The 86,100-nt window shown below is 54.1% G+C and carries 61 protein-coding genes, 6 tRNA genes and 1 pseudogene; 46 read left to right on the top strand and 22 right to left on the bottom strand.

Annotated features, from left to right (window positions below; genetic code table 11):
• The coding region (locus GX466_05790) for a choice-of-anchor D domain-containing protein (GenBank protein ID NLH93718.1) at positions 1-753 on the top strand (753 nt) is incomplete at its 5' end.
• Positions 754-1,207: 454 nt separating this feature from the next.
• Here GX466_05790 and GX466_05795 read toward each other — a convergent pair.
• A complete protein-coding gene (locus GX466_05795; protein NLH93719.1) occupies positions 1,208-2,119 on the bottom strand; it encodes a Dam family site-specific DNA-(adenine-N6)-methyltransferase in 912 nt (303 codons plus the stop codon).
• Positions 2,116-3,033, bottom strand: a complete 918-nt coding sequence (locus GX466_05800) for a restriction endonuclease (protein NLH93720.1) — start codon at positions 3,031-3,033, stop codon at positions 2,116-2,118. Before GX466_05800 ends, GX466_05795 begins: the two co-directional genes overlap by 4 nt.
• Positions 3,034-3,509: 476 nt before the next feature.
• Here GX466_05800 and GX466_05805 point away from each other — a divergent pair, with 476 nt between their 5' ends.
• From GX466_05805 to GX466_05845, 9 genes are all read left to right on the top strand, one after another.
• Complete coding sequence (locus tag GX466_05805) at positions 3,510-6,389, top strand: glutamyl aminopeptidase (GenBank protein NLH93721.1); 2,880 nt, start codon at positions 3,510-3,512, stop codon at positions 6,387-6,389.
• 162 nt (positions 6,390-6,551) lie between these two features.
• On the top strand, positions 6,552-8,096 hold the full coding sequence (locus GX466_05810; protein ID NLH93722.1) for an acyl-CoA carboxylase subunit beta: 1,545 nt from the start codon (positions 6,552-6,554) through the stop codon (positions 8,094-8,096).
• A 9-nt stretch (positions 8,097-8,105) separates the two neighbouring features.
• Positions 8,106-8,972 carry an OadG family protein gene (locus tag GX466_05815; protein NLH93723.1) on the top strand — a complete coding sequence of 289 codons (867 nt, stop codon included), beginning with the start codon at positions 8,106-8,108 and terminating at the stop codon, positions 8,970-8,972.
• A gap of 5 nt (positions 8,973-8,977) precedes the next feature.
• Positions 8,978-9,691 (top strand): biotin/lipoyl-binding protein, encoded by a 714-nt coding sequence (locus GX466_05820; GenBank protein NLH93724.1) that lies wholly within the window; start codon positions 8,978-8,980, stop codon positions 9,689-9,691.
• A 2-nt stretch (positions 9,692-9,693) separates the two neighbouring features.
• Positions 9,694-10,821: a sodium ion-translocating decarboxylase subunit beta gene (locus tag GX466_05825; protein ID NLH93725.1), complete on the top strand. Its 1,128-nt coding sequence runs from the start codon at positions 9,694-9,696 to the stop codon at positions 10,819-10,821.
• A 70-nt stretch (positions 10,822-10,891) separates the two neighbouring features.
• On the top strand, positions 10,892-11,842 hold the full coding sequence (locus tag GX466_05830; protein NLH93726.1) for a hypothetical protein: 951 nt from the start codon (positions 10,892-10,894) through the stop codon (positions 11,840-11,842).
• Positions 11,836-12,990, top strand: coding sequence for a 1-deoxy-D-xylulose-5-phosphate reductoisomerase (locus tag GX466_05835; protein ID NLH93727.1), 1,155 nt, complete (start codon positions 11,836-11,838; stop codon positions 12,988-12,990). Before GX466_05830 ends, GX466_05835 begins: the two co-directional genes overlap by 7 nt.
• A 53-nt stretch (positions 12,991-13,043) precedes the next feature.
• Entirely contained in the window at positions 13,044-14,126 is a 1,083-nt protein-coding gene (locus GX466_05840; protein ID NLH93728.1) for an ATP-dependent 6-phosphofructokinase, read from the top strand.
• 14 nt (positions 14,127-14,140) lie between these two features.
• Positions 14,141-15,034, top strand: coding sequence for a SagB/ThcOx family dehydrogenase (locus GX466_05845; GenBank protein NLH93729.1), 894 nt, complete (start codon positions 14,141-14,143; stop codon positions 15,032-15,034).
• Positions 15,035-15,082: 48 nt separating this feature from the next.
• Here the strand turns inward: GX466_05845 and GX466_05850 are convergent, their stop codons facing one another.
• Complete coding sequence (locus GX466_05850) at positions 15,083-16,069, bottom strand: hypothetical protein (GenBank protein NLH93730.1); 987 nt, start codon at positions 16,067-16,069, stop codon at positions 15,083-15,085.
• Between the two features lie 750 nt (positions 16,070-16,819).
• Between GX466_05850 and GX466_05855 the strand changes: the two genes are divergently transcribed.
• Positions 16,820-17,815: a formylglycine-generating enzyme family protein gene (locus GX466_05855; protein NLH93731.1), complete on the top strand. Its 996-nt coding sequence runs from the start codon at positions 16,820-16,822 to the stop codon at positions 17,813-17,815.
• Between the two features lie 648 nt (positions 17,816-18,463).
• On the opposite strand, the gene GX466_05860 is transcribed toward GX466_05855, so the two are convergent.
• From GX466_05860 to GX466_05900, 9 genes are all read right to left on the bottom strand, one after another.
• Positions 18,464-19,648: a PLP-dependent transferase gene (locus GX466_05860; GenBank protein NLH93732.1), complete on the bottom strand. Its 1,185-nt coding sequence runs from the start codon at positions 19,646-19,648 to the stop codon at positions 18,464-18,466.
• A 24-nt stretch (positions 19,649-19,672) separates the two neighbouring features.
• Entirely contained in the window at positions 19,673-22,546 is a 2,874-nt protein-coding gene (locus GX466_05865) for a hypothetical protein (protein NLH93733.1), read from the bottom strand.
• A gap of 98 nt (positions 22,547-22,644) precedes the next feature.
• The gene (locus tag GX466_05870; GenBank protein ID NLH93734.1) at positions 22,645-23,262 is read right to left on the bottom strand and encodes a hypothetical protein; all 618 of its coding nucleotides are present in this window, start codon (positions 23,260-23,262) and stop codon (positions 22,645-22,647) included.
• Between the two features lie 12 nt (positions 23,263-23,274).
• The gene (locus tag GX466_05875; protein ID NLH93735.1) at positions 23,275-24,456 is read right to left on the bottom strand and encodes a hypothetical protein; all 1,182 of its coding nucleotides are present in this window, start codon (positions 24,454-24,456) and stop codon (positions 23,275-23,277) included.
• A 14-nt stretch (positions 24,457-24,470) separates the two neighbouring features.
• Positions 24,471-25,097, bottom strand: a complete 627-nt coding sequence (locus GX466_05880; GenBank protein NLH93736.1) for a hypothetical protein — start codon at positions 25,095-25,097, stop codon at positions 24,471-24,473.
• Positions 25,098-25,109: 12 nt separating this feature from the next.
• Entirely contained in the window at positions 25,110-28,148 is a 3,039-nt protein-coding gene (locus GX466_05885) for a hypothetical protein (protein NLH93737.1), read from the bottom strand.
• 223 nt (positions 28,149-28,371) lie between these two features.
• Positions 28,372-28,448, bottom strand: a tRNA-Val gene (locus GX466_05890).
• An 11-nt stretch (positions 28,449-28,459) separates the two neighbouring features.
• Positions 28,460-28,537, bottom strand: a tRNA-Val gene (locus GX466_05895).
• Between the two features lie 105 nt (positions 28,538-28,642).
• Positions 28,643-28,834, bottom strand: a complete 192-nt coding sequence (locus tag GX466_05900) for a hypothetical protein (protein ID NLH93738.1) — start codon at positions 28,832-28,834, stop codon at positions 28,643-28,645.
• Between the two features lie 162 nt (positions 28,835-28,996).
• Between GX466_05900 and GX466_05905 the strand changes: the two genes are divergently transcribed.
• Positions 28,997-31,555 carry a M6 family metalloprotease domain-containing protein gene (locus GX466_05905; GenBank protein ID NLH93739.1) on the top strand — a complete coding sequence of 853 codons (2,559 nt, stop codon included), beginning with the start codon at positions 28,997-28,999 and terminating at the stop codon, positions 31,553-31,555.
• A gap of 276 nt (positions 31,556-31,831) precedes the next feature.
• Here GX466_05905 and mnmE read toward each other — a convergent pair whose 3' ends face one another.
• From mnmE to GX466_05940, 7 genes are read right to left on the bottom strand one after another with little or no spacing between them, the layout of a single operon-like run.
• Entirely contained in the window at positions 31,832-33,214 is a 1,383-nt protein-coding gene (gene mnmE / locus GX466_05910; GenBank protein NLH93740.1) for a tRNA uridine-5-carboxymethylaminomethyl(34) synthesis GTPase MnmE, read from the bottom strand.
• Positions 33,214-35,076 carry a 1-deoxy-D-xylulose-5-phosphate synthase gene (locus GX466_05915; protein NLH93741.1) on the bottom strand — a complete coding sequence of 621 codons (1,863 nt, stop codon included), beginning with the start codon at positions 35,074-35,076 and terminating at the stop codon, positions 33,214-33,216. Before GX466_05915 ends, mnmE begins: the two co-directional genes overlap by 1 nt.
• Entirely contained in the window at positions 35,073-37,046 is a 1,974-nt protein-coding gene (locus GX466_05920) for a VWA domain-containing protein (protein NLH93742.1), read from the bottom strand. The genes GX466_05915 and GX466_05920 overlap by 4 nt, the downstream gene beginning before the upstream one ends.
• 3 nt (positions 37,047-37,049) lie before the next feature.
• Positions 37,050-38,090 carry a hypothetical protein gene (locus GX466_05925; protein ID NLH93743.1) on the bottom strand — a complete coding sequence of 347 codons (1,041 nt, stop codon included), beginning with the start codon at positions 38,088-38,090 and terminating at the stop codon, positions 37,050-37,052.
• Positions 38,087-39,040, bottom strand: a complete 954-nt coding sequence (locus tag GX466_05930) for a phosphatase PAP2 family protein (protein NLH93744.1) — start codon at positions 39,038-39,040, stop codon at positions 38,087-38,089. Before GX466_05930 ends, GX466_05925 begins: the two co-directional genes overlap by 4 nt.
• Positions 39,040-39,684 (bottom strand): hypothetical protein, encoded by a 645-nt coding sequence (locus GX466_05935; GenBank protein NLH93745.1) that lies wholly within the window; start codon positions 39,682-39,684, stop codon positions 39,040-39,042. Before GX466_05935 ends, GX466_05930 begins: the two co-directional genes overlap by 1 nt.
• Positions 39,681-40,391, bottom strand: a complete 711-nt coding sequence (locus GX466_05940) for a YggS family pyridoxal phosphate-dependent enzyme (GenBank protein NLH93746.1) — start codon at positions 40,389-40,391, stop codon at positions 39,681-39,683. The genes GX466_05935 and GX466_05940 overlap by 4 nt, the downstream gene beginning before the upstream one ends.
• Positions 40,392-40,619: 228 nt before the next feature.
• Between GX466_05940 and GX466_05945 the strand changes: the two genes are divergently transcribed.
• Positions 40,620-43,091: a hypothetical protein gene (locus GX466_05945; GenBank protein NLH93747.1), complete on the top strand. Its 2,472-nt coding sequence runs from the start codon at positions 40,620-40,622 to the stop codon at positions 43,089-43,091.
• A pseudogene (locus GX466_05950) lies at positions 43,084-44,425 on the top strand (sigma-54-dependent Fis family transcriptional regulator). The gene GX466_05945 and the pseudogene GX466_05950 overlap by 8 nt, the downstream one beginning before the upstream one ends.
• 206 nt (positions 44,426-44,631) lie before the next feature.
• Here GX466_05950 and GX466_05955 read toward each other — a convergent pair.
• Positions 44,632-47,115, bottom strand: a complete 2,484-nt coding sequence (locus GX466_05955) for a leucine--tRNA ligase (protein ID NLH93748.1) — start codon at positions 47,113-47,115, stop codon at positions 44,632-44,634.
• Positions 47,116-47,445: 330 nt separating this feature from the next.
• Here GX466_05955 and htpX point away from each other — a divergent pair, with 330 nt between their 5' ends.
• The 30 genes from htpX (at position 47,446) to GX466_06105 (ending at position 82,973) form a co-directional block, all read left to right on the top strand.
• A complete protein-coding gene (htpX, locus tag GX466_05960; protein NLH93749.1) occupies positions 47,446-48,336 on the top strand; it encodes a protease HtpX in 891 nt (296 codons plus the stop codon).
• On the top strand, positions 48,333-49,709 hold the full coding sequence (rlmD, locus tag GX466_05965; protein ID NLH93750.1) for a 23S rRNA (uracil(1939)-C(5))-methyltransferase RlmD: 1,377 nt from the start codon (positions 48,333-48,335) through the stop codon (positions 49,707-49,709). Before htpX ends, rlmD begins: the two co-directional genes overlap by 4 nt.
• Positions 49,706-50,128 (top strand): hypothetical protein, encoded by a 423-nt coding sequence (locus GX466_05970; protein ID NLH93751.1) that lies wholly within the window; start codon positions 49,706-49,708, stop codon positions 50,126-50,128. The genes rlmD and GX466_05970 overlap by 4 nt, the downstream gene beginning before the upstream one ends.
• Before the next feature lie 402 nt (positions 50,129-50,530).
• Positions 50,531-51,958, top strand: coding sequence for a hypothetical protein (locus GX466_05975; protein ID NLH93752.1), 1,428 nt, complete (start codon positions 50,531-50,533; stop codon positions 51,956-51,958).
• Positions 51,938-52,012 (top strand) — tRNA-Lys (locus GX466_05980). Before GX466_05975 ends, GX466_05980 begins: the two co-directional genes overlap by 21 nt.
• Positions 52,013-52,017: 5 nt before the next feature.
• Positions 52,018-52,092 (top strand) — tRNA-Glu (locus tag GX466_05985).
• A gap of 32 nt (positions 52,093-52,124) precedes the next feature.
• Positions 52,125-52,200: transfer RNA gene (locus GX466_05990), tRNA-Glu, on the top strand.
• A gap of 106 nt (positions 52,201-52,306) precedes the next feature.
• Positions 52,307-53,242 (top strand): peptidoglycan DD-metalloendopeptidase family protein, encoded by a 936-nt coding sequence (locus GX466_05995; GenBank protein ID NLH93753.1) that lies wholly within the window; start codon positions 52,307-52,309, stop codon positions 53,240-53,242.
• The gene (locus GX466_06000) at positions 53,242-53,892 is read left to right on the top strand and encodes a thiamine diphosphokinase (GenBank protein NLH93754.1); all 651 of its coding nucleotides are present in this window, start codon (positions 53,242-53,244) and stop codon (positions 53,890-53,892) included. Before GX466_05995 ends, GX466_06000 begins: the two co-directional genes overlap by 1 nt.
• Before the next feature lie 46 nt (positions 53,893-53,938).
• On the top strand, positions 53,939-54,178 hold the full coding sequence (gene xseB / locus GX466_06005; GenBank protein ID NLH93755.1) for an exodeoxyribonuclease VII small subunit: 240 nt from the start codon (positions 53,939-53,941) through the stop codon (positions 54,176-54,178).
• Complete coding sequence (locus tag GX466_06010; GenBank protein NLH93756.1) at positions 54,171-55,061, top strand: polyprenyl synthetase family protein; 891 nt, start codon at positions 54,171-54,173, stop codon at positions 55,059-55,061. Before xseB ends, GX466_06010 begins: the two co-directional genes overlap by 8 nt.
• A complete protein-coding gene (dut, locus tag GX466_06015) occupies positions 55,058-55,492 on the top strand; it encodes a dUTP diphosphatase (protein ID NLH93757.1) in 435 nt (144 codons plus the stop codon). Before GX466_06010 ends, dut begins: the two co-directional genes overlap by 4 nt.
• Positions 55,488-56,411, top strand: coding sequence for a quinolinate synthase NadA (gene nadA / locus GX466_06020; protein ID NLH93758.1), 924 nt, complete (start codon positions 55,488-55,490; stop codon positions 56,409-56,411). The genes dut and nadA overlap by 5 nt, the downstream gene beginning before the upstream one ends.
• A gap of 14 nt (positions 56,412-56,425) precedes the next feature.
• Positions 56,426-57,028, top strand: coding sequence for a methyltransferase (locus tag GX466_06025; GenBank protein ID NLH93759.1), 603 nt, complete (start codon positions 56,426-56,428; stop codon positions 57,026-57,028).
• 1 nt (position 57,029) lies between these two features.
• Positions 57,030-57,863: a hypothetical protein gene (locus GX466_06030; GenBank protein ID NLH93760.1), complete on the top strand. Its 834-nt coding sequence runs from the start codon at positions 57,030-57,032 to the stop codon at positions 57,861-57,863.
• On the top strand, positions 57,856-58,401 hold the full coding sequence (gene pgsA, locus GX466_06035; protein NLH93761.1) for a CDP-diacylglycerol--glycerol-3-phosphate 3-phosphatidyltransferase: 546 nt from the start codon (positions 57,856-57,858) through the stop codon (positions 58,399-58,401). The genes GX466_06030 and pgsA overlap by 8 nt, the downstream gene beginning before the upstream one ends.
• Positions 58,402-58,424: 23 nt before the next feature.
• Positions 58,425-59,492: a DUF4837 family protein gene (locus GX466_06040; GenBank protein NLH93762.1), complete on the top strand. Its 1,068-nt coding sequence runs from the start codon at positions 58,425-58,427 to the stop codon at positions 59,490-59,492.
• The gene (locus GX466_06045; GenBank protein NLH93763.1) at positions 59,489-61,213 is read left to right on the top strand and encodes a hypothetical protein; all 1,725 of its coding nucleotides are present in this window, start codon (positions 59,489-59,491) and stop codon (positions 61,211-61,213) included. The genes GX466_06040 and GX466_06045 overlap by 4 nt, the downstream gene beginning before the upstream one ends.
• A gap of 933 nt (positions 61,214-62,146) precedes the next feature.
• Positions 62,147-67,978 (top strand): T9SS type A sorting domain-containing protein, encoded by a 5,832-nt coding sequence (locus GX466_06050; GenBank protein NLH93764.1) that lies wholly within the window; start codon positions 62,147-62,149, stop codon positions 67,976-67,978.
• A gap of 55 nt (positions 67,979-68,033) precedes the next feature.
• Entirely contained in the window at positions 68,034-69,140 is a 1,107-nt protein-coding gene (locus GX466_06055) for a hypothetical protein (GenBank protein NLH93765.1), read from the top strand.
• Positions 69,141-69,144: 4 nt separating this feature from the next.
• Positions 69,145-69,939, top strand: a complete 795-nt coding sequence (locus GX466_06060; protein ID NLH93766.1) for a hypothetical protein — start codon at positions 69,145-69,147, stop codon at positions 69,937-69,939.
• 23 nt (positions 69,940-69,962) lie between these two features.
• Positions 69,963-72,020 (top strand): hypothetical protein, encoded by a 2,058-nt coding sequence (locus GX466_06065; GenBank protein ID NLH93767.1) that lies wholly within the window; start codon positions 69,963-69,965, stop codon positions 72,018-72,020.
• A 530-nt stretch (positions 72,021-72,550) separates the two neighbouring features.
• The gene (locus GX466_06070; GenBank protein ID NLH93768.1) at positions 72,551-73,249 is read left to right on the top strand and encodes a T9SS type A sorting domain-containing protein; all 699 of its coding nucleotides are present in this window, start codon (positions 72,551-72,553) and stop codon (positions 73,247-73,249) included.
• A gap of 661 nt (positions 73,250-73,910) precedes the next feature.
• Positions 73,911-75,158, top strand: a complete 1,248-nt coding sequence (locus GX466_06075) for an asparagine synthetase B (protein ID NLH93769.1) — start codon at positions 73,911-73,913, stop codon at positions 75,156-75,158.
• Positions 75,159-75,167: 9 nt separating this feature from the next.
• Complete coding sequence (locus GX466_06080) at positions 75,168-76,070, top strand: MCE family protein (protein NLH93770.1); 903 nt, start codon at positions 75,168-75,170, stop codon at positions 76,068-76,070.
• An 8-nt stretch (positions 76,071-76,078) separates the two neighbouring features.
• Positions 76,079-79,096 carry a BamA/TamA family outer membrane protein gene (locus GX466_06085; protein ID NLH93771.1) on the top strand — a complete coding sequence of 1,006 codons (3,018 nt, stop codon included), beginning with the start codon at positions 76,079-76,081 and terminating at the stop codon, positions 79,094-79,096.
• Positions 79,097-79,121: 25 nt separating this feature from the next.
• Positions 79,122-80,600: a leucyl aminopeptidase gene (locus tag GX466_06090; GenBank protein NLH93772.1), complete on the top strand. Its 1,479-nt coding sequence runs from the start codon at positions 79,122-79,124 to the stop codon at positions 80,598-80,600.
• The gene (locus GX466_06095) at positions 80,597-81,460 is read left to right on the top strand and encodes a zinc ABC transporter substrate-binding protein (GenBank protein NLH93773.1); all 864 of its coding nucleotides are present in this window, start codon (positions 80,597-80,599) and stop codon (positions 81,458-81,460) included. Before GX466_06090 ends, GX466_06095 begins: the two co-directional genes overlap by 4 nt.
• On the top strand, positions 81,457-82,185 hold the full coding sequence (locus GX466_06100; GenBank protein NLH93774.1) for a metal ABC transporter ATP-binding protein: 729 nt from the start codon (positions 81,457-81,459) through the stop codon (positions 82,183-82,185). Before GX466_06095 ends, GX466_06100 begins: the two co-directional genes overlap by 4 nt.
• Positions 82,185-82,973, top strand: coding sequence for a metal ABC transporter permease (locus GX466_06105; GenBank protein NLH93775.1), 789 nt, complete (start codon positions 82,185-82,187; stop codon positions 82,971-82,973). The genes GX466_06100 and GX466_06105 overlap by 1 nt, the downstream gene beginning before the upstream one ends.
• 155 nt (positions 82,974-83,128) lie before the next feature.
• Here GX466_06105 and GX466_06110 read toward each other — a convergent pair whose 3' ends face one another.
• Complete coding sequence (locus tag GX466_06110) at positions 83,129-84,001, bottom strand: DUF2156 domain-containing protein (GenBank protein NLH93776.1); 873 nt, start codon at positions 83,999-84,001, stop codon at positions 83,129-83,131.
• Between the two features lie 13 nt (positions 84,002-84,014).
• Positions 84,015-84,437 (bottom strand): GNAT family N-acetyltransferase, encoded by a 423-nt coding sequence (locus tag GX466_06115; protein ID NLH93777.1) that lies wholly within the window; start codon positions 84,435-84,437, stop codon positions 84,015-84,017.
• A gap of 336 nt (positions 84,438-84,773) precedes the next feature.
• On the opposite strand from GX466_06115, the gene GX466_06120 reads away from it, so the two are divergent.
• Positions 84,774-84,849: transfer RNA gene (locus GX466_06120), tRNA-Lys, on the top strand.
• A 466-nt stretch (positions 84,850-85,315) separates the two neighbouring features.
• On the top strand, positions 85,316-86,100 hold a 785-nt coding region (locus GX466_06125; protein ID NLH93778.1), incomplete at its 3' end, for a hypothetical protein.

Consider the following 86,100-nt stretch of genomic DNA (forward strand, 5'->3'; position numbering starts at 1 on the left):
GAACAATGGACGCAGTCAGGAACGGTCCGCTACACATCCGTCACCAACGGATACCGCTGCGCCCGCAATGATTACAACGACCAGACCAATGTCTTCTCAGGCAACTATACCAGCAGCAACCGCCCCAATGTGAAGCTGGCCCTGGTTCCCTACCAAACCGGACCCGAAATAGCGGTCAGCCCCGCCAGTCTGGGCTTCGGCGAGGTGGAAGTTGGCACCAGTTCCACGCTTCAGTTCAGCATCAGCAACAGCGGCGGTTCCCTCCTCTCCGGCACCATCACCACACCCGCGGGCTATACAGTGAGCGGATCAGCGGCGCGGACGGCCTTCCGGGCAGGAAAGGATGCTGTTCATGATTCTGGAAACGTAGAGCGAAATATTCTGAGTTTCTCCATCCCCGCTGGCTCCAGTACCGCTTTCGACCTCACCTTTGCCCCCACCTCCGCCCAAATCTACTCCGGCAATGTGGTGATCAACAGCAACGATTCCGACGAAAGCAATATCCAAATCCCGGTTACCGGCACAGGTATCATCAGCCTCTCCACCCCCGTGCTGAGCATCAACCGCGTAGACGGGGCCACCCAACTCTCTTGGAACGTGATTCCCAATGCCACCGGCTATAAGGTATTCAGCGCGTCCGATCCCTACGGGGACTATGAGCTGCTGACCCTAACCCCCATCATCACGAATACTTACACCGATAACCGCGCCCTGCCCCGGGCTTTCTACAAGGTCGTGGCGGTGCGAAACTAACTTACAAACACCCATGCCAGAGGGGCGGAAACTTCCGCCCCTTTTTTGGCCACAAATCCATAGAGACCGTGGGGTGGGCCTGGCGTACAGCAAACGCAGAGAGCATGGACGACAGGATACTTTGGAGAGATTGATCGTTGCTGGCGTCGATGCCCGTTCCTCGCTCGACGCCAGCAGGTGGCCTGGAACCCTGGGGAATAGCGTAGCGATATAGTCTGGCCGTTAACGCCCTATCCTGTGTTCCCGTCATGCCTCCCGCATGATGCCCGCATTTGATGCGAGTATTCTACGGGAGGCGTGGGAGAGGGATGGAAGCGAGCGCTCAGGGCGTAGCAGAAAGGACATCGCGGTGGGTAAGCAGTTATGTCTTTATGCTAAACCAAGTGGCTGGAGGAGTTCACCAGAAAGCAACTCGGATGTATTTACCTGTCTGGATTGAAAAAGAGTATTTATTTCATTGCATCCCTGTAGCGTAGTTATCCAATTTAAAAAAAATCGTTAGTTGTTCTTCTTCTTTAGGCTCTTGTAATGCATCGAAGTTGTAAACTAATGCTTCGATCATTGAATTCCTGTTTTCAATTTTCCCACCAGAGTGGTAGAAGTGTTCTTGAGTTATAATATTATATTTCTTCCATACTAAGTCTATCATAGGATTTGTTCGATATGTGTTACCATACCATGTCGATAAAATGAACTTAGCCTTTGTTGTTACAAGTAATTTTTGCAGTGTTTGTTCATTCTTTTCAGTCCAAGAGTTAAAGTAGTCAACATATCTGCCAAAGTAAGGGGGATCACAGTAGATAATATCTCCATTATGAGCATCTTCTATGATCGACTCGAACGAACTACATTTGAATGTCCATTGAGGTTTGATTATCTTAGACACTGCATCAACTTGGTTAACTATTTTTGTAATATATGACTTAGAGAATCTCCCAGGTTTTTTGCAAAAAGGTATGTTCCAGTCACCCTTTTTATTAAATCTCATCATACCATTGAAGCCAGATCTAGATAGAAACAAGAAATCTAAAGGATCATTGTATTCATTAAACCTGTCTCTGACTTCTCTGAAGTAATTATAACCATTATTACCTGAAGATGCTAATTTTTCACTTGAAATTTTCAGATATTCTCTTACATTGTACTTTGTAATTATGCCTTCTTGTATTGACTTGTAAAACCTTATTATGTGAGGGTTAATGTCATTAAGAACAGCACGATCCGGATTAACATTAAAGGCTACAACACCCGTTCCAAGGAAAGGCTCAATCCACCTACCCTCGAACTTTGGCAGTATAGAAGTTATCGCTGGAACAAGTTTTGTTTTGATGCCTTGGCTCTTGATTGGTGGTACTATAATCTTCATTTTTTGCGTTGACTCTTACCTTTTTTTGGATTTATCTTTGATACATCTCCACCTTTGAATTCGACATATTCTTTCAATCTTTTTATCTTTACCAGTTTTCCGTTAACTAGCTTTGTCAATTTACCATAGTTTATCCAGTACTCGTCAAACCATTTTTCACCTAGGTTCGCAAACATACCGTTTCCATTAATAATATCCTCGATGTCAATTATTGATCCGATATTTGCTGTGTTTCCGGAGCCCTGTATATCGCTTGCAAGTTGCCATTTTTCACACGCGAAGAATGTAAAATCCTTTATAACAGATACTATTGAATCCAATTTATCGAATTCTACCGTCTCATACTTTATATTCAATTTACTTTGACCATCAGGCTGGAGTTCAGTTACCCTAATTAACTTTCTTTCAACGTCATTCTCCAGATTGGTTCTTGTGTAAATAATGCCAATACAATAATGACCTAAATAAGTGTTGTATGGAAACTGGATGTTTTTATTCGAGTTCCTATCTTTGAAGTAAGATCCATGACTACCTAATGTAAAGCCATTAACTACTCCGGGGTTTTCTAATATCCGGAAAGTGGTTTTAATATCAACTGCGAATCTGATTTTGTCGTTTTCTTTATGGACAAAACTAAGATCTGGGTAATAATTCTGGTGATCAGGAAGGACGATATTGTAATTAAAATCATCGGCAAACTTGACGATAGCGGGGAAAAGATGTATTTCAAGTATTTTAGAAATGATCTTCGTATCTGCACTTATTGTATATATGTTCTTTAATATGTCAATAAACCCTTTTACTTTCCATTGTCCATCACCGTTAGCTACATATTCTGATAATCCTTTAGCGAATTCCTTTAGATTCCTAGTGAAATCAGATTTATAGTGTTTGTATTTATCTTTAACTGGCATCTTCGTTCTCCTAAGTAATGATTTCTTCGTTGAGTTCCATAATGTTTGGTGTAAAATCCAACTCGTTGTTCTCTGGTTGCTTGAGGGCATCTGATACCCCTCGTTTATCACGATCTGTGTAAAGCCAAGCGGCTGAACGCATTGTTTTTGTCTAGTAAATCCAAGTCAAGTTCTTTTTTTATAACTAGCTACCTAGTTGCAACTGCGAATCAACTGGCATTGGGCTTTATAAGTCTCCCTGATTCTTTCCAAAGTTTCTAAGAAATAGATCCTGCCCTCTGGTCCAGTCTCGTGAATACCCTTGCGGTTTGGCTTTCAGATGGCTTATGCTGCTATTTCCACCGGGAAAATGCTGATGCTCTTTTCCATTGCACTGGCTCCGGGATTTAGCATCGGATATCTGATTGACAAAAACCCAGCTCCGGCTGGATATGGTCCCTTGATTGAGACAGGGTTAGAACCCGCCTGAGGATAAGATGAACAGGATTGCCAAGTATTTGCCCTTGTTGCTGTTGGCGTTGATTGCCAGCAGCCTTTGCGCCACCCAGCCCTTCTGGAGTTTGGAGCCGAGCACGCAAGAAATTGAGCGTGCCGATTCTCTCACCGGATTTGACATCACCAAGTATGAGATAAACCTCGCGATAGACACCCAGAGCCAGTACATCACAGGCATGGTGGAGACGCAGGTAACGCCGGAGTGGCCTCTGGATTCGATCCAGTATGAATTGGAGAGCGATTCGCTGCATGTTTACAGCGTTCTGCTCAACGACGCGCCGGTGGCTTTCACCCATGCCAACGGGCTGGTGAGCATTCCGCTGCCTCCCGCGCAGCGAACTCCTTTTGTTACCAAGGTTTACTATTCCGGCCACCCCCGCCGTTCGCCCCCGCCTTACAACATCGGCCTGATCTTCACCCCCTCCGCGGTTTACACCCTCTCCAACCCCGACGCCGGGCGCTATTTCTGGCCCTCGTATGACCATCCCTGGGATAAGGCTTTGGTGGACTGGAACATAAGCATCCGAAGCGACTGGCTTGTCGCCGCCAACGGGATCAGGACCGGAATCACGGACAACGGAGACGGCACCCACACCCACCATTGGGTATCATCCTATCCCATAGCCACTTACGTGATGGGTTTCGCGGCCGCGCCCTATATCGAGTTCGCGCAGCAAGCCGGCGACCTGTTCATCCAGAATTTCGTGATGCCCGGCCAACTCAACAACGCCCAGGTGGATTTCGCCAACGTTCCGGACATGATCGACTTCTTCTCCTCCTTGTACGGGCCTTATCCCTTTGAAAAATATGGGCATATGGTGGTGCCGATGACCACCTACGCGGCAATGGAACACCAGACCATGACCACCTTTGGCGCGGCTTACCTGACCGGGGACCAGAACTATGAATCAATTGTGGCGCATGAGCTTACGCATCAATGGTACGGAAACCTGGTGACACCCATCACCATGCGCGAAGTGTGGCTGAAGGAAAGTTTTGCCACCTACTCGGAATTCCTCTGGGAAGCGCATCACGAGGGCTGGCAGGCCGGCTGCGACTATCTGCGCGACCACATCCAGCAATACTACATCTCCTGGGAGAACAACAACGGTCCTCAAACCATCTTCGACCCTGAATACAACATGATGTTCGCGCCGCCCACCTACGAAAAATCGGCCTCCGTGCTGCACATGCTGAGGCTGAAGCTGGGCAACGACGCCTTCTTCAACTTCATCCGCTCCATCATAACCGCGTTTCCTGGCGGAAACATCAACACGGCGGAATTCATCGACCTCGCCGAACAAGCCGGCGGAATGGACCTAAGCCAGTTTTTCCAGCAGTGGATATATTCACCGGGCATCCCCGACGCCAGCTTTACCGTTCTGCACAACGACAGCGGCCAGGCCAAGGTCATCGGAACCACAACCAGTCCAACTTCCACCCTTTTCGACATAGACGTGCCGATCGGCATACCGGGCTCGGCGGTGGCGGATTCTCTGGTGATCCGCGCCACTCCGGAAGGTTACACAAACTATTTTCCCATAGCGCTTTCCGATGACGTCGGCACAATCCTGATTGACCCCAACCACTGGGTTTTGACCCGTTCCTTCACTCAAAACACGCTGCAACTGGCTACCTGCCTGGCTTATGACGGCGCGGTGGACCTGAGTTGGAATCCTTTTGAAGGAGGCATCCCGCTGGCGGGTTACCATGTTTTCCGCAGACAGATTCCGGATGGGGATTTCATCCGCGTGACAGACGTTCCCGTTAATTCATTGAACTACACGGACTCCAGCGTAACCAACGGCCAAATCTATCAATACCATGTTACCGCTGTGGACCTGGAAGGCTTTCGCAGCCTGCCTTCCAACGTGATGGAAGCGGCGCCGATCCACTTTCCCTTCGACCGGGGTTTTTTGCTGGTGGATGAGACCAGGCATGGCAACGGAGCAAATATCTCACCCACCGACCAGATGGTGGATGATTTCTACGCTAGCGTTTTGGGTGATTTTTCCCACTCGGTTTGGGACTTGGAGAGCCAGGACCCGCTCAGCCTGGACCAGGTGAGCCACTATCCCTTCATCCTCTGGCATTGCGACGATTTTACGGACATGCAGATCATTGCCTACCAAAACCTTCTGGGCAGTTACCTGCTAAGCGGCGGAACCCTGCTGATATCGGGCTGGAAATACCCCAGCCAGTTCGACAGCGCTTTCCTAAACAGGTTTCTGCCGGGGATCACGCCGCTTTTGAACAATTCCGCCGTGCTGGTTTCCGCGCAGAGTGACACATATCCAGACCTCTATCCCGACCCGGCCAAGCTGGCGGCGCCCTGGAACGGGATGCTGCCGATGAGCTATGTCTTTGCGGGAGCGGCAAATCCTCTCTACCGGGCGGAGATTTTGAACGGCGGGGCGAACAACAACGACCCGTTGGCGATCAGGGTCCATGCCGGCGGAACCATGGTGCTGCTTGGCTTTCCACTCTACTTCATGCTTCAGGATGGGGTAAGTGACTTTCTGGCTCAGATAATCCCGGAACTCTATCCCGATGTGGCAGTTGAGGATGGCTTGTGTCCGAATGCCGGCCTGGCGCTTGTCTGCGCGCCGAATCCATTTTCAGATGAACTGCGGATAAGCTGCCAAACCGGCAAAACCGGTGAGAAAGTGGAACTCGCCATCCATAACGTTCGGGGACAAAGGGTTGGAGGGTTTCAGGGTAATTCCGGCGCCAAAGGAATTTGCCAGTTTGTTTGGGACGGACGCGACCAGCACGGCGATCCTGTCGCCCCCGGGGTATATCTGCTGGAAATGCGGACTGCTGGTGAGCGCAAGCTCTTAAAAACCTTACGCTTGCGCTGATTCTGGAAAGGCCTGACCGTCCGTCATTTCTCCAACGGAATAATAAACCTTTACGAGAAAACGGAGTTAAATTAAATGGCCCCCAAATGACCGGCTCCGGGACCGTAACTCCGTGCCCGGACAGGATTGGAATCAATCATCAGCCAAAACAAGGATTGAAATATGACAACCCAGATCATCAAACTGAGGGAAAAGCGCGACGCGGCGACCCTGGGCGGCGGCGAAAAACGCGTGCAGGAGCAGCACGAAAAAGGCAAACTCACCGCCAGGGAGCGGATCGAGCTACTGGTGGACCCTGACAGTTTTGAGGAATTTGACCTCTTTGTAACCCACCGCTGCACCAACTTTGATATGGACGAACAGGTCTATCCCGGTGACGGTGTGGTTACCGGCAGCGCCACCATCAACGGACGCCTGGTCTATCTGTTTGCTCAGGATTTTACTGTCTTCGGCGGATCACTTTCCAAGACCTACGCGGAAAAGATCTGCAAGATAATGGACATGGCACTTAAGAACGGCTGCCCGGTTATCGGGCTTAACGATAGCGGCGGAGCGCGCATCCAGGAAGGGATCGACGCCCTGGCCGGCTATGCCGAGATCTTTTGGCGCAACGTGATGGCCAGCGGGGTTGTTCCCCAGATCTCAGCCATCCTTGGCCCATGTGCCGGTGGGGCGGTCTATTCCCCTGCCATCACAGATTTTGTGATGATGGAAAAACGCAACAGCTATATGTTCGTGACCGGGCCCAAGGTGGTGAAAACCGTTCTGAACGAGGTTGTTACCACGGAAGACCTGGGCGGCGCGGAAGTGCATTCCAGCAAGAGCGGCGTGGCGCATTTCATCACCAACAGTGAGGAAGAGACCCTGCTGCTGATAAAGAAACTGCTCAGCTATTTGCCCTCCAACAACATGGAAGACCCGCCCTATGTGCCATCCCACGATCCGATCGACCGTGCCTGCGCTTCGCTGGATGAAATAATCCCGGAGAATCCCAACAAGCCTTACGACATTCTGGACGTGATCCATGAGATGGTGGACGACCGTGAATTCCTGCAGGTGATGCTGAATTTCGCCCAAAACGTGGTGGTGGGCTTCGCGCGGATGAACGGTTTCCCTGTGGGCATAGTGGCCAACCAGCCAAAAATCCTGGCCGGGGTTTTGGACATCGACGCTTCCATCAAAGCCGCTCGTTTCGTACGTTTCTGCGATTCCTTCAATATCCCGTTGATAGTGCTGGAAGACGTGCCTGGCTTCCTGCCCGGCACCAGCCAGGAACACAACGGCATCATACGCAACGGCGCCAAGCTGCTCTACGCCTTCGCTGAAGCCACAGTTCCCAAAATCACCGTGATCCTGCGCAAAGCCTATGGCGGCGCCTACTGCGTGATGGACAGCCGCCACATGCGCGCTGACCTTGTTTACGCCTGGCCCTCAGCCGAAATTGCCGTGATGGGCCCCAAAGGCGCTGTGGAAGTGATCTTCCGTAAAGAGGCGCAGGCTTCCGACGATCCCAAACAGACCCTGTTGGAACGGGAAAAAGAGTACGCGGAAAAGTTCGCCAACCCCTTCGTCGCGGCTGAACGAGGCTACATCGACGATATCATTGAGCCTTCGCGCACCCGCTTCCGCCTCATCCGGGCTCTGGAAATGCTGGCCAACAAAAAGGACAGCATCCCGCCCCGCAAGCATGGCAACATGCCACTTTAAGATATGATCATGAGCAAGAGAACAATATTTGGCCTTCTGCTGCTGGCGCTCTGCCTGGCGCTGGCGGCCCAGGAAGTGGAGCAGCCCAGCTTCGAAGACCTGCAGCTTCAGATCCAGGCGATGTCCGACAGCCTGCTGAAATTGAGGGAAAGCGAGGTTGTCAGCGCCTACGGTTTCAAGGAAACGGACAAACTGACGGACGTGGCCGCCAAACTGGAGATCAGTGACCTCGAGCACTGGAAAGAGTATCTGGGCATCGAGCCCAAGAACGAGGTGCTCGACAAGATGAGCCTGCGCAAGCTGGGCATCACGCCTTTCCGGGCCTTTCTGGCACAGCAATACAGCATCTACGGCTTCACGGAGCTTAGTAGCATCGGCGAGCTGGCCGCGCAGAACCAATTGCCGGTGAAGAAAGTACGCCAGTTCGCCGGCATCGATAGCGAGGACAGGAGTTTTGACGACTATTCCCTGCAGGCGCTGAACCGAACTCCGGAAGAGTTTGTGGCCTTCGAAAAGGAATTCAACGCTAAAAAGCTGAATTTCGGAGCCATTATCCTCGGTTTTGGGATATTGACCGTGTTTGTTGCCCTGGCTGTCACCGCCCTGGTGGTAGGCCAGTTGAAACGTTTGAATCCCAAGCCCAAAAAAGCTGACAGCACCCTGGTGGTAACGTCTTCCGGCAAGGTGAAGGCCAAGCCGGTGGACATGAACTCACATGTGATTGCAGCCACCATCGCCACGCTGCACTTCCACAAACACGATATCGAGGAGCGGCGCAGGCTGCTGCTCACCTTCCGCCGTGCGGGTTCCGACCAGTGGCGGAGCAGCATGTTGCTGAACATGCCCAACCGGGAAATTCTGCGCAAAAGGAGCTGAAAACCATGAAAACCTACAAACTGATCATCGGCGGGCAGCGCTATGAAGCCCGGGTATTGGAATACACCACCAGCCATGCCAAGATCAATATCAACGGCACCGATTACCTGATCCAGATCGAGGATGACACCCTGTCCCAGGTGCCTGTGCTGCCACAGCAGGAACATTCAGTTCCGCTAGCGCCGGCATTTTCCAGCGATTTCGCCGCCGGCTCCGGTGAGGTCCGCGCTCCCTTGCCAGGGGTGATAGCATCCATCCGCGTGAAGGAAGGTGAAGCCGTTAAAAAGGGCCAGACCATTCTGGTGCTGGAAGCGATGAAGATGGAATCTGAAATCGCCGCTCCGGTGGATTGCGTGGTGGAAAAGATCCACGTGAAAGACCGTGCCCCCGTGCAGGAAGGCGATCTGCTGATGACATTGAGCGGCTTCGAGATCAAGGAACAGCCCGCACCTAAAACAACCCGCCAGCAAACTCCGGCTCCAGTAGCCAAATCCGCTCCCGCGGACAGGATAGTTCGCGCTCCGTTGCCCGGCCTTATCATCGATCTTAAGGTGCAACCCGGCGATGTTGTGCAGGAAGGCACCACCCTGCTGATCCTGGAAGCGATGAAGATGGAATCCGATATCCACAGCAACCTGAGCGGAAAAGTGCTGAAAATCCACGTGCAGAAAGGCGACACCGTGCAGGAAGGCGATCCGCTGGTGGAGCTGGAGGCCTAAACATGCAGGAATTTTTGCAGGTTCTCAACACCACCGGCTTCATTAATTTCAGCTGGGGCAACGTCGTGATGATCCTAGCCGGGATCGTGTTCATCTACTTGGCCATCGTGAAAGGCTTTGAGCCGCTGCTGCTGGTGCCGATCGGTTTTGGCATCGTTGTGGGCAACATTCCCGGCTTGCTAGAGCAGGGTCTGGGTGTGGTAAGCGAAGGCAGCGTGCTCAACTACCTCTATTTCGGGGTGAACAAAGGCATCTACCCTTCCCTGATCTTCCTCGGCATTGGCGCCATGACCGATTTTTCCACCCTGATCGCCAATCCCAAGCTGATTCTGCTGGGTGCCGCGGCCCAGGTGGGCATTTTCGGAACTTTCCTGGGCGCTTTGCTGCTGGGCTTTAATGTGCTGGAAGCCGCCTCCATCGGCATCATCGGCGGAGCGGATGGCCCCACCTCCATCTTCCTGGCCTCGAAGCTGGCTCCCAACCTCATTGGTCCTATCGCCCTGGCAGCCTATTCCTATATGGCTCTGGTTCCGGTGATCCAGCCGCCGATCATGAAGCTGCTCACCACACCCAAAGAGCGCCTGATCCGCATGAAACCGCCCCGCCAGGTTTCCAAGAGAGAAAAGATATTTTTCCCCGTTATCACCTTTTTGGTGACAGCTATCATTGCCCCGGGAGGGGCCATCCTGCTTGCCATGCTCTTTTTAGGCAATCTGCTCAAGGAATGCGGCGTCACGGAACGCCTTGCCCTCACGGCCCGCACATCCCTGATCGACATCGTGACCGTGCTGGTGGGATTCACCGTGGGCGCCAAAACCACCGCCGACGTATTTCTGACTCCTCAGTCTCTGGGAATCTTTTTCCTCGGCGCTTTCGCCTTCGCGATCGCCACCGCCTGCGGTGTCCTTTTCGCCAAATTCATGAATCTGTTCATCAAAGACAAGATCAATCCTCTCATCGGCAACGCTGGCGTTTCCGCTGTGCCCGCCAGCGCGCGCGTTTCCCAGGTGATGGGTCAGAAATACGATCCCACCAACTATCTGCTGATGCACGCCATGGCCCCAAACGTGGCCGGGGTGGTCGGTTCCGCCGTTGCCGCTGGTGTGTTGCTGGGAATTTTGGGAAGCTGAAGCCTACCGCGGAAAATATTTCTTTACCGAAAACGCTGTACGGATTATCATGTCCGCATAGGTGAGAATCATGAAAAAAACATGTATAGCCATCCTCATTCTGGCGCTTTCGGCGTTGCTGGGAGCCACCAAATACGCCGGTGAGATTTTTCAGCTCTCTTCCGGCGTGCAAAACCAGGCGATGGGCAACACCGGCCTCACATTTGGCAACTCCCTGGCTGCGGGTTGGTGGAATCCCGCCCTGCTGGCCGAACCCGGCTCCTGCGGAGTCGAGCTGATGCGGGTGGAGCATTTTGAAGGTCTGATGCAGCAGAACCAGCTGGGCGTAGTGTTTGGCACCAAAACCCGCACCTCTGTTCAGATCAACCACTTGGGCATTGACGAAATCAAACTCACCCAGCTTGAAAACCCTGCTGACAGCCTGAGCAATTCCAACCGCCCCGAAGTTTGGAAAACCGTGGGCAACCATGACTTGATAGTCTATGGCAGTCTGGCCCGCTCTCTGAAGAACAATCTGCATCTGGGCCTCACGCCCAAACTGGCTTACCGCAGCCTGGCGGAAAACTCCGGTTTCGGCATCGGGGCAGACCTTGGCCTGCTCTGGGACGCCGGCAAAGGGTTCCGGGCCGCGGCCAACCTCCGTGATTTCTTTTCCACCCAACTCATCTGGGCCAACGGCACCCACGAAATCGCCATACCCAATCTGGACCTGGAATTCGGCTACGGTTTTTCTCCCTTCAATGGAATCCCCGTCCACCTGGCCTTGCGCACCCAGATTTTCGCGGAAGACCGTGGCGAAGCCTCCAACGTGGCTGCCGGGCCCGTGAGCGCGGACTTTCATGCCGGGCTTCTGGTAAAGCCTATTCCAGCGCTGAACGTGATGGCGGGCTGGGATTCGGATTGCTTCACCGCGGGACTGGGAGTGTGTTATAAGGCATTGGGGCTGGATTACGCCTGGCGAAACGGCTCGCCGGACGAACTGGGTTCTTCGCAGAGGCTGTCTCTAAGCTACACATGGTAGGCAAACTTGCCTTGCTGGGTGCCACGGGCTCCATCGGCATGTCCACCCTGGCAGTTCTGCGCGAACAAGCTCCCCGAATCACTCTCAGCCTCGTTTCTGCCCACCGGGACGCGCAAAAACTCGCCGCTGTCTGCCGGGAATTTTCGGTTTCCACAGCAATTCTCACGGGAATAACAGAATCCTCAGAGCAATCTTCCCTGCGCCAAGCCTATCCCGATTTGAAACTGTTTTTTGGCGAGGAGGAACTGCTCAAGGCTTTGCGCAATGAGGATTATGACGTTGCCCTGAACGCCATCAGTGGATCAGCCGGCCTTCGCGCCAGCTTTGCCATCGCGGAGAAAAAAGCCCGGCTGGCCCTGGCCAACAAGGAATCACTGGTGATGGCGGGCCATTTGCTGATGCCGTTGCTCAGGAAGAACCAAGTGGAACTGCTGCCCGTGGACAGTGAACACAGCGCCATTTTCCAGGCCATCGGCGGGCACCCTTTCACCGAGGTCAGGGCCATCCATATCACCGCTTCCGGCGGCTCTTTCCGCGATTTGCCCCTTGAGGATTTTGTCTGGGTCACGCCCCAACAGGCTTTGAAGCATCCAAACTGGTCGATGGGCGCGAAAGTGACCCTTGACAGCGCCACAATGTTCAATAAAGCCCTGGAGGTGATGGAGGCCCACTGGCTTTTCGGGCTGCCTTATGAGCGGATCAAAGCAGTGCTGCATCCTCAGTCTGTGATCCATTCCCTGGTGGAATTCGTGGACGGCTCGATCCTGGCCCAGATGAGCACTCCAGACATGAAACTGCCCATACTTTACGCTCTGTCCTGGCCTCAGCGCTGGGCTTCGCGACTGGTTTCCACCGATTTGCCCAGCCTTTCCCGGTTGGAATTCGCGCCCCTGGCGCCGGAACGCTATCCTCTTTTTTATCTGGGACTTGAGGTCGCCAAAGCGGGAGGCATCCTGCCCACGGTGCTGAACAGCGCCAACGAGGCCGCCCTGCATTTGTTTCTGGCTGGGAAGATAACTTTTCCGCAAATTCACGCCATCTGCGCCGCCGCTGCGGAGGCCTGGCCGAACAACCCGGAACCCAGTCTGGAAGAGATCATCGAGGCCAACCGCGCAGTGTATCAGGGCATTATCAGATCCCATGCCTGAGCCGGAGTAATCAATTTGTTAAACAATTGGAGTATAATATGAAAAAAAGGCTGCTGGTTGTAACCGGGGGCGGAGACTGCCCCGGTCTCAATGCCGTCATCCGCGCCATCGTGAAACGCGCCGCGTTTGAACCTGACTGGGAAATTCTGGGCAGCATCGACGCCTTCAACGGCATACTGCTCGACCCCATGCAACTGATGGAACTCACTCCCAAAACCGTGGCCGGAATCCACGTCCAGGGCGGCACCATCATCGGCACCACTAACCGCGGCGGGCCTTTCAACTGGCCCGTGCAGAACGCGGACGGTTCCTGGACCACGATCGACCGTGGCGCCGACCTTATGGAACGCCTCCGCGCCCAGAACATCAGCGCCGTCATCAACATCGGCGGAGACGGCTCCCAACGCATTTCACAGGGCTTGTTCGAACTCGGCTGTCCCGTGATCGGAGTACCCAAAACCATCGACAACGACCTCTCCGACACCGATTTCACCTTCGGCTTTCAGACCGCCGTCGATGCCGCCACTGATGCCGTGGACAAGCTGGTGACCACCGCCGCCAGCCATCACCGCGTTCTGATCCTGGAAGTGATGGGCCGCTACGCTGGCTGGATAGCGATGCACGCAGCCATCGCCGGCGGAGCAGAAGTCTGCCTCATCCCCGAGATCGATTATGACATCAATTCCGTGATGAACGCGCTCAACCGCCGCTTCACCGCAGGCAAAGGCTTTGCCAACATCGTGATCGCCGAGGGCGCCAAACCGCTGGGCGGAACGATGAGCTACACCGCCAGCGAGGAACCCGGCGCCATGCCCATCCGCCTGGGCGGAGCAGGGCTGCGTCTCTCCCAGGAACTCAAGGATGCCGGCTGTCCCATAGAGATTCGCGAAACCATCCTCGGCCACCTCCAGCGCGGCGGACGCCCCAATTCCTTCGACCGTGTGCTGGCCTCGCAATTCGGCGTGGCGGCCTTTGAAATGGTGCTGCAGCAAAAATGGGGTTACATGGCTGCCTACCGCCATCCGGATATCGTCGCTGTGCCTTTAGCCGAAGCCATCAAAACCTACAACCATGTTGATCTGAAATCAGGCCTGGTGCGAACTGCGCGCGGGCTGGGCATCTGTCTGGGCGACTGACCAAGGAGACGATCATGCAAGAAAAGACATTTTACTACCTCTATCACAAAGCCCGCGGCGCGAGCCGGGAACAAGTGATGGAAGCCGCGAAACTGAGCGCGGAGGAATATGACCAGCTGGAACAGAGCCGCGGGGAAGACGTTCGCCGGATTCAACAAGACCTGCCCCGGGCTGCCGGCATCGGACCGGATTTCGTGCGCCTCACCCGCTACATCTATGGCGGCTCCAGCGACCAGGAGCAGGGCAAACCCTGTCCCGAAGCGGTGAAAGCCCGCTCCGGAGAGGTCATCCAACTTCCTGCCGTGGAAAGGATTCCGGCGCCGGAAATTTCACTGCGCCAGGCCATCAGCCAGCGCCGCAGCCTGCGCAAATACTCAGATCAGCCGCTGTCTTTGGAAGAGCTTTCCTTCATGCTTTGGGCGACCAGTTGGGCGCGCGATTTCCGTAGCGGCAAAAACATTGAGACCACTTTCCGCAACGTTCCCTCAGCCGGCAGCCGCCACCCCTTTGAATGCTATCTGCTGGTGAATAATGTGTCCCACCTCGCCGCCGGGCTCTACTGGTATCATCCTCTCAAACACGGTTTGGTCAGTCTGGAAGAGTCGGACGATATCGCGGATCACGTTTTGGGTGGCTGCATGGGACAGGAAATGGTGGTGCGCTCCGCCGTCACCTTCATCCTCTGCGCCCGGCCCTATCGCGCGGTCTGGCGTTATCAGCAGCGCTCCTACCGCTATCTGTATGTTGACGCCGGCCACTGGGGCCAAAACATCCATCTCGCCGCCGAGGCTGTAGGAGCCGGAGCCTGCATGGTCGGCGCCTTCATGGATGAAAAAATGAACGCCTGCCTGGGCTTGGACGGTGAAGAGGAATTTGTGATCTACGTCGCCCCCGTGGGAAAAAAGTGAGCCGCAACTGAACAGCCCACTATCGTTTTCATCTCATCCAAGTGTTCCCTATTCCCGCACCGCCTTCACGCAGTAGAATTTTTTCTCCGCGCCCTGTTCCAGCAATATGGAAGTTAAAGATGTTGCCTCGAGTTCGATCCATCCGGGATCGCCAACCGGGAGGGGCGCATCCGCCTCTAAAACCACATAGCTGAGGGCGTTGGGAACTTCGTTCCAATTCAGGATGATCTGGCCAGTGTCCGTTCTGGAGATTTGCAGATCTGGTGGCTCTATGAAGATGCCCAGGGTAATGATAACATCAGAGACGACCAGTTCCGTTTCCTGGCCGTTTATGGGCGGTAGTCCGCTCATCAGCCAGAGGTTGATGTTCAGCTTCATGTCCGTTGATTCCGCGGGGATGCTGGGCCCTTCATAGAGCCAGTCTTCGATCACGTAACTGGAATGGGGCGGTTCATCATAATGTCCGTGAAGGCTGCGGAAATGGACGAAATCCGGCTGCCAGAGGAAGGAGTGCGAAGTCCAGGACCCTTCCAGTTCAACCTCGAAAGGATGGTTGTTGCCTGGAATAGAGTAGGGCTGGACGGTGTAGCTGCCGCAGGGATAGTCCGGATCGCCCCAGCGGGAGAATTCGATGTCGATCTCTCTCAGGTCATCGGCATAGAGGAAAGGCGCGGCGACGACGTTGGGGTCATAGAGGTCCACCCGGCTTTCTAGGTAAAAGAGGTAATTGCCGTATCCGGCAGGCTCCAGGGTCCAGACCTCGGCGCAGTGCCAGACGCCTCCAATCTGGCGAATTTTCAGGTGCAGTTTCCCTGCGTCATCTACCCAAACACTTTCCTCGCTGTCGGAAAAGTTGTTCGGCCCGGGTCCCAAGTTCTTTCCGTTTTTCACCCACCAATACCTTCCTGCGAAGTTTATCACCCGCTGGGTGGTGTTTTCCGCCCCGGGGGCTTCTCCGGCAATGAGCAGCCCCGGCAGAATCAGTTCCAAGGCCAGCAAACCCAACAGGGAAAATGTCAACTGGATCCTTTTCATTGTATTCTCCGGTATGTTTATGCTTCCCACAATTTAACCGGAAAACACCGCGCGCAAAGGGATTCTTGCCCTCATGCCGCGATTTCCCAAAAGATTTGAAACAGAGCCATAAATCCAATTTGAACCAGTTATTCTTGGGCAACCCACACCACTCAGGCAAAATGTGGTATTTTTTACCACATTGGTATTTTTCTGTGGTGAAAAATACCACAGGCTGAAAACAACGCAATTAAGATGCATTAGGCCATAAAATTAGGTTCATACAAAAAATAGGGTGGTATAATCTACCACAAGATCAATAATCTATAAATGACTAACTACATAACATACAGTAAGTTAAGCGGTTACTATAATTGGCTTTGATTTTGCACTATTAACAGATTAGAAACGAAAATATCACATCTGCGCCAAGACTAAAGGAGCTAAAGATGAACAAAACGGTTGTTTAATCGGTGACCTGCTGCTATAATTCGGCGTTTGTTTAGGGCATACAGCCACAATCAACTTGTGCGGCAGGGTCACCAACCTCAATTCCATCGGCCAAGTAAGAGGCGCAACGAATTGCTTTCATTCACCCCTCCCCAGAATACTGGCAACGAAGTGGAAACTTATAGGGACAAAGCCTACATCTCGGCACATCCAACTTATTGGTACACTTTACTGTTGAGGCTTATCGACCACGGATAGCTCGACTGAGTGATTAACAAACGAATATTTCAACTAGATCGAATATCATATAAGGAGAACGACATGAAGAAGCTTTGGAATACTATCCAAGGAGTGTTCACAATTAGAGGAACAGTAATGAAGTCATTCTATAGTGTGATTGCTATGCTGTTAGTGGCTCATTTGATATACGGACAGAATAACACCAATCAACAAGAAATAATAACACAATCTTCAACAACAACATCATCAGATAAAATATCCACTTCAGGAAAACAAATACCAGGATTTATATTTGTTCAGGGCGGCAGCTTCACCATGGGAGATACAAGAGGTAAGGGATGTGAAGATGAGTTGCCAACCCATATAGACACCCTGAACTCTTTTTACATAGGCAAATTTGAGGTCACCCAAAAGGAGTTTTCCAAGTATATGGCGCCGGATATAAAACCAGATACAACCTGGACAATCAAATATGGCTTGGGGGCTAACTATCCTGCTTATAATGTCTCTTGGTATGCCATCCTGAAATACTGCAACTTGCGCAGCGTGAAAGAGGAGCTAGCTCCCTGCTACAGAATCGGTGGAAGCACTAATCCCAACGATTGGGGCTCTATCCCCACTTTTAAAGACTCCATCTGGGACGCTGTCATCTGCGATTGGAACGCCAATGGTTACAGATTGCCGACCGAGGCGGAATGGGAGTATGCAGCCCGCGGGGCAACAAATGAACCGGATTATCTTTACAGTGGTTCGGACAAAATAGAATACGTGGCATGGTATTTAGATAATTCTGAAGACACCAGTCATCCTGTCGGGGAAAAAAAAGACAATAGCATTGGCATTTATGACATGAGTGGCAACATCTGGGAATGGTGCTGGGACAGGTATTCAGACTCTTACTACAGAAGCAGTCCGCGGAACAATCCGGTTGGTCCCAGCAGCGGGTTGTCTCGGGTGTTTCGCGGCGGTGGCTGGAACTACAATGCTAGCCTTTGCAGGGTGGCGAATCGTGCCGACGGAGCTCCGTACGAAAGCTACATATTCGTTGGCTTCCGCGTCTGTAGATCGGCCCCATAATATTATGAGTTTGTATCTTTATTCCTGAAGGTACAAACAATAAAAACATGAATCAAGAACCGTTACCCCTCCCCGAAAGTGCAGTTTAGGGGGGGTAACGGTTCGGGCTATGGGACCAGTTTCTTTTGATACTTTTTCTTTCCCAAAAAGTTGCTGGTAAGCTGCTGAAAATCGTCATAACTGCACAATGATCCACTTTTTGTGCTCCTTTTCAACCCATTTTACTCATTTTCCAGCCTAATTCGCAGCAGCTGTACGGTTTTTCCTATGGACGGACTTATCTTTCACTACTTTTTCCACGGCTCGCCAAATCACAGCCTAGCGTACATCGAAAGCAATGAGCATGGACGACAGGATAAACCGCGGAAACGAAGGTAGGATATATAGAAGCACTCAGTCTTTGTTGCCGTCGATGCTCGTTCCTTGCTCGACGCCAGCTTTTGGCCGGGGTGAAGCGACACCGACTGGCCGTTAGGGCCCTGACCTGTGTCCCGGATGCGCCTCCCGCATAATGCCCGTATTTGATGCGAGGATTATACGGGAGGCAGGGGAGAGGGATAAGCGCAGGCGCTCAGGGCCTGACTGGCAGGATAGAATGGCGGGCAGGGGTTTATAGTGCTATATTGGCTTTATTTCAAGCCGGGTGGGTCAGGATGGTATGCGGCTCAGGGCTTGGTCGAGATCGGCGATGAGGTCTTCCGCGGCTTCGATGCCCACGGAGTAGCGCACCAGGTCATCTGTGATGCCTGCCAGGAGTTTGGCTTCCGCGCTTACTTTGGCGTGGGTCATTGAGGCGGGATGCTGGATCAGGGTTTCCACCCCACCCAGGGACACGGCCAGAGCCGCCAGATGAACGTTGTCCATCAGGATCCGGCCGGCTTCGAAACCGCCTTTGAGGCCAAAACTTATCATCGCGCCTGGACCGGACTGCTGTTTCAGGGCCAGTTCGCGCTGAGGATGGGAGGCCAGGCCGGGATAACGAACCCAAGCCACGGCGGGGTGTTTTTCCAGATAATCCGCGATCATGGTGGCGTTGGCCTGGGCGCGTTCCAACCTTAGGGAGAGGGTTTTCAGCCCCCGGGAAACCAGAAAGGCCTGATGGGGGTCCATGCTGGGGCCAAGGCTGGTCATCACGTTGTACATCAGGGTATGGTCGGCGGCAGTTTTGGCCACGATAACGCCGCCCACAACGTCAGCATGGCCGTTGATGAATTTGGTGACCGAATGCAGCACGACGTCCGCCCCCAGCTCCAGAGGCCGCTGCAGGTAGGGCGAGCAGAAGGTGTTGTCCACCACCAGCCTGATCCCGCGTTCGCGGCAGAGCTCCGCGCAGGCGGAGATGTCGGTGAGGGTGATGGTTGGATTGGCAGGGGTTTCCACATAAAGCAGTCTGGTATTGGGACGGAGGGCGGCTTCCACCCTGGTCAGGTCGCTGGTATCCACAAAGCTGGCCTGCACTCCGAAGCGGGAAAGATGGTTCTCCAGGACGCTCCGGGAAGCACCGTAAACGGCATCCGTGGAAACAATGTGCGCCCCGGCGGAGAGGAAAGACATATAGATAGTTGTGACCGCCCCCATTCCGCTGGCCAGGGCGATTCCTCCGAAACCTCCTTCCAGGATGGCCACGGCGTCTTCCAGAGCCCGCACGGTCGGATTTCCCAAGCGGGTGTAGATGTAGCCGTCACTTTCGCCGGCAAAGCAATCGGCGCCATTCTGGGCGTTTTCGAAAGCGAAGGTCGAGGTTTGGTATATCGGCGTCACCACCGCTTTCAGGGGATCAGGTTTCTGGCCGCCATGGACCAGGGAGGTTTCGAATCGGGGCTTTTGGTTCATTATAATTCCTTACTATGTTTGAGCTTATTCCACCGGCAGGAAATTGAGGAAGGCGTTGATGCCCAGGGTGGAGATGACGGTGCCGATCAGCACACTGATGACGATGAGGATCTTGAAATAGTCCTGGGCTTTGAGCATGGCCACCAGTTCCAGGTTTCGGGAAAGGTAGGCCGAAGCGGCATAAAACTCTTCACCGATGAGGGTATAATCGCAGGTGGTGATGAAGAACGGGATTTGGGTGATGGCGTCGGAACCGGCAATTTGGATGGCGCCGCTCTGGTTGCCGGTTTCTGTCATCAGCAGGGCTTCCGCGTAGAAATAGCCCATGTAGAAGATGGTGGCAACCTTTTCGCGGACGGTGATGCCATTCACGGCCGCGCAGAAAGCGAACTGGGTGTCTGAAACGAAGAAGATGTCGTCCTGGTTGTAGGCGTCGGGCCGGCCGGCTTCGTTGTAGGCGGTCAGCACCATTTCCTGGGCCAGCGGGAGCACCAGATAGTCCACCTGGGGTGAGATGAGCCGGATGTCGTATTCCGCGGTTTTGCCGCCGATCTTGTTGAGGATCATCATGGCCGAGATAGTGCAGGGGTCGCCCAGGGTGCCCCAGCCGGGCACAAACATCACGGGACGGCCCATTTCGGTGGCGCGGCCCACGGCGTTGTCCAGCTCTTCCAAACCTGCGATGGGACGGATGTAGAGGTCCTTGCGCCTGGCCTGGAAGATGGCGTAAACCACCATCAGGCCAAGGATGATGGAGGCGATCAGGGTGGCCAGTTTGGTTTTGTCGAACCACTCCCCTTTCGGGTGCAGCGGAGTTTCGATCCCCGGTCCGGTGGGCTTGAGTTCAGGCTGGTCGGTCTCATCGGCCCAGAGGCCTTTGCCGTTGGTGGCCAGCATCTTATATTGGTAGGCGCGGGAATTGCGGTCCAGCTCATTCAGCATAACGCGGCGCCAGGCTTTGTCGCTGCCGGCTTTAACGCCGGCGAGATAGGCCGGATGTCCTTTGATGTAAGCCAGTTCAGCCTCGCTGGCCTGAAGTTCCTGCGCCTTTTCCGAAAGCGAATCGCCCGGGGCCACGGTCTGTTTCAGCTTGGCGATGCTGGCGGCCAGGTCTTTCAGATAATCCTCCGTGTCCTTTTTATAGAGGCTGGGGGACAAAGCCACGCCGGAAGCGGGGTCCACGGCCACAGTGAAATGCGGGTCCGTGAGCACCAGGCCGGTTTTGGGGTCAACCTTGCTGATCAGCGGATTCTGGGTATCCACGTAGGGCACCAGATGCTCATAAAAACGGCTCAGGGCACCGATACGCATGCCAGGGCTGTATGATCCGCTCAGGTTGTTTTTGCTGAAAATGTCGTAGTAAAGGTGGTTCAATTCCTGCCCGGCACTGGTGACCTTGCCTCCGTTGAAACGGAAGGCCTGGGGATCGTAGTTCACCTGCTGGCTGATGGGCGGGCCGGGGAAATTCTTTTCGCCCTGAATTTCGGTGAAAACCTCCACATTGAAGCCAATCTCGGGATTCCTGCCCTTGGGGAATTTCACGCGGATGATCTTGTCCGGATAGCTTTCTCTCACTTCATTCAAAACCTTGCCATCGGCATCTAGGAAGCGGAGCTTGAGCCTGGAAACCTTTTGATGGCCATTTTCGGCGATTTCATAGTTCACCCGCAGCCTGGTTCTGGCCTTGTTCAGCCAGGAAGCCTGGGTAACGAAGGCGAAGGGGCGGCCGAAGGAAAAGATGATGTTGTCGCCCTTGTCATAAACTTTTTCCACGACCTGGTAATCAGGCAGCTTGGGCAGGTCCGCCGAGCTTTTTATCTGCAGCTTTTCACCCAGGGACGCGGCCTGGAAGGATTCCTGGCGGAGGCCGTCCTCCGACGACCAGTAATTGGCATAGGTGAGAACCGGCACCCAGTTGACCAGTTCCTCCGGGGAAGGAATGTTTGTCCCGGCCTCGGTGAGGTCCACTTTGTCGTAAAAGCTTTGGGACCAATAGTCAGGCTCCATCTGGTGCACGAGGATCGAGCCTCTTTGCCAGTTGGCGATGAACACGCTGTCCGGAGCGGCGGCGTTGGCTATTTGGTCCTCGCGGAACTGGGGCAGCAGGCTGCGGGGCATCAGCCAGGCTTCCCAGGCCACGATGTTGTTGCTACCCAAAGGCGGTGACCACTCGAAGCGAAGTTCGTTCCTATCAGTCAGATAGGAGGTGTGCAGCACCGCGGTGGAATCGGGACGGTTGTTCACCGGCACCACTTTCCGCACCGGGGTGGCAGGCAGGAACCTGCCCGTTTCGGTAACGGGAACCACGCAGTAGTAATAGCTGTGTTCAGCCTTGGGATTGGCATAGAGGTTGTTGAACTGGTTAAGCCGGTAGCCGGCGTAGATTTCTTTGGAATCACCCTGGCCAATTTCCACGCGTTTGGAGCTGTTGTAGTATTTGGAAGCTTTGATATCGCCGATGACATCGTAGTGTTTGAGCATTTCGCCCAGGATCTTGGCATCCCGGGGCACACCTTTGTAAAGCGTACCTTCGGCAACCTGCTGCTTTTCCTTTTTCAGCCTTCCAGGGGCTGTCTCAAACTCGATGAGGGGATTGAAGCTTTTGTCCTCGAAATTGAGCCAATTGCCTGACGCACCGGCTTTGGGGTCAGCTTCCTGGGTGGATAGAAGAAAAAGGCTGTCCGGGCTGACGCCGCGGTAGATGTTGTATTGGATGATCCTGTGTTCGCCGCCAAGGGGCTTCCATTTCAGTAAAACGCCGGAGCCGTCGTCGTGCGGCATGTCGAGGGCGAGAAACTCTTCTATCTGTGCTGCCCTGGTGTCACCGCCCGAGCAGGCGGTGAGGAGCAACGCTGCCGCCAAAAGCAGCAGCAGTCCAAGCTTTATGATTTTATTCATGCGTTCTTCCCATGGGCCTTGCCCACCGGTTCAAGTTAAAACTAACAAGGAGGGGAAGCCCGGTTAAGCTTCCCCCATGTTTATAAACGCTGATCCGGTCAGCCGGCGATGGCCTGTTTGATGGCCATGAAGACGTCATTTACCAGGAACTGGATACGTCCGATCAGAAGCGAAATACGAGCCATCACAGTGAGGCCGAAGGAAGCGCCGAAGCCCACCATCATGAACCATTTGCCGATGCTCACGAATTTTCCGTAAACCCCGGTGTGGGCTTTGGAAAAGAAGAAATAGAGCAGCACGGCAATCGTTCCGATGAAGATCAGGGCCAGGTTCACGTTCTCGATCGGCACCATGGCCTGGCGCATCTGCACCAGGATGCTGTTGTGCATGGCCAGCGCGACGGAAGCGCCCACACCCATCATCGAAAAAGCGATGGGATAGCGCGACAGCCAGCTGAGTTTGCGGGAAAAACGCAGCAGGTAGAACATACCGATGATGCTTGGTATGATCAGTATCCACTCGTGTTTGAGGAAGATGGGCTGGTAGAAATAGGGGATGAACACCCTTTCATAGGTGAGCACCAGCGAATAGCCCAGCGATATTCCCACTAGAAGCTGTTCGGACATCTGATAGAAAGGGTTGTCCTTGTAAAGGAAGGAGAAGATACAGAGGGTGAAAAAGGCACCCACAAGGTTGCTAAAGAGTTCAAATGTCATTTTTTCCTCCCTTTATTGTTTGCGGAGACGGGCTTTCTGGATGAAGTAGCCGATGTTTCCGATCAGGATGAACACGATGATCATGATGTGGGCTACGGATTGGGCGTTCATGCCGATGCGGGCGACCTTGAACTTGTAGATGGTGTTGCGGGTCATGCGGTTCAGGGCATCCCAGGTGGTGGGGGCAAAATCGTTTTCTTCAAGGTCGCTTACGTCGATCACGATCTTGCCGTCGGCTTCTTGTTTCGCCTGAGTCAGCTTAGCGCGGTCCTCCTCAGGATAGTTCTCCACGAATTTCTGAAACTCTTCCGGGGTGAACTTGGCCTGGGTCTGGGTGGTGATTTTAACCAAATCCTGCACCTCGGGTTTTTCCAGAATGTCGTCGCTGAAAGAACGGCCGGGCAGTATTTTATTGCCTTCTTCGTCGGTGTAGGGGTGCATCACGTCGCCGGGAGCGCGGTAGGCGGCAAAGACTTCCACCAGTTTTTCATATTCGGCGGCGCCCTTCAAGCCTGCCAGCATGCCGATGAACTGGCCGGTCTGCAGGTAGGGATATTCATCAGCGGCCATCACGGCGGTAACGCCCACCGCGATGTTGGTGCCGAATTTGGGACGGGCGTAGGTGAGCCAGTAGCCACCTGCGACGGAGCCGGAAAACTCAATCACCAGGTTCATTTCCGTGTAGTTGTTAATGCCTTTCATGATAGGTAGGTTTTCCACCTTGCGGCCCTCGGCATCGGTGGGAACCGCGGTGGCGATGTTGTCGCCCATACCGATGATGGTTGGCATGATGAGGGCGGCGGGGATGTAGCCGAAGTTGCAGTAGTCGGTGCCGCTCTTGATGTTCGGATACTCTTCCTTTACGGTGTTGATGGCCATGTCGATGATGGGCGCGCCGGTGGGCAGGAAGGAAAGGAAAAACACCTTCACGTTGCGCTCGAAGCAGTGGCGCAGAATGGCTATCTGCATGGGATAGAGTTCCGGCATGGTGGAGGCGTCATGGTAAAAGCTCATCAGGATGGCGCGGTCTTCGCGTCCGGCGAAGGAATCGACCATCTGATACACGTTTTCCGTGGGCGGAGAGGTCACGTTGTCCGAATTATAGGGTAACATCAAAGGAATGATGATAGCCAGGGCGACAACGATGTAGATCCAGCGGCGGTCAAGCTTTTGCAGACGTTCGAAGAAGTTCAGTTTTTCTGTCATGATCAATCACCTCCCAGGTAGGAACGTTCAATTCCCAGCAGGAGCTTCAGGGTGGTGGCTACGCTGCCGAGGCCAACGCCAAGCATGATCCCGCGTTTGGAGGCCAGGTTCGGCACGTCAAGGATCCATTGAGAAATATCCGGCAAGAATTTGCTGATCTTAACTCCCAGCGGCACCTGGGCCAGCATCACCACTATGGCCGCCACCAGCAGCACGGTGGCTTCAGGAGATCTGGCGCGGAAGGCCTTGTAAGCCGCGGAGGCCATGTAAAAGGCCAGCAGCGAGAACATTGTGGCGCTCATCGGCATCTGCATGTTTTCGAACAGCCACATGTAGAGCCCGCCTTTCTGGGTTCCGCCGATAAATCCGGCCAGCGAAGTGACGATGAATCCGGCGAAGAAAAAGAAGCTGTACTGCCACTTGGGAGCTTTGCGTGTGATCTTACCATAGTGCATCATGGAAAGGCTCATCACGCCCAGCAGCATGCCGAAAGGCGCCATTGCCCGTGCCCAGGGAACGTAAAACTCGTAGTAGAAAACATCCTGCAGCAGCCTGTGGGGCACGAACACCCAGGCTAGCCAGATGAATCCTCCGATTATCACTATCAACAGGGGAATTGTCTTCTTCATCTAAGACCTCTTTTATTTTAAGGGGAAAGCTTGCATTATGCCAGTCAGCTGGAATGTAGCCGTTAAAGCGCCAACTATCACAAAAACCAGGATCAGGAACTTGAAGTAGTCCTGGGCTTTGAGGGTTCCCAGCAGCATCGGTTCACGGTTCAGATAGGCGGAGGCAGCGTAAAGCTCTTCTCCGATGAGAGTGTAGTCGCAAGTGGTGATAAAGAACGGGATCTGGGTGATGGCATCCGAGCCGGCGATCTGCACGGCTCCGACGGCGTTACCCGTTTCCGTCATCAGCAGAGCTTCGGCGGCGAAATAACCCATGAAGAAGTTGGTAGCCATCTTCTCACGGATCATAATGCCGTTCACTCCCGCCACATAGGCGAACTGCACGGAGGTGAGGTAGAAAACGTTGTTTTTGTCATAGCTGTCCGGGCGCCCCACCGCGTAGTGAGCTTCCCGTACGATTTCCTGGGCGATGGGCATCACGATGTAGTCGTAGCAGGGAACTATCAGTTTAGTGTCATATTCAGCGGCCTTTTTGGCAACCAAACTCAGGATGCCCATGGAAGCAAGGGTCGCCACGTCCGAAAGCCCGCCGTTGCCCATGCAGTAAAGCATTGGGCGTCCCATTTCGGTGGCGCGGCCGATGGCGTTGTCGATCTCCTGCAAACCGGCAATGGGACGCATATAGAGGTCTTTGCCCTTCTTGGCCAGATTCACAAACACCACTACCATGATCCCGAAGATGAGCACCGCAAATAGGGTGATGAGCTTGTTCCAGTCGAACCAGTTGGAGATCGGCGCGTAGTTTACATACTCCCCGGTCTTGAGGGTGTCCGGTGCCGTTTCGGAGAAAAGGCCTTCGCCGTTGGTTCTCACGATCATGTAGCTGTGCTGGCGTGATTCCGGCTCACGGATGGAGGACACCAGGCGCATCAGCCCACGGTCGTTTTTCTGCTTCAGGGCTTCCTGGAAAAGCTTGTTGCTGCTGTAGGCTTTGACCTTTTCCTCCAGGCCTTCCACCTTTTGGGTGAGGCGGGCGACAGCGCCCTGATAGACCATAGCGGTTTCTGGCACTTTGGCTTGGGCCAGGGAATCTCCACAGGCGGCAAGTTCTTTTTTGGCGTCGTCCAGATCGGTCTTCAGATTACCGATTATCTTCTTCGCCTCGTCCAGATAGATGCTGGTATTCAGTGTGGTTTTGCTTTCCTGGTCGTAGGTGAAATCGATTTCAGAGGAGACCAGAGCGAGGTCGCGGGCTTTTTCTCCTGCCGCCAGTTTGCGGGAGAAACGTTTCCCATCCATATATGTATATAATGAATCGCCTTTAACAAAGTTGAATCCGGCGATGGGTTTGGTTACTGTGGATATGTAGCCGATGGTCACGTCGAGGTTGTTTTCGTAGGAGGTGCTGCTCTTCACCAGACTGTAGGTAGAACTCCTGTATCCTTTGCGGTAAACCACATTTTGCACCTGGGAGACGTCAACGCCGTTCAGATACAGCCCCCGCGTTGGCATGTAGGCCATCATGGCGGGGTCCGGTTTGATGTATTGCACCATCGTGTAATCTTTGAGCAGCTCTTTTTTGCCGTAGGTGATGCGGCCGTTTTGGGGATTTATCTTGTAGGGCTTCACGGCCATGGTGATTTTCACTTGCAGACTGTCTTCGGGAACTTTCCCGCCGTTTTTCAGGGAGTATTTTTTGGGAATGTTCACATAGATGATGTTGTCTTGGTGAAATTCGTTTACCTTGGCAAAGGCAGTGTCTTTGCCCGGCTCGAAGAACTCGAAATAGATGTTACTGATATTCTGATTGTCGGTCTTGTTCACCTGGTAGTTTACTTTCAGCCTGGTGCCGTCTTTTTTCAGCGAGGATGTTTTGGTGATTGAGACCACAGGGTCCTGCCAGGTTACGGTGATGCGGTCGCCTTTGTCCATGGGTTTGTCTTCCACCCGGAATTTGGCGATTTGCGGCAGCGCGCTGCTTTTCACCCTTTTGGGCGAAGCTGGCAGGCTCAGCGGAGACTGGTTCATGCTGTAATCCATGAAGCGGATGCTGAAGCGGCTCTGGCTGGCCTGTTCCCAGCTCAAACCGGGCGCTGCCTGGCTGAGTTCTTCCTCAGTGACCACGCAGTTGTTTTTCAGCGAACCGCTGCCAACTCCGCCTCCGGCAATTTTCACCGCCGTCCCGGCCACAGCCTCCTGTTGTTCCGCGCTCATCATTTTCCAGGCGGAATCCGGCAGGGCTGGAACCATGTAGATGGAATAGGCTGCCAAATCGTCGTGGTTGAGGGGATATTCCCACTCGAACTGCAGTGTGAGATTGTCCTCAACAGCCGCGGCGAACAGACCGGGTGAGGCTTCCGGAGCGTCGTCAATCGGCGTTCCGGCCACGGGTTTCGCGATACCCAGATACTGGTTGCGTTCGTTAACGGGTACCACGGTATAGTAGTAATCAACTGGCTTTTCCCCGGGCTGAGCGCTCTTCAGCGAAGCCAGAATGGTCTGCTGGTTAAATCTCAAGCCGGCATAGATGTTCTCGTCTTCCTTGTCTGCCGATCTGGCCTTGACGGTCTTGTAATAATAATCTCCGTCTTCGATCTGGGAGAGCAGGGAAAAGCTTTCGCTCAACCGCGCGACAAGCTCTGTATCCCGCGGAACACCCCGGTAGAGGTTGCTGCCGGGGGCACCTTTCTCGTGTTTTAACTTGCCGGGGGAATCCAGGCTTACGAAGCTGCTGTAACCGCTGTCGTAATAAAGCATTTCATCGGTGGCCACGCCGGTCTTCACGTTCACCTGCACCGAGGTCAGGAAGAACAAGGTGTCCGGATGAACACCCCTGTAAATACGGTATTCCTGCACCCTTTTGTCTTTGGGCAGGGGTTTCCAGCTAAGCATCAAGCCGTCGCCGCCGTCGTTGGGGATGTCTTTCACCTGAAGGTTTTCCACCACCAGTTTCTTCAATTTGGCCTGTTCCTGCCCGCTCGGTCTGCTGCACCCGAAAGCAAGCAAGCCGGTCAGCAAAATCAGGATGAAGAGACGTATGTACAACTTCATACGTTAACTCCTATGCTGTATTGAGTTTTTTCATTAGGTTGCATCACGTCGAAACATGGGGATATTGTCAATCCTTTTTTACAAGCGGCTGGTTTTTAGGTGAGTTCGGTGGTTGGGGGTAAGTAGGCGCCCAGCACATATTTCCATAGTAAAAGTTTCCGAGGCAAGATATATTACAGCCGGGTTAAACAAATTCCGGAGCGGATTTCTGGGGCGGGGAAAGTGGTGGGTGATACTGGATTCGAACCAGTGACCTCTACGATGTGAACGTAGCGCTCTAACCAGCTGAGCTAATCACCCCGGGCAGGAGGTGGTGGGTGATACTGGACTCGAACCAGTGACCTCTACGATGTCAACGTAGCGCTCTAACCAAACTGAGCTAATCACCCATGTTAGGAATGCCATCCCAAAAAGAGGCGAGATTTTGTCAATCAAATTCTGCCCGAACCGATGCCTTCCCACCCCGAAATCCTTTCCGGAAAAGGATGCGGTCTCTAACGCAGCCTGCCTGTCCAGGGATGGGACTTGCGCCAGCCAGCCTGAGAGCGGTAGGGAACGTAATAGACCAGCAAATCGGCTAAGGAGCGGTGCTTCACCACCTTTATCGTGAAATCCGCCTTGCTCTTGTATTTCTCAAAATACCAGATACCGTCCTTATCCCTGGCTTGGGAGCGGTATTCCGCCACCCTGACACAGAGGTCTGCCTGGCTTTTGTATTCGCAGATGTTCCTCCTTGAGCATTTTCCAACTCGAAAACAGCATGGTTTCCGGCTTCATATTTGTCAATGCCATTTGTTTTTCAAGGATACGGAATCCAAATTGCATGCCATCACAGAGTGGAGGAAATGATGAAAAGATGCCTGTTTCTGGTCATGTTCCTGGCACCGCTGCTGCTGAGCGCTGCCAACTTCTTCGATTTGCCCACCGAGGTGACGCAGCCTGACGGCTCCGTGCTGGATTTGCTTGCTTCGGGCGATGAATTTGCCAACCGCCTGCACGACGCGAACGGCTATACCATCATCCAGAGCCCCATCGACGGCTGGTATTATTACGCTGTCCGCTCCGGAAGCGAACCGGTCCCTTCTTCATACAGGGTTGGTTCCGCTGACCCAAGAGCACTGGGCCTCGAGCCCGGGATAAACATCTCTCCAGAGCGTTACCACCAGAAAGTGGCATTTATGAATTCCCACGCCCGCTCCGGCTCCAAAGGCCCGAACACTGGCACTGTGAACAACCTTGTGGTCTATATTAAATTCAGCGACCAGACGGAATTCAGCGATCCCCGCTCGGTTTACGACGCCAAGTTCAATGCTGTGGGCGACGACCAGTTTTCCCTGCGCAACTACTTTCACCAGGTGAGCTATGACCAGCTTGATTACGTTTCCCATCACTTCCCCACTTGCGAACCAAACGTCAATCTATCCTACACGGACAGCCATCCCCGGGCGTACTTCCTGCCCTACAACTCCGTCACCAATCCCACCGGCTACCGCGATTTCCAGCGCACCGACCGTGAACATCAGTTGCTGGCCGACGCCCTGAACTCCATTGCCAGCCAGGTGCCCTCCACATTGAACATCGACGCCGACAACGATGGCTATGTGGACAACGTCTGCTTCGTAATCCGCGGACCCCATTCCGCCTGGGCGGAACTGCTCTGGGCCCACCGCTGGGTGCTCTATACCCAGGATGTTTTCATCAACGGCAAAATGGTCTGGGATTTCACCTTCCAGCCGGAAAACCAGAACAGCGTGCGCACCCTCTGCCATGAAATGTTCCACAGCGTGGGCGCTCCGGACCTCTACCATTACGATTTTGACGGCATCACCCCCGCCGGCTGCTGGGACATCATGGAAAGCGGCGGCGGCCACATGTGCATGCATATGAAATACCACTACGGCGGCTGGCTGAGTTCCATCCCCACCATCGGGCCCGGAACTTACACCCTAAACCCCGTAACTTCCCAAGTGAATAACGCTTACCGCTATGAACTCAACTCCCAGGAATCCCTCGTTTTCGAATACCGCAAACGCGGCGCTGACATCTTCGAGGAAAACCTGCCCGGTTCCGGACTGCTGATCTATCGCGTCAATTCCACACTGAGTGGAAACGCCTCTGGTCCGCCGGACGAGGTTTACGTATTCCGCCCCGGCGGCTCCCAAACCTCCAACGGCTCCGTCTTCGACGCCAGTTTCAGCGCCCAGAGCGGACGCACCGCCTTCAACCAACACACAGATCCCTGCTGCTTCCTGAGCTACGGAAGCTCGTGCCCCGTGAACGTCCATAGCATCTCGGAAGCCCATGAAACCATCACTTTCACGCTTTCGACCTCTGACGCGGCTTATCCGCCCCTGATTTCGGGATTTGTTCCGGCTGACGGCGCCATCATCACCGCGGTGGACACCCTGATTTCTGTGCAGATCGACGATCTGGGGACAAACATCAGCCTGGTCGAGTTTTTCCTCGATGACCTAAGCGTGGGCACATCCTACACGCAACCCTGGTCGGTGAATATTCCCGAAGGCTGGCTCACTCCGGGGCAGCACACAGTTAAAGTGCGCGCTGTCAATACCACCAGCCTTGAAGCCAGCGCCCAGGCCAGGGTGAAGGTGGTCGATCCGCTGCAGCCGACCTGGTTTGGCTGGCTAAGCGAAACTCCGGTCTGGGACGAATACGGACGCGGGGCTGTGCCTATCAAGATAGCGCTGGAACTTGATTTGGGCGCGCAGCAGTATCTGGTGAAAAAACTGGCTTTCGACGCGGTGGCCGATCCCTGGGGCTTTCCAGTCGAGCCGGGACTGGTGAACGCCAAGATCCACCGCTTTTCCAACGGCGCCATCACTAATGAGATACTGCTCGACATCGGCGACATCATCAGCCCCATGAACGGCAGGTTTGAACACACCGTGAACAGCCTTATACCCATCTCCGGGCACGTGGCTGTGGTTTTGGACCTCTTTGAATACCAAAAGCTCCGCTTCGACATCAATGGAGCCTGCGGACACAGTTGGACAACCGAACCTGACCGACCCTGGACCGATGCCCTTGCCCGCGGCGTTTTGGGCGCAGCTGCCATCGAGCTTCAGCTTCAGGCTCCGGGCTCTCCAAACCAGGATTTGACCGTCCCCACTCCGGAACCAAGCCTGAGCGCCTGGCCCAATCCCTTCGCTGCCAGCGCCGTCATCAGCCTGGACCTCAAAGCCGCTGCCCCCACTGAACTGGCCATCTACAACCTCCGCGGGCAAAAGGTCCGTTCCTTGCTGGATTCCCGGCTCGGCACCGGCCGCCATGAAATCGCCTGGGACGGCCTCGACCAATCTGGCCGCGCCGTTTCCCCCGGCATCTACTTCTGTCGCCTTAAAACTGGAGATTTCGCCAAAACCATCCGCCTCGCCAGGATCAGATAGAAAGAGCTCGTTTTGGCCGTACCCCAAGTGCTTTGCCCACTGCGAGTTCCTGCCGGTCAGGCCCTGAGCGCTCGAGCCTGTCGTTCTCCCTTGCCTCCCGCATAATACTCGCATCAAATGCGGGCATGATACGGGAGGCGCACTTGGGACATGGGACAGGGCCTTAACGGCCAGTCAGCAAAGCATCGCTTTTCCGCGCGATTTCCGGCTACCTTATGACCCCGTTATCGTATGCTTCCCCAAAGGGTTAACTTACCCGATTTGAAAGAGAAGCAATCACTTTCCGATGCAGAAATCGGCAAAGATTCTGCCTAGAAGGTCGGGGTCCGGAGAAACGCCCAAAATTTCGCCAAGGGCGCTGGAAGCAGTGATGAGATCGAAGGCGGTGAATTCGTAGCCGGCCTGGTTGTCGAGGGAGGTGAGGGCACTGGTGAGGGCGGCTATGACCCGCTCCAAAGCGGCGAGGTGTCTGGCGTTGGTCACTAGGGGCCGGTCGGGATTCTCCAGTGGAAGCTCAAAGCGTTTCAGGATGGCGGTTTGGAGGGCATTCAAACCGTCCGGGGCTATCGCTGAAACGGGGAGCGCGAGTTCAGGGGTGGAGCCGTCGCGGCTTTCGAGCGAGGCGGAGCCTTGGTTTTCGGGCTGGCAAAGGTCCCATTTGCTGGCCAGCCAAAGGGTCTTGGCTGGAACGGGTGAAAGCGCGGCAGGGTCAGCCTTGGGGGTGGGTTCATCAACCGGCAGAAGATAAAGCACCAGATCGGCCGACTGCATCAGCCCGAGGCTGCGGTCAATTCCCTCCCGCTCGATGGGGCCTGCATTTTCACGCAGTCCGGCGGTGTCGGTGAGAATGAGGTTGTAGCCGCTCAGGGAAACGCTTTCCTCCAGATAATCGCGGGTTGTGCCAGGATGGGGGGTAACAATGGCGCGGTTGCAGCACAGAAAGGCATTGAAAAGGGAGGATTTGCCGGAATTGGGCGCTCCGGCCAGGCAGACCCGGATCCCTTCACGGATGTAGCGGCCCCGGGCTCCGTCACTGTGAAGTTCCCGGGCCTTGTCCAGTGCGGCTGAGACCCTTTTTCTCAGGTCGGCGGCATCAAGAGGGGGGAGGTCCTGGTCGGCAAAATCGATGGCCAGTTCGCAGCGCAGGCGGGCGTCATTCACGGCTTCCAGAAGCTCTTTCAAGGGTTGGGACAGAAGCCCCCGAACCTGCATCAGCGCGGAGCTTTCTGCCTTGCTGCCAGTCGCTGTTATGAGGTCGTTCACAGCCTCAGCCTGGGTGAGGTCGAGCTTGCCATTCAGCAAAGCGCGGTGGGTGAATTCCCCCGGACGGGCCAGACGCGCTTCCAGCAGAAGGTTTTCCAGTATTTTGGCGGCCAGGCGGGGATTTCCGTGGCAGGAAATCTCCACGCAGTCTTCGCCGGTGTAGCTGGCGGGGGCGCGGAAAACCGTGCAGAGGACCTGGTCCAGCGGATTGCCATCACGGCTGTGAAAGATGCCGAAAATCACATGGTGTGAAGGGCTTTTGAGCAGTTTTTGGCGGGGGTGGAAAAATTGGGCGACGATTCCGATGCTACCGCTGCCGCTGATCCTCAGAACATTCACGGCGGCGCAGCCCGGAGGCGTGATCTGGGCGCAGATAGGCTCGAAAGCTGACTGCATCAGGCTTTGAGGCGGTTAAGGATTCCGGCGGCCAAAGTTTCCGGCGTGAAGCCGATCATGTCATTTAGCTGTTCGGTCTTGCCGTGGGCAATGAAGCTGTCCGGATAGCCGAAATTAACCACTTGGCATGGTTTGGCTGCCAGCAATTGAGCGATCCGGGAGCCCGTTCCGCCAATCACGGCGTTGGTCTCGAAGGTGAAGAGATGGGAACAGCTCTCGCCCAGTTCGTTCAGCAATGCCTCATCCAGCGGCTTGAGGCTGCGGAGGTTGACCAGCCAGGGGTTCAGGCCGGCTTCAACCAGCAACGCGTGGGTCTTTTCGGCTACCATTCTGGCACCGCCGTCAGTGATAAGGGCGATGTTTTTTCCCTGGTGGACTGTTTCAGCCCGGCCCGGCACGAAATCCGTTAGTGGCAATTCTCCCCGGCTTGCGGTCCCGCGTGGGTAGCGGATGGCAACAGGCCTGTCCTGATATTTGGAGGCGAAAGCGAGCATGGAGTCCAGTTCCTCCGCTGTGGAAGGTGAAAGAATGATCAGGTTGGGGATGGCGGAGAGCAACGAAACATCAAAGGCGCCTTGATGAGTGGCCCCGTCTTCGCCGACCAGCCCGGCCCGGTCTATGCATAAAACCACGGGCAGGCGGGGCAGGGCAACGTCATGGATAACCTGGTCGATGGCACGCTGCAGGAAGGTGCTGTAGATGGCCACGAAGGGTTTCACGCCCTTGCAGGCCATTCCTGCTGCCAGGGTCACGGCGTGTTGTTCGGCGATGCCGACGTCGAAAAAGCGCTTGGGGAATTTCTTTTCAAAGGAGGCCAGACCGGTTCCAGCGGCCATGGCGGCTGTGATGGCCACGATTTTGGGATCGGCTTCAGCCAGTTGGACCAGGCTTTTGCCGAAAACTTCGCTCCAGCTTTCGCTGCCGCTGCTGGCCTGTTTGCCGCTGTTGGCGTCGAAGGGGCCCACTCCGTGGAAGGAAGAGGCATCCTGCTCCGCGGGAACGTAGCCGCGGCCTTTCTGGGTTACCACGTGCAGCAGAACCGGGCCGACCATGTGGCGCTTGATGCGGCGGAGCATGGTGGAGACGAGTTCAACGTCATGGCCGTCGATGGGCCCCACATATTTGAAGCCGAGGTCCTCGAAGATGATGTTCGGCACCAGGATGTTCATCATCGACTCCTCCAGCTTTTGGGCACCGAGAATGAAGCGGCGGCGAAGGTTTTCCGGCAGGGTGCCGCCGAGGTCCCAAATCTGCTGTTTGAGGGTGTTGTAGGGCCGGCTGGCCATCATCCTGGCCATGTATTCCTGCAGGCCGCCGACGTTTTGGGAGATGGACATCGCGTTGTCGTTGAGGACGACCAGAAACTTGTTTTTCTGCAGGTGCCCCGAGTGGTTGAGGGCCTCGAAGCTCATGCCGCCGGTGAGGGCTCCGTCGCCGATCACGGCGATGCAGAAGCCGCTTTCGCCCTGCAGATCCCGGGCGCAGGCAAGGCCCAGGGCCGCGGATACGGAAGTGCTGCTGTGGCCTGTGCTGAAGGCGTCGCAGGGGCTTTCATCGCGGTTGGTGAAGCCGCTGATGCCTCCAAAAGAGCGAAGGGTGTCAAAGCGCTCGTTGCGCCCGGTGAGTATCTTCCAGGCATAGCTCTGATGGCCCACATCCCAGACCACGCGGTCCTTGATGGGGTCAAACACGCTGAGCAGGGCGAGGGTGAGTTCCACCGTTCCCAGGCTAGGGGCGATGTGTCCGCCGTTGATGGAGACAACGTCCACGATGCGTTTGCGGATTTCCTTGGCCAGCAGGGTCAATTCCTGAAGGCTGAAGTCTTTTATAACAGAAGGGTCTTTAATCTTTTCCAATATCATGTTTCACTCCCGGTTGCGGGGTTGGGCACCGCGGTTGCTGGACGAAGTTCCTCGCTTTTCACGAGGACCAGTTCCAGGATCACCAGCGCCAGCGCGGCGGCCAGCAATATCTTCCAGAGGTCATGTCCCAGGCGGGTGTGGAATAGGGTTTTGATCCAGTTCGGCCCCAGTAGCCTGGTATTGCTTAGGCCTTTGTAGTCCATTGCCTGAAACTCGCTCTCCTGCAGGGGGGTGTTTACCGCGACCACTTTGGCGGGGCCCTCAGCTTGGAGTAGCGAGTAGATGCCCGGCTGTTCCAAAAGGTGGGTCCTACTGGCCAGCTGGATGCTTTGCCCGTTGGGAAGGACGATTCCGCTGGCGTTCACGGTATCTCCCAGCAGGTAGTTTTCCCCGCTGGCGATGAGAGTGCCGGCATGTTCCAGGCAGCGATAGGCGAAAACCGCGAAAGCGGCATCCAGCAGGAAGGTTGAGTGTTGGTCGCTGGGGTCGAAATTCCAAAGCACGAAGTTGTCTTTTGCCAGGGCAAAGATGTCCCCGCCCCCGCTCAACAGGGTGGTTGCGCCTGTTCCTGAGAGCTTCCAGTATTTCGCCAGCGTGTTGTAGCGGATGTTTTTCCCCGCCAACAACGAGGTGGTGTAGTGATGGGGATTCACGTGGCTGATGGTTTTGGGCTCAGATTGCCACGTGCCAAAGCTAATGCCGAAGGTTCCCGCCAGCAGAGAGCGGTATTCCGCGGAAAGGGTGCCGTCCAGGCAGAAAAGCGCGCCGCGGCCGCTTTCACCGAGTTTTGCTACGATGTCGCGCAGTTTTGGTGAATAGGGTGCCGCTCCCACAAACACAAAGGTTTGGTAGCTATCCAACAGGGAAAGATTGAGTTGGCTGGGAACCAGCCGGTCAACGCTGCCCCCGCTACCGGTATACACGTTGAGCAATGACCTCAGGGAAAGAGGCAGGCCCTGTGCCCCGGAAATCACGGCCACCCGGGGTGAAAGCTGGAAGGGGAAAGAAAAATAGCTGCGGTTATCCTGCTCCAAACGGTCATCCACCACTTCCACATAGCCGCTTTGCCAGCCGTCCTGCCTCAGGTCGATGGCGATGCTTTGATTTACGGTCTGCCTGGCTGGCAAAGCCACGAATTTCTCCGCAACCTTGGCATCGCCCAGAACCACTTTCACTAGCACCTCCTCCCGCGGCTGGTTGCCGTGGTTGGTGAGCTGGAATTCAATGGTCTGGCGGCGGGATTTCTCCACCAGTTGTGGCAGCGCGCGGGCATTGGCGCAGCTAAGGTTGGCAGGTTCCCGGTTTGGGGCGATGTTGATCACGTTGAGCCTTGTTTTCGGCGAGGAGGGGTAGTCCTGTTTCTGGCCGTCTGTGATAAGGTAGAGTTCGCGGTTCGCAAGCTGGGTTTCAGCCAGCTTGGCTTCGGCGAGTTCCAGCATGTTCTGCAGGGGCAGGGGAGTATAGGTGGTTGCAATTTGGTCGATAAGTTCGGGGGGCGGGCTTCCGGCATAAATCTGGGCGTGGAGCCGGTTCCATTTGTCCTCAGAGGTGATCAGGATCACTCGGTCCTCAGGGTCACAAAGGGCGGCGATCTTTTTCAGAGCATCCTTGGCCCGGTCCAAATCGCTGCGTGATTCCTCCACATAGTCCATGCTGTAGGAAGTGTCCACCAGGATCGCAATTGCAGTGGGAGGGTGGCTGGATGACGGTTTGAGGCATGAAGAACGCAGCAGCGGACGGGTGGCGGCCAGGGTCACCAGCAGGATGATGAGCATACGGATGATGAGCAGGAGGATGTTTTTTAGGCGGGTGCGCTTTTTTTCCTCTTCCTGGCCCGCTTTGATGAAGCGTAGGGAGGGAAAGACCACCTGTTTGGGCTTCTTTTTGGCCAGAAGCCAGATCAGCAGTGGCAAAACGGTGGCCGCCGTGAAAAGCAACAAGCCGGAATTGAGAAAGCTGAGCCCGCTCATGGATTATGGCAATCCTACTCCCAAGGAAAAAAGATACTCGCTGTCGCTCAGTTTGAAGCCTTTATTGTTCAGGGCAAAGTCGAAGCGGAAAATCTTGTAGTTATAGCCAGCGCCAAGGGTGTAGTTGATATTGTCGGTTCCGCTGAAGTCACGGCTGTAAAGGCCTATCCTGGCTGTAAAGGCCTGGGAATTGTTTGGGTCGGAAGATGTGCCCTGCCAGTCCCAGAGATACTGAAAGCCCAGATGGTAAGTGGTGTCCGGATTCCTGGACAGCCGGTTTTGAACACCACCACTGACGGTGAGGTATTCCGTGCCGTATTGCGCCCCGAAAGCCATCCGGCTCTGCAAGGGAACGGATTCGTAGCCCCAGTCCCACCACAGGCGGGAGAGCAGATCGGTGGAAACCAGACCGAAAGTGAAACTCCCGGTTTGCAGGGTCAGCCCCAGATCGGTGGAAAAACCTTTCACTTTGGTATCGATGAACGTGGTGTCCGGCCTCGCGGAACGCATATACACCAGCCGGCCTGACAGATATTTGGCGTTCAGTCCAAAGCGGATTGGCCGCCAGGAATTGTCGCTCCCGGCAAGGCTTATCTGCCACTTGTCCAACTGATAGTCCAGATAGCGGTAGCCGGATGGGTTGTTCGGCCAGGCGGGATCAGGGCTTTCGACGATGTTGACGGAGGCCACGGGCTGATAGGTCAAAGCGGTTTGTTTGGCCACCAGGGTGACGTATTTGAACTGGCTGGGCCTCAGCACGTTACTGAATTGGACTGCATCCGCAATGGTCATGGCCTCGTCGCCCTTCACCCTGAACGAAGCAGAGGCCAGGCTGTACTCGTTGCCGCCAAGCAGGGCTGGATTTGAAAAGCTGGCGTAGAAATCACTGGCGTTGGTCACGTTCATGCAGCCCATGCCAATGGCGATGGGGGAAACGCTGTTTTCCGGGGTTCCGTAGTCGAAAGAGGTGATGGGCAGAACTTCCCCGTAGGCAGCAAGTTCCACGCAGAGCAGGGTTATAATGAAAATAAGAAGGGTCTTCATGGTATTGGGTCTCTCTCCAGTTTACGGCGGGTCCAGTTGGCGGCAAAATATCCCAAAATCCCGGTGAACAATCCGGCTACCGCGTCCACAAACCAGTGATAATGGCAATAGACAGTGGCGACGGAGAGGAATACGGAAATCACGGCAAACAGGTATCCCCATTTGCCGGTGAATTTGAATCCCGCGATAGTCAACACCACCGCTATGGCCACATGGGAACTGGGAAAAGCTCCTCCCCAATGGCCGCTGTGGTTGTAGATGAATGCCATGATACGGGTGAAGATTCCCCCGCGGAAAGCTTGGGAAAGCCGATATGATTCAGTGTGGAAGCGGCCTCCAACCACGGGGAAGATGCTGTAGAAAATGTAGCAGGCGTAAAACACGAAAGTGATGTTGAAGATCAATTCCTTGAAAGCCGGCTTGTTTTTGAGATAGAGGTACAGAGGCAGGCCTACGATCAAGGGATAGTAGCAGAAATAGGCGAAGTGGAAAAGTTCCTGAAAGAAAAACTGGCTGCATCTGCGCCCCCATTCCAGGGAGGGCAGGTAACCCCAGATCTTGCTGTCCATATCCATGAACCAGGGGTCCAGCCATTCGGGGAAGATGATGAGAGACACCGAGCGCAGGGAACTGTAATAATAGGCAAATAGGAACACCGGATAGATGCCGCGGACGAAACGCAAGGCTTGGAGCAGCCAGGGTTTGGCGGAAAGGTCCAGCTTGCGCTCAGCCAAGGCCAGCAGCAGAACGAAGGCGACAATCAGCAGATACAGGGGCAGATGGATCCCGGCGTTGATAGCCCGGCCCAGAAAGATACCGACCGTCATGTAGATAATGAACCAGGCGCAATAGGCCAGGGTGATCTTGTCGATAGCGCTCAAAAACTGGCGTGGGGCTGAAACGCTATGGACCGGTTGGGTGTCCTTGTTTTTCCGGAGCCCGGGCGGCATTACAGTTCCCCCAGTCTTTTGGAGACGATGAAATTCAGCGCCCCCATCAGGATGGCGATGCCCCAAATGATGGCCACAAAAGACATTGGCAGGTCTTCGCGAATATCGGGGAAAAAGGCGTAGAAAATGTGGGTGAGCAAAACCGGCAGAATGACGATAACATATTGGGCAAAACGGATTTGTTTCCAGAAATAAACTATCACCCAGGCCACCACTAGCGTGATCAACATCGGCCAGGGAGTGAAATACAACAGATAACCAGTGTAGGTAAAGATCCCGCGCCCGCCCTTAAATTTATGGGTTACGGGCAGGCAGTGCCCCACCAGCATGGCCAGGCCATAGAGCAGCATTACGTTTTTGTGGTACATCAGCTCTCCGCCGGCGATGGGGCTGTATGAATCCAGCAATTTCAGCAGAAGCTCTGTCACCAGCAGGAAAACCATTGCTTTCAGGATGTCCAGAGCGCCAACCAGGATGCCCATGGGGCGGCTCACGTGAACATAGATGTTTTCTGTATCAGCCAGGCCGGTGCCCACTTTGTGGATTTTCAGCGAGCGGAAGGTCTTGGTGAACATCCGGGCGGTGGAAAAGCAGCCGTAAAAATAGGCCGCTACCATGACCAGTGCTATGATCAGGAAGTTCACTGGCCGCCCCCGTAGTTTCTTTGCCCAAACAGCACGGAGCCCAGCCGCAGCATGTTTGAGCCTTCTTCCAGTGCCACCTCGAAATCATCGCTCATTCCCATGGAGAGATAGTCAAGCTCCACTCCCGGGATGTTTTGCCTGCCGATCTTGTCCCGAAGTTCCCGTAATTGCCGGAAGTAGGGCCTGGTCCGCTCCGCGTCGATGCTCATCAAACCTATGGTCATCAGGCCGCGCACGCGCAGACAGGGCAGTGCCGCAATCTGCCAGAGCATTTCCTCAGCGTTGGCTAGGCTCACGCCGCTTTTGCTTGTTTCCGCCGTGGTGTTCACCTGCACCAGAATGTCCTGCGTGAGGTTTTTATTGCCCAGGGATCGGTTCAGTTTCTGGGCGATGTGCAGGCTGTCCACAGACTGGATCAGAACGGGTTTCAGGCTCAAAAGGTTGTTTATTTTGTTGGATTGCAAATGTCCGATGAAATGAAAGCCGTCATAAGGCTGGCTGAGCATTGGGATTTTGCGCAAGGCTTCTTGCACCTTGTTTTCTCCGATGTGCCGGATTCCCAAGCTCAAAGCCTCATCAACAGTTTCCACCGAATGGGTTTTTGTAACGGCTACGAGTGTCACTTCAGAGCCGGTTCGCCCACATCTCTGCAGCGTTTGCTCTATCTTTTCCCGAACCCTGTTCAGATTGTCCGCAATGGAGGACATTCAGGCTCCTAATTATTTGTGTATTTTATCAACAATCCGGGCGCGTTCCCAAAACCGGCTGGGATAATGATCCAGCGCGCATCCAGATTAACTTTCCCATTTTTGTTGTGGCGCATCTCTGTCAAGCAGAATCTCCCACTGGCATCCAACACCGAAAACTGACCAATTTTTTACTTGACAGGCTGAGACTAAGATTAGTATTGCGCAAACCGATTTATTTGGGGAAGTATGAAAAAGATATTGGTTCTTTTAGTCGGACTGGTCGCGCTGAGCATTCCAGTATTCCGATACCACCGACATTTCAATACTCACGAGCTGAGCCCCGGCCAGACTATCCGCAGGAAGAATGTATCCTCCAGATGGATTTTTGCCGACCTCGCCGGTAACAACTATGACTATATGTTATCCGCAGCGCCGCAGGGCAAAAATACCTACATGCTGCAGGTGCGGGACCAGATCGGAAAAGACATCTCGCAGATAAATTATTCCCATCCCCTGCGCGGCATCACCGTGCTCTCCGACCCCCGCAGCAAAGCTCCGTGGATGTTTCTTAGCATCAACGACCAGAAAGCAACCGGCGTCCATGGTTTTCATTACATCTGGGAACCAATGCTCAAGCGCGAGGAAAGACAATTCGACGCCATAGCCCGCACGGATACTTTGATCGCCTACGAAGACTATGATTGGAGCGGGACCCTGCATCCCAAATTGCTCGAGGATATCGATAATGACGGCAGTCCGGAACTTGTTTGCCTGGCCTTCGATTCCTTTACCATAAACCCCCGCGGCCTAGTGGTCTATGACTTCGACAGCGGCGGGTTGAAATGGCGCTTCGACCTCAGCACCTGCATCTCTTCCCTGCTCTGTGACGATTTTGACGGGGATGGCGAAAAGGAACTGGTCTGCGGAACCATCGCCTATAAAAACACTGACCAGGAAATGCGGGACATGGACGACGCCCATTCCTGGCTGATGGTGATCGATGCCCGGGGCCGGCTTCTTCACCATGAAATGGTTAACGAAGGCTTCAGCCAGGTGTTGCTTGCTTCCGACGACATGGACGGGGATGCCCAAAAAGAAATCCTGGCCGTTTGCTCCACCAAAGGCAACGCCGAACTGCCCAATAGCGTGAAATGGCTGAATTGGACAGGAAAGCGGTTTATCTCGAAGGAAAGTTGGTTACTGCACGGCAATCTGGAATTCAACAACCCCGAAACCATATATAGCCTGATGGATGGGGAAGGCCGCAAGCTTGTCATTCTGGCAGCTATGAATTCACCCCTGATCGTTCTCGACAGCCAGCTCAATAAGGTCAACCACGACTTTAACGAGCCTGTGAGCAGTGTTTGGGGTGTTGAAGATCTCGATCTGGACGGCCGCAAGGAGATTCTGCTGGAAACCCGGGACAACCGTCTTGTTGTTCTGAGCAGCGATCTCAAGTCCAAAGCTGAGTTGGCAAACCCTTTCAACCTTGATGACAATTACTCCGTCCACATCGTGTACACCGGTTTTGGCAAGCCACCCAAGATCGCGCTGGCCATTGGGGCTGAGGTTCGTTATTACCAATACCGGCGCCTGCCGCTGTGGGAACAGGTCACACGTTTCATCTGGTTGAACCTGGACTATCTGAGTCTTATCCTGTTGCTGGCATTACTGCTTCTGCTGATCTATGTCTACCGCCGTCGCCGCATTATTATGATGGGCATCAACAATCTGGGGCAGGGAACGGTCCTGATGGCTTCCAAAGACAGGATCCTCCATATCAACGATTATATGCTGGACTTTTTGAAAGACGAATACGGCAATCTGCCTCCTGGTAATCTGAAATCGCTTTCCCGCCTCTATCCGGATTTGGCTGCTCTGATGCCCGATTTCGAGGCCAGCAAGGATTCGGATTTTAACCAGCCCATGCTGTTGGGCCGCCAGCAGATGCGTCACAACGTTCAAATCCAGAAACTGGGAGGGTTGACCAGCAAGTTTCTGATCACGGCCCAACCTGACCTTCCCGCGCCAGGTGATGCCGCCGCCACCCTGGCCTGGGCAGATACCGCGCGCAGGCTTTCCCACAACGTAAGAAGGCATATCACCAATATCATCCTGGCCCTGAAGCCCTTGCAGACTGGTGGGTTGGACGATAAACAGCTTGGATACACTGATATCATCCGCAGCGAGATAGAAAAGATCCGCATCTTCACCCACGCCTTCCAGCGTTTTACCGAGCTGAAGGACTATGAGCTGAAGTTGCAGGATGTTATCCCCTCTTTGGAACACTGCCTGGAACGCCTCACCATACCAACCGGCATCAAGCTGATCAAGAATTGGGACCTTGCCTCGGTGGAAGCCTGGATCGAGCCGATCCGCTTTGAAGAAGCGCTGGGAAACGTGATTGCCAACGCGCTCGACGCCATGGAGGAGGGCGGAACCCTGCACCTGACCGTGAAAAAATTCCCCAACCACTCTGGCCTTAATGGAAGGCAGAGCGTGATGATCGAGGTGGAGGACAGCGGCAAAGGCATTCCTGCCAAATACTTGGAGGAGGTTTGGCAGCCATTCTTCACCACCAAAAACGACGGCACCGGAATCGGCCTGCCCGAAACCAGAAAGATCATCACCTCGATGGGCGGCACTGTTTTGGTGGAAAGCGAGGAGGGGGTGGGAACAGTCGTCACTTTTTGGCTAAAGGGAAGCACTGATGGATAAAACCAGGATTCTATTGGCTGACGACGACTCCGTTTTTTGCCGGCTGGTGGGTGACCTGCTGCAGCAAAATGGCTATGACGTCACACTCGCCCTGGATGTTCAAGGAGCGCGCCAGGCCTTACAGCGCAGCGTTTTCGACATCATGATGCTCGACCTCTGCTTTCCCGCGCTGATGGATGGTTTCAACCTGTTGGACGAGGTTCGGGAAAGATACCCTTCGATAACCGTTCTGATGATTTCAGGCTCGGGCCATATTCCCGATGTCGTGCGCGCCATCAAACAGGGAGCCTACGATTTCATCGAAAAGCCAATCGAGCCGGAACATCTGCTGCTGCGCATCGGAAACCTGAACACCAAGATATTGCAGGAAAGGCAGATGCGTCACTTGGAGCAAGCTGCCATCGGTATGGTGGGGGTATCCGCGCAGATGGGAAAAGTTTTCTCCGCCATCAGCGCCGCGGCCAATTTCGATTCCCCCGTGCTCGTGACTGGCGAAACCGGTGTGGGCAAGGAACTGGCTGTGAGGGCGATTCACCGCCTGAGCAAATTCGGAACCCAGGACCTCATGAGCATTAATTGCGCTTCCGTGCCCAAAGAACTCTTCGAAGCTGAGCTTTTCGGCTATGAAAAAGGCGCTTTTACAGGGGCCGAGAAAGCCTTTAAGGGCTATTTTGAATTTGCCCGGAACTCCTCACTTTTTCTGGATGAAGTGGGGGAATTGCCGGCTGTGGTTCAGGCCAAACTGCTCCGCGTTCTTTCCGAAGGGGAAATCCAAAGGATCGGAGGCAAGGTGGGAATCTCCAACGCCCGCATCCTGAGCGCCTCCAACCAGGACTTGCAGGCTGCAATCCAAGCCGGAACTTTTCGCGAAGACCTCTATTACCGCCTCAACACCATCGAAATCCACATCCCTCCTTTGCGCCAGCGGATTTGTGACATTGCTCCCCTTGCCAGGCACTTCGTGGCCGATTTCTGCCAGCGTAACCAACAGCCCCCCCAGGGAGATATCAAGCCGGGCGCTGGACTGGATGAGCGAGCAGAAATGGGAAGGTAACGCGCGTGAGCTGCGCAGTTGCGTGGAACGCGCCCTCATCTTTTCCGACGCTGATGTTCTGGGGCCGGAAGACTTTGCGGAACATAAACTTGAAATCCCGAACGCGGAGACCGGGCAGGTTTCCCTGCGCGAACAACTGCGGCTCTGCGAAGCCAGCATTATCAGCCAGTCTCTGCAGGCCAACGATTTCAACATCAGCCGCACGGCAAAACAGCTCGGCATGGATAAGTCCAACCTCAGCAAGAGGATACAAGCCCTGGGCCTTGACCTCCACGCCTGACCCCATCCTCAACTTTTTCCCCGGTTTACTGGCCCTTTGCCCCTTCCCACTCACATCCCTTTTGCCTCCCGCTGAGTTCCCGCTGCCCAAACGGGAAGTCAACGGGAAGTTCTCAGGATGTGGATAGGAAAGGGCAAAGGACGAAACTAGCACGAAAAAGCAGGGGCAACCGTGGCTCCCCCTGCCTGTAACTGTCTGTGATGTATCTATTTGCCAGCGGCGATGGAGACCATCTTGCCGGGCACGACTATTACCTTTTTCACCACCCAGCCTTCGAGGCTGCGCTTCACGTTTTCCACCTCGAGGGCCAGGGCTTTCAGTTCCTCCGGATCAGTATCCGGCGCCACTTCCAGCTTGCCGCGCAGCTTGCCGTTGATTTGAACCACATAGGTGATGAGGTCACGCACGAGGTATTTTTCCTTGTAGCAGGGCAGGCCGGATTCGTGCAGAAGCTCCGTGAATCCAAGCAGTTGCCAGAGTTCCTCGGCGATGTGGGGCGCGAAGGGGTAGAGCATTTGGGGTATGATCCTGCAGGCTTCGGCGTAAACGGCCAGATCGGCGTCGGAGAGCCCGGCGGGGTCTTTCACGGCCACGCAGTGGTTAAGATGCTCCATCACGGCGGCGATGGCGGTGTTGTACTGCATGCGTAACTGGCAGTCATCCAGCCACTTCTTCACTGTGCTGTGCGAGCTGTGGAGAAGTTCGCGCAGCGGGGCGGAGACAGCTTCCGGTTTGGCAGTCAGTTGCAGGCCTCGTTTGATGGTGTCCAGATTGCCTTCGATCAGGCGCCAGACGCGGTTCAGGAAGCGGAAAGCGCCCATCACGCCGTCGTCGCTCCATTCTACATCCTTGTCCGGAGGTGAGGCGAAAAGCAGGAAAGTGCGCAGCGTGTCGGCCCCGAAGCGGTCTATGATGTAGCCTGGGTCCACAGCGTTGCCTTTGGATTTGCTCATCTTGGCGCCGTCTTTGGTGACCATGCCCTGGGTGAGCAATCTGGAGAAAGGCTCGTCACAGTCCAGCCAGCCGAGGTCGCGCATGAATTTGCCGATGAAGCGGGCGTAGAGCAGATGCATCACGGCGTGCTCAATGCCGCCAATGTATTGGTCCACCGGCATCCAGTATTTGGCTTTGGCTGGGTCGAAGGGCATGGAGTCATTTTTGGGATCGGCGTAGCGGGCGTAATACCAGGAGCTGTCCACAAAGGTGTCCATGGTGTCGGTTTCGCGTCTGGCAGCGGCTCCGCATTGGGGGCAGGCCACATTGAACCATTCCGGCACGGAAAGCAACGGATTGCTGGTTGTGCGGCCAACCTGGACGTTGTCAGGCAGCAGCACAGGTAGGTCTTCGTCCGGAACCAGCACCACACCGCATTTCGGGCAATGGATCACCGGGATGGGGTTGCCCCAGTAGCGCTGGCGGGAAATTCCCCAGTCGCGTAGACGGTAGGTGTGGGTCACCTTGCCGCAGCCTTTTTCCTCTATAAGAGCGGAAATGGCGGCTTTGGCTTCTTCGCTGTCCCGGCCGTCGAAGGGCGCGGAATTCACCAAGATTCCCGGCTCAATGTAAGCTTCGGCCATCTCATCCAGCACCAGGCTTTGCTCCGGGTTTTGGATCACCAGCAGCATGGGGGTGCCGTATTTTTTGGCAAACTCAAAGTCGCGCTGGTCGTGGGCTGGCACAGCCATTACGGCGCCGGTGCCGTAATCCATTAGCACATAGTTTGTTATCCAGATCTGAACCTTGTTTCCGTTGAGAGGGTTGAGGCAGCATCTGCCGCTGAACACACCCTCTTTGGTGGTGTCATCGGCGCCGCGCTGGAATTTACCGGCGTTGATAACCTTATGGCAAAAATCATGCAGGACGTGGTTGTCAGGCTCTTCCGCCAGCCATTTCTGCACCAGCGGATGTTCCGGCGGCAGGGCCATGAAAGTCACTCCATAAACGGTGTCCGGGCGCGTTGTGAACACGCTGATGGCCTCGGAGCCGTCTTCCAGCGGAAAATCGATCAGGGTGCCGGCGCTTTTGCCTATCCAGTTCTTTTGCATGGTGATAACGCGTTCCGGCCAGTCTATAAGCTTGGAAAAATCGAGCAGTTCCTCGGCATAAGCGGTGATGCGGAAAAACCACTGTTCCAGTTCTTTTTGATCCACTTCGCCGTGGCAACGCCAGCAGAGGCCGTTTTCCACCTGCTCGTTGGCCAGCACGGTCTGGCAGTTGTCGCACCAGTTCTGCCAGGATTTTTTGCGGTAAACCAGTCCCTTTTCATAAAGCTTCTTGAAGAGATACTGGCCCCAAACATAGTAATCGGGACGGCAGGTGCTAACCTCGCGTTCCCAGTCCAGGCCAAAACCCATGGGATCAAACTGCTTGCGCATGGCAGCGATGTTTTCCTCTGTGGTGATACGGGGATGGGAATTGTGCTGGATGGCAAAGTTTTCAGCGGGCATGCCGAAAGAATCATAACCCATGGGCTGCATCACGCTGAAGCCCTCCATCATCTTCAGGCGGGCGATGGCGTCGCTGATGGAATAGTTTGAGAAGTGCCCGCAATGCAGCACCCCGGAAGGATAGGGGAACATTGCCAGCACGTAATATTTGGGCTTGCCGGCAACCTCGCCGGGGTTGAAGATCCGCTTATCGCGCCAGATCTTTTGCCACTTAGGCTCTATCTTCGCAAAGGGGTATTCCATCATGTCTCCTTCCGGCCCGGCATTAATGATGCTTTGGGCCTTGTTACAGCATTTGTTATGCTGATTTTTGCAAGGGCGGGTATTTGTCAAGCACAAGCTGACTCAATCCCCATCCCGCGGGATTATTCAAGCCTCATCCCGTCAGGGCTTTTCCGTTCCGGTAAGAGGCTGATGCCGAATCCTCTTTTATATAGCGAAGATTTTCCTTGCCATTTTTACGCCTTTCAGAATTGTGAAATAATGGAAATTTATTTCCCTGCCGTCTGCAGGCGGGGTATTGATTTACAAAGTGAAATGCTTATACAATATTTAGGAGGAGATAACTCACTCATGAAAGCATTGATCAAACGCTGGGGACTCTTCCTCACCGTCAACTGCCTGGTCCTGGCAGTGCTGGGCGTAATCATGCAACTGGTAGGCGTTCCCAGTGAAAGCTGGATTCAACTGCTGGCCATCTGCGCCGTGTATGGCTTCGCCGGAGCCATCATCTCCCTGCTTTCCAGCAAGGCTTTGGCCAAATCGTCATACAAGATCACGCTGCTCACCCGCGGAACCGCTTCCGGCAAAGCCCTTTATCTCTATGACACCATCGAGAAAATGGCCGCCCACCAAGGCATCAAGATGCCGGAAGTCGGCATCTACCAGTCTGCCGACAACAACGCTTTCGCCACCGGCGCTTCCAAGAACAAATCGCTCATCGCCTTCTCCAGCGGCATCATGCAAAACCTGGACGAGGAAGAGCTGGCCGCCGTGGCCGGGCATGAAATGACCCACATCACCGAAGGCGACATGGTTACCACCACCCTGCTGATGGGCACCATGAACACCTTCGTGCTGTTTTTGGCAAACGTCATCGCCTCCATCCTCAGCGCCCGCCGGGGCCAAAGAGACGAAAACAGGGGCAGCGCCGGGGTCATGAACAACTTCGGCCAGAGCGCCATCGCCATTATCCTGCAAAACGTGCTGATGGTCCTGGCCAACATCGTTTTGGCCGCCCATTCCCGCCGCCGTGAGTACGTTGCAGATGCAGGCTCCGCCAGGCTGACGAGCCCGGGACACATGATCACCGCCCTGGAAAAGATCAGCAACGCCCACGTTCGCACCGTGCGCAAGGACGCTTTTGCCATTGCTAAGATCAACAGCAAGAGCGTCATGTCGCTCTTTGCCACCCATCCTCCGATCGAAAAGCGCATCGCGGCTCTCCGCGAAATGATGGTTTGAAAAAGAACTTCAAGCTCACGATCACCAAGCTGGCCCTGGAAGGCTACGGGATCGGATTTCAAGAAGGCAAGGCCGTTTTTGTGCCATACACGGCTGCCGGCGACGAGATCGAAGCCGAATTGCTGCGGGAGCGCAAAGATGTGGCTTTCGCCCGGGTGAAAGAATACCTGCGCCGGGGAGAGGGAGTGATTCCCTCGTCCTGTTCCTCTTTCGCGGCGGATTTGCCCTGCGGCGGCTGCGACTGGCTCTGCATCGACTATCCCACCCAACTGAAATACAAAACCGACCTGCTCCACGAACTGCTGCAGCCCCTGGCGCCGGAACTGGAAATCCCCGCGACCACGCCCTCTCCGGAAATCCGGCATTACCGCAACAAAGCCTTCATGCCTGTGGGGGCTGGCGAAAAGGGCCTCAGCTTCGGCATTTATGCCCGCTGGTCCCATCAAATCGTGCCTCACGAGGCCTGCCAGCTGCACCCCGCCATCTTTGACACCATCGCCCGGCGCTGTCTGCAAATCATGGACCAGACCGGCGTGAAACCCTACAATGAGATGAACCACACCGGCACCCTGAGGCACATCGGTTTCCGCTGTTCAAGGGACCGTAAAAAGATCCTGCTGGTGCTGGTGACCCGTTCCGGCAAACTTCCCTTTACCCAACTTCTGGTGAAGCAGCTTACAGCCGAATTTCCAGCCATTTCCGGCATCGTGCAGAACATCAACCGCGAGCGTGGAAACGTAATTCTCGGTCCCGAGGAAAAGCTGCTTTTTGGCGAGCCCTGGCTGCAGGAAAATCTGGCCGGGCTGCGCTTCCGGGTGCATTATCGCTCTTTCTGGCAGGTGAATACAGGCACCCTGGAACTGATCATCAACCACCTCAAAAGCCGGATTCCGCCAGGTCAAACCATCTACGACGCCTTTTCAGGGCTTGGCGCCCTGGGCCTGAGCCTGGCTGGAGAAGCCCAACACGTGCTCTGCATTGAAGATAATCCCAACGCGGTGGCCGACGGCGAACTGAACCGGCAACAAAACCGGATTGACAACGCCGGTTTCCTCTGCGCCAGGGTGGAAGACGCTCTGCCAGCACTGTTTGCGCCCACCCGGGGTGAAGCCCAGCCCCGTCCCGGAATCATCATTCTGGATCCGCCCCGCTCGGGAGTGCGCCAACCCGCTTTGGCAGCACTTATAGAGACAAAAATCCCCCGAATTATATACCTCAGTTGCTCGCCCATCACCTTGCATCGCGACCTCAAAATCCTGCTGGACAGCGGCTTCTACCGCCTTGAGCGGCTGCGCTCTTTTGATATGTTTCCCCACACCTGGCACGTGGAAACGCTGGCGGAACTGGCCCTTGTTTCAAGGGAGGCAAAGTGAAATATATCAGCGCGTTGATGCTACTTTTCGCCCTTCTCCTTGCTTCCTGCGATCCCGACACCACCGCGGCTGACGAATATGAGATCCGCAACATCATCTACGGCATTTCCCGCGATTATAGCTGGGGCGAGGTGGACGGCATCATGGCCCATGTCCATCCGGATTTCCGGCACAAGGGAATGTACTCCACCGAATTGCGCCAACTTTGGGAGAACCGCCGCGGCCAATACCAACTGCTGGAATGCGAAATCAGCGACGTGGAGGTCAATTATGACCGTGCCACCGTGTTCATGACCATGACTTTCCAGTCGTCCACGTCCACCTACAGCTATCCTGAGCCGGAAACTTTCGGGGACGCGTCCTACTTTATCTATGAAGGAGGCTCCTGGCAGCTCTATGGCGATCAAACCTGGCGCTGAGAGTATCCGGACTGGCTTCTAACGCAACTAAGACGGCAGCAAAGAATTAAACCTCTATAGCTTCCTGTCGTCCATGCTCACTGCGTTCGCTGTACGCCAGGTCACATGCTGGAGTTGAGTGAGGAACGAACATCAGCTACAGCAATAAATTAGAGGTATAAATGTTTACCCGCCCCAAGGTCCTGCCAGCCACACCCTTAACGCTCGTTTCCATTCCCCTCGTACGCCCCTCGTATTATCCTCGCATCAAATGCGGGTATCATGCGGGAGGCGAGTCCGAGATCCTGTAGAGGGCCTTAACGGCCAGACAGCATCGCTTCATTCTTCCGCGGGGTCCAAGGCGCTGGGATGACAGCGTTTCCATGTAACGATCGGGACGGGGGAAACTTACTGAGAAACTCCTTGATCAATGCCTTCGCGGATCAGAAGCTGGAGGACATCTTCTGGAGAGCCAGCACCGGACGCTTGGGCGGGGAAGGGCTGGAAACGGAGATGGAAAAAAGGGCGAAAGCGATACCAGCCTTTATAACCGAAGAGGACAGCAAAAGTTTCGATGAAATAGTTAACCCTATAGACCGAAGAGCTTCCACAGAAGAGAAGCTCAGACAGATGGCCGAGCTACGCGAAGAGGCAAGACCGGTATTCAATGCTTTTATTGAGCGCGTTAAGGCTGAGGTGGGGATCGAGTCGAATGACAACGACAAAACATTAAGCAAGGCCGAGGAAAAGGCAAAACGCGACACAATCAGGCAAGAACACCCTGAGTTTGACGTGGAACATCTGCGTGATTTTTATAGAGGGAAGGCCATCCTTACCGACCCCAGGCAGATCGTTCAGATCGCAAAGATCATTCAAGAATCGGGGCTTGGCGTGATCAAGTTTGACTGGAAAAAGTTACTTAATCCTAAGATTTGGGGATTCCGTGTCATGTCCTTTGATTTGAGGATGCCTAACGGTTTAATGGTAGAATACTATACGCCGCTACAGGAGATTGAATCAGTCAAGGATGAATGCCATGAAATCTACGAGAAATGGAGAGATAAAACAGCAGAGTATAAGAATGCTCACAGACAGGAGTACCGGCAAGATGTAAAGAAAAGCAACGAGATTTATAGTAAAGCCTGGAACGCAGCCCTTTCGCGGTTGGGAATCTCACAAGAGGAATTAAGCAGATCATTAATCAGGGCCTTACGTTCGGCGGGGCTGGTGACAATCTCAAACGATTCCGCAGACACTGCCGGAGCAAAACAGCCAGGCGACCAAGTTCCGTCTTCTGATCTCTTAAAAAACGAATCCAGCAAAAGCTCCGCTCTTTTTGAGTCAGGGTCGGCGGCTATCAGCAAGTCTTCTAAAACCATTTCAACCTCCATTGAAAATACAGAACAAGTAAAACATAACACGGATAAACGTCAAGTCATTTCTGATGAAAATAACACGCGCAACAAACCCCTCCCTTCCGCAGACACAGAGCGCGTGCAGGGCATAATGGTCAAAGCATTGGAAAAGACCGGGGGCGAGGTTAATATGGATACCTCTGCAGCGTCTGACAGCAAATACATAAGCGTTACATTTTATGACGATGAGAACCAAACAGTGGTTCGCTTCATTCCAATTGGAAGTGAGCCTCCTTTTCCAATCCTCATTGGTGCAGGCTTTGATATTTGGATAAGCCGCAAGAGCAAAACCGCAAGGGACGTACTCCATCTTGTAAGCCCACAGCCGATTAGCGGCAAGGGAGCTTGCTTTTGGTATTTTTCGCTTGACAGATGGGGAGCTAAAAATTCTTTGGGAAAATCTAAGCAGAATTTTGGTCCAGTAACTCAGCGGTAGAGTATCTGCCTTTTAAGCAGAGAGTCGTTGGTTCGAGTCCAACCTGGATCACCAGCCGCGACCCCTTCGTCTATCGGTTAGGACACAAGATTTTCATTCTTGTAAGAGGGGTTCGATTCCCCTAGGGGTCGCCAACTTTTTGAGCTGGAATGCCGCGATATAGTGTGTCCCGTTCGTCTAGTGGCCTAGGACTCGTGATTCTCAGTCACGCAACAGGGGTTCGATTCCCCTACGGGATGCCATTCTTTGGCCTCCGACCGACATCCACTTCCCCAGCGCTCAGTTCATCCGGATAGTATTTGCCATCGGTTTCCCGCTCAATAGATTACATAGAGAGATCGCAGATAAATGAAGGAAGAGAAAAAACTGCGCGAGTTGCAGCCGGAGATTTTTCCGGACCGCCGGATCAAGTTCACGGTGGACAACATGGGCAGCAAACACAGCCTGGCCCTGCGTCCCTGGGTGCTGGTTCTGGTGGCGGTGCTGCTGCTTGGCGGTTTGACGCTGCTGCTGATTTTTGGCGGCAAGGGAAGCGGAGCAGCAGACGCGGAATTGCTCGCCAAGCTGGAAAAGGAAAACAAGTTCCTGCGGGAAAAGGTGGACAGCTATGAAGCGGAACTGGATTCCGTGATGGCAACTTTGGACACCCTGAACATCAATGTGCCCTCGGAAGCGTTTTCCTATCCCTCTTACAGCGATGAACCCTTCGGCCCCGAAAACAAGCTGCAGGTGCATCCCGGGCTGGAAAAGAAACTCATCGGCATCGAAATCAAGCTGGCCAATATCAAACAGCGCTTGGGGTTCGCGCTGGAGGAAAGCAAGGGGGATTTCAAACTTCCCTATGGCTTTGACCGCCACGGAGACGGTATCCCCTCCATCCAGCCTACTTTCGGCGAAATCGTGAGCGGATGGGGAATCCGCCTGCATCCGGTTTTGGGCGACTACCGCTTCCACCAGGGCATCGACATCGCGAATGAAATCGGCACACCTGTCTATGCCGCCGCTGATGGAGTGGTGGAACGCGCCCAGACTGAAAACGGCTGGGGGAAAATGGTAAGCATCATCCACACAGACGGATACAGGACGCATTACGCGCATCTGCACAATATCAAGGTGAGGGTGGGCGACGTGGTTGCCAAAGGCCAGATCATCGGCCTGATGGGCAGCACAGGCATGTCCACAGGGCCTCATCTGCATTACGGGGTGTACCGCGACAACCAATCCCTGAACCCGGTTTATTATCTGAACCGCGCGGATACAAACACCTTCGCCTCCAAAGGCTGATGAAATCAGGGGATTCCACCGCCTGGCTGTTCACGGCCACCAGCCCAGCAGAGATTTTTGGAGGCTATGCCTCAATCAACCCAAACCGGGACCTGGTGATCGCCGTTGACTCCGGTTTGGAGAGGGTTCGGGCCCTTGGTCTGAAGCCTGACCTGATAATCGGGGACATGGATTCGGTGGAACCTGAACTTCTGCGACTCTATCCCGACACCACACAACTGCGCCATCCTGCCGATAAAAACGAGACCGACACCGAACTCGCGCTGCTCTGGTGCCTCAATGCTAAAGTGGGGGAGATCGTTATCTGCAACGGTCTGGAAGGGCGCTTCGACCACAGCCTGGCCTTGGTGCAAAACCTTAACTTCCTGCAAACCCAAGGCTTTCCAGCCAGAATCGAATCCGCTCGGCAAAAAGTCTGGTTCCTGAGTCCCGAGACCACGATCCGAGCTTGTCGGGGCTGCCAGCTTTCCCTGCTGGCCTGGGGCGGAGAGGCGAAGTTCGATGACTCCTCCGGCCTCAAATATCCCCTTGACGGTATTTCCTTGTTTCCCCAAAAAGTGCGCGGGATGAGCAACCAGGTGGATAAAGAAGAGGCCACCATCAAACTTGCCAGCGGAATAATTCTGGCTATATTGACTAAATCATGCTAAATTATCTTATGACACGATTAAGCGTTTCAACCATTGGAGGAAAAACATGAACGAAAGCAACGGAAACCCGCTTTTGAACTTCGAGAAGTCGCTGCGTTCTCTTGAGGCAACTGTGGAGCGTTTGCAGCAAGAACAACTGGACCTGGACCTGATGGTGAAACTTTACGAGGAGGGAATCGCGCATCTGGAAGCCTGCCAGAAAGCGCTGGAAGGGGCTGAACTCAAAATCAGGCAGCTGAACACCAGGATAAAGGCCGGTGAGACCGAGGGAAATGAAAATGGATAGAAAAGTGCGTCTGAAAAAGGACATGAAAGAGAAACAAGAGCTGGTGAACATCATCCTTGACCGCTATCTGCCCCGCAAGGATGAATATCCCAAGAACATCCACAAAGCTCTGCGCTACAGTGTGTTCGCCGGAGGAAAACGCCTGCGGCCCTACCTCACGATGTGCGCCTTTCAAATCTACGAGCCGGAGGTGGAGAAAATCACCCCCGTGGCCGCCGCCATCGAGATGCTGCACACTTTTTCCCTCATTCACGACGACATGCCGGACCTCGACAACGACGAATACCGCCGCGGCAAGAAATCCACCCATGCCCTCTTTGGCGAAGGCCACGCCCTCCTGGCCGGAGACGCTTTGCTGGTGGGGGCTTTCGAGCTCATCACCTACGCCGATATCAAGCCGAAGATCCGCGTGCAGATGGTTCGCGAACTTGCCCACGAAACCGGGGTGACCGGCCTCATCGGCGGCCAGATGGTGGATTTAGAATCCGAAGGCAGGAAAGTGGACAAGAAAACCATCGACTATATCCACGAAAACAAGACCGCCAAACTGATCAAGCTCTGCCTGCGTTTCGGCGCTCTGGCCGGAGGTGCTCCGGAGGAAGAGCAGAAGGCTTTGGAAGAATACGGCCACAAAATCGGTGTGGCTTTTCAAATAATCGATGACCTGCTCGACATTGAAGGCGATCCTGACGAAATGGGAAAAACGGTTGGCAAGGACGCCCACGTCCAGAAAGCCACCTACCCCTCGGTGCACGGCATGGCGGAATCTCGCCGCAAGGCCCAGGAACTGATTTCCCAAGCCCGTGAGGCAATCGCTCCCCTGGGCGAAAAAGCCGAAGTCCTGGATACCCTGGCTGAATATATGCTCACACGCAAATCATGATAATCCGCTTCAAACTGCTTAGCCCCAATGCTCTGCCGCCTCAGCGCATGACTGAGAACAGCTCGGGCTGGGACCTGAGCGCGGACCTGCGTGAACCAGAGATTTTGAAGCCGGGCGCCCGAGCTGTCATCCCAACGGGAATCACTGTGGAAATACCCTGCGGCTTTGAAGGCCAGGTGCGTCCTCGCAGCGGACTTGCCCTGCATCAGGGACTGGGCGTTTTGAACAGCCCTGGAACCATCGACGCGGACTACCGCGGTGAAGTGAAGGTGATCCTTTTCAACAGCTCCGCCGAAACGGTGACCATCCAGCCCCGCATGCGCGTGGCGCAACTGGTGATTTGCCCGGTGGTTGAGGCAAGCTTTGTGGAAAGTGGGGAACTAGGGGAAAGTGGCAGGTCCGACGGAGGCTTCGGACACACAGGGCATTGAAGGAAAGGGAGATAAGGTGAATATCACGGAAAAAATCGACAAACTGCGCAAGGAAAAAGGGGCTCTTATCCTGGCACACAACTATCAGATAGCCCCCATCCAAGACCTGGCCGACCACCGGGGGGATTCTTTGCACCTCTCCATGGTGGCCAGGGAAGCCAAGAACAGACTTATCGTTTTTTGCGGAGTGCGCTTCATGGCGGAAACCGCCTCCATCCTCAACCAGAAGGCGAAAATATTGCTGCCGGTTGCAGATGCCGGCTGCCCCATGGCGGATATGATCACGGCCGAGCAACTGGTTGCCTTCAAAGCCGAATATCCTGGCGCGAAGGTTGTCTGCTACGTGAATTCCAACGCTGCTGTCAAAGCGGAAAGTGACGTCTGCTGCACCTCCGCGAACGCCGTGAAGATCCTTTCCTCTTTTCCCAAGAATGAAACCATCCTCTTCGTCCCGGACCAGAATCTGGGCACCTGGGCGGCTAAACAGGCCAAACGCAAGGTGATAGTCTGGTCAGGCTACTGCCCCATTCACCAGTGGGGTTTCAGCTTCCGCAACCTCGAAAAAATCCGTGCCACCAATCCCGGATACCGTCTGATCGCCCATCCGGAGTGCGATGAGGACATAGTTAAGGAAGCCGACGCGGTGCTCTCCACCGGGCAGATGATGCGCTTCGTGGAGGATAACGACAGGCTGATAATCGCTACGGACGCTACTTTCGTCGATTATCTGAAACACATTTATCCCAACAAAGAACTGGTGCCGCTGAACCGCCGCGCCCGCTGCAGCAATATGCGCAAGATCACCCTTAACGAAGTGCTGCTGGCGCTGGAGGAAGAACAATTCGAGGTGCGGGTGCCGGACGACATGGCCAGTCGGGCCAAGCTCTGCCTGGACCGCATGCTGGAGCTTTCCGTCTGAGTTCTTCCGCGCTGGTGGAACTGTGGCCGGGAGGGCCCAGGATTCGGCAGCATCAGCAGGCGCAGCCGGTTTCCCATGCCTCCGTCGCGCTGCAGCAGGCAGCTCTGGACATCTTTGGCCCTGACCCTCGGCGGGTTCTCGATCTTGGCAGCGGCTGCGGAATCGTTGCCCTGATGCTGGCTCTCAGGCGTCCCCTCTGGCAAGTCGAAGGCCTGGAGGTGCAGGCGGAATTGAATGACCTGGCCTGTGGCAACGCTGCTTTGTGCGGTGTCAATATCCCTTTCCACTCTGGCGATATGCGCTCATTCACAGCTTTCCTGCCTTACGACCTCATCGTTTCAAACCCTCCCTGGCTGCCACTGGGCAGCGGGAAAACCAGTCCCATCCAGGCCCGCAACCTCAGCCGCTTTGAGCTGCTCGGCGGGCTGGCTGATGTGCTGGCCTGCGTGAAGCGCAATCTGGCCCCGGCAGGCCAGGCCCTTCTGCTCTATCCGCGCTCCCGCTCCGGCGAGCTTGGCAAAGCCGCAGACAAGACTTTTCTTGACATAATATCCCTCTTTCCGGCCTCTGGTTTGCAAGAACACATCATATGCCATATCCGGCATAAAGGACAGTGAAATGAATTTCAGATTCCTGCTGATACTGCTGTTGGCGATCCTGACCCTGCTGGGCTGGACATTCGTCCACCATCAATACCTTAGTAGCCGCCAGGCCCGGCTGGAACAGATCGCGGAACTGCCGGTCTATGTTTACATGAATGAACCCGCCCGTCTCGACAGCCTCTTTTACCAGCTGAAGCATGAGGTACCCGAGATAGATTCCCTGGTCCGCGAAACCGGCCTCCAGGCCGCGGAGGAACTGCTGCAAAGCTATCCCGATCTGGGAATCCCGGCCAACGCCCAGCAGGAATTGCCCAACATCCTCACCCTCTGGTTCAAGCCCTCGGACGCCGCTTTCCGGGGCCGGGAAAAAGTGCTGCAAATCCTTACTGCCAAAGGCCTGAAGGGAGAAGACGTCGATAGCCAGGAACTTGCCTGGGGCCATGCCCGACAGGAATTGGACTCCCTCAGCTCCCGCTGGAGCAATTCCACCCTCTTTGTGGCGCTGGTGGTCTTTCTGATGCTGGTTTACGCCCGTCTCTTCCTCTACCTTTCCGATGCTGCGGCCAATCGCGGGATGCGGGCCACAGTGCTGGAAAGCATCAGGGCCAGCGAGGCCGCCAAATGGCAAAACGGTTTCCTGATCGTGGTGCCCGTGCTGGTGTCCTTCGGATTGTACCATCTGTTGCTGGCTTTGGATGTGCTCAGCCAACAACTTCACTGGTCTTTCTTCGCGGTGCAATTCGCCTCTGTTCTGGCCGCCGTGTTGGTGTCTGATCTCATCAACAGCATGCGCGAGCCGGAAAGTCAAGAAACGCGTGGCATCACGGTTTCCACCCCGCCCAATGCGTAATCTGCCCAATTTGCTGACGCTTCTGCGGGTGCTGCTGGTTCCTGTGTTCGTTTGGCTGCTCTTCTTCAGCGACGCGGAACACCGCGTGGCTTGGGCTCTGCTGGTTTTTGCCGTGGCTTCCTTCACCGATTGGCTGGATGGCCATCTGGCCCGGAAATGGCAGGTGACCAGCGATTTTGGAAAGATCGCCGATCCCTTGGCAGACAAGCTTTTGGTGCTGGCTGCTCTGGCCGCGCTCACCTGGCTGGAGCCCTTTCGCCTCGTCTGGCCCATCTTTGCCATCATCGCGGCGCGCGAATTTGGCATCACCGTCCTGCGCGAGGTTTACAAACACCGCGGAATCATCATGCCCGCTGACAAACTGGGCAAGCTGAAAACAGTATTGCAGATGGCCGGAATCATTCTCGCCCTCTCCATCTGGGCTTGGAAACCCGGTCTGGCCGCGTCCCCGGCTGCCCGGACCGCTGCCCACGCCTGGTTCGGGGCGGTTGCTTTGCTTACTCTGGCAAGCGGGTTAAACTATCTGAGGCCGGGATAATTCACTCGGGCTAAGGAATACAAATGAAGAAATATATATTGCCGATGCTGGCTTTGCTACTTGCTTTAGCTGGCTGCGGCAGGGAATCCGCCGCTTCGAACCGCTACGAAAAACACGACCAGCTCATCAAATCCGCCAAGCCCATCGCCTACGGAGAGGATTACGAGGTTCATATTTTCGCTGACGGAGCCAATCTGGACGCGGTGAAGCGGCCTTTGAAATCCAGCCTCGGACGCGAGGTGACCATCGTGGTGGAAGAGAAGTATTTCTCTGTCAACTTTCAGGAAGCCAAAGCCCTGAATGACTTCAAGCCCTATAAAAACCTCATTTTCTGCGGCACCCTTGCCGGCAAGGACCCTGTTTCGCTACACATCACCAAGACTCTTGCTCCGAAACTCGTAAGCGCCGCCGAGGCAAGCGGGGCCGAGCTTTTCGTGATCAGCAACCACTATTCCCGCGACCAACTCATCCTCTACCTGTTGGCCAAAGACCCTTCCACCCTCGCTAAACTGGCTAAGGACAGAAGCGACCAGATCTTTGGCTATCTGCTGGAACGCTACCGCCGGCGCCTGGCCCTGGCCGCTTACCAAAACCCAGTGATAAGGGAAGAATTCTTCTCCGACTGGCCTTTCACAATCAAGATTCCCGATATCTACCGCCTTTGGAAAAACGAAAAATCCGGGCGCTTTCTCTCTTTTGTTTTTCAACCCTACAAACCCAGCCGCACCAAGCCGGATAAATACATCTCCGTCTATTACGAACCCATGCCTGTTAACCAGGTCACCCCGGAATGGATTTACAAAACCAGGCAGGAACTGGGGCAAAAATTCATGCAGGGCGACTATATCCTGGATAACAAATACCGCACGGAACCAGACAGCATAGCTGGCTTTAAGGGCCTGCGTATGATGGGGCACTGGGGAAACAAGGAGGGAGGCGGCTTTGGAGGCGGATTCCAAACCTGGGCTTTCTGGCACGCCCCCACCAAAACAGCCTGGCTTGTTGACAATATCGTCTTTTTCCCGGACGGTTGGAAACTGCCCACCCTGCTGGAACTGGGGATGATTTCCCAATCATTGGAAATTAAGTGAAAAAACTCACTCGGAGGCTGATCATTACGGGCCTGGCGGCCTTGCTGCTAAGTGCCTGCGCCACAAGCGGAACCGTCGCGGAAGTCGAACCCGGCCAGCCGAATTTCCGCTCCATCTACTATTTTTTGGCAGGTGCCTATCATCAAAGCGGAGCGGACCACTTCACCGCGGACGTTCTGCTGCGCAAAGCTGCCGCTGAAGACCCCGGCGCTCAAATAATCCGCCGCCAGCTCCTGCTCAACTCCATCGGCCGCTGGCAGGTGGGAGAGCTTCCAAACACCGGGCTGCGCCAGGAATTCCTTGCTTATGAAAAGGATTTCGGCCTCGACGCGGAGCTTCTCTACGCCGACATTGACCTTTACGATGGGGAGGGCGATATTCCCGCCGCTGAGAAGGCACTGGCCCGCCTGCGTGAACTTTATCCCTCCGCCCGTGCCGATTTGAGGCTCTTCGTGCACGGCTTGCGCTCCGGAAAAGGAGCCGACCTCGGTCTGCTTGACGCGGCCCGGACCAAGGCTAATGAAGACCCCGCCATCCTTAGGATGCTGGCTGGAATCTGGTTCTATTACGATCCCCTGAAGGAAAAGGAGGCCCTGCTGCGCGCCCATGAACTGGACCCAAACGAGGTTTCCTATGCCTATCTGGCTGACTATTGCGTGCGCAACGGCGATTTGGAACTCACCCGGCGCTATTTTGCCGAACTAAAATGGCCGGCAGACCGCGAACGCATGCTCTATCTGGCAGGCTCCGACCAGGTTCCGGAGCGCAATAAGCTGCTCATCGACCAAGCCGAAACCCTTTTGGCCACGGGCGATACGGAGCTTTTGGGCTATCTCGCTTTCGCTGCGCTGATGGAGAAAAAGGCCGGTATCATGGACGCGATAGCTGCCATTGTGGACACTCTTTTCGCTCCGGACAAAGACAAACAGGACCTTTACGCAATGCTCATCGCCCAGGCACTGCTCCGGCCGGAGGTGAAGGTTGCTCCGGAAAGGGTGGCGCTGCTGACGGAAAGCGGATATTTCGATGACATCGTCAGCTACTATGTTTGCGGACTCAGCTCCCGCCCTCCCGAAAGCTGGGAACTGGAGGACCCCGAGGTCTGGCCCGCCTTCCTGGCAGAACTGGACTGCCGTTTTCCTCCGGGGCCGGCCGCCGCATACCTTACAGCCTTCGTCCAAACCATTCGCGACAGCTCCTTCACCGGTCTGGCGGATGCCAAGCACCGGCTTATTCTCAGCCTGGGCGAAAGCCACACTCTTTGCGAGGCTGACTATTCCTTCCTGCTCGGCTATTATCAGCTCAAAAATGACCAGAAACTCTATCTGCAAACCCTGCGCGCCGCCCTGAAGGACTGGCCCGACAACCCTTCCTACTGCAACGACATGGGATACGGGATGCTGATGAGGGGCGAGGACCCTGAACAGGCGGCAGGATTCATCCGCCACGCTCTCGTTTTCGAGCCCGACAACATCTACTTCCTGGACAGCCTGGCCTGGTATCATTACCTCACGGGCGAATTTGAGGAAGCCCTTCTCCTGATGGTGCTGCCCCAACAACAGGCTGACCTCCCCGCGGAAATCGCCTGGCACATTGGAGCCATCTACCTTGCTCTGGAAGACTATCCCTCTGCCCGTTCCTGGCTGCAAAAATGCCTGGAGACCGGAAACGACCCTTCCTCCGAAAAAGAGGCCCGCGAAGCGCTGAAACTGCTCCCCTAAACAGCTTGGCAAAGGCTGGACGGTAGCCTACACCTTGTCGATTATGGTGGAGCATGGAAGGTTGACATCCCCGTCAACCTCGCTCCGGTGCAGTGACCCTTTCTCTTTTCCGCAAAGCCCTGCGGCTTTTGGTCTACGGGCAAGTCGACCTTCCGGGTTGGTAATGTCTGCCGCTTCATTTCGGCTCCCTTTCAAACCGAGTGGGTAGTCCGGAGGGCTTCTTTTTAGTTGAGCGCCCGTAGCCACTTAGTCTTAAAAGAGAGCTATACCTGCTTACCCACTGCAATGTCCTGCCAGTCACGCCCTGAGCGCTCGATTCCACTCTCCTCCCGCGCCACCCGAATGATCCTCGCATTAAATACGGGCATCATACGGGAGGCGAACTTGAGGACCAGTACAGGGCCTTAACGGCCAGACAGCATCGCTTCTTTCCCGGCGCGGGAATGAAGGCAGTGGCACCCACTCAGTTTGAATATGGTCCGAAATAATCCTTGACAGCAAAAAGGGATGCCATTATTGATGCACCACATTGTTATCTTGCTGTCAATGGATTAGTTAGTGATTAAGATGAATAATGCATAGTTGTGTGGCTGTTGTCTAATTGAGCTGAAAAAGGGAATGCTGGCTATCTCCTGTGAATCGTTTGCCACTCTTTCGGACTGTGCGCTGTCTTAAGATCGGATAAAAGAGTGTAAAGCGGACGGAACCTGTCTTTACGTCCATGTAGGCTGTTCGCTAAGGCGGACGGCAAAAAAAGCAAACGTATATGAGGAAAAACAAACGAAACGAACTTTGTTTTGGGTTTTATTCCTGACGGCATTGTTGGGAATATCGAGTATGTGGGCTCAGAACACATTGGTTGTTGGTATTGGTCAAACGTACACTACTATTCAAAGTGCGATCAATGCCGCAGTTGATGGCGACCAGATTCAAGTGCAAGACGGTACCTACGCGGAAAATGTTAAAGTCAATAAAAACATCAGCCTAACTTCCGTCAACGGAGCGGCCACAACTATAATTGATGGCTTGAACTCAGGAGGAGGTACTGGTACAATCAATCTGACAAGTGGAAGGAATGGCGTGGTTATTGGCACGATCGGCCACGGCTTCACCGTTAAAGGAATCGATGGCCCTCCTGGTGTTGAATTTGCCGCCATCTACCTGACCGGCGCGCAGACCAATATCTCGATTGAAGGCAACATCATCGAAGCCAGAGGCGACGCCGCCCTGATGGGTGAATATAACGCTGCAAACACCAATATAGTGATAAATGGCAATGAGATCACCGGCAAGACCTTCGTCGGGGATAATCCGGGTGGAGTTGGTTTTGGAGCTCAATACAGCTTGCCAAATGTGCCACGCCAACTGGTGGTTTTCGGTGGAGGAGCTGGTACAACGAACACTCAGAGCTTCACTTTCACAAACAACATCCTCTCCGGGATATGCGGTGGTATGAGCATCACCGACAACAACGGAAATCCGATTGATCCCACCCCACAGGGCAACACATTAGCCTCACTGGAATTTGCCGGAACTAACAATATTATCGCCGGCAATACGTTCAGCGGATCGACCACAAGATACGCGGAAGCACTCAGAATGAGGGGTCCCGGTGATTATACTATTACAGGGAACACCTTCAACGGCTCATATCCCGTTACAATGACAGCTCAGACTTCGAATCCCAGCATTGGGCTGGACAGGATCCAAAATGCTCTTCCTCCTGCCAATACTTTTGACAAATACGTGGTGGTGAATTCCGGAACTGCGCTCGCGGTTCCAGCGATTTTCCCCACTATACAGGCTGCAATAGATGCCGCCACCCCCGGTGACGTGATCCAAGTAGCCGAAGGAACCTACAACGAAACGGTTACAATCAATAAAGGCGTAAGTGTTTTGGGGGCTGGAGCTGCCAACACGATCATTGACCCGGTATCCGATACTGCGAGTTTCGTGGTGAGGATAAACACCACTTCTGGGAATGTGAAACTTGATGGTTTTACCATCAGGAACTCGACCACTGAAGAAATTGGAACAACCAAGGTAGCGCTTGGCAGTGGATCTACCGGAGCGATGGTAGAGATATCCAACAATGTCATTATTGGTGGATACGACAGCGCCACTGGGGTCTATACAGATTTCGGTTTCGGCTTTTGGAGCAGTAATTGTGCATCCGACCTGTTCTTCCATCACAACAACATTAGCCATTGTTATGACAATCCTGTTGGGCTGGAGCGTCATAGAGGCGCGAGCGAGATATCTTATAATACTATAAGTGACTGTGCACCATTTCCCGCAATCTGGTTCATGACCGAGAAATCTGGAAGTGAAGCTCCCGAAATGTATGAGATCACGGCCAGACAGTATATTCATCACAATACTATCACAACCGGCACAGGCATTGGTATGGCCGCCCCATATGGTGGGCATTATAATCAGTATCTCGGCGGAAAATACACCGATGTGGAGATATCCTATAACAACATATCGAATTTATCTGCAACCGGAAAAGGCATCCAACTGGAAGCAGATGGGGATAACGGAGGATTCTACAATCCAGTTATCGCAAATAACACTATAACCGGAGCATCAGGATTACCCTCGACTTCAGCTCGCGGGATCAGGATACTCGGGAACGTGTTCAATGCCGATATTAACAATAATACTATAAGCGGTGTGTACAGAGGGATCTGGCAAAGCTATTCCTGGGGCCAACCAGGTATTCCCGGACCGAGTGGAAACACCCTTAGGAACAACTCCATAACAGATTGTGCTATCGGCGTCGAAAATCAGTATTCCACTACAGCTGCTGTACTTGATGCCAAAGAGAACTGGTGGGGAGATGCCAGCGGCCCTCTGGATAATGATTCCATCAATCCTGATCCTCAAGCTGACAATCCTGATGGACTGGGCACTAAAGTTTCGGGTTACGTGTCCTATGATCCCTGGTGGGCAAATGCCGAAATGACAGAACTCGGATCAAACAATTATATAGCTGGTAACACCTATACATTCACCGTCCACGCGCCCAATTCCGAGGATGGAGCAAAAGCATATCTTTGGGGTTTTTATACTAAAATCGGTGGTGGTTGGGCTAATACAACGTATGGAACTGGCTATTTTAGCGGTGGATACGCCACAGTCAACTACACAGTGCCTCTGGATTATAAGAAGGATTTTTACTGGGAAGTTATAGCCTATCAATCCCCCAACAGCCAAGTAAGGTGCAAACGGTGGAATACAGCCGGGCCTTGGAGCCAGTTTGATACCTATCTGCTCGACGGACAAACAATTGAAATGGAAACATACAGGTTTGACGAATTTGAAATGGACAGGGAAACAGCGAGTTTCAAGATGCTGGCAAACGGAGTAGTACCGACCACTGTGGATGCCGCCACTGTCGAAGTAATCGTTCCTTGGTCAGGAGACATAAACGATTACGATAATTCTGTCTATAACCATGACACTGTGTTCTGTAAAAAGGGTTTGCTTCCAAGCTACGCCGCCAACCTTGGATATGAAGTGCAAGTTGTCGCATCCAATCCAAGTTCCCCGATGTTCCAGGAGATAAGGATCACAAAGCCCAGTGTTGGCTACGATGTAACCTTGTTCGGCTTTAGAATTCCGACAGGTGATGATCCGCTTGGCTACATGTGGTGGACAACCTTCTACATCGAACCGGTGCAGAATATGGTCATGAATTATGACCCCGTCACCGGTATTTGCAGCGGCAGCTTCTCCGCACCTCTGGAGTATTATCAACAGTACTTCATACAGCCTGTCGCGGAAATCTACGTAGACACAAACTTAAAATACTACTATACGCCCGGGTCTATGGACCTTATCCTCAGCGGGGGGATGCTCACCCCTATCAGGAATGTGACCACCGGTGCCTATTATGAAACCATCCAGGCTGCAATCGACACGGCTGAAGCCAACCATGTTATTGAAGTGCAGCCCGGAACCTACGTGGAACAACTGCACGTCACTACCGAAAACCTCACCATCCGCGGGGTTGGCACTGATTCGGTGGTGATCCAGTCGCCGGATGTCCTGCCTCTGTCGTTCACAACCTCAGCAGCCAACAAGCCGGTCGTGTTCGTGGATGGAGTACAGGAATTCACGCTCAAAAACGTTATTGTGGACGGCGGCAACAAAGGAAACGCTAACTACCGCTTCAATGGGGTCGCGTTCTGGAACGCCGGGGGTACCCTTGAAGACGTGGATGTGATCAACATAATGAACGATCCATTCAGCGGCGCTCAGCATGGAGTAGGTGTCTTCGCCTATAATAACACCACCGGGTCTTTCAACATCAAACTCGACCATGTTGATGTGACTGACTTCCAAAAGACTGGAGTAGTATTGACAGGGAATGGCGGTAATCTTACTGTCGACCTTGATAATGTTACGGTAACCGGTCAAGGGCTCACTGACATTATTGCGCAGAATGGCATTGATATTTCATCTGCCACTGGATCGGTGACAAATTGTTCAGTTACTGGAGTAGATTGGATATGGCCAGGAACAGGAACTCACTGGACTGCTTCGGGAATCATACTTCAAAATACTACTGATCTGGTGGTTTCGAATGCTACTTTGACAGGATGCGAGACATCATTCTACGCTAAGGAAAACTTGGGGTTAGAGATATCTGGTTGCGTAATTGATGGCGCTACTGAGATTGCAGTCCTGGATTATGGAGGAATCGACTCAGTAATAGATGGTAATACAATCACAAATTCTAGCTCCGGTATCTATTGCTACTTGACTGAAAGTGCATTAATTACTAACAACGAGATTGAAGGATCAGAGTATGCGTTGATACTTGAAGAGATAGACTCAGTATCTTCTGAAATTACAGTAACTGGAAACGAATTCTCTAATAACTACATCCATGTGTATAATTCTGGTGATGAACCAGACGTAAATACACTGATCCCCACCAACACGTACGCTCCTACCTATTTCATTGTGGACCAGACGATCTACGGCAACGGCACCGTTCTGTATGTGGACGCGCCTCTGGAAGTTATCCAGGACAACGTGCAGCAGACCTATTCCGTGAAAGCTTCGTACGCTGGAAACCTGCGTGGTTTCGACGTGATGCTCATCATCCCCAAGGCGGATTTTGCCACAGCTCCCACGAACTTCGTTATGGGATCGGCTTTTACGAGCCCTCTTTATATAGTCGACCAGAGCACAGATACAGAATGGATTTACGTAATCACTGGTGCCTTTTTAGGTGCCGGCAGTGTCACCGGCGAGAATGTCACCCTCTTCACCTTTGACGCGACCAGTACCGCAGACTACAACAACGTGCCCGATGGCTGCTACATCCAGTTGCCTTTGGGTGAGGTTACCCTGCGGGATGAGAATAACCAACCAATAGAGTGCTTTGACACGTTGGACAAGTGGATCCTGATCGACAACATACCCCCCACTCCTGTGGTTTGGGAAGACGAGATCACCGCTCTTCTGCATCCCTGCCGCACTACGCCCAACGCGAACAACTCGATCGACCTGATGTGGACTAACCCTGAAGGCGCGAAGAAGATCCAGATCTGGACCCTGAGTTACGGTGATGCCGGAACCGGCTACACCCACTATCCGGAGTATGACGACCACAGCGAGCCGAGTCTCGCTGCTCCAGATCCACTACTTGGCAGCCCGCAAAACGGCTGGGTGAAATTCGCTGAGATTGACCCTCCCCAAACCTTCCCCTATACTTTAACTGGCATGGAGCGTGGTTATTATTACATCACCCTCTTCGCCGTGGATGAGGCTGGCAACATCAGCGCCGCGCCCGAAGCTCCCTTCCACCGTGAGTCCATATCCTACTGGCCCGGAGATGTGAATGAAGACGGAAAAGTCATGGATGACGATATCGGCTTGTTGGGTGCTGTCTGGGGCTTCAACTCCAGCAACGAAGCCTGGAATAACGTGATCGACGTTGGTCCCTCAACAGATTACGCACGCCGTTCCCGCCCCATACCGGACAACAGGATCAACATCGAAGACCTGATGATGTTCGCCATGAACTACTACAACACACATTACGAAGATAATCACAGGAATTTCCCGGAACTCAATCCTGTCATGGTGATGATGGCTACACAGAACAACGGTGGCCAGATCGTTGTGAATCTGGAACTGAGTGGAAACAATGGATTCCTGAAAGGCCTGAACATGCCCATCGCCTACGGCAGCGGATTGCAACTGGCGTCTATTGAGCAAGGTAACATCTGGCCGGAAGCCAGCCTGCTGCTGCACACCAATGCTGAAGGCCTGGTGGAGGTCTCCTGTGCCACCCTGGGTCAGAACGCCCTGGAAGGCGACGGCAACATTGCCACCCTCGTTTTCAACGTGGTGGGTAGCGACACTGAAATCACGCTTCAGCCGATGATTGCCCGCAGCTGGGACAACCATGACATCGCCATAACCTATGACTACACAGCCAACGAAGACTTGGTGAATGTGATTCCGCTGGAAAGCTATCTGGGCAGCAACTTCCCCAACCCCTTCAATCCCAGCACTACCATCCAATACGGATTGAAGGAAGCCAGCAGCGTGAAGATCAATGTTTACAACTCACGTGGACAGCTGGTCCGCACCTTGATTAATGAAAGCAAGGCCGCTGGAACGTACCGCGTGGTTTGGGATGGCAAGGACAGCAACAACCGCTCCGTTTCCTCCGGAATCTACTATTTCCGCATGGAAGCGCAAGACTATGTGAAAACCAACAAAGGCCTCCTTATCAAGTAAACTAATGAACGGAGTCCGCCCTACGGGGCGGACTCCACTTTTAGGATCAAGAAAAATGTATTCCAGACTCGCGGTTACCCTACTTCTGGCTTGCCTGGCTTTAAGCTTGGGAGCACAGGTGGTTAGCATCACCCCCAATCCGCAGACAGCCGAAATACAGCAGAACTTCACGGTCACAGTGCATCTGGATACTGTAACAGAGGTGCGAGGCAGCACCAGTTGGATTACCTATGACCCCAGCAAGGTGACTTTTGTCTCAGCCGCCCGCGGCAGCTTGCTCGACGGATTCCCAATGTACTGGTTCATAGCCGCTCCAGAAGCACCGGACAGGGTGCGTATTTCGAGCCAAATCCTCCAGGGCGGAGCGTCGGTGTTCGGACCCGGTGATTTGATCTATATAACTTTCACCGCGATTGAAGAAGGCTTCACCACCCTCGAATTCTACAATTTCCAGTTGTATAGCTTGACTGGGCACGTCATCCCAGATGTGACCACCAACAACGGCGATGTAATAATCGGGCCTTCTCCTGCCTACCTAAAAGCTAAATGCTGGCTGCAAGGGGCTTACAGCAATGGCTCCATGCACACTCTGCAAAATGACGTCATCCCTCTTACATCTCCATACGCTGCGGATCCGGTGACGGTAGACTACATCCCTGAGGACGTGGTGGACTGGTGCTTGCTGGAACTGCGTTCGACCTATGATGGCCAGCCCACAGTGTCCAAATCCGCCTGGCTGGGTTCCGACGGCTGGCTGCGCCTGCCTGACAAGCCCTACCTTATCCTGATGAACAGCTCTCCCGGACCTTGGTATGTTGTTGTCCGCCACCGCAACCATCTGGCTGCGATGAGCAGTTCTGCAATCAACTTTGGAAGCAGCGGTTCCCCGCCTATCTTGGATCTGAGTGATATCACCAGTATTTATGGAGGCGGCGGTGTGAAAGAAGTGGAGACTGGGATTGTAGCCCTGGCGTCTGGTGACGCAAACCAGGACGGAGCGGTTAATCCCAACGACTGTAATTCCTACTGGAGGCTCCAGACTGGCCTGAGTGGCTATTACTCCGCAGATTTTGACCTGGATGGATTTGTCGCTCCCAGTGACCTAAATTCCATGTGGCGGATTAATACAGGTTTGATTAGCATGGTGCCCACTTCTCGGTGAACGTATGAAGCCTAAAACCCTGGAATTCTCGCTACTCTTTATTTTGCTGGCAATGCTCACTTGCGGACGGCTTTTCGCACAGCAGGGCACAACCAATCGCGGCGACATCGAGTTTTCTTTTGCCAACCCAGACTTGGTCGAATGGGAAGGGGAAAGCTATTTCAGCCTGGACGTTATGGCCAGCAGCGCGGAAAGCGATCAAAGGCTGGGAACAGGGATAGTCCTGCTGAATTATAACCCTGAGGCTTTTGGCTTTAATGTCAGGACAAACAACAACGTGATCGTTACTCAGGGTAACTTGGTGTACAGGGAACCCTTCCCGTTTTACTACTTCATCATCAACGACAATACCAGCACCCGTCTGGCGATTACCTTTGAATATTTGTATTCAGCAGGAAATGGCGGGTTGCTTTCTACCACCCCACAACAGCTTTTCAATGTAAAATTCAAGGTTCTCGACACGGGACACAGAGCGGGGATCGGTTTTCAGCAAAACATGATGTCTAACCAGCAATACTGGGATGACAACGCTACCTTATTCGATCCCGTGGTCGCTCAGGATGTTGAAAACAGCCTAATTCCAATACTGCCCCAACACATTGCACTGACAATAATTGGCAATGTTTTATTTGTATCATGGGATCAGGTATCCGGTTGTACCTATTCAGTTTATTCGGCAGTGGATCCCCTGGCTAATGATTGGCAGCTGGAGGCTTCTGGACTGACTGAGTCTGCTTGGAGCCAAGCCGTGGAAGAAGACAAGAAATTCTTCCGGGTAACTGCTACAGGGACTCAGTAATAAATGTCAAAGGAGAGTACATAATGATTTTATTAAGATATGCCAAAATCTTTTTGGTACTGGTGCTGGGTTTGTTTTTCACCCAATTTGCCTGGGCACAGGTGCGCATCTATATCGATCCGCCTGAAGAACAACTATACTATTCTGAATCAACTACCCTGGCTGTGAAGATAGAAGGCCTGACCATGGGAGAAGCCTTGCGTGGTTACCAGATTCATCTTGATTTTGATAACACCTATCTGGAAGTGTCTGGAGTGACGGCTTTCCAAGAAGGAGAATTCTTAAGTGCTGTTGGCCCAACCCAATGGTTCATCATAGAGGAAAACGGAGGTTACACCGCCACCTGCTCCATTTTGGGCTACACTACCGGAGCCATCGGGTCCGGTACTCTGTTTTATGTTAATGTAAGCTCCAAAGATCTGTCCACTGGTCCATCGGGCACCCCTGTGGAACTTTCTGACGTGATCCTGCGTGATCCGCTCAACCAATCCATCACCGCTGGCAGCATTGAAAACGGTGTCATCCATGTTCGCCGGCAAGTGCGCATCTATACTGACCCAGCACTGGAGGACTTGTATTGCTACGGTACCACTACCCTGGCTGTGAAGATCGAAGGCTTGGAAGCCGGGGACGCCCTACGCGGTTATCAGGTCCATCTGGATTTTGATGACATTTATCTGGCTGTGACAGGGCTGGACGCATTCCAGGAAGGTGAGTTTCTCAGCGATGTCGGCCCAACCCAATGGTTCATCATAGAGGAAAACGGAGGTTACACCGCCACCTGCTCCATTTTGGGCTATACGCCCGGTGCCATTGGCGAGGGAACCCTGTTCTACGTAACCCTGAACGCCTTTGATCAAACCACAGGTCCTGAAGGAACGGATGTGCTGCTCTCCGATGTGATCCTGCGGGATCCGCTCAACCAAAACATTCAGGATTTCACTCTGGAGCATGGCAAGATAGTAATCCAGGAAGGCGCACACATCTGGATCGACCTGCCGCATTATGACCTTCTTTACTATGAAGAGGTGCGCGTGGCCGTTAAAATCGAGGGCTTGGTGCAAGGTACACCCCTGCGTGGCTATCAAGTGCATTTCGACTTTGATGACACCTATCTGGAAGTAAGCGGACTCGAGGCTTTCGAGGAAGGCGAGTTTCTCAACGATGTTGGCCAAACCCAATGGTTCATCATCGAGGAAAACGGAGGTTACACCGCCACCTGCTCCATTTTGGGTTACACACCGGGAGCTTACGGCACAGGAACGCTTTTTTACGTTACCCTCAAAGCCAAAGACCAATCTACAGGTCCTGGAGGAACGGATGTCATGCTCTCCGATGTGATCCTGCGTGACCCGCTCAACCACGCTATCAGCTACGGACTGCCCCATGGCCCGTGCAACATCGTGATCGAACCCCCGCTCTACATATACACAGGTCTCAAGGTGTTTCTGCAGGGGCCCTATGTCGCAGGCGGGACCATGACCCATATCCTGAGCGACAATGGTTACATTCCACTTACTTCGCCTTATGATGCCAGCATAACGCTCACAGCTTTTCCAGACGCCTCACCCCGTTACATCGTGGACTGGATCTACATCCAGCTCCGGGCTACCTCCACCGGCCCGTTTGAACAACCGCAGAGCTGCTTCCTGCTCAACGATGGCACTGTGGTGGATGTGAATGGAAATCCGGAGTTGGCTTTCGAGTTCACCGAAGGTATGGAGTATTATATTATCGTGCAGCATAGAAACCATCTCGAAGTGATGTCTGCCGAACCATTTGTCTTTTCCTCTGATTCTGCCGGATCAACGCCAGCTGATTTGACGGTATTGAATTCTGTATTCGGTGGTAATTCTTTGGGAGTAAATGAGATTGAACCTGGCACTCTAGCCTTGTACTCCGGGGATGCCAATCAGGATGGAATCATAGCTTCTGCTGACAATAATCTTTATTGGCGCATTCAAAGTGGGTTGTGGCACGGTTATTATATCGCAGATTTTAATCTTGATGGAAATGTTATCCCAACAGACCGGACTTATTACTGGAGGCCAAATTCCGGTCATTGGACTCAGATACCATAATTAAGGAGTAAAAAATGAAAAGGATGCTTATATTATTATTGATGGCTGTTTTGCCAATCCTCTTGGCGGCTCAGGGGATTGAGGGAGATGTTGGAATACTATACACTTTGGCCAACGGAGAATTAACTCAAGATTCAGGGGGAACATGGTTTGAGTTCGATGTCATGGCTCAGGGCATTTCTGATACTCAAAAGCAAACAAGGCTTGGAACATGTTTTGTTTCATTGCAATACAGCAGTGCTTTTGGAACTGAAGTATGCCCTGGAAATGGGGTACCAACAGGCGAAAATGTTGAAGTCACAAAAGGGACACTGATACAAGATTTAGTTATTCCTGGTTACCCTCCAATTCAGTTTTATTGGTTGATAGCGAATAACTCTATGACTGATGTGTTCTCAGTAACTACGGAGTTTCTTCAGGATGAAGGGTCTGGAACTATACTTCCCTATAACGCAACACAATTCTTTCATGTAAAGCTGAGAATTAGGAATCCTGAAGATGATATATGGGTGTGTTTGTATCCGCGTTATATGAGTGGAGAGAATTTTTACGACGATGAATGGACGTGGTATAGCCCAGTAGAAATTGGAAACTGCATCTATTACGACCCACCACTCCCCGTAGAGCTTTCCACTTTCACCGCATCGATGAGCATCACCAATGACGCGGTCAATCTGATGTGGGTTACCCAGACAGAGTCGAATATGATCGGCTACAGGATATTGCGCGGGAACAGCGACGTTTTGGCCGAGGCGGAGGACCAGAATACCCTGATCCCAGCCACCAACACCTCACTGCCTGTTTCCTACATGTACAGTGACACGGTGATACAGCCGGAGCAATCTTATTACTACTGGCTTGAAGCTCTGGATATGGACGGCACCAACACGTTCTTCGGACCCATTGCCATTACCGTCCCGGGCGAAGGTGAATACACCCCTGCGATTCCTCTTGCTACTGGCATTAGTTCCCTCTATCCCAATCCTTTCAATCCGGACCTGACCATCAGCTACAGCGTGAAAACCAGTCTGCCTGTGAAGATCGACATTGTTAATATGCGCGGACAAATCATCCAGACCCTGGTTAACGAGAACAAGGAAGCCGGTGTGTATCGGCAGAATTGGAACGGCACTGGTTCAGACGGACGGCTCTGCTCTTCGGGAGTCTATTTCGTTAGGATGCAAGCCGGTGGCGAAGAATATTATGCCAAAGCCATTCTGTTGAAGTAGAATTCCATTCCAACTTAACCTTGGTCCCGCGCTTTTTTGGCGCGGGACTTTTTATTCCCATTCATGCCGGGTTGGTGAAGCTCGGAGGGCTTCTTTTTGGTTGAGCGCCTGCACCCACTTGGCCTAAAAGAGCGCTAAAATGCTTACCCATCCAAAGATCCTGTCAGGCAGGCCCTGAGCGCTCGCGACCATTCCTCTCCCACGCCTTCCGCAAGATCCTCGAATCAAATGCGGGCATTGTGCGGGAGGCGAATCCGTAGCACAATGAAGGGCCTTAACGGCCAGACAGCATCGCTTCATTCTTTCATCGGGTTCCCGGCCACTTCACACCCTCGCTATCGTCCTGCTGCCTCTGCGAGGCTCTGTTGGAGTTCGGAAATCAGGATGACCAAGGAGCTCTACGCCAACTTTTTCTCCCCAAATCAGTTGAATCCGTTGAGAAAAGAAAAGCGGTATGGTGGCTGTCTATGCTGGGGGCTGCCTCTTTTCTGGTTCAGGCATCAACCTTGGGGGAGCATGTCCTCAGAAAGCTATAGTGCGACAAAGCTCTGGCAGAATTAGCTTGACAGATTTATGGCCGCTGGAGGGTTTTGATATTTAACATGGAAAAATGGGTGAAAATCCCTTTACCAAAGGGATGAGACGCCGAACGAGGAACCGCGTGAAAAGATACTTGCTGATTTTGGTGGTTGCGCTGTGCTCCCTGTCGGGGGCTGAAATCCTGGTGCCGATGGACCAGACCCAGAGCAACCACCTGAAAGCCTACGGAGTCGCCTTCGAAGCGCTTAAAGAGCAGTATGTGGTGAAATGGCTGCTCAATTACCGGGGCGGAAGTTTCCTGATGCCGGAATCCGAAGGCCTGGCCGCGCTCTGCAACATCCGCGGAGTGCGTTTCGAGCTGGTATCCTCCGCCCAAGTGGCCGCCATCATGGCCGAAATCCAGGATGCGAACATGGAGGCGCTGGTTCTGGAAAAAGAGCCGAAAATCGCCATCTACATCCCGCCCAACGCCTTGCCTTGGGACGACGCGGTGACCCTGGCCCTGAACTACGCCGAAATCGATTATGACCGTTTCTGGGACGATGAGGTGCTGGATGGCAAGCTGGTGGATTATGACTGGCTGCATCTGCATCATGAGGATTTCACGGGGCAGTTCGGCAAGTTTTACGGTTCCTACCGCCACATGCCCTGGTATCAAAACGACGTCCAGGTGAACGAGGCAATGGCCGCGAGGCACGGCTACGCCAAGGTTTGGCAGCTTAAGCACGCGGTGGCGCAAAAAATCCGCGAGTTTGTGGAGAATGGCGGATTCCTCTTTGCCATGTGCGCTGCCACGGATACCTTCGACATCGCGATGGCGGCTTACGGAACGGACATTGTGGACAGCCTCGTCGACGGCGATGGAATCGACCCCCAATACCAAAGCAAGCTGGATTTCAGCCGCTGCTTTGCCTTCGAAAACTTCAAGCTAAAGACCAATCCCTTTGAATATGAATTTTCCGATATCGACGCCAGCGACTATTCCCGGCTGCGCGGGGCGGAAGCGGACTATTTCCAACTATTCGATTTTTCAGCCAAATACGATCCCGTGCCCACCATGCTCACCCAGTGCCACGTGAACGTTATCGACGGCTTTCTGGGGCAAACCACCTCCTTTTTCAAGGACAAGGTGAAGAAAAGCGTGATCATCCTGGCCGAGGTGCCGGGCCAGAATGAGGTTAAATACATCCACGGCAACATCGGCAAAGGCACCTTCACCTTCTACGGCGGACATGATCCCGAGGATTACCAGCACAAGGTCGGCGATCCCGAAACTATCCTCGACCTCCATAAAAACTCGCCCGGATACAGGCTGATCCTGAACAACATCCTCTTTCCAGCCGCCGAGAAGAAAGAACTGAAAACCTGAGGAAGGGCAGTGACAAGATTCTATCCGAACATCCGCAGAACCCAGCTCAAGGTGGGCCTCTTCACGATTCTAACCCTGGCTATTCTGTTGTTCTGCTACCTGTGGTTGAGCAACCGCATCTCGACCCGCGCCCAGACGGACCTGCGCATCAGCTTTGACGAGGTGATGGGCCTGGAGGTGGGGGACCAGGTGACTTTCAGGGGCATGGAAGTGGGCCGGGTGAAAAAGATAGAGGCGCGGGACCGGGATATTCTGGTGACGGCGCGGATAAACAGCGACGTCCGCCTCAAAGAGGGCTCCCGCTTTCTGATTTCAGACAGCAGCCTGATGGGGGGGACCTTGCTCAACATCACTCCAGGAGAGGGACCGGGCCTTTTGAACACCAAGCAGGTTCTCGAGGGTGATTCACCCCAGGGGATAATGGGCGTCATCGGTGAAGCCACTTTGGCCATTGAAGAGATAAAAACCCTTTTTGCCAGTCTGGGTGGGGAAGACGGATTGATCGGCAAATCGAACCTGGTGCTCGACAATGCCCAGCAAGCGGCGACGTCGGTGGACAGGCTGGCTTTGGAGGCCAAAGGCGATTTGGAAGCCGCGTTGGGGCAAATCGAAAGGCTCACCGGCGAGGTGCGGAATGTTGTCCAGGCCAGTTCAGCCGATTTGGAAGGCGCTCTCGGCAAGGCACCGGAAGCCATGGTCAGGGTAAACTCCGCCCTGGACAGCCTGAAAATCCTGTCGGGCAGGCTGGACGCGACTTTGCACACCCTGAACAGCGGCCAGGGCACGGCCGGAAAGCTGCTGCGCGACGACGGCCTTTACCGCCAGTTCCAAAGCTCAGTGGCCAGTCTGGATTCACTGGTGGCGGACGTTCGCGCCAACCCCAGGAAATACCTTAAATTCAGCATATTCTAAGGATGCCGATGAAACTGAGATACATTCTCCTGCTCTTGTTGCTGCTGGCGGCGGGAACCTCCCCCGCCTATTACTTCGGGCAAAACAAGGTCAACCTTGTCCCCGAAGAATGGTCCACCCTGCAGACCATGCACTTCGACATCTATTACCCCCGGGGCGAAGATGAATTCGGCCGGGTGGTGGCATTGATGGCGGAGGAGACCTACTACACGCTGAAAGACCAGCTCACTTTTCCCATCGGTTCCCGCATCCCGGTGATGTTCTACAGCAGCAAGACAAATTTTCAAAGCACAAACATCATCTATCCCCTGCTCACGGAAGGGGTTGGCGGCTTCACCGAAAGCCTGCGCAACCGGGTGGCTATACCTTTCGACGGAAGCTACTCCGACCTAGAGGAACTGCTGGCCCACGAGCTTACCCACGCTTATACCAACGCCCTGGAAGACGGGGTCGCTAACGCGCTCAGGTCCATGCGCCCCACCTCTTTTCCCTTCTGGTTTTCGGAAGGTTTGCCGGAATACCTCTCCATCGGCGGCGAGAGCGATTACAACAACATGTTCATCCTGGACATGGTGGTGAACGACAAGCTGCCCCCCCTGCAAAACCTGGGCGGATACTACGCCTACCGGCTGGGGGAAAGCTTTCTGGCCTACCTCGCCAAGAGCTATGGCAAAGACAAGGTGACGGAATATTATTACACCCTGCGTTCTTCTAACGGTCTGGACAACGCCACCAAGAAGGTTTTCGGCCTGGAGTTCGATGACCTTGAATCCCGCTGGCGCTACCAGCTCAAACGTGATTTTTACCCCCTGGTGGAAAGCCAGGGCATCCCTGTGGAGAGCTTGGAAAAACGCAGCGACAGCAAGAAAAAGGGCGCTTATTTCAACCTGATGCCCCGCTTTTCGCCTGATGGCAGCCGCTATGTCTGGTTCAGCAGCGCCGAATCTCGCTACAGCGTTTGGATGGGCAGCCTCCACGGCCTGAGCGAGCCGCGCCGAATCCTGAAAGGCGAAGCCACCGGGGAAATAGAGGAATTTCACTGCTTCCGCTCCAACCTGAGCTGGTTCCCGGACAACCGCCGCGTGGCCTTTGCCGCCAAAACCGCCAATGGCGACCGTATCCACATCCTGGACGTTGATCGGCGCAAGATCGTGCGCTCCATCGCCCCCGCCGGGATGAGCGCCATCTATGAACTGGACGTGGCTCCGGACGGCCGCAGCCTGGTTTTCGCCGGACAGCAGGGGATGCGCTGTGACCTTTTTCTGATGGATCTGGAGAGCGAAAACCTCACACGCATCACCGATGACCTCTACAACGACCTCCAGCCCCGCTTCACCCCGGACGGGCAGAGCGTGGTCTTCGCCTCGGAACGCAGCCGCGATCCAGAAAGCAGACGCCGGGGCCTCTTTGCCAACCTCAACCGGAACATCTTCAGCCTTGACCTTGCCGGCGGAGAACTGACCCAACACACCTTTGAAAAGAAAGACTGCAGCTTTCCCCAGGTGGACGCCAAAGGCCAAAACCTTTACTATATCAACTCCGATGGCGGCGTGAGCAATATCTTCGCGCTGGACCTGAAAGGCGGAGGCAGGGCAAAAGTGACGAGCGTCCTCTCCGGAGTCTATTCCGCTGACCTTTCCCCCGACAGCCGCCACCTATTGCTGGCCAACTATTTCGACGGCGCCTGGGATATCTATTTCAAGGATAGAAGCCTGGATACGCTTCGTTTCTCCGCCTATCCAGCCCCCCGGACCGTGGCGCTGGAAGACAGCCTGCTGGCTGGCATCGACTTGGGCGAATTGGACCGCTACGGCAAACGGGAAGCATTGAAGCCCCGCCGGGTCAATCCCGCCGCCGGTTTCTCCACTAGGGACCCTTTCCTAACTGAATTTCCCACTTTCGAATACACCGCCGAGGACTCTCTGCTGCTGCAGCGGGACTTCAGCTACGATGACCGTCCCCAAACTAAGGACAACCCGCCAGTGGTAAAGCCATACCGGGCAAGGTTTTCCCTGGACAGCCTCTGGGGCGGACTGGCCTATTCGCCCACGGTGGGTACCATTGGCTATGTGGAACTGAGCATGAGCGATATGATGGGCGACCACGGCATCGGCATCAACGCCGGAGTGTCCGGAAAGCTAGAGGAATCAAACCTCGCGCTCACCTATCTCTATCTGAGGCAGCGGATGGATTACGGAATCGGCGTCTTCAACCACAACGATGAGTACTTTTTCAGAGAGGTCGTGCCGGGACCCAACAACGACATCTGGTTCCGCTACCGGGAACGCCAGAGCGGCGGCTACTTTCTGCTGCGCTATCCTTTCAGCCGATTTTTGAGATTGGAATTCGACCAAATGGTTTACCAGCGCGGCAGCTACCTCTACCAGCTTGGCGACAGCCTCGAAGTAGAACTGGCCAACGACCTCGACCTCGTTTATTCACCCGGTTTCAGGTTGGTGCACGACAACGCCCTTTACGGCTCCACCGGTCCTTTGCTCGGCTGGCGGCTCTATTACGACCTGAACACCACCATCAACGACGGCAAGATCGACTATGTGACCAACTATCTGGACTGGCGCAGCTACACCCTCTTTAGCAAGCGCTATTCCATTGCCCTCAGAGGTATCGCCGGAATCAGCACGGGGCCGAATCACCAGCGCTTTTCCCTGGGCGGATATTACGGCATCCGGGCTTACGGGGACAACCTGAGCGGCTCTAAAAAGGCGGTGTTGACGGCTGAACTCCGCTTTCCTTTCTTCGAATACATAGATATGGCCTTTCCCCTGCCCCTGACCATCCCCAACATCCGGGGCAGCATTTTCGCAGAACTGGGCACGGTGTTTGACGATTTTGACAACTTCCAGCCTTTTGACGGCAGCAAGCTGAAGGACCTCAGGCTTGGCTACGGCTTCGGTCCGCGTCTGGACCTGGGCTATGTTATCCTGGCTTTGGACGTTACCTGGCTCACAGACCTGGAAACCAACTCCAGGCCCACCTTCTATATCAGCCTCAGCGAAGACTTTTAACATCAAACATAAATAGGAGATAACAATGAAGATCGACCTGCTGCGCAAACCGGCGGAGCATATGGACACAGTGATCATCATGCACGGCGACAAAGGTGATTTCCAGAACATTGAGTATTTGCCCGAACACATCAAGAATGCCGTGGGCATCATCGTCAAGCAGGATGAATTCACTTTCAGCTACAAAAACCTGAAGAGCTTTCCCCTGGTGCACGCCCGCCACCGCAGCAACATCATCCTCTGCGGCGTGGGCAATACCCAGGACCTCGACTGCGCCAGGTTGCGCGAACTTTTCGCCCTCTGTATCCGGGCCGCCCTCAAAATCGACGCTCGCGAGGCCTTTCTCTACCCGGGCTTCAGCAATCCCGTGGGTGAGGTGAATTTCGGCCATATCCTGGCTGAAACCGCGCTACTGACAGCTTACAAGTTCGACAAATATCTCAGCGAAAGCAAGGGCCACAGCCTGAAAGCGGTGCATCTGGCCGTGAATCCCAAAACAACCCGCCACATCAACCGCGGCATCCTGGAAGGACGCATCTTCGCGGAATCAACTAACATGGCCCGCGACCTGGTGAACGAGCCCGCCAACGTTATTTATCCCGATTCCCTGGCCGAAATCGCCAAGAAAGCGGCCCTTAAATACGGCTTTTCCATCGAGGTTTTCGGGCAGGACAAGCTGAAACGCCTGAAAATGGAGGCCCTTATGGCCGTGGGCAAAGGTTCGAAGCAGGAACCGAGGCTGATTCTGATGTCCTGGAACGGCAACCCAGAACCCAAAGCCAAAACCATCGGCCTCATCGGTAAAGGGCTCACTTACGACAGCGGCGGCTACTGCATCAAAACACCCCAGGGCATGGTGAATATGAAGAGCGACATGGCCGGCGCCGCAGCAGTGATCGGCACCTTCGCCGCCATCGCTACCCTTAAGCTCAAAGTGAATGTGCTGGGCGTGATCGCCGCCTGTGAAAACATGGTCTCCGGCGCGGCCTACCATGCCGGCGACATCATCCGCAGCATGAGCGGCAAAACCATCGAAGTGATCAACACGGACGCGGAAGGGCGCCTCACCCTGATCGACGCCATCCACTATGCCATCAGCCGCGAACATGTTAGCCAAGTTATTGACATCGCCACCCTTACCGGAGCGGCCGTCGGCGCCTTGGGCAACCAGATTTCCGCGGTGCTGACCAACAACGAAAAGATGCTGGGGAAGCTGCGGCTCGCCTCTGACTTCACCGGCGAAATGATCTGGCAACTGCCCACCCACGAACCCTATCTGGACCTTATAAAGAGCGAGGTCGCCGACCTCAAGAACAGCAGTGGCCCTATGGCCGGAACGATCACAGCCGGGCTCTTTATCCGCGAATTTGTGGACGGCAAACCCTGGCTGCACATCGACATCGCCGGCACCGCCCATAAAGACAAGGAAAGCGGGATAAATTCCTACGGCGCCACCGGAGTCGGCGTGCGCCTGCTCACCCAGCTTTTGCGCGAAATGGAATGAAACGCATTACTACCCTGCTGGCCTTGCTGATACTGGCCCTTTTCGGCTGTAAAAAGGCCACTGAAAACCAACGTCCGCTGGTGATGGCGAGTATCCGGCCCTACGAACTTCTGCTGGCTGACCTGCTTGGGCCGGAATTTGAGGTTCGCTTCCTCATTCCGGCCAACGCGTCTCCCCACACCTTCAGTCCCGGTCCCCGGGACATCAGGGCTTTACGTGAAGCCAGGCTGGCCTTTTCCAACGGACTGGGCCTGGAAACCGATCTTGAAAAGGCTTTCACTGCGCTGGGTGACACCCACCTCCGGGCGGAGGAATTGCTTAAAGGTGTGGTTCCCGAAAACGGAAACCCCCACATCTGGCTTTCGCCGCTGCTGATGGAAAAACTCACCCTGCGCCTCAGCGAACGCCTGCAAAAGATGTTCCCCGAGCGTAGCGAGGAAATCGCCAACCGCGCCCTGGACCTGGTGGCCCGTCTGGCCGCTCTGGACGAGAGAATCAGCCGCGAACGGGAAGCTCTCGGCCCAACTCCGCTGATCAGCTTTCACGACAGCTTTCACTATTTCAGCGCGACTTACGGCATCGATGACCTGGGCAGCGTGCAAAGCTCTCCCGGCCGTGAACCCACACCCCGTGAACTGACCCGGCTGGGTGAGTTGATCCGCGCTCACGGAGTTAAGGCGATTTGCGTGGAACCCCAGATGGATAGAAAGTCCGCTGATGTTTTGGCCCGGGAATTCAACCTTCGCGTGATCGAACTTGATCCCTTGGGCTTCAGTATCCAGGCCCAAACGCTGCCTGACCTTATCAGCGAGAACTGGGAGCGAATGAAGCAGGCCTGGCAGACCGAATCCCTGCCGTGATCAGGATTTCAGGGCTTTCCCACAGCTACGGCGGCATTCCCGTCCTCAAGGACATCAACCTGGAACTGGCCGACGGCGAATTTGTCGCCGTCATTGGCCCCAACGGCGCGGGAAAATCCACCCTGGTCAAACTCATCCTCGGCCTTTTACCCTTGCAGAGCGGCTCCATCGAAATTGACGGCCAGCCGCATCTGGAGTGGCTTAAAGCCCACCCTCTGGGCTATCTGCCCCAGCATGAGGAATTCGACCGGAAATTTCCCGCCACCGCCCTCGACCTCGTTCTGCTGGGTTTGGCTGGCGAACTGGGGGGGGGGGAAAGATTCCGAACTTCCCACAAGGACCGGGCGCGGCAGGCTTTGGCTAAAACCAAAATTGGGAACCTGGCGAATAAGCAGATCGGAAGCCTCTCCGGCGGAGAGCTTCAACGCGTTTACCTGGCCCGGGCGCTCGTATCCGACAGCGATTACCTGATCCTGGACGAGCCGGAGGCCTCTGTGGACTTGCCTGGCGTGCAGAGCTTCTTTTCCCTCCTGAAGGACCTCAACGAGGCAGGTAAAACCATTATCACCATCTCCCACGACCTTCACACCCTCACCGAATACTGCAGCTTCCTGGTTTGCCTCAACCGCCGCCTCCACTGCCACACCCAGACCGATCTGGTGAACGCCGAAATCATCCAAAAAACCTTCGGCGATACCGTTCGCATCATCGAAAAGCACTACTGATGTTTTCATTTTTGGTTCACGCCCTGTTCGCCGCGCTGCTCTCCTCGGTTTGCCTGGCGCTCTTTTCGCCTTTTGTGACCCTGCGCCGGGTGTCCTATCTGGGCGAAGCGCTTTCCCATATCGCCTTTGCCGGGATTGCGCTGGCGCTCTTGCTGGGGCTGAACCTGCAACTCACCACCCTCATCTTTGTGATCGCCGTGGCCCTGGCCATCACCTGGCTGGCCCGACGCCGCGAGCTTCAGGAAGCGAACACCATCACCATTTTCCTCAGCGTCTCCATGGCCCTGGGAATCATCCTGATTTCCCTCCGCCGCGGCTACAGCTTCGATCTGGCCAGCTATCTCTTCGGCAACGTTCTGCTGGCCTCGTCAGCGGATCTCTGGATGCTGGGAATCCTCATGACGGTGAATATCGGCTTCATCGCTTTCTTTTACAAAGAGCTTTTTTACCTTTCCTACAATCCCGACCTAGCCAAGTTTTACCGCTTGCCGGTGCGGATGGTGGACCGCCTCTTCATGATCCTCCTGGCCGCCAATATCGTGATAACTCTGCGCGCGGCCGGCATCATCCTGGTGAGCGCCCAGCTCATCCTGCCTGCCGCCACAGCCTTCAATCTGGTGAAACGCCTCGACCACGCCGTGGTGGCCTGCGCCTTTATTGCCATTCTCGCTGCGACGGGCGGTTTCGCGCTCTCCTGGTGGCTCAATCTGCCCACCGGCGCCAACATCGTCCTCCTCGAATTCCTGCTCTACCTGCTCAGCCTTCTTTTCCGTCCCCGCTCCGCGTGACTTGGAAATCTATTCCTCCTTTGCCCCATCCCACTCACATCCCATTCACTTCCCGCTGACTTCCCGCTTGCCAAACGGGAACTCAACGAGAGGCAAGTGAGAGGCAAATGGGATGGGGCAAAGGAGGAATAGATTGGGAGTAAAGAAGTTACGAACTATATCCCGGAGATGAATTTCACCAGGAAGTCGGGCTGGTAGGTCAGTTTGGCTTGACGAAGGCCTTTCAGGCCCATGTCCTGTTCTCGGTTAATCCAGGTGTATTTTCCCTTCAGGTGGCGGGCTGTTTCCCAGTTGATGAGTTGGGCGCTGCCTTTCATGTCGGGGTCGTATTTCTCGAAGTGGATGGTGATCATGTCCGGGTTGACAGGTGAAAAAATAGAGTAGGCTGAAATCTTGTTATGGTGGCAGATGATGATGCCGTCCACGGGCAGCTCGTTCCACATGGCCAGGGTGTTCTGGATGGCTTGGAACTCCGTTTTCAGATAGGCTCCGTCAACGTTGCGTTCGCGTTTCCACTTTTCAGTGAAGCGCAGCAAAACATCGTGTTTTTCCGGGGTCACTGGCAACACGTGGTAATCTGGATATGAACGCGCGAACTGGGATACGAGGTTTTTCTTCTTTGCCATTTTTTTGCCGCTGAGGTTCACCAGTTTTTCCACTGCATAGGCGTAATCGGCCCAGTCTCGGTCTTCCTGGAGAGTGAAGAAGTTCTCCAGGTCGGGATTGGTCTGCGGCCAGTTTTCCGGGATGAGGATGAGTTTTGCTTCAGGGTCTGTGGCTCGGAAAGCGTCCAGCAGTTCACGCAAGTCGGAAGAGGCAAGGCCGGGCCCCACGGGGAAGAAAAGATAGGCGTGTTTGGGGCTGTAAAGCACCAAATGGTCGCGCCAGAGGGTGAATTGGTTGTTGTAAATCTTGCCCCAGGTGAGCAGGTTGACCACCGCGTAATCGCAGTTCTGGCGCGGCCAGCGGTCAAGATACTGGCGCAGCAAGGGCACATCGGCGGTGGTAAGTGTTTTCAGTTCAGGCAGATCCAAATGCGCCTCACTCCATTTTAAGCAGCATGGGCGTGTAATCCTGCATCCGGGCAAAACCCAGCCGTTCGTAGAAATCCTCGTGGCCGGGTTCGGAAATCAGACCGATCCACTGGATGCCCTTGGCACGGAGGAATTCGACCAGCTTGGCCACGATTCTGCCGCCAATGCCCTGTCCGCGGAATTCGCTGTAAACCACCACGTCCTGGATGTAAGCATCGCTGCAGCCGTCGCTGATGGCGCGGCCCATGCCAACCAGCTTTCCGTTCAGACGGGCGGTCACGAAACAAAAGCTGTTGGCCACAATCCCTTGCACCGTGGTTAGATATTGGGGGTTATCGTCCGTCTGCCACCAGCCAGGATGGCGGTAGAGGGCCAAAATCTCGGCCGGATCGGCCTCTTTGACTATTCTTAACTCTATTTCCTCTTTCATGTCTTTCCTTCAGGGCAAATCTTACCATTATCAATATAACACCAATACCAATCTGTGGTAGATGCGTTTTTGTCAAGCCGCTTGCGACAAGGCGGGGGAAAGTTTTCGACAGGCACGGATCACATAAAGAGCGGATAAACAGTGCGTTTATGCTGGACATGATCGAGGCTAACTATGCCTGAAACAATGGTGTTGGGTCACATGAACGTCACCCTGGCTGGATTTCGCCCGGCTGTGTCACATCGAGGGCAGCGACCCTGGCAAAGGGATCTGGCGATGGTTTGAGGCATTTAGCTTGACAGCCTGAGGGTAAGAAAAAAAATGACACAACCATGTGCATCTCTAGCTCAGTTGGTAGAGCAACTGACTCTTAATCAGTGGGTCGGGGGTTCGAATCCCCCGAGATGTACCACATCTTCAGCGGCTTGCCAAGAATATCTCGGCCCGGATTTCCGGCAGGCCGCTTTTTTATTGGCTGAACCTTCGCGAAACCTTTCACTCGAATCCAGAATTTCCCCGATCCGCAATCCGTAGTTTGGTCATGCTGAAAGTGTATAACGGAACTGTTCCATTAAATAAGGTCAGAGGGATGATTTCAGAAAGAGAGGCTTAACATTTTTTGCTTTACAGAATTTCCTTTGGAGGCAAAGTGGGTTTTAGGTATGGAATGCTTAGTTCAGCCAAGTTATCAGTAAGGAATATGGATGTATGACTTCTAATAATGTCCAAGGCTCTGTTACGGGTTCGCTCAGGGGAAACGATAGCTATATCTTTTACCTGAGATAGAGCGGCAGCTATGATGGCGCTTTCTACACCTTTCTTGAGACAGCGAAAACCCTTACCGCCTTACCCGGTAGAATAAACAAAGGAAGAAAAAGATGCGTATTCTTTTGCTGATCCTGGTGGTCACACTGCCTTGTATCGTGTTGGCTACCACAATAACCGTGAAGCAGGACGGAACAGGGGATTACACTCTTATCCAGGCTGCCATTGAAGCTGCCAATAATGGCGATACGGTGCTTGTGCATCCCGGCACATATGTGGAGAATATCAATTACATTGGCAAATCCATCAGAGTATGCAGCCTGGAAGCCACAACTGGTGATAGCACTTACATTAGCCGGACCATAATTGACGGTAACCGAAACGGCCCTTGTGTTGCTTTTCTTAATGCCGAGCAAAACGCCACCTTGCGGGGCTTTACATTAACCAATGGGACAGGATACATTGCAAACGATGAGCATACAAGAGGAGGGGGAGTGCTGATTAGAAACACGTATATGACCGGGAGTTCAATATCTCTTACAAATTGCGAGATAACCGGTAATTACGCCGGACTCGGTGCAGGTATTAGTAGCACGAATGCGTCATTGTGCTTGAGTGGCTTAAACATCCACCACAATTACAGCCTTGCACAAGGTGGAGGAATACATATTGTAGGAGCCAGTAATATCGTGCCAAATATCGTTTTTGATCCAGTGAACAGATGCTCCGTTTATGAGAACTATGGAGCTGCTCCGGTAGACATATCCATTGTTGATATTCCAGCCAATTTAACAATATACTTGGGTAAAGCAAGCATCAATCCACCCTCAACCTTCTATATCGGCAGGCATAACAATATACCCAGTCTGCAGCAGTACCATGATACGGTGATTGCAGA

The sequence above is a fragment of the Candidatus Cloacimonadota bacterium genome, from assembly GCA_012516855.1.
In the GTDB taxonomy this organism is placed as follows: domain Bacteria; phylum Cloacimonadota; class Cloacimonadia; order Cloacimonadales; family Cloacimonadaceae; genus Syntrophosphaera.

Excerpts from the sequence above, each read along its gene's own strand:
- GX466_05850 (NLH93730.1), bottom strand. The coding sequence starts at position 16,069 with ATGAAAAGGATCCAGTTGACATTTTCCCTGTTGGGTTTGCTGGCCTTG.
- GX466_06065 (NLH93767.1), top strand. The coding sequence starts at position 69,963 with ATGATTTTATTAAGATATGCCAAAATCTTTTTGGTACTGGTGCTGGGT.
- GX466_06085 (NLH93771.1), top strand. The coding sequence starts at position 76,079 with ATGAAACTGAGATACATTCTCCTGCTCTTGTTGCTGCTGGCGGCGGGA.
- GX466_06000 (NLH93754.1), top strand. The coding sequence starts at position 53,242 with ATGAAATCAGGGGATTCCACCGCCTGGCTGTTCACGGCCACCAGCCCA.
- GX466_06105 (NLH93775.1), top strand. The coding sequence starts at position 82,185 with ATGTTTTCATTTTTGGTTCACGCCCTGTTCGCCGCGCTGCTCTCCTCG.
- pgsA (NLH93761.1), top strand. The coding sequence starts at position 57,856 with ATGCGTAATCTGCCCAATTTGCTGACGCTTCTGCGGGTGCTGCTGGTT.
- GX466_06010 (NLH93756.1), top strand. The coding sequence starts at position 54,171 with ATGGATAGAAAAGTGCGTCTGAAAAAGGACATGAAAGAGAAACAAGAG.
- GX466_05940 (NLH93746.1), bottom strand. The coding sequence starts at position 40,391 with ATGTCCTCCATTGCGGACAATCTGAACAGGGTTCGGGAAAAGATAGAG.
- GX466_05870 (NLH93734.1), bottom strand. The coding sequence starts at position 23,262 with ATGACATTTGAACTCTTTAGCAACCTTGTGGGTGCCTTTTTCACCCTC.
- GX466_06055 (NLH93765.1), top strand. The coding sequence starts at position 68,034 with ATGTATTCCAGACTCGCGGTTACCCTACTTCTGGCTTGCCTGGCTTTA.
- GX466_05860 (NLH93732.1), bottom strand. The coding sequence starts at position 19,648 with ATGAACCAAAAGCCCCGATTCGAAACCTCCCTGGTCCATGGCGGCCAG.
- xseB (NLH93755.1), top strand. The coding sequence starts at position 53,939 with ATGAACGAAAGCAACGGAAACCCGCTTTTGAACTTCGAGAAGTCGCTG.
- GX466_05805 (NLH93721.1), top strand. The coding sequence starts at position 3,510 with ATGAACAGGATTGCCAAGTATTTGCCCTTGTTGCTGTTGGCGTTGATT.
- GX466_05945 (NLH93747.1), top strand. The coding sequence starts at position 40,620 with ATGAAAAAGATATTGGTTCTTTTAGTCGGACTGGTCGCGCTGAGCATT.
- GX466_05905 (NLH93739.1), top strand. The coding sequence starts at position 28,997 with ATGAAAAGATGCCTGTTTCTGGTCATGTTCCTGGCACCGCTGCTGCTG.
- GX466_05865 (NLH93733.1), bottom strand. The coding sequence starts at position 22,546 with ATGAATAAAATCATAAAGCTTGGACTGCTGCTGCTTTTGGCGGCAGCG.
- htpX (NLH93749.1), top strand. The coding sequence starts at position 47,446 with ATGAAAGCATTGATCAAACGCTGGGGACTCTTCCTCACCGTCAACTGC.
- GX466_05885 (NLH93737.1), bottom strand. The coding sequence starts at position 28,148 with ATGAAGTTGTACATACGTCTCTTCATCCTGATTTTGCTGACCGGCTTG.
- GX466_06040 (NLH93762.1), top strand. The coding sequence starts at position 58,425 with ATGAAGAAATATATATTGCCGATGCTGGCTTTGCTACTTGCTTTAGCT.
- GX466_05795 (NLH93719.1), bottom strand. The coding sequence starts at position 2,119 with ATGAAGATTATAGTACCACCAATCAAGAGCCAAGGCATCAAAACAAAA.
- GX466_06090 (NLH93772.1), top strand. The coding sequence starts at position 79,122 with ATGAAGATCGACCTGCTGCGCAAACCGGCGGAGCATATGGACACAGTG.
- GX466_05995 (NLH93753.1), top strand. The coding sequence starts at position 52,307 with ATGAAGGAAGAGAAAAAACTGCGCGAGTTGCAGCCGGAGATTTTTCCG.
- GX466_06095 (NLH93773.1), top strand. The coding sequence starts at position 80,597 with ATGAAACGCATTACTACCCTGCTGGCCTTGCTGATACTGGCCCTTTTC.
- GX466_06060 (NLH93766.1), top strand. The coding sequence starts at position 69,145 with ATGAAGCCTAAAACCCTGGAATTCTCGCTACTCTTTATTTTGCTGGCA.
- GX466_05820 (NLH93724.1), top strand. The coding sequence starts at position 8,978 with ATGAAAACCTACAAACTGATCATCGGCGGGCAGCGCTATGAAGCCCGG.
- GX466_05845 (NLH93729.1), top strand. The coding sequence starts at position 14,141 with ATGCAAGAAAAGACATTTTACTACCTCTATCACAAAGCCCGCGGCGCG.
- GX466_05930 (NLH93744.1), bottom strand. The coding sequence starts at position 39,040 with ATGCCGCCCGGGCTCCGGAAAAACAAGGACACCCAACCGGTCCATAGC.
- GX466_05855 (NLH93731.1), top strand. The coding sequence starts at position 16,820 with ATGAAGAAGCTTTGGAATACTATCCAAGGAGTGTTCACAATTAGAGGA.
- GX466_05880 (NLH93736.1), bottom strand. The coding sequence starts at position 25,097 with ATGAAGAAGACAATTCCCCTGTTGATAGTGATAATCGGAGGATTCATC.
- GX466_06115 (NLH93777.1), bottom strand. The coding sequence starts at position 84,437 with ATGAAAGAGGAAATAGAGTTAAGAATAGTCAAAGAGGCCGATCCGGCC.
- GX466_05915 (NLH93741.1), bottom strand. The coding sequence starts at position 35,076 with ATGATATTGGAAAAGATTAAAGACCCTTCTGTTATAAAAGACTTCAGC.
- GX466_05925 (NLH93743.1), bottom strand. The coding sequence starts at position 38,090 with ATGAAGACCCTTCTTATTTTCATTATAACCCTGCTCTGCGTGGAACTT.
- mnmE (NLH93740.1), bottom strand. The coding sequence starts at position 33,214 with ATGCAGTCAGCTTTCGAGCCTATCTGCGCCCAGATCACGCCTCCGGGC.
- dut (NLH93757.1), top strand. The coding sequence starts at position 55,058 with ATGATAATCCGCTTCAAACTGCTTAGCCCCAATGCTCTGCCGCCTCAG.
- GX466_05920 (NLH93742.1), bottom strand. The coding sequence starts at position 37,046 with ATGAGCGGGCTCAGCTTTCTCAATTCCGGCTTGTTGCTTTTCACGGCG.
- GX466_05955 (NLH93748.1), bottom strand. The coding sequence starts at position 47,115 with ATGGAATACCCCTTTGCGAAGATAGAGCCTAAGTGGCAAAAGATCTGG.
- GX466_05810 (NLH93722.1), top strand. The coding sequence starts at position 6,552 with ATGACAACCCAGATCATCAAACTGAGGGAAAAGCGCGACGCGGCGACC.
- GX466_05825 (NLH93725.1), top strand. The coding sequence starts at position 9,694 with ATGCAGGAATTTTTGCAGGTTCTCAACACCACCGGCTTCATTAATTTC.
- GX466_06070 (NLH93768.1), top strand. The coding sequence starts at position 72,551 with ATGAGTGGAGAGAATTTTTACGACGATGAATGGACGTGGTATAGCCCA.
- GX466_06030 (NLH93760.1), top strand. The coding sequence starts at position 57,030 with ATGAATTTCAGATTCCTGCTGATACTGCTGTTGGCGATCCTGACCCTG.
- GX466_05835 (NLH93727.1), top strand. The coding sequence starts at position 11,836 with ATGGTAGGCAAACTTGCCTTGCTGGGTGCCACGGGCTCCATCGGCATG.
- GX466_05830 (NLH93726.1), top strand. The coding sequence starts at position 10,892 with ATGAAAAAAACATGTATAGCCATCCTCATTCTGGCGCTTTCGGCGTTG.
- GX466_05815 (NLH93723.1), top strand. The coding sequence starts at position 8,106 with ATGAGCAAGAGAACAATATTTGGCCTTCTGCTGCTGGCGCTCTGCCTG.
- GX466_05800 (NLH93720.1), bottom strand. The coding sequence starts at position 3,033 with ATGCCAGTTAAAGATAAATACAAACACTATAAATCTGATTTCACTAGG.